We start from the raw sequence: 115,343 nt of genomic DNA on the forward strand, positions 1-115,343 counted from the left end.
CGAGTAGGTTTGAAGAACTATATTTCTACGGGTTCGTAAACCTCCCCCTTATTAAACATCTTGTGGGAAAAGAGCGTCACTTTATGGGTGATGCTCTTTTTTACTTTCCAATAGTTGTGAAATTGCTTCGCTTTTTTGATTGCATAACTACACATGTCTTATGCAGTAAATAATTATTGTTATAAAGACAAAAACTGGCTAGGAAAAGCCGCCAATCTCTGGTAAGATAAATAAAAACGTAAAAGAGGACCAGTTATGGAATATTTAGCGATTTTACTTGTTTTCTTTCTATTGAATGTAGTGATACTTGTACTTGGATTGAAGAAGAAACGAATCATGCTGCTTTTTCTGTCACTCTCTGGTTTATTGTTGGTTTGCTTGATTGCCATATCTTACGTTTTCTTCTATTCAAATACACTTTAAGTCGGCAAAAACACGGGAAGCTGGCTACGAACCTACCGAAACAAACGAGGCTGTTTTAGTCATTACACCCGACGTATAGGACACATTTGTTAAAATTTATTTGAGAAAAAAATGACTGTGACATAAGTCGCGAAAAAAGCGTAATGAATAACGGATATCCGTTCATTCATTACGCTTTTCTCTTGTTCTTTTTTCATGATGAATAATTAAACAAGCTATACTCTCCACATGTTTCACAGATATAGTAATAGTTGCGTTTCTTCTTATTGTAAAGTTTCAACTTCTTCCCATTTTTACAACTCTTGCATTCTTCTAATTCAGTCAAGGTTTTATAATAAAATAACTCACTGATCATTTCTGGATAAAAATGCGCAAGTAGCTCAATCAGTTTTTTTCTGTCAATTAACAGTAAATTATCACCGGCTATTTCTAAAGCTTGATCTGTAAAAAAATGTGTAGTGATGAAAAGCCCATTGGGAAACCCTTTATCTGGAAAAATCCCTTTAAATGCAGCAACAAGTGACTTACTGATTCGCTCCGTTGTCTTTTGCGGATTCCAAGCTTTACATTGGACTGCTATTGCCTTTTTATTATTAGAAAAAGCATACACATCAATACCACCATCTTTGTAACCATCGATGTTTTGGACGGTATATCCCATCTTTTGTAAAATACATTCAGCAATATAATTCAAATCCTCCGATTTACAGGTTTCTAATTGAGCCACAATCTTTTTCAATTTTTTCGGGTATGTACGTTCATTAAAGTTGCTTAGTTCTGGTAAATTAATAACTTCCTTATTTTTCTTAAATGAAAACATGTCTCTTCCTTTCTTGATTGTTTTGGATGTGATTAGTTAAAGCTTAGCTAGTAAGTGGTCTTTGATTATGTAGAATAAAACTGGTTCTTAAGAGAGGAAAAATCTACTTTTCTCAAAAAATCGTTTGAATTCGATGAAATAAGTCAAAATAAGAAACTTATAACGGGATATTATTAATTTAATGATAATTTTATTTAAGCTAAAAGTCAATTGAAGCTTGAAGATTCAATAACAATCGAAGGTTAAATCAAATCACTCTTGATCACTGCTTCATTTAAAAAAATTTCTAGATAGGATTCGTTATAGTACTAATTTCCACATTCTTGTCTTACTGATCTATTGAGTCCTCTTACTTTACTTGTAACAGATTCTGAATGGTTTCTTTCGCTTTAGCAGTTGCGTGTCTATTAACTATAAAAACAAAAAAAGGTTTCCCTCGTAAAAGGGAAACCTCAGAAATGTTGCCGAAACAACATTTGCAGTTATTTGTCTTATTCTGCAGCGTTTGTGTCTTTGAGACCGTATTTTTTGTTGAAACGGTCCACACGTCCGTCTGCTTGTGTGAATTTTTGACGTCCAGTGTAGAATGGATGTGAATCAGAAGTTACTTCGACACGGATCAATGGATACGTGTTGCCGTCTTCCCACTCAACAGTTTCTTGAGAATTCTTTGTAGAACCTGATAAGAATTTGAAACCAGTAGTTGAGTCCATGAATACAACTGGATGATAATCTGGATGGATATCTTGTTTCATTTCTTCTTCTCTCCTTTGCCCTGGCTCATTTGCTTCACCAGAGTTGATTTGTCGATTTTACAACATGACTATCTTACCATGTTTGGTTTTTAGATGCAATTATCTTTTTATATTTCTTTTTTGCCGTTTGTCTCCGAAATGGACATCATGAAAAGCCGCTAAAAACTCTTCATTGTTCTTTGTTTTACGCAAGAATTGAATGAATTGTTCTGTGAACTCCAAGGAATCCCCCAACATGTTGTTGCGTAAGCGCCAGGTTTCTTCCAATTGCTCGCTGCTCATCAGCAATTCCTCTTTACGGGTACCAGATTTCTTGATGTCGATCGCTGGGAAGATCCGACGTTCTGCTAAGCTGCGAGAAAGCTGCAGCTCCATATTGCCGGTTCCTTTAAACTCTTCATAGATGACATCATCCATGCGGCTGCCGGTATCCACCAGTGCGGTGGCAAGAATCGTCAAGCTGCCGCCTTCTTCAATATTACGGGCAGCACCAAAAAATTTCTTTGGTTTGTACAAAGCAGCTGGATCGATCCCGCCGCTTAGTGTACGTCCGCTTGGCGGTACCACTAAGTTGTAGGCTCTTGCCAAACGAGTGATACTATCCATCAGAATCACGACATCACGCTTGTCTTCTACCAAACGCATCGCCCGTTCTAGTACCAATTCAGAAACACGGGTATGGTTGCTAGGCTGCAGGTCAAAGGTTGAAGAAACAACATCGCCTTTGACACTGCGTTCCAGATCAGTCACTTCTTCTGGGCGCTCGTCGATCAAAAGAACGATCAATTCCACCTCAGGATAGTTGTCAGTGATTCCATTGGCAATTTCTTTCAAGATACTGGTTTTCCCAGCTTTAGGCGGAGCAACGATCAGTCCCCGTTGTCCAAAACCCACTGGCGACAGCATGTCGATCATCCGAGTAGAAAGGCGTCCTGACGTTGTTTCCAATTTTAAATGACGATTCGGATAAAGCGGCGTCAGCGCTGGAAAATGCGGACGCTCTTTGGCATCTTCTGGATCTTTGCCATTAACAGACTCAACGTGCATCAATCCATAATAGCGCTCAGATTCCTTGGGCGGGCGCGCCTTACCGGCGACTTTATCACCATTACGCAAACTAAACCGACGAATCTGTGACGAAGAAATATAGATATCTTCTGCACTCGGTCCGTAGTTGATTGGGCGTAAAAAACCGTAGCCTTCTTGGCCTACGATATCCAAGATTCCTTCCATATAAAAGAAGCCTTGTTTTTCCGCCTGCGCCCGTATCACAGCCAATGACAATTCTTTTTTATTCATTTGGCTGTAATAAGGAATTCGAAACTCTTTGGCAAAGGTGTAGATTTCTTTTAAGGTTTTGTTTTCCAACTCTGCCATCGTAAGATAATCGCTCATAATTACTCCTCTATCATTTGAATATCAGCTCCAAGAGCCGTTAGTTTTTCGATGATATGATCATAGCCGCGCAAAATATACTCGACATTAAAGACGCTGGTCGTGCCAGTCGCCATCAATCCGGCAATGACAAGGCAAGCTCCTGCTCGTAAATCAGAAGCGACAACTTCTGCTCCGTGCAATTGGCTCGGTCCGCTGACAAAAATCATGTTGCCTTCTGTCGTTGCTTGTGCGCCCATTCGTGCTAATTCAGGAATATGGTTGACCCGTTTGGCGTAAATCGTGTCCATGATCTCCGACGTTCCTTTTGCTTTTAGCAATAATGGTGTGATCGGCTGTTGCAGGTCTGTGGCAAATCCTGGATAAGGATAGGTTTTCACAGTCGCTGGTTTCAAGTCTTTTGAGGGATGCACATAGATTTCATCTTCGCTGATATCCATTCGTACGCCAATTTCTTCCAATTTCGCAATGTAGCTTTCTAAATGCTCATAAATCACATTTTTGACAGTAATGCCTTCCCCCGCTGCTGCGGCTAAAGAAAGGTAGGTTCCTGCTTCGATCCGGTCTGGAATGATGGAATGACGACAACCGTGCAATTCTTCCACGCCTTCGATACGAATTTCATTGGTACCTGCACCTCTGATTTTCGCTCCCATATTATTTAAAAGGGTCGCAACATCAATGATCTCAGGTTCTCGTGCGGCATTTTCAATGATCGTTTTGCCTTTGGCTTTTACTGCTGCCAGCATCACATTGATGGTTGCTCCGATGGAGACCATATCTAGGAAGATTCGTTCACCAGTCAAGCCTTCTTCTTCGGTACGCAAGTACATGGCACCATGTTCGTTGGTGACTTTTGCGCCAAGTGCTTCGAAGCCTTTAATATGCAAATCGATTGGTCGCGGGCCTAAGAAGCAGCCGCCAGGCAATCCAACGACGCCTTCACCAAACTTCGCCAACAATGCCCCCATGAAATAGTAAGAAGCTCGTAGACTGTTGATTTTTCCGTTAGGCATCGGGATCGAAACGATGTTTGTCGGATCGATCTCTAGCGTATTGTTTTCAAAATGGGTCTTCACACCCATGATTTCGATAATCTCAATTAATGAGTGCACATCTTGGATGTCAGGCACTCCTTCTAAAATGACCGGTGAATCAGCTAAGATCGCTGCCGGGATCAATGCGACTGCACTGTTTTTTGCGCCGCTAATGGTGACTTCACCTTTTAAGGGACGATTGCCGTTGATGACAATTTTTTTCATGGAATTCCACCTATACTCTTTTTTAATTTATGTGTATCATTCCAATTTTAGCACAGATCACTCAAAGAAAAAAGATGCAGGATATTTTTGATCCCCGCATCAAGAATATTTTCTTGGAAAACAAAAAAACTCTTAGAATCAGTGATTCTAAGAGTTTTGATCTTTGATTAAGATTAAGCTTTACCAGCTGAACCGAACCAGTCGATGTGTTCTTCTGCATCTTTAACGATTGCAGCAACACCTGGTGCTAATAATTTACGAGGGTCGAATCCTTTACCTTCTTTATCTTTGCCAGCTTCGATGTATTCACGAGTTGCTTTAGCAAATGATAATTGGAATTCAGTATTTACGTTTACTTTAGAAACACCCATTGAGATTGCTTTTTCGATTTGGTCTTGAGGAATACCAGAACCACCGTGTAATACTAATGGTACATCAGAACCTACTGCATCAGCGATTGCTTGTAAGTGGTCAAAAGCAAGGCCTTTCCAGTTTTCAGGGTATTGACCGTGAATGTTACCAATTCCGCAAGCTAGGTAATCAATACCAGTTGCAACCATTTGTTTACATTCTTCGATGTCAGCTAATTCGCCAGAACCGATGATTCCATCTTCTTCTCCGCCGATTGAACCAACTTCACACTCAACAGAAACGCCTTTTGCGTGTGCTTTTTCGACAACTTCTTTAGCCAATTTCAAGTTTTCTTCAAATGGTAAGTGAGAGCCATCAAACATAACAGAAGTGTAACCAACTTCGATACATTCCATTGCTGCATCATAATCACCGTGGTCTAAGTGGATTGCAACGGGAACAGTGATGTTCATTGAATCAACCAAGTTTGTAACGATGTCTTTAGCAACTTTGTATCCGCCCATATATTTGGCAGCACCCATTGAAGTTTGGATTAGAACTGGCGCTTTTTTCGCTTCAGCAGCTTTTAAAATCGCTTGTGTCCATTCTAAGTTGTTTGTGTTGAATCCGCCGACTGCATATCCGCCTTGACGAGCAGCTTTTAAGAATTCAGCTCCTGATACTACTGGCATAAAAAATTCCTCCTAAGTTTTGAAAAACTTTATTTGTTAAGCAATGCTTAACCGACAATGCTATTTTAGCAAAGATTTGCGGTATTTGCTACTAAAAAGAGGAATTTCTCTTTTCAAAAAAAGATTGCACAAATATAAAAATCCAGCATTTTCATCATCTTTTCTGAAAGTCTAGGATTCTGTAAGGTTTTGCTCTTCTGTCTGCGGTCGTTAGATAACAAATCGGCATGTGAAAATTCGAGAAAAATTTCACATATTTTTTCGTTATTTTATCATAATCTTCCAGCAAATCCTTCCCTCTTCTCTTTTGAGCATAAGAATAGCCTTGTGAAAGCGGCTATATTATTATGTAAAAAAGGAGGGATAAAATGAAAAAAGCGCTTATTGGATTTTTGACAGTCATCGGAGTTCTTTTCTTGGCAAGCTGTAGCTCGGGGGCCAAGGAAGAAACCAAAACATTCACAATGGATCAAAATGGGGTTTCGATGGAACTGGTCTTCACTTATGAAGGCGATAAAGTAAAAACTCAGACTGCGAACAATGTCATGCCTTATTCAGCGATCGGGGTAACGACTAAAGAAGAAGCACAAACCGTGCTTGATCCGATCGCTAAGAAGTATCAGCAAGTCAAAGGGTTGGACTATTCCCTCGACTATACAGATAGTGAAGCGACTGAATCCTTGACCATCAATTATGATGAGTTGGATTATGATTCAGCGAAACAATTGCCTGGGGTTAGTTTCGAAGGAAACACTGAAAATGGGATCAGCATGGAACGTACAGAGGAAATGCTCTTAGACCAAGGGTATAAGCTAAAAGAATAATCCTCTCTAGGCACCAGCAAATCAACATGGGTTTCCCGCTGGCGGATTTCATTCAAACTGTTAGCGAAAAAAATAATGCATCAGCCAGAAACTTCCGGTCGTTTTGACGGAAGTTTTTTGTGTGCAGAAACAGATACCTTCTACCAACGCTCTCGCAAGTTTCAACCTTTTACGGATTATTGGGATGGCGCAACTCAAAAAAACTCCCCATCTTGAGATGAGGAGTTTCGCACATTCATTCCTTGGTTTGCCGCTAGCGATTATTATGCTTGGCGGTTGTCTAATGAAGCTCCAACAAATGCTTTGATCAAGCGTTGTGGGCGAGTTGGACGAGAAATCAATTCTGGGTGGAATTGGCAACCCACAAAGAATTTGTTTTCTGGGATCTCAACGATCTCAACCAAACGATTGTCTGGTGACACACCTGAGAAGACCATCCCGTTTGCTTCAAAGATTTCACGGTATTTGTTGTTGAATTCATAACGATGACGGTGACGTTCTTGAACAACTTCTTCTCCGTCATAAGCTGCAGCTGTTTTGGTGCCTTTCTTCACTTTACATGGGTACAAGCCTAAGCGCAATGTCCCACCTAAGTTTTCGATGTTTTCTTGGTCAGCCATCAAATCAATGATGTTGTTGGCTGTTTCAGGATCTGTTTCTGCGGAATTGGCATTTTCCAAGCCAACGACATTGCGGGCATATTCCACACAAGCCATTTGCATCCCTAGACAAATCCCTAAGAATGGCACATCGTTTTCCCGAGCATATCGGATCGCTTCGATTTTTCCTTCAATCCCGCGATCACCGAATCCACCAGGAACAAGAATACCGTCTACTTCACCTAAGTAAGAATCCACGTTTTCTCGTGTGATTTCTTGGGCTTTGATCCAATCGATCTCGATGTCTGCATCAAAGGCAAAACCAGAATGTTTCAAGGCTTCGACAACTGATAGATAAGCATCTGGCAATTCCACGTATTTTCCGACTAATGCGATACGTACTTTTTTCTTCAAATTCAGTACCTTTTCTTCCAATGCTTGCCATTCAGTCATGTCAGCAGCTGGTGCAGTCAGTTTCAAATGATCACACACGATTTGATCCATGCCTTGCGCTTGCAGTGCCAATGGAATCGAATAAAGGGTCTCAACGTCACGAGATTCGATCACGGCTTCTGGTGCCACGTCACAGAATTGGGCCAATTTGTTTTTCGTTGATTGTCCTACGGGTTGTTCTGTACGAACGACCAAGATATTTGGTTGAATCCCTAAGCCGCGCAGTTCCTTCACACTGTGTTGGGTCGGTTTGGTTTTCATTTCGCTCGCTGCTTTCAAATAAGGAATCAGCGTGGTGTGGATGTACATCACATTGTCTGAACCTACGTCTGCTTTCATTTGACGCAAAGCTTCTAGAAATGGCAATGACTCAATATCCCCTACTGTACCGCCGACTTCTGTAATGATCACATCTGAATCAGTCATTTTGGCTGCCCGCATGATTTTTTCTTTGATCTCGTTGGTGATATGCGGGATCACTTGAACAGTTGCGCCTAAGTATTCTCCTTTACGCTCTTTCCGCAAAACTTCTGAATAGATTTTTCCAGTTGTTACATTTGAGTATTTGTTCAAATTGATATCGATAAAGCGTTCATAGTGACCTAAGTCTAAGTCGGTCTCTGCTCCATCATCGGTTACGAATACTTCACCATGTTGGTATGGGCTCATCGTTCCTGGATCGACGTTGATGTACGGATCGAATTTTTGAATCGTTACTTTCAAGCCGCGATTTTTCAACAGACGTCCTAATGATGCTGCTACGATCCCTTTACCAATAGAAGAAACCACACCGCCGGTTACAAAAATATATTTTGTCATAAACTGAAAAACTCCTTTAATCTATTTTACAGGAAAAGCATTTAGAAAATAATAAAAGCTCCCTATCCATAAATGAATAGGGAGCGAAAATTCTAAATCACTTTCTGACTCTTGTAAAGAGTGCCCAAACAGAATGATACATTCTCACCTAGCAAATGTCAAGAAAACTTTATTTGATTTTTTCAGAAAAAAACGAAGTTTCCAGACAAAGCGCTTTACTTATCGATACAGCTGGTTCCTTCTTTTTCACGATTAAGTTCTATGGTTATTCTTTCTTAAACAACCTTCATGTTTTCTGCACAACTTTTTGCAAATTTTTCATTGCTTCTTACGAAATCGTTGAACTCTCTTTGGCATAATACAAAGTGTAGATGAAGTCTGGCGCTTTACTCGTTTTGGTAAAAATGATCGGAACGTATTTCTGGTTATTTTTGGCAAAGACGAGGTGCAGGTTCGATTCCTGCCTTCTACGCTAGTATAATTTTTCTTTTGCAGGATAGAGGCAGCTATCCTGCTATTTTTTTGTTATAAATCGTCACTGTCTTCTGAAAAGCATGTAATTCCCTTCAAAAGCTGATTGTTTTTTTCCGATTCCTTTGAGAAAATAAGCACAACTCAATCGATTAATTTAACGTTTTCTCGATTTTTTTCGATTTTTTTAGTTGAAAGATGTTCACTTTTTTTACTTTCAGTTGTTGTATTGTTAAGGAGGGGGAAAAATGCGTTTGGATGCTTACGAACATTATTTACTGCAGTTAACGAATGACTTGGTTCATTACCTGCAGTCCCTCGGCGCTTCACAACAGGATGCCGAAGATATTGCTCAAGAAGCAGTTGTTAAAATCCTTGAAATCGATTCGGTCTTATCCGCAGAAGCGATTCGTCCGTGGCTGTTTCGTGTGGGTATCAATGGTTACTTTACGTTGTATAAACAAACGAAGCGACGGCGAGAAATCGTCAGGCAGTATTCGCCAGTGACTGCTTCTAGTATCAACTGGCAAGAAACTGATGATGATCTTTATGAGGCACTTCAAGAATTACCCGTTTCTACCTCCACCCTTTTGATCATGAAGTACGCAGAAAATTTGAGCTTAAAAGAAATAAGCTTCTTACTGAATCGCTCGGAAGATAGTATCAAAACAGCATTATATCGAGGAAGAAAACAACTGAAAAAACGAATGGAGGAAAAGAATCATGGCTATTAAAGAGCAAGATTTTAAAAAAATCGTGAAAAAAGCTCGGCTAAAAAACACACGTAGGACAATTGTTATTGCTGTACTGTCTTTGTTCGTATTGATTGGTCTACCAGGGGGGCTTTATTTAAACTATTACAATTACGGTCCTTTTCGAGGAGAAAAAATAGCGGGTGTTCCAGATAATCATCTAGTTCAAGTCGAAAATCAAATGGATCTTTCCAGACTGTTATTTGATTTTGGCTCGCAGCTAAAATTTAATACCCAAGCTCAAGCGATGACGGTTTACTTTGATCACTATCACAAAGGTGAGAAAACAACCCACAAGTTGATTGCTTCCTTAATGACAGATACCAAAAGCAATTATAACGGTTATTTAACGATTGGCATTTCTAAAGGGGAAAAAAAGCTGCTCGTAAACTTATCTTCCAATGGCGGAGCATCAGAAACAACGACAGATCTTACGGCATTTCAATATATTTCTCTTGGAGAAGACAAAGATCTTCCCGGGGGAGCAATCTACCACATTGAAGAAGATCCCCTAGAAATCAAAAAAAATGTTGAGATTCCTTTGATTTATATTGCACAAGGTGGCGACCTAAAATTATATGATGTGATGGAAAATAACTTGTCCGAAGAAAATTTAAAAAGCGTTGAAAACGTCTATTACATTTACTTAATAGTAGAATAACGAAAAAAGACCAGTTCAGGATGCCTGAGCTGGTCTTTTTTCTGTCATACTGTCGATTAATTCCGACGGTTGTTATTACCGAATAAAATAATCAACCGTAAGAGCTGCAATAAGGTTGCTACGGCAGCTGCGACATACGTCAACGCTGCGGCAAAGAGCACTCTTCTTGCTTGTGGTACTTCATCTTCTGTTAACAAGCCGCCATCTGCCAAAATGCGGATCGCCCGTTTTGAGGCATCGAACTCGACTGGCAAGGTCACTAATTGGAAAATAAACGCCAATGAGAAAGCCAACAAGCCTAAGTTGATCAGAAACGATCCTCGTAACAGGACCCCAATCAAAATCAATGGGATCGAGATGCTGGTTCCGATATTAGCGATCGGTACGATCGCATGACGCAAACGCAAAGGAAAATAACCTTTGGCATCTTGGACTGCGTGTCCACACTCATGAGCCGCAACACCGATTGCTGCTACCGAAGTTGATTGTGCAGTGGATTGCGATAAACTCAGCATTTTGTTGCCAGAATTGTAATTATCCGTCAAATCACCAGCGATCGCTTGCACACCCACATTATTAATTCCTTGGCTTTGCAAGATGTACTGCGCCGCTTTTGTGCCGGTAATATTATTTTTACTTCTGACTTTGTCATATTTGTTAAAGGTACTTTTGACGTACGCTGACGCTGCTAGTGAAATCACCATACCGATAATTACAAGAATGAAAGTCGGGTCATAAAAAAAGCCGAACCCGTATCCGCCCATACCATACACGATAAAATTCCCCCTTTTAATCTTTGACCTTATTTTACCATTAAAGTGGTGAAAAAATTATGAAGATGACTGGAAGATTTTGTTTTTAACCTTTTTTTACAAATTCTGATTTTAGTTTCATTGCGCCGAAGCCATCGATCTTGCAATCAATGTTGTGGTCGCCTTCGACTAATTTGATGTTTTTCACTTTCGTTCCTTGTTTGATGGCGCCAGATGCGCCTTTGACTTTCAAGTCTTTGATGACCGTTACTGTATCACCATCGACTAAAATATTGCCGTTGGCATCTTTATATACGGGTGCTTCTTCCGCCGCTTGTTGCTCTTGCCATTCGTTTCCGCATTCAGGACAAACAAACAGCCCGCGGTCTTCATAAGCGTATTCAGATTGGCAATTTGGACAGTTAGGAATTTGAGTCATAGTGTTGCTCCTTTAAAATATAATTTTCGCTGTAAAAAAACAACTCACCATCAGCATACCGAAAAACCATTATCGGTGCAACCAAAAATCCGTGACCTGTAAGTAAAAAAAAATCGCTTCTGTAGAGTAATAACAGAAGCGATAGCTCAAGTGTATCCGAAAAGGAGCTACAAAGTGTTGGTTTTTATTTTGAGAAATGATTCGCACAAGCATCGCCGACCCACTGGATGATTTGTACCAGAAGAATCAGCAGGAGAATCACCACAATCAAAATCGCCGTTTCATAGCGATAATAACCATACTGAATTGCTAAATCGCCAATGCCGCCTGCGCCAATTGTTCCCACCATCGCTGAGTAGCCTAAAAGACTGATCAAAGTTAGCACAAATCCGCGAATCAAAGCTGGCAGACTTTCTGGTAAAATCACTTCGCGAACGATCTGTCCCGTCGATGCTCCAGAAGCGACGCTGGCTTCAAGGACGCCATAGTCGATTTCGGCAAATGCGGATTCAGCGATTCGGGCGTAAAAAGGAATCGCGGCAATCGATAAAGCAATCGCACCACCCGCTGGGGTATAAGGATCACCGATCAGCATCGCTGATAACGGAATCAGCGTAATCAATAAGATCAAAAATGGCAGCGAACGGATTGCATTGACGACAAAATCGGCCAGATGATGCAAGAAAATATTTTTATGAAAAAGGTTACTCCCGACTAAAAACAGGACTAATCCAATCAATAAGCCGAAAACTACTCCTATAATTGCTGAGGTCCCCACCATAAAGAATGTTTCCCATAGTGCTTGAGGCAGGTTTATTTTTAAAATCTCAATCGTTTCAACCATTTTTCTCACCTATCTTTCTTAGAGAAAAGACGTTCGCAGCTAAGTGTTCTCGGGCTTTTGCTGCTTCTTCGGCGGGTCCCGTCAAATAGATATACAAAATACCGATCACATCTTTTTTGATATACTCAATTTTCCCATGGATGATATTGATCGACACATCGTAGGCTTTCGCTACAGTCGAAATCAGCGGTTCTAACGTATACTCACCTTGGTAGCGCAATTCCAGCAAGTCGCCTTGCGTGAAAGATGCTAGAATCTCTTCAGGAAGCGTCAGATCCAAGTAGCGGCCTACCAGTTTTTTCGTAATAGGCTGTTTAGGCTGACTGAACAAGCCATAGGTCGTTTGTTCTTCAACGATGCGCCCCTTTTCCATCACTGCCACCCGATCAAAAAACTTACGGGCAACATCCAATTCATGAGTGATAAAGACGATGGTGATGCCTGTCTGTTCCTTGATTCGGATCAACAATTTCAAAATTTCTTCGGTCGTTTCAACATCTAACGCACTGGTAGCTTCGTCACACAACAAAATCTCAGGTTCGTTGGCAATCGCTCGTGCAATGCCGATCCGTTGCTTTTCTCCCCCAGACAAATTATTCGGATACTCGTGAATTTTGTGAGGCAGATCCACCATTTCCAACAGTTCCTTGATCCTCGCTTCTTGCTGATCTTTCGGATAATCACCAGCGCGCAAAGCAAAGGCTAAATTTTCCTTGATGGTTCGATTATGGATCAGATTGAAATGCTGAAAGATCATCCCGATTTTTTGTCGTACTTCACGCAAGTGTTTGCCTTTGGCTTGCGTGATGTCTTGACCATCAATCAGAATTTGACCGCTAGAGGGCACCTGCAGTAGATTCAACGTACGAACCAAGGTACTTTTCCCAGCCCCGCTCAATCCGACGATCCCGTATACTTCTCCAGCTTGAACGGAAAAATCAACGGAATCCACTGCTTTTTTGATTTGTTTTTTATGAGTGAATGTCACTGATACTTGTTTTACTTCTATTTTTGCCATAAGGTATGCCCTTCTTACTCAGTCCAAAATTTCGGTTGATCAAAGTTGCTGAACGGTGATTCGGCAATCGCTTCTTTAAATGCGTCACTTTCTAATACTTCCGTAACTGCCTTAGCAAAATCACTGTCTTCTTCTTCGGTGGTCACCACAAAGACATTTTTATATTCTTCTTTCAACGACTCCAACGCCAAAGCATCTGCAGGATCAAGAGAAGCCGCCCAAGCGAAGTTTCCTGGTACTAAAGCTAAATCGACTGTATCTAACGAACGAGCCAATTGGGCTGCGTCTAATTCTTTAAATGTCAGATTCTTCGGATTTTCTTCGATATCATTCACCGTTGCCTTCGTTTCGTCGATATTGTCTGCGATGGTGATCAACTCATTGGCAGCTAACAGTTGCAAGGTCCGAGCTAAATTTGAGGCATCATTGGCAATCGAAACAGTCGCCCCGTCTGCTAACTCATCCAAGCTGGACAGTTGCTTCGAATAGATGCCCATTCCCAATGTTGGCACTTTTTGTAATGCCGTAAGAGATAACTGGTTATCTGCCGAAAATTTTTCTAGATAGGCCGTATGCTGAAACAAATTGGCATCGATTTGTCCATTCGCCAAGGCATTGTTCGGCTGAATATAATCATTAAACACTTTGGTCGTTAGTTGATACCCTTTTTCTTCCAGTAATGGAGAGATCACCTCTGTCACCATATCCCCATATGGTCCAGGTGCCACTCCAACGACTTTTTCTTCCACTGCATCTACACTATTTTCACCAGACTGTGTATCCTCCGTGCTGCTAGTATTGCCACAAGCTGCCAATGTAATTAAGACAGCAGCAGCAACTAACCCAACGATTCCCTTTTTCAACTGTTTCATTTTTTAGTTCCCCCTTTTTATAATAAAAAAACGTCCTTTCTCCATCATAGAGAAAGGACGAAACAACCATGTTCGTGGTACCACCTTTAATTCATTGGCACAAGCTGCCAACCTTATCAGTTTATCAACTGCTTTGCTGTAACGGGCAATCCCGCTGCACGCTTGCTTTTGCTCACGTCCAAACGCTCCAAGGCCATCTTCAGTCAAACGGCTGTGCTCTTTCTCACCAATCCGAGCTCTCTGATTCAATCGAAACTGACTTACTCTTCTTATCATCGCGTGTTTTTAAGTTGTGTTTAACTATACGATAGCCTCAAATGAATGTCAATTCTTTTTTTCACGAAAACACCATCTTTTTACAATGGTTTTCACAGCGTTTACACAGTCAAATTCTCATCTAAAATCAAGCCTTCAGATACCATAACCGCATCGCCGATCAATTCTAATGCGCCCTGATCAACATCAACTTCTACCGTTAACTCGCCACCTAACACGTGCAGCAAGACATTCGCTGCCGCTTGCTGGTGACGTTTGGTCACGACATACGCAGTGGCACCAGAACCTGTGCCGCACGCATAGGTAAAACCTTCCACCCCTCGTTCATACGTGCGAACGATCAGATCACCCTTGTCATCTTCTTCATAGAAATTGACATTCGCCCCTTTTGGGAAAACTTCCCAATAGCGTATCTCTTTGGCAAGTTCAGCCAGCTGTTCCAACTCAGTTTCTGCCAGACCAGGATAGTGAACCACCGCATGAGGGATTCCTGGATCACCCAATTCCACATAGTCCACGAAAGAAACCATTGGATTCGGGTACGCTTGATCAAATGTAGTCACGGTCGGTGGATTCAAGGTTACTTTGTAGTGTTTTGCCGACAAGCGCCATGCGGGGACATCGCCAGCAACTGTTTCGATGGTCATCTGCTCGCCAGCAATTCCCTTCTCAAAGGCATAACGGGCAATACAGCGAGCGCCGTTGCCGCACATTTCTGCTTCGGTCCCATCAGCATTGTAAAACCGCATCCGAAAATCAGCGGTTCCTGTGGGAAAATCCACAGCCATGACTGCATCCGCGCCAACAGAAAATTTCCGATGGCAAACCTGAGCAGCAAATTGCGACAGTTGTTCATGGGAGAATTTCAATGTGCGGTTATCGATTACGATAAAATCATTTCCTGCACCTTGCATTTTTGTATAAGGAATCGTCATGTTGTCACCTGCTTTTCAAAATTTTACTTGCTGGAAGCTCCCTCTTTTAGAAACGAAGGAACCACTTCATTTTGCAGCATTTGCTCGTAGGACTGGCGTTTAACGGCTAATTCCGCTTGGCCGTTTTCCACAAAGACGACTGCAGGAATCTGTAAATTATTGTAGCTGCTGGCCATCGAATAGCCATAAGCTCCTGTTGCGAACGTAGCAAACAGATCCCCAGTTTCAACGGGCGGTAATGCAAGGTCTTTTACTAAGATGTCCGTGCTCTCACAAGCTTTACCAGAAATGGTGATCTTTTGTGTCGCAGCTTCGGAAGCGCGGTTGGCTAAGATCCCAGTGTAAGTTGCCTGATAAAGACCAGGACGAATATTGTCTGTCATGCCACCGTCAATGCTGGCGTATGTTCTGATTCCCGGCAATGTCTTGATACTGCCGATGGTGTGCAAACTGATACCTGCTTCTGCGACGATACTGCGCCCAGGTTCAATAACGATGGTCGGACGTTCGCTCTGGTGCTGCGCATAAAAGGCGTCGATTTTTTCCATCACAGGATCTAAAAAGTAGCTGTAGGGTTGGCGAATATCTGCATCTGTGTATCGAACGCCAAAGCCGCCGCCAACATTTAGTTCTTTGATCCAATAATCAAAGCGTTCATGAATGGTTTGGACAAGGGCCAAAGCCGCATCAACTGCCGCTAGATGTGAGCGATTGTCCGACAATTGACTGCCGACATGAAAATGCAGGCCATAGAAATCCAATTCAGGTGCTTGAATCACTTCTTCCACTAACGGAAATAAGATTTCTTCATCTAAAGGAATCCCGAATTTCGAATCTTTTTGTCCGGTCGAGATAAATTGATGGGTGCTGACCGAAACCTCAGGTGTGATGCGCAACAAAATTTTAGCAACGACTTGCTTTTCTTGACATAACGCGCGGATCAAGCCGACTTCTTGAATGCCATCAACGATGATCCGTCCTACGCCATAATCAAGGGCAGCTGCTAATTCTTCAATCGATTTATTATTCCCGTTAAACTCGATGTGTTCTGCTGGAAAATCAGCTTGGATCGCTGTATACAGCTCTCCACCGCTAACCACGTCTAATGAGAGTCCTTCTGACTTGATCACTTGCAGCATTGCTGTGGTGCAGAAAGCTTTAGCGGCATAGGCTGCCCGTGTCTTGCTGTAGCGCGTCAAAAACTGCGCCTGAATCTTTTGGCATTCTTCGCGAATCTCCGAAACGGAATACACGTAAAGGGGGGTTCCGAAGGTTTTTGCCAGCTCAACGGTATCACAACCGTCAATGTATAAGTGATTGTTCTTGATTTCTTTTGCCATCGCTTTACTCCTTGTCTGTCGGCTCGTTCAATGCCTCGATCAAACGAACGTAGCATTCGATGCCTTGCAATAGATTTTTTTCGTCAAAATTCATTTTGCTGCTGTGTAAAGGGTGGACATAGCCTTTTTCTTCATTTCGGGTACCCACAAAGAAAAAGACACCTGGGATCTCCTTTTGGTACATCGAAAAATCCTCTGCCAACATATATGGTGGTGTTTCTCGGTAGCTCTCCCCGACCACTTTTTCCAACACTTCCACCATCTCAGGATCATTGTCCACGACACGATAAAGATGTTCGAATTCGACATCCGCCGTGCAATCATATCCTTTGGCGATTTCTTGTGCGACGGTGGTGATTCTGCGCGTCATCGTTTCATAGACTTCATCTTCAAACGCCCGCATCGTTCCTTTTAAAACGACCTTGCCGGGAATGATATTTTCCGCATCTCCCCCATGGATCTTCCCAAAAGTGATAACCCCAGCAGAAAGCGGGCTGATATTGCGTGAAATGATCGAATGCAATCCTTGAATAATCGCAGCCGCGGCTAAAATGGCATCATGTCCTTGATGAGGCTGGGCACCATGGGCACTCGTGCCGTTGATCGTTAGATTGATCTCGCCGTTACGGGCCATCATCGGACCTTTCCGGCTCGCAATGACTCCTTCGGGAAAGTCTGGGAAGACATGCAGCCCCACGATTTTTTCCACGCCAAAATCTCGTAAGATGCCTTCATCGATCATCAATTGAGCGCCACCGGGGCTTTCCTCGGCTGGTTGGAAAATCAAAACGATCGTTCCACGAATCACTTCAGGATGTGTTGCCAAATATTTAGCAAACCCTAGCATCGTTGCCATATGGCCGTCATGACCGCAGGCATGCATTTTCCCTTCATGTTTGGAAACAAAGGAAACACCTGTCTCTTCTTTGATCGGTAGTGCATCGATATCCGTTCGAAAGGCCAGCGTCTTTCCTGGGCGATCGCTGCGAAAGACCGCAATCAAGCCGGTTTCAATCACTGGATAGATTTCTTTGATCCCAAAGGATTGCAACTGACGCAGCAAGTATTCCTTTGTTTTGAACTCAGTTAACCCTAATTCAGGGATTGTATGTAATTCACGACGAAAACGAACCACGTCTTCGGTTAATTCTTTGACTGCTTGCGATACTTGCATGTTAAAACACCTTTCTATTCATTCCTTTTAAAAATATCCATAAAAACCAACGAATATTCAGTTTTTCATTGATATTGTTTAATATTATAGTATATAATTCGAATAATCTATAGTATAAATTGTCGAAATGTTTCGATTTTTATTGAAAAATTTACCCCTCGTTTTGGTACACTTATACGTAGAGTTACGAAAAATAAATTGGTTGAAAGGATGTGTCGTAGTTTGACAATATTCAAAGGTTCTGGCGTTGCGTTGATCACCCCTATGCTTCAAGATGGTTCGGTGGATTTCGATAAGCTGAAGGAGTTAGCGGAGTGGCATGTGCAGCAAGGAACGAATGCAATCATTGCATGCGGTACGACCGGTGAAGCATCCACGTTAGACGATGAAGAACATATCGCGGTGATCGAAGCGGTGGTAAAACAAGTTGCTGGTCGAATCCCCGTCATCGGCGGAACAGGCTCCAACAACACCCAACATGGGATCCATCTTTCAAAAGAAGCACAGCGCGTTGGTGCTGACGCATTATTGGTTGTAACACCCTACTACAACAAAGCGACCAAGAAAAGTTTAGTCGCTCACTATGAAGCAATCTGTCAAAGCGTTGAACTGCCAGTGATCTTATACTCCGTCAGCTCAAGAACCGGCTTAAATTTAACACCTGAAGCTGTGGCAGAACTGAAAAAAATCCCTAATATCAAAGGCATCAAAGAAGCCAGCGGCGACATTTCGCAAATCGCAGAAATCGCTCGTCTTGCGGATGATGACTTTGCGATCTACTCAGGAAATGACGATCAAGTAACCCCAATTCTAGCTTTAGGTGGCTCTGGCGTGATTTCAACGATCGGCAATATCGCTCCGAAACAAACGGCACAACTCGTTGCTGATTTCTTAAATGGTGATGTAAAAGCCGCCATCAAAGAGCAATTGCGACAAAAACCGTTGATCGATGCGATTTTCAGTGAAGTAAATCCTGTGCCGATCAAAGCAGCGGTCTCCTTGCTAGGCAAATGTGAATTGCATTATCGTTTGCCTTTGGGTGTCCCAGAAGATGCAACCCTGGTTCATCTAGAAGAAGAAATGACCAATTACGGATTGCTGTAAGGAGGAGTTTTTGGTGAAACAGATTTTATTAAGCGGTGCAAACGGTCGTATGGGCAAAGTGTTGCAAAGCCTGATCGCAAAGCACCCTCAGTTAGAAGTGGCCGCCGGCTTGGATCGTACCGAGCAATTAGATGGTCCCTTTCCAATCTATGATCGTCCAGAAAAAATCACGCAGCCGATCGATTTGGTGATTGATTTTTCTCATTATAGCAATGTCCCTGCCTTATTGAACTATTGTGTCGAACAGCAGCTGCCTATCGTGGTTGCTACAACTGGTTTGACGGAAGACACGCAGATGATGCTGCCGTTGGCTGCTAAAGTGATCCCAGTTTTCTATTCTGCCAATATGTCGTTGGGGATCAATGTACTGATCAAAGCACTACAAAGTATCACCCCCGCATTAGAAGCTGACTTTGACATTGAGATCATCGAAAAGCATCATAATCAAAAACTCGATGCACCAAGTGGTACAGCTTTGCTGTTGGCAGATAGTATCAATGACAGCTGCGAAACGAAAAAAGAGTATCTCTACGGGCGTGAAGGCAGTGATCTAGTAAATGACCGCAAGCAGATGGGCATCCATGCCGTTCGCGGCGGAACGATTCCTGGAGAACACATTGTCATCTACGCTGGGCAGGATGAAATCATTGAATTGAAACACACAGCGCTCTCCCGCGAAATCTTCGCCAATGGTGCGCTAAAAGCAGCGGAATTTTTAGCCAACCAACCAGCTGGTTTTTATTCCATGCAAAATCTAATCGACAAGTAAAGGTGGTCTCTCATGACAGAATTACAATTTTCCGATCCTTATCAATTAGCAAAATACATCAAAGAAGCAAATAAACAAACACCTGTAAAAGTCTATATCAATGGAGATCTTAGTAACGTCCAAGCAGATGGCATCCAATTGTTTGGTAACGGCACCTTCTATTTCGTGGTTGGTGACAGTCAAAAAGTGGCTGAGTTTTTAACCGCGCACCAAGACAAAATCACCGATCACTATCTGGAAAATGATCGCCGCAACTCAGCGATCCCTTTATTGGACTTGACGAAAGTCGATGCCCGTATCGAACCAGGTGCCTTTATCCGTGACCAAGCCATCATTGAAAAAAATGCCGTTATCATGATGGGGGCCGTGATCAACATTGGTGCCGTCGTTGGTGAAGAAACCATGATCGACATGGGTGCGATTTTAGGCGCCCGAGCAACCGTTGGGAAAAAAGCCCATATTGGCGCTGGTGCTGTCTTGGCTGGCGTTCTTGAGCCACCTTCAGCAAGCCCAGTCATCATTGAAGACAATGTTTTGATCGGTGCAAATGCCGTCGTCCTTGAAGGCGTCCGTGTCGGCGAAGGTGCAGTCGTCGCTGCCGGTTCTGTGGTAACTGAAGATGTCCCTGCTGGCGCAGTCGTTGCTGGCTCACCAGCCAAAGTCATCAAAATGAAAGACGAGAAAACGAAAAGCAAAACCGAATTTTTAGACGATCTACGGGGCTAAACCGCGCTTTTCTCAAAAATAAACAAAAAAACGCAGTGCGGGTTCAGTGATGAGCCTGCGCTGCGTTTTGTCTAAAAAAGGGCGTGCCGAAAGCTTTTGGCACGCCCTTTTTCTATTGGCAAATGTTCTTGTAAAAGTGTTTATTCTGCTTGAAATTCTTTGATCGCTGCTTGGATCTCTTGATAGATTAGGGCAACTTCTTCAAGGTCTTTTGCGTTTGCTCCACTGGCAAGGGGATGTCCGCCGCCATGATGGCGTTTGGCGATCTCATTGATCACTGGACCTTTCGAACGCATCCGAACCCGATAATAGCCTTCTGGTTGTTCGACAAAGATCGCCCAAGCCATCACTTCGTCGATTTTCCCTGGTAAGGAAACGACTGCTGAGGTTTCCGAATCCACTACGCCAAAACGCTGCTGCAATTCTTGTGATAGGATCACTTTGCCAGCACCAATCTCATCGATCTCGATGTTTTCGTAGACATACCCTGAAAGGCGAGCAACACTGCGAGAGACTTGATCCAATTGCCGATTGATCTTCGGTGCATCAAAACCGTAATCCAATAGTTCAGCCGCTAAGCGCAGCGTTGTCGCTGTCGTTGCCGGATATAAAAACCGTCCAGTATCACCAACGATGCCCGCATACAGCAGACGAGCCGCTTCTTGTGTCATCGTCAGCTCGTTTTGAAACATTTGCCAAAATGAAACGATCATCTCACTACAGCTGCTGGCTTTCGTATTGACCCAGACCAGCTCTCCGTAAGGCTCATCATTAGGGTGATGATCGATTTTGATCAATTTCGCCCCTTGATCATAGCGTTGGTCACTGACCCGTGGTGCATTGGCCGTATCTGTAACGATCACTAGTGCCCCTTTATACAAATCATCAGGGATCGTCTGCATCAGCGCCAAGTAATCCAATCCTTCAACGGGTCCGCCGACTTGATAGATTTCTTTTTTAGGAAAACTAGCTCGTAAAATTTCTGCCAATCCCACTTGTGATCCTAATGCATCTGGATCAGGGCGCTGGTGCCGATGGATAATGATTCGGTCGAATGCTTTGATTGTTGCAAGTATTTCTTCTTGTACCTTCATGAATGGTCTCAACTTTCTCTCTAAAATTTTTCCATAAGTGCCGTTTTCGATGATTTATGGGCGTTCCATTACTTGGCATACCACGATCGCTTTTGCCACTAAGGAATTTTCGATCGATACTTCGATATCGATTTTCGCCGAACGTCGCCCCAGTTCTAGAATCTTCGGTTGAATGATGATCTCGCTTTCTAATTGGATCAAACGGAAGTAATGCAGATTGACTTGCTCGATCCAACTATTGCGCCGTTGATTCAACTGCATGGTACGTTTTGCCGTATTCGCGATCACTTCACTCAAGACACCAAAAGAGATCGTTCCGACTTCATTGACCATTTGAGGCGTCACCGCAAAGCTGAAATGTGGCTGCGGCAATTTGTTCCCTTCAAAATCTTGTTCGATGACTTGCATCTGTCCCGAGATTTGGTCTGAAATCGTATCTGAAATTTGTGTTTGTCGTTGGACCATCTGCATCGCTTTCATGATGTCTTGGCGTGTAACGATCCCAATCAAAGAAAGGTCATCTGCTACGACGGGCATCACTTCTAAGCCATCCCAAATCATCTGATGGCTGGCAGAGGCCACACTCATCTCTTTTTTTACGACCCGTGGTTCCCGGGTCATGATTCGTTCGATGATCTGCGTGTCAGGCTTTTCTAGGACATCTTTGGCTGTGATGATCCCAACGACCCGCATATTCTTGTTGACGACTGGATAGCGGGAGTGGTTGGTAGACTCCGAAAGCAGTTTGTAATCCTTGACCGTATCAAAGGTGTGTAGATACTTGGTTTTTTCCAATGGCATATAAATGTCACTCACCAGCATGATGTCCTTTTTGATCAGCTGGTCGCTCAAGGCACGGTTGATCATCGTTGCCACGGTAAAGGTGTCATAGGTCGTTTGTAAAATCGGCAGCTCCAATTCGTCTGCTAAGCGACAGATTTCCTCTGAGGTTTCAAAGCCCCCCGTGATCAAGACGGCTGCGCCATCTTCCAGTGCCAACTTGTGGACTTCGTTACGGTTTCCGACGATCACTAAGGAACCAGGCGTGATGTAGCGTTCCATTGCCGATTCCTTCATGGCGCCGATAACAAATTTGTTCAAGTCTTTGTCTAAACCGGCTGCGCCGCCCAAAACATCGCCTTCAATGATTTGGACGACTTCGCCGAAAGTTAGTTTTTCAATGTGTTTCTTTAGTTTCCGTTCAATCCGAATGGTTCCCACACGTTGGATCGTTGAAACCAAGCCGATATTTTCCGCATCTTTGATCGCCCGATAGGCTGTTCCTTCACTGACATTCAAGTCTTTTGCGATTCCCCGCACCGAGATGCGATCGCCTACAGGCAGATTCTCGATATGCGCTAAAATCAAGTCGTGTTTTGTCGCCATAATTATCCCCTATTCCTACTACGAATCTTCCTGTTGCTTAAACTTCTAATGTCTCACCGACTGCAAGGATCTGGCCCACACCTGCCGGCAATAAATTCACGAAGGTTTGCGGATCTTGCTTGATCATTGGAAACGTATTGTAATGGATCGGTACTACTTTGCTCGCGTTTAAAAGCGCCGCTGCTGTTGCAGCATCTTGAACGCCCATCGTAAAATTATCCCCGATCGGTAAAAACGCCACATCGATGTCGAAACGTTCACCGATCATCGCCATATCGCTAAAGAGGGCAGTATCGCCAGCGTGGTAGATGGTTTTGCCTTCTGCTTCTAAAATGATCCCCACTGGATTGCCCATATAGATCATCGTTCCGTCTTCTTCAAGACCAGAGCTGTGTTTCGCTTCCACCATTGAGATTTTGCCAAACGGGAACTCAAAAGAGCCTCCCATATTCATGCCATGCGTCTCAGCAACGCCTTTGCGGGCTGCATAGCGGCAAATTTCAACGACACTGATCACTGGTGCTTCATTTCTTTTGGCGATCGGCACCATGTCCCCAATATGATCGCTATGACCATGCGTGATCAAAAGCCAATCGGTTTCCACTGTGTCTGCATCCAAATCAGTCAGAGCATTTCCAGTAATAAAAGGGTCAAACAACAATTTTTGGCCATCCGCTAATTGGATAGCAAGCACCGAGTGTCCGTGATACGTAAGTTTCATACAACATTCCCCTTTCCATCTAAGTAATACAGTCTAATATTTTTCATTATAACAGATAACGCCAGAAATCCAAAAGCACAAATTCTGGCAGCTTTATTACATCCGTCCTTTTTCTGGTTCTTGTCAAGAAAAATAAAAAAACTGTTCTACCCTTTCTGAATAAGGAATAGAACAGTTCGACCTGATGACTTCAAGCGATCATAGCGTTTTCTTACGTCCACCTTGTTTATAGATGCGCCAGACTGTTAAGAATAACGCCGTGATACAAAGAAGGAACGCCCCAAAGAAGGTGATTTTCATGCCATAGGCAAAAATATCTGCCCGACCTGCGATATAGGTCGTCACATGCTTCCCATAGGCTTGACTCATTGCGGCATAAAGAATCGTCGTTGCTAAGGATATCCCTAAGACCATGCCCAAGTTACGGGCAAAGGAATTTAGACTACCTGCCACCCCAAGATTTTCTTTGGTGACGCTGCTCATCACCATCGTATTGTTGGGGGATTGGAACAACGAATTGCCTAACCCCATGATGGCAGTAGCGACGACATAGTACCAAATCGGCGTATGCTGATTCATAAACATATACATCAGCTGAGTGATGGACAGCAACGCTAAGCCAGCTAAGACCAAAATCTCCGGTCCTACACGGTCCGTCAAATAGCCGCTAAGTGGTGAACCAATGACCATCATCAAAGGAAAGACCATCATCAGCATTCCTGCCACGCTCGGCGTTAAGTCTCGGGCACTTTGCAAGTAAAAGGGAATCACGACATTGACAAAAAAGTTTGCAGAAAAGATCAGCAACGCCGTGATCAGGCTCATGGTGAAAATTTTATTACGAAAGATCCCAAAGGTAATCAGCGGTTTGCTCACACGCGCTTCTACTCGCAAAAAGACGATGAATGCCACTAAGGCGATCCCCACCAACAGCAGCGGCAGCCACGTTAGAAAGCCACGCTCTTGTCCAAGAAAAATGCCGCCGAAGAAGCTGATAATTGCAATTGAAAACAGCACAAACCCGGTTTTATCGATGGAATCATGACTCATGGTGATATCTTTTGGCAACACCTTTTCTCCAGCAATCATTGTCAGAATACCGACTGGAACATTGATCCAAAAAATAAACGGCCAAGAAAAATGCGCCAAAATCACTCCGCCCAATCCAGGACCGGCGATGGAGCCTAACGAAACAAAGGCACCAATCATCCCTAAGGCGCGTCCTCGTTCACTCATAGGAAAGACTTCAGTAATGATTCCGGTATTCGTCGCCATCGTCATGCTGGCTCCGATCGCTTGCACGACTCGGGCAAATAGCAGAAATGCTAAGGAATGATTAAACCCGCATAACAGCGAACCGATAATAAAGATCAGCATCCCCAAGCGGAATACTTTGATCTTACCCCAACTATCGCCTACCTTACCGAATAACAAAAGGCAGGCACAAACGATCATCAAGTAGACGGATACGACCCATTCCGCTTGATTCATAGGGACACCCATATCTGCCGAGATCGTCGGCAAAGCGATATTTACGATACTCCCATCCAGTGTTGACATAAAGGTAAACATCGAAACAGCAATGAGAATCCACCACTTTCTCTGTTGTACTACGGGATTTTCTTGATAACTATTCACAAATCGACCATCCTCTCTTTGCTTGTTTTGTTCCTCTAGTCTTAGGGGGACAACTTTGTATTATTGATCGAAATCCATTCGCCGTCAATCCTTATCTGCTCATCACGACCAAAATAAGGGGCATTTTGTAAAAAAACCGCCGCCTGTTTCTTTCATAAAAAAAGACAAAAGCTGCGGTGAAAAGAAATCGGCCGTCAAACGGCTATTCTTTCACCTGCTTTTGTCAGTAGGTCAAAACGAATTATTTACGGTTGCGATTTCTTTGGCTTGATTCCATAATGACCGGCAAGATGACGGGACGGCGTTTGGTTTGTTCAAACAAGAAACGACTCAAACGATCACGGATATCTTGTTTCAATTTGCTCCATTCAAACTCTTCATCATGAAGGTGTTTTTCTACGATTTCTTCCACGATCTCGCCACTTTCACGAATCAGATCGCGGCTGGCTTTCACATAGACAAACCCGCGAGAAGTGATTTGTGGTGCAGAAATAATTTTCTTTTCGCGACGATTGATTGTCACTACCGCAACGAAGATTCCGTCTTCAGATAAGACTTTGCGGTCTCGCAGGACGATATTCCCAATGTCACCGACACCGATCCCATCGATCATGACGTTTTCAGCTGGGACCGCACCTGCGGCGATCATTTCGCCTTTTTTGTACTCTAACACATCTCCACGTGCAGTAATGAAGATATTTTTCATCGGAATCCCGACTTCTTGCGCCAAGTCCACATGGGCGGCTAATTGGCGGTACTCGCCTTGAATAGGGATAAAATATTTCGGTTTCATCATATTCAACATCAGCTGCAGATCATTCGGGTTGGCATGACCAGAAACACGGAAATTATCCGAGATCTGTTTCACGGTACCGCCAGCGCGATAGATGATATCTTCCGTTTTCGCAACCACAGTTTCCATTGCCGTTGTCGGCGTCGTTGTGATGTAAACAAGATCTCCTTCTTTGATGCGCAGCGTCCGGTGAGAGCCGTTGGCCATTTTTTGCAACGCTTTGATTGGTTCACCCATACGACCTGTTTCTAAAATCAGCAACTGTTCGTCTGAGTATTTTTTCATTTCTTTTTGGGTGATCAGCAAGTCTTCGGCAGGTAATTTTAATTTCCCTAACTTCATGGCCGTTTTGATGATCCGACCAAAATCTTGCCCGGTCAAAACGACTTTGCGATCAGAACGAAACGCAGCATCTAATACTTGTTGCACCCGTTGCAAATTGCTGGCAACACTAGCGACGATGATCCGACCTTCCCAATAACGGATATTGTCGTAAACTTCATCTTGGATCGTCAATTCAGAAGCGATCGGCGTTGGATTTTCGGCATTTGAAGACGTGCTTAGCAATGCTAAGACGCCTTCTTTTCCAATTTCTGCTAAGCGGCCAAAATCGGTTTGATACATAGGGATCGCTGTTTGGTCAAACTTGAAATCTCCTGTATAAACGATATTGCCAGCTTCTGTTTTGACGCTGATCCCAACAGAATCAGGGATGGAGTGGGTCGTACGGAAAAAGCTGATGGTCGCATGACCAAAGTCGATCTCCGAATGTTCATCGATCACATGAAAATCTTTGAAGCGCTTGGTAGCTTCATTTTTATTCACGGTCAATTTTGCTAGTTCGATCGTTAACTCGGTCCCAAAGACCGGTACTTGGATATTCTCCAAGAAATAAGGCAATGCACCAATCGCATCTGCATGCCCATGGGTCAAGAAGACACCCGCCACACGGTCGGCATTTTCTTCTAAATATGTGAAGTCTGGAATCACTGTATCGATCCCTAATAATTCATTTTCTGGATAACGGACACCGCAATCCAGCACAAATATATCCTCGCCAACTTCAGCAATGTACATGTTCTTTCCGTTTTCGCGTACACCGCCAAGAGGAATGATTTTTATCGTTTCCACTTTTATTCACCTCTTAATTTTTTTCTACTGTATTATTTCCCAAGCATAAGCCGTCCCTATTATTATACAACAAAAAAAAGAAAAGCGTGGCATTCACCACACTTTTCTGAAAAACTTATGGTTTACACATGAACTAATCCTTGCTGATGCAGGCTTTCGGCGATTTGAACGGAGTTCCATGCCGCACCTTTCAGCAAATTATCAGAAACGACCCATAAATGCAAGCCGTTTTCGACATCCAAATCTTTGCGAATCCGACCAACAAAGGTTTCTGTTTTGTCCACACTGGTCAAAGCTTGCGGGTACACTTGTTGACTCGGATCATCTTGCAAGACAGCTCCTGGCGCTTCGCTGATCCACTGTCTGACTTCCTCAACACTAGCATGGTCTTTGGTCTCGATATAAATCGACTCCGAATGACCGCTAAACACAGGGATCCGCACACACGTAGCTGCTACTTTGATCTGCGTATCTTCCATGATCTTCTTCGTTTCATTGATCATTTTCCACTCTTCGTAAGTATAATCCTCTTCGGCGAAAACATCGATTTGCGGCAAGGCATTAAACGCGATTGGGTAGTGCTTCTTGTCGCTGCCTGCTGGTAAAATCTCAGGGTTTAGTTCATCAGCGGCTTTGCCAGCTAATAATTCTTGAGATTCGCGAGTCAATTCAGCCAAGGCTTGGGCGCCAGCACCTGAAACTGCTTGATACGTTGAAACCAAGACCCTCGATAAACCGACTTTTTGACGAATCGGTTCTAACGCCACCATCATTTGAATCGTTGAACAATTCGGATTGGCAATGATTCCTTTATGTTGCGCTAATGCATGAGGATTCACCTCAGGAACGACTAGAGGAACATTCGGGTCCATCCGAAAATGACTGGTATTGTCGATCACGACTGCACCGTGTTTGACTGCTTCTGGAGCAAATTGTTTTGAAATGCCGCCACCGGCACTGAACAATGCAATATCGACGCCTGCAAAGGAATCTGCGGTCAGTTCTTGAATAACGAGCGGTTCATTTTTGAACACAAGGGTCTTCCCAGCAGAACGTTTGGATGCCAACAACGTTATTTTTTTGATCGGCAACGTGGTCTTCTCCAACATCTCAATCATTTTTGTTCCTACTGCGCCGGTAGCCCCGACAACTGCTACGTGATACCCTGTACTCATCAAATCACTCCTCGAATAAAAATACATTTTTACTAGTTTATCATATCTTGTAAAAAAGAAAAGACCTTTCGTGGAAAGAAGCGCAAAAAGAAGGCAATACTGTCTAAATTTTCAATCTTTTCCCCCTTTGCAGAAAAAATCTACCTATATTTAAGGGTTATCATTTGTCACATTCAGGTGTTATAGGATATAATACCGACAGAAGGAATTTTGGGGAAGATTCTTTCCAACGTGCATGGGGAAATTAAAAATACCCAAAACATTGAATGAGGCAAGAATTGCATATGCAATTCTTGCCTCATTTTTATGCTTCATTCGATTCTTCGTTGTTTACTTTGACGATAGCAAAGCCTTTGTTATCAATAATCATCGTTTCATCTTCCAGTTGGACAAACTGTTCCATCAGGATCGAATCAGGACGAGAAAGGGTGATTTGATCATCGCCCGTATTGAAAATACCGATGATCCGCTGTGCCCCTAACTCTCGTTCGAAAATAATCAGTCCATCCTCTTCCGAAACCCAGTTCCAACTCAAGGAACCTTCTGATAAGACTTTCTGGTTGTCTTTGCGAATGCTGATCAATGAGCGAGTGAAATGCAGGAGATCACGATCTTGCTTTTCTTCTTCCCAAATCATACATTTACGACAATCAGGGTCCATATCGCCGGTCAAACCGATCTCATCACCGTAATACAGGCAAGGAACGCCTTGTTGCAGATACGTAAAGGCCATCACTTGGCGCATCAAGTCTTTGTCTCCTCGAGCCAAAGTTAACAAGCGCGGGGTATCATGGGAATCCAAGATATTGAACTGTACTTGGTTGGTTTGCTCCCGATACAACATCAGCTGGTTATTTAATTCCGAGACCATTTTCGTCATGGAGATCTCGTCTTTGACAAAATATTCAATGATTGCATCCGTAAAGGCGTAATTCATTACTGCATGAAACTCGTCGCCTTGTAACCACCGTTGAGAAGAGTGCCAAATTTCCCCAAGGATATAAAAATCATCTTTGGCATCATCACACACTTGGCGGAATTTTTTCCAGAAGTGGTGACTGACTTCATTGGCAACGTCCAAGCGCCAAGCATCGATATCAAACTCTTCGATCCAATAACGAGCGATCTTCAACAAATAATCTTGCACGTCGGGATTTTCTGTATTGAGTTTTGGCATATGCGGCGTAAAGGCAAAAACATCATAGGTGATGTCATAAGCATCTTCAAAGTTTTCCCCTTCTTTGTAGTTGACAGGAAACTCATTGATGTGGAACCAATCAGCAAAGGGCGAATCTTTGCCGTTTTTGATGACATCTAGCCATTGATGCGAAGTATCCCCCATATGATTGAACACAGCATCTAGCATGACTTTGATACCGCGTTTGTGGCATTCCTCCACTAAGCGTTTAAAGGTGTCGTTATCCCCAAACGCTGGATCGATGGCTAAATAATCGATGGTATCATACTTGTGATTCGAATAGGCCTCAAAAATCGGACAGAAGTAGATCCCATTGATGCCTAGATCGACGAGGTAATCCAAATGATCGATGACCCCCTGCAGATCCCCGCCGAAAAAGTCTTGGCGATCGGGATTTTTTGAACCCCAAGGCAATACACCTTCTGGATCATTTGATGGGTCCCCATTTGCAAAGCGTTCAGGGAAGATTTGATACCAAACGGTTTCTTTTGCCCACTCGGGAATTTTGAAACGATCGGCTTCTTGGAAGTAAGGCATCCGAAAATAATTGTTGTTCATTTCTAAATATTGCTGCTCAAAAGGATAGACCCCGTGGTCTCCATAAAAGACATGCAACCCATCGTAACTTTCGATGGAAAAGCCGTAAGACAAACGGCGGAATTCTGCTCCGACCGATACTTGCCAATAATCATGCAAGTCCGTGGAAAGAATTTTTTTCATTTCAATTCTTTGCTGGTACCAAGCTTCTTTATACAGTGTGTAAGGATCACCGCAAAGCAGCTGGACATGGCGGACGTCTTGACGGGCGGTACGCAAACGGATATGCATTTTATCCTTCTCGTACAAATACGCAAATTCACTTTCGGGACGATGATAAATGGCAGTAGTATTCATAGCAGACTCCTTTGACTTGTTTGATATACTCATTGTCGCACAAATCAGAAGTCAAAACAAGAGAAAAACGCAATCGGTTGCTTTATCTAAAAAATCGATAATATAAGTTAATATGAAATTAATTCAGTAATTAAAAAGCAAACGATTGCTTCGCCTTTTTTTAATCAAACGGCGTATTTTTCTCACATTGATTGCCAGTCCGTAAAATGTCATATTTCCGCAAGATCCCCACTGCTTCCGTCAACGACTGACTCAAATGCTGGATATCTTCTGCAGCCATTTGAGCGGTTTTGGCATTCAAGCGGTCTTCCACTTGTTTTTTCTTTTGGACAAACAACTGCTTCCCAGCTTCTTCCAAATAAACATTGACGTTGCGGCGATTGACGCCGTTGGTTTTGCGGACCACAAAGCCAGCCTTTTCTAACCCCGAGATCGAACGACTGATTTGGACTTTTGACGTACCGATTTGCTGGGCCAACTCGGACATCGTGATTCCTTCATTACTAGAGATCACCACGAGTTCCAAGATTTCCATTTTGGTCAATTTTAAATCTTCCAGACCGATTTCTTCAAACAATATGTTTCCCATCAGCGAAAAGATTTCCGCAAATACCGCCATATTGAATGTTCCTAACGCTTTTTCCATACTCTCCCTCTTTTCTGTCTTTAGTTTAGTATAAATTATTTGTTTAAACAATGATAATCGTTGATTTTTGTTAACCATTATGATAGCGTGGTTACATAATGAAAATAATCGTGAAAACGGCAAGAAAAGAGTGACAGCATGTTAGAATTAAAAGATATCAAGAAGTATTATACGGTTGGCGCCAGTACTACAAAAGCCCTCGATGGTGTCTCCGTCGCCTTTCGTAAACAAGAGTTTGTTGCCATTTTAGGACCAAGCGGCTCTGGGAAAACAACCATGTTGAACGTGATCGGCGGCTTAGATAATTACGATTCTGGTGATATGATCATCAACGGCAAATCAACGAAATCCTTTAAAGATCGTGACTGGGATGCGTATCGGAACAATTCGATCGGCTTTGTCTTCCAAAGCTACAATTTGATCAGTCATTTAGGCATCATCGACAACGTCGAGCTTGGAATGACCTTGAGCGGTGTGTCAAAAGAAGAAAAACGCGCAAAAGCAACCGATGCTTTGACGCGTGTGGGCTTAGCTGAGCATATGCACAAAAAACCAAATCAGCTTTCTGGTGGTCAAATGCAGCGGGTAGCGATCGCTCGTGCCTTAGCAAATGATCCTGATATCCTTCTTTGTGATGAACCAACAGGTGCCTTGGATTCAGAGACCAGTGTCCAAATCATGGAACTGATCCAAGAACTATCAAAAGAAAAATTGGTCATCATGGTTACTCATAATCCTGAATTGGCGCACAAATACGCTGGACGGATCATTGAGTTCAAAGACGGACGAATCATTAAAGATTCGAACCCTCATGTCGAAGGACAAAAGAAAGACCAATTCGAATTAAAGCACACAAAAATGAGTTTCATGACTGCCTTACGTTTGTCGTTTAACAATATCCGCACCAAAAAAGGGCGCACCTTCTTGACAGCCTTTGCTTCTAGTATCGGGATCATCGGAATCGCCATTGTTTTGTCACTGTCAACGGGATTCCAAAAACAAATCGACAATACCCAGTCAGAAACATTAGCTCGTTTTCCGATCACGATCTCGCAAGTAGCCACTGAACAAGATCCATCAGCGATGGGGACGCGGGATAAATCGGAAGATTTCCCTTCAGATAAAGAGGTCACTGCTAAATTAAGTGATGCGGATCGTGCAACCCATATCAACAAAATCGATCAAGAGTTTCTCGATTACATCAACGACATTGATCCTGAATTAAGCAACAATATCGGCTACACTCGTTCCACTTCCTTGAACCTTTTCCGTAAGATCGATGATACTGTGGAACAAGTCAGCTTCTCCAATGCATCACCTGACAATGAACAGACCAATGCCATGATGTCTGCCATGAGTGCCTCCACCGGGATTGGGGTTTCGACTTTCCCCGAGCAGTTATCAGAGGATAACGGCAATTTCTTAAAAGACAACTACGACCTTTTAGAAGGCAGCTACCCAAGTGCTAGCACAGATGTCGTTTTGATCGTCGATGAAAACAACGTAACGAATGTCAATGCATTGATCAATCTCGGTTTTGACATTGAAGATGGCGACAAGGTGTCCTTCGACGATATCGTGGGAACAAAAATCACATTGGCGTCTAATGATGCCTTTTACACCGAATTACCAACTGGAAACTTCATTCCAAATCAAGATTTAAATGACGTTTTCGATAACAGTAACAACAAAGAATTAACGATCAGCGGAATCTTACGTATCAAGCAAAACTCTACGATGAACTTGCTGTCAACTGGCATTGCCTACAGTGATGCCCTCGCGCAAGAAGTCATCAAAGAAAACCAAGACTCAGCGATCGTCCAAGCACAAAAAGACAGCGACACCAACGTGATGACGAATGAACCCGTTGACGAAAGTGCTAAAGATTCATTGATCGCTTATCTTGGCGGCAGTGATTTACCAAACAGCATTATGATCTATCCGAATGATTTCAGTGCCAAAGAAAAAATCCTTGATTACTTGGATGACTTCAACAAAGGCAAAGACAAAGAAGACCAAATCGTTTATTCCGATTTAGCGGGTACGATGACTCAATTGACTGGTGGCTTGATGGATGCCATCACTTACGTCTTGATCGCTTTTGCAGGGATCTCCTTGGTAACTAGCATGATCATGATCGGTATCATCACTTATACCTCTGTACTTGAACGTACGAAAGAAATTGGGGTCTTAAAAGCTTTAGGTGCTCGTAAAAAAGACATCACCCGCGTCTTTGATGCCGAAACCTGTATTTTAGGGATCGCTTCAGGAGCTTTAGGTGTCCTGATTGCTTGGTTAGCCACATTCCCGATCAACGCAATCTTATATAGTATGACTGATCTCGAAAATGTTGCTCAATTAAATCCGGTCCACGGCCTGATCTTGATTGCTGTCAGCACCGTCCTAACGATGATCGGCGGCCACATTCCAGCTCGAATGGCAGCGAAAAAAGATGCAGCGATCGCTTTACGCGCCGACTAATTTTATAAGAAAACCCAACAGACAGCAGCCATTCCTTTGGCTGCTGTTTTTTTGCTCTTTCCTTCTGACGTTCAAAAGGTTTCTCTTGAAAAATTCATAAATGAGGAATACAATAGATTTGTTTTTAGGTATACCTAAAAAGATAGGACGTGAAACGATGAATGAAGAAAAAAAATTGATCCAAGCGGCCAACGGTCCTAGCTTGGAAGAAATAAATAATACAGTTGCCATTCCAAAAAACGGCAGCTTTTGGCGCAATCTCTTAGCGTTCTCTGGTCCTGGGGCATTGGTAGCCGTGGGCTATATGGACCCAGGAAACTGGATCACCTCGATCGGAGGCGGTGCTGAATATGGCTATCTCTTACTTTCTGTGATCTTGATTTCCAGTTTGATCGCTATGCTGCTGCAATACATGGCAGCCAAGCTAGGGATCGTGACCCAGATGGACCTTGCGCAAGCAACTCGTAAACACACCAGCAAAGGCTTAGGCTTTGTCTTGTGGATCGTCACCGAATTGGCTATCATGGCAACGGATATCGCGGAAGTGATCGGAGGAGCGATCGCTCTCAATCTACTATTCGGCTTACCTTTATTAGTTGGGGTCATCTTAACGATTTTCGATGTACTGCTTCTGCTCTTTTTAATGAAATTGGGTTTCCGAAAAATCGAAGCGATCGTCATGACACTGATTTTGGTCATTATGCTGGTCTTTTGTTACGAAGTCATTATTGCTCAACCAAATTTGCCTGCTGTCTTGCAAGGCTTTATTCCCCAAAAGCAAGTCTTGAACCATGGGCAGCTGACAATGGCGTTGGGGATCGTTGGTGCGACTGTGATGCCGCATAATCTCTATCTGCATTCTTCGATCTCCCAGTCACGAAAAATCGATCGCAGCGATACCCAAGAAGTGGCAACGGCCGTGCGGTTCGCTACTTGGGATTCCAATATCCAATTATCCGCTGCGTTTTTGGTCAATTGCCTGCTTTTGATCTTAGGAAGTGCCTTGTTCTTTGGTCATAGTGAAGAAGTCGGCACCTTCTCCGCGCTGTTCGATGCTTTGCAAGATTCCTCCATTGCTGGCGCTGTCGCCAGTCCAGTCTTGAGCGTTCTGTTTGCCGTGGCGCTCTTGGCATCTGGTCAAAATTCAACGATCACTGGGACACTGACAGGGCAAGTCGTGATGGAAGGATTTATCCATATGAAGATCCCTACTTGGGCGCGACGTCTGATCACCCGTGGCTTATCGGTGATCCCCGTCTTGCTTTGTACGATTTACTTTGGCGGCAACGAACAAGCCTTGGACGATCTGCTGATTTATTCGCAAGTCTTTTTAAGCATCGCCTTACCCGTTTCGATGATTCCGTTGGTTCTTTTTACCAGCTCAAAAAAAATCATGGGGGAACGCTTCAAGAATCCGCTATGGGTCTCTACCTTAGGCTGGATCTGTGCCATTGCACTGACGGTCTTGAATGTCCGCTTGATCATCGAAACACTCGGCAGCTTCTAATAGAAAAAAAGCTTACGAGGTAGCCTCGTAAGCTTTTTTTGGTTAATTCGTTTCTAAATCATGTAAAAACAGACCGCTCAACAGTTTTGGTTCAAACCAAGTTGATTTTGGCGGCATAATTTCTCCCGCATCGGCGACTGCCAAAAGATCGGCCATTTGCGTTGGATACATGGAAAAGGCCAATGTCCATTCTCCGCTATCCACCAAACGTTCCAATTCTTCTGGACCACGAATTCCGCCGACAAAATCAATGCGTTTGTCTGTCCGCACATCTTGGATCGCGAAAATATCAGCCAGCACGTATTGTTGTAAAAGCGACACATCCAGCTGTCCTACCGCATCTTGCGGCACAGCTTCCGGTTTGATGGTCAACTCCCACCACGCATGGTTTAGGTACAGATGAATCGAACCACGTTGCGCTGGTTTCTTCCTTGTAGTTTCTCGAATCGTAAAATGCTGGGCTGCCTGCTCAAAAAAGGTATCTGGCACTGGTACCCGCAAAACCCGATTGTATTCCCAAATCGCTAATTCATTTTCTGGGAATAAAATCGCTAAAAAGCGGTCGCTTTCTTGACTGCTTTGGCCATCGGCTCGCTTTTGCAAGCCGACTTTGACTGCTGACTCTGTGCGGTGATGCCCATCCGCAATATAAAGGGCATCTACAGCTTGAAACTGCTGGGCAAAAGAGGCGACTAGCGCTGGATCATCGATCAGCCAAACACGATGTTGCACTTCATGATAGCTGACAAAATCATAGATTGGTGCATGCTCTGCTTGCCACGCATTGATCGCTTCTTTGACTGCTGCTGGTTGGCGATAGCTCAAGAAAATCGGACTTGTATTGGCATCACATGCCAGAATATGATTGATCCGATCGATTTCTTTTTCTGGACGGGTAAACTCGTGTTTCTTGATTTTCCCAGCGACGTAATCATCGATCGAGGTACAGGCGACAAGCCCAGTTTGGCTTCTACCAGCCATCGTCAATTCATACAAATAATATGCGGGCGCCGTTTCTTGAATCAACCAGCCTTCTTCTTGAAAAGATGCAAGATTTTCCGCCGCTTTTTGATACACCTGTGGATCATAAGGATCGATTCCTGGCAAGTCGATCTCCGAACGGTCGACGTGGAAATAGCTGTAAGGATTGCCTTGCGCAAACGCTGCGGCTTCTTGTGAATTGACCACGTCATACGGTAGCTCGGCCACTTTTTCTGCCAATGAGGCTTCTGGACGAATGGCTTTAAACGGAAATACTTGAACCATTAATACCCAACCTCCTGATTCTTGATGACCCGTACACGAACGATATTTTCGTTCTCCCGCAGTTTATCGGCTAATTGATTCAATAAGGCTTCATCTTCAGAAGCGACATCGGCTAGGGTGTAAGCAAAGTCTTCCCGTCCACGATTCAGCATATTGTCGATATTGATTCCAGATTCCGCAATGATCGATGAAATCTGACCTAACATATTCGGTACATTGCGATTGATGATCGTCAGACGATAAGGCGAATGAAAAGCCATCTCAACAGTTGGAAAATTCACTGAGCGCTTGATGGTCCCAAATTCCAAGAATTTTTTCAATGTTCGGGCTGCCATCTTGGCACAGTTGACTTCAGCTTCTTCTGTTGATGCACCTAAATGCGGCAAGACGAGGACTTTTTCATTGTGCAGCAATTGTTCATCCGCAAAATCAGTCGTATAGCCCGCTAAACGGTCGGCTTTTAACGCACGTAAAACGGCATCTGTATCGACGATTTCTTTACGAGAAAAGTTGAATAGCTTCGTTGTAGGTTTCATTTTCGCAAGTTCGGCTTCCCCGACGAGATGATGCGTGTTTTCCATTAGCGGCACATGAACCGTAATAAAATCACAGGTTGAAAAGACTTCCGCAATATCATTGGCACGCTTGACCCGACGAGAGATCGTCCAAGCAGTATCCACTGACACGTAAGGATCATAACCGACTACTTCCATCCCTAGACGATAAGCATCGTTAGCGACCATCGCTCCAATAGAACCAAGGCCGATGATTCCTAACTTTTTGCCTTCTAACTCTGTTCCAGCAAATTGACTTTTTTGCGCTTCTGCTTGTTCTTCCACATTATCACCGCTCAAGGTTTGGACCCATTGGGCACCTCGTAAAATCGGACGGACACTTAAGAGCAGACTAGCGATCACTAATTCTTTGACCGCATTGGCATTGGCGCCTGGCGTATTAAAGACGACGATCCCTTTTTCAGTACATGCTTTGACGGGAATGTTGTTGGTCCCAGCCCCTGCACGGGCAATACCTAAGACACTTTCAGGAAAAGCGTAATCGTGCAATTTCTGGCTGCGCAGCAAAATCCCTTGCGGTTGGTCGCTTTCGTTGATGGCATACTTTTCTTTTTCTAAACGCTGTAATCCTTCTGGTGCGATCGCATTGAATGTTTTAATTTGGAACATTTATTTGACCTCCGCTTCAAATGATTTCATAAAGTCGACTAACGCTTGAACGCCAGCTAATGGAAAGGCATTGTACAAGCTTGCTCGCATTCCTCCAACGGAACGATGCCCTTTCAAGTTCTCAAAGCCAGCTTTGACAGCTTCTTCATTGAAGCGCTGATCTAATGCTTTATCCCCTGTCACAAAAGGAATATTCGTTAGTGAGCGGCTGTCAACAGCCACAGGACTACTGTAAAGAGCAGAGGCTTCGATCGTTTCGTATAAAAGCGCCGCTTTTTGACGGTCTTGTTCTAAAATTGCAGGAATGCCGCCTAATTCTTCCAACCATTCAAACACCAATTTAGCAATATAGATAGCATACGTTGGTGGTGTATTGTACAATGAGTCATTTTTAGCCTGTAGACGATAATCCAGCATTGGAGCGAAGACAGCATCATCATTGAGTAAATCTTCTCGGATGATCACTACAGTCAACCCTGCAGGACCAATATTCTTTTGGGCCCCAGCATAAATCACACCGAAGTCTTCTACGCGATAGTCATTGGCTAAAATATTTGAGGACATATCCGCTACGATCGGCACGTTGCCAGCCTGCGGAATCGTTTGAAAGGCCGTCCCTTCAATGGTATTGTTCGTGGTGATATGCAAATAAGCCGCTTCTTGATCGATCGCATCTTCTGAAATTTCTGGAATATAGGTAAAGTTTTGATCCTCACTAGAGGCAACGACTTCCACCGTCACGTTTCCAAGCGCTTTTGCTGCTTCAATAGCTTTCTTCGACCAAGAACCGGTATTTACGTATAAGGCTTTTTTGTTTTGTGCAAGATTTAAAGGGATCATACTGAATTGGAGACTCGCGCCGCCTTGTAAAAACAGTACCTGATAGTTTTCAGGAATTCCCATTAATTTTCGTAAAAGTGCTTCTGCATCTTTAATGATCGCTTCAAACAAGGAGGACCGATGACTCAGCTCCATAACGGACATCCCACTTCCGCGGTAATTCAAAAGTTCGGATTGTGCTTTCTCCAATACGGGACGGGGCAATACGGCAGGACCAGCTGAAAAGTTATAAACTGTCATACAAAAAATCTCTCCTTTATGTTAGATGTGAAAATCATTATAACAGATAGCCGAAAATGAAAAAAGCCTTAAAAGAGAAAATAATTTTGAATTTTCAGAAAAGACTACCAATTTCTTAACGTTCGTCATTTCGGCATTTTTTCAAACAGCCAGCGAGAAATTTCATTGTAAACGATCTCGCGGTTGCGCTCATTCAAAATCTCATGACGTCCCTGCTCAAGCAAATACATCGTCACGTCAGCATTTTGCTTCAGCTGCTGAGCCAATTGGCGGACGCTTTTGCCATAGTGCCCCACAGGATCATCTGCACCTGAAATCAAGAGCAGCGGCAATTCTGGATCAATCCTGCGCAGTTGATCCGGATCACTGGCAGCTTGCGTCAATGTAAAGAGATCCTTGTAAGCCGCTAAGGAAAAATGAAATTGCGTGTAAGGGTCCTTCAAGTAGCGATCCACTTGTTGCGGATCACTGGTCAACCAATCCTTGGCGGTCCGATTGGGACGAAAACGCCGGTTGTGCTGGCCAAAAACCAGCTGTTCCATTACGTGATAAGGCCATTGCTGAGCGGCAAACGGGCGCAACAAGTTCGTGACAAGTTTGCCTCCTTGCATCAGCACGGCTTTTTCCATCGTGGTGCCCATGATGATCGCTCCTGACAATGGATGTGGCTGACTAAACAAATAATTCCGCAACACCAGCGACCCCATACTGTGCCCTAAGATAAAGTATGGTCGGTCTGGGTAGCAAGCAGCTGCGTACTGATGGACCACTCCCACATCTGCCACTAAATAGTTGGCGCCCTCTTTTTCACCAAAATGCCCATAGGCCTGTGTTTCTTTCACGGATTGCCCATGCCCTAAGTGATCATGACCGACCACCGCATAGCCTTGCGTAGTCAAACATTCCGCAAACTCGTGGTAACGTTCAATGTGTTCGATCATTCCGTGAACGATTTGCACGACTGCTTTCGGCTGTTCTTCTGGCAGCCACGTTTTGACAAAAAGCTGATCCTTCCCATTTGATGAAGTCAGCTTTTCTTGATTCATCCTCATAGTTCGCACCTCTTTTGCTTTTTCTTTTCCCTTCGCCAAATAAAACGGTCGTTTTCTTTATTATACATGGAATTTTAGGCTATGGCGGTAGGAGTTGGGAATTTTCAAGGATAAAAAAATCCTGCCACATTGTCTAAAGACAAAGTAGCAGGAGTCAAACGATCATCACCCGTCGCTTGGATTAAAAAAACTTCCTCATTATTCTTTATTGGAATTTGACGATTTCTAAACGATCAATACTTAGCGTGTCAACCCCAATCTCAGACGAAAGGGTGATTTCCTGCGGTCCTTTCGGTAACTTCATGCGGACTTGTAGCGGTTGATAATATTCGGAAGGATAGACATCCACCACGTGACTTGCTTGTTTCGTTTCAATCTTGACCTGAATTGGGTCATTTAAGGAGAGATAATCAGTGGTTTTGACATAGGCAATCACCAGAAATTCATCTGATTCTTCAATCTGAGGGGTAAAGATAATTTTGTCAGTCGTTGATTCAAAGCCTTGGACGACTTTCTTAGAGAGTGCTGCCTCATCTTCGACAAGCGCTAAATCGCCTTCCAACAAAGCACGGCTAGCAGTTAATCGCAGTCGATTCGGCTCAGCTTTTGGCAACGCTTGAACATGCCACTCATCCAAAGGAGCTTCCAGTAGGACTTTATCCTCTTGATCCCAACCAAACTTTTGCAAGCGGATTGAACGGTCCCAGCCCGAATGATCCCACCGAGCAGCGTGATAAATCAACCAGTCTTCAGAACCATCTTTTGATTTGGCAAATCCATTATGACCAGGTCCATAGACAGTGTTTGTCTGTTGGAAAATCGGCTCTGGTTCCTTTTGCCAATTCGCTCTTTCTAGGGGATCATCAGCTACATCTAGGGTCATAAGACCAAGAGCGTAATCATTGTCCCAGCTTCCACTGGCAGAGTATACCAAATTGACTGTTTCGTCTTTGATAATCACTTGAGGGGCTTCATTGATCAATGGTGTTTGCCGCATTTCCCATTCATATTCTGGTTCTGAGATAAGCCGTTTCTCCCCAATCACTTCCGTAGGGGAGACCATTTCCGCTACATAAAGATTTTGCGCAACATTTTCATACCCTTCCCAGCCCGACCAAAGGAAATAGCGTTTGTCATTGATCTCTAAAACTGTTCCATCAATCGCAAATTTATCATCCATCCCTTTGATCTCTTCCAATTGCCACTCACCCATGTAAGGATCTTTTTGATGATTGACTAATGCGTACATACGATGCGTTTCTGAAGGACGATTAGCCGCGAAATACATCACCCAGCGATCATCTAAGTAATGAAGCTCGGGTGCCCAGATACTTTCAAATTCTGCTGGCATTTCCCAGATGACCTTTTTTTCACCAGCAGCAACGTGAGAGAGGTTTTCAGCACGCCAAAGCGTTAAATTATTCCCAGTCGTTTTGGTATAATAAAAGAACGCTTCCGTTTGCAAGATCCAAGGATCTGCCCCATCATTATCGATAATTGAAGTAAAATCGGACACTTCTTCCCCTGGATTAGTTCCAGTGCTACAACCGGTTATCATAAGCGCAGCAATCAAGATACTTACTCCACTGAGCCAAGCTGCTGATTTCCCCATCGGACATCGCCCCTTTCCTTACCAATCATTTTATTCTATCTGTGGTGGATGAAACTGCTCATTGATCTCTTTAATCGCTGCCAAATCAACTTTTGGTTGGCGGTCATAGGTCAGCAATCCATTGATTTCTTGTTCAACATCTGTCAACTGAGTGTAGCAATAGCCCCAGAGTCCGACAGAATCATAAACAGCTGTCATGATTCGCTGATAATCCTTCAAGAAATCTTGTTGATTTTCCACTGAGGTATAGCCCCAACCGGGTTGCCCCGAAACATCGAAGCCAATACCGCCAAACTCGGTCAATAAAATAGGCTGATCCTGATAAGAAAATCCTCCAGCGAAAATCGGCCATGGGGTCGATACTCGATTCACCAATTTTTCTCTCGTGCTGAGACTGTCTTTGAAGTATAGATATTTTTGCCGTTCAGATTCTTGCCCATGCGCATAATTATGAATCGCACAAATATCTGTCTCCGTCATCGCCCAACCATCATTTGAAATAACCAACCGTTGCTGGTCTAGCGAATGGATAAAGTGATACATTGCTTGAGAAAAATGCTGTTGCTGACGATCAAATGATATTTTTGGCACACCCCAGCTCTCATTGATTGGTACCCAAGTAACGATCGAAGGGTGACTATAGTCCCGAGTGATGATCTCTGCCCACTCTTGCATCAAACGCATCACAGAACGATCGGTATAGATTGCCGGCGCCGCACACTCTCCCCAAACAAGAAATCCTAATTTATCTGCCCAGTATAAAAAGCGTGGGTCTTCTGTTTTTTGGTGTTTTCGGCAACCATTAAATCCCATTTCTTTGGCCAATAAGATGTCTTGTTTAAAGTCCTCATCTGTTGGTGCAGTTAACAAGCCGCTCGGCCAATAGCCTTGATCGAGAACCAACTTCTGGTAGTAAGGCTTGTTATTTAAGTAAATCATACCGTTTTCTGTATGTATTTTACGCATACCAAAATAACTTTTTAGCTGATCGATGGCATTCCCTGCTTCTCTAAGCGTCAATTCAACATCAAATAATTGCGGCTTTTCAGGTGTCCAAGACCAGCCTTCGTGGTGAAAATTCGTCCGAAAAATTTCTTGCTGGAAAATATCAACTGCAAAACTCAACTTAGAAGTGATAAAGTCTGCCTTTCCGCTGGTAACTAAAACATCTTTAAAATAGATTTGATATTCTAAGACTACTTGCGGCTGCAACTGGTTCAGTTCTACATCGATCTTCACGGCGCCAGCATCAAAATCACTCGTAAATTTCACCTGTTGCAGATGGGTTTCAGCAACTACTTCAAGCCAGACTGGCTGCCAGATCCCTGTTGAGTTTGTGTACCAGATTCCTGCTGATTCTTCTTCCCAAAATTGTTTCCCCCGTGGAATGCTTTCATCAAAATGCGGGTCAAATGCTCGCACACTTAGTATTTGCTCTTGTCCAGATACTAGAGCATCCGTGATGTCTATATCAAACGAGGTATGCCCTCCGCAATGATTTTTCACATGATTTCCATTGACAAACACATCTGCTTCATAGTCCACCGCCCCAAAATGCAAAAGGACACGACTTTTTTCAGGGACTTGCACATCGAAGGTCCGATAATACCATACAACGTCGTGCACTTCTCGATGATCAATGCCGCTCAATGCACTTTGATAGACAAAGGGAACATTGATCTTGTACGGATAGTTTGCTTCGTTTGTGTACCACTTTTCTTTTAAACCAAGATTTTGGTCATCAAAGGCAAATTGCCATTCACCATTTAAGCTTAACCAATTTTCTCTCTCAAATTGCGGTCTCGGGTATTCTTCTCTACTCATATTTCCTCCAAAAACAAATTATTTTATGCCACTTTGCAACGACATTGACGCCATAAAGCTTTTTTGCGCCACCAAATACAATAAAAAGGTAGGGATCAAGGCTAAGATTGCTCCAGCAGTTCCAATTCCCGGATAGGTCATGTATTGCCCTTGTAGCAATTGCAGCCCCGGTGTAATCGGCAATTTATCAATATCGTTTATCACGATCGATGGCCACAAGAAGTCATTCCATGAGCCAGTAAAACTAAATAACGCAACCACCGTCAATACAGGTTTGATCAACGGTAAAATGATATGATAAAAGATTTGAAACTCGTTGGCCCCATCGATCACAGCCGATTCATCCAATTCTTTAGGAATCCCTAAAATGAACTGCCGAACGAGAAAAATGTTATAAACACCTGCTGCTCCAGGAACGATGACTGCCAGAAATGTATTGGTCCAACCTAACGTATCAACGATTTTAAAATTCGGGATCAAATTGACCACCCCGGGAAACATCATCGTTCCTAACAATAAGGCAAAAATCAAATCTCTCCCCTTAAAGGTGAGTCGTGTATAGCCATAAGCCGCAAACGAGACGATCACCATAACTAACAGCGTATGTGAAGTTGAAATAATCATTGAATTCACAAACCAGCGGAACACAGGAGAAGAATCATTGCCTTGTAACAAGCCCAAAAAGTTAGCCAGCGTCCAATCTTGCGGAATCAAACTGAACCCAACCTTTTGAATCTCTGCCTCCGATTTAAACGAGGTAAAAATTGCCCATATCAAAGGAAAGATCCAAATCACACAGACGATCGCTAGTAAAATAAAGGCAATTCTTTTCCCTAGTTTGTTTTCTCGCATCTTCATCCCTCCTATCTTTCCATTTTTTTGATGACCATAAATTGCACAATCGAAACTGCCATGATTACAAAACCTAGTAGAATGGCCATCGCTGAAGAAATTCCTGCAACCGAGGTACTACTACCAAAGGCATTTTCTTGGATGTACATCATCAACACGCGAGTAGAATTGTTGGGTCCGCCTCCCGTCAGCATTAGTGGCTGACCATAAATATTAAACTGAGCGATGGTCGTCATGACCGTGGTAAAAACAAGCTGGTTGCGAATACTCGGCAAAGAAATACGGAAAAATTTCGTGATACTATTCGCACCATCTAATTCTGCTGCTTCTAACTGCTCTTTGGAGACGCCATTTAATGCAGCAACATAAATAATTAGATTCCCACCTAATGTCCACCAAATCGTCACGATCAAAATAGCGATCCATGCCCATGGTTGCGTGCCTACAAAATTGATGTCGATACCGAATACTTCTTTGATCGGTCCAAAAGATTTGCTCAAAAGGAACCCCCAAATAATCATGACGGCAGAGATTGCAAATAATGTTGGCAGGTAGAGAATCGATTGAAAAAAACGCATCATTTTTGGTTTAGCAGATAATGCAACCGCTAGCAACAAGGGAATTACAATACATAACGGAACGGAGATTGCCGCAAAAAACAGCGTATTTTTCATTCCATTAAAAAATTGCGTATGATACAACGAGTCTTGATCAAACAAAATCGTTTTAAAATTATCAAACCCGACAAAAATCGGTGTACTGAACAGATCCCATTCAGTAAAAGAAACATAGATCCCAATCACTGCAGGAACTAAAAAGAATAAAAGAAAAAGGAGCATATGCGGACCAATAAAAACGATTGGCCAGCCATTTAACCTTTTTTTCATCAATACCCATCCTTCCTTGTATTTCTAGTGCAGCTCTCAACAAGAAACGACTGTGACAGCCCTTTAAGCCTCCCTATCAGAATTCCTACCCTATCAAAAAATGGACTGAATTCTTTTTATGGTCGCTCTTCCTTCTGCCACAGCCTCCACATGAGAAGATTATTTCATCTTTTCTTCTACAACTTTTTGGATCTCACCAAAAGTCGTTTGAATATCTGCTTTTCCTGTGATCATGTCCCATGAACGATTATCATATTCACCAAAGATATACGATAAGCCATCAACTGCGTTAACAGAAATTGCCGCCTGTCCTTTTTCTGTCTTCAATAAGAAGGATTGTGGCATCTCAACATATTCTTCATTGTCTAGCATTGCTAAGGAAGTAGGATTTGCACCTGATTTGACCCACTCTAATTGGTTTGCTTGTAACCAAGTCAGAAAGTCGACCATGCCACTTTTCTTTTCATCGGAACGTTCCTCGTTCGTTTTGAACATCGCAAACTGATCGACGCCTGAACCCTGAATGATATGTTCCGCATCCCATTGAGGAGTAAATGTTTGACCCCAAGTGAAGTCACTGATTTCTTCCATATTACTTAGCATCCATGTTCCTTCTGGAAGAAAAATCAGCTGCTGGTTTGCAAAAAGTTTATTTGCATCTTCACCATCTGGGACCATGTAGCCGGCATCGTATAGATCCTTAAACTCTTGAACGGCATTGTAAGAAAACTCATTATCGATATTGATGTTTCCTTGTGCATCTTGCCATTCCCCACCCATTTGTTGGTAGAGATTCGAATAATTCTGCATGCCCCATGTATAGCCAAAACTATAGATACCATCTGCTTTTGCTTTTTCCCCAGCTTGTCTGATTTCTTCATACGTCACTACGCCATCATCCAACGCTCCTGGAACATATTTATCCACCAAATCTTGGTTGTAATACATCACCCACGAACCCATGGTTGCCGGAATCCCATATTGACTATCATCCACTACACCAGTGTCCCAAGCAGCTTCTACGTAGTTTTCCCGTGCCAATTCTGTCCCATCGATCATGTCATCCCAAGTTTCAAGCATGTCTTGGTGTTTATACGTAGGCAAAGCTTCTGAGGCGATCAAAGCCAAATCAGGGACACCTTTCCCCGATTTCCCCGCAGTCGTCAACTTTGAAGTAAAGGTGTCACCTTGCATGCTTACTAACTTCACTTTAAAGTCTGGGTCTGTTTCATTGTATTGATCAATCGTTTTTTTGATTTTTTCACCGTCCGGTCCTGTTGTCGAAGACCAAAGCAAAATTTCTGAATTATTACTTGAGCTACCACTTCCGCCACAAGCAGCTAACAACACTGTACATAATAAGCTTGTCCCTACTAAAACAATTGATTTACTTACTTTCATTTTTTACACTCCTTTTAATTTAACTAAAAAGTAAAATGACATCCAGTTATCAATAAACATAATCGTTAGACTATCGTCGAACAATGTTTACACCGTAAAGTTACTATAAATATAAAGCGCTGTCAACACTATTTTAACAAGGGATAGCTAAAAAATCATCATTTTACCATTTGGTAAATTCACAAGGTTGTGTTATAATTAAACCATCTTTTCATTAAACATTTTAGTATAACGAGGTGATCGCTATGGAATTGGATCTAACAAACGCATCTTTACCGATCTACGAAGCACTGGCAAATGAAACTCGCTTAGCGATTTTAAGAGAATTAGGCGATAAGAAGAAAAGCATCAGTGAAATTGGACAAAAATTAGCAATCAGCAATGCTTTGATGACCAAACATATCCGTAAACTCGAAGAAGCTCAGTTGATCAAAACAGAAAAAGGATCGGGGCAAGACTGGAAGAAAAAATATTTATCTCTAAAAACTGATTTCATCAATATCAATTTCCCAGCAAAAGTGTTTCCAGAAATGAATCTAACCTCCCAATCCGTGAAAATTGGCCACTTCACCGATTTTAAAGCTGAGCCTTCTTGTGGAATGGCGACCAAAGACCGCTTGATTGGCGCCTTAGATGATCCAAAATCTTTTCTGGATCAAGAACGTGTTGATGCAAGTATCATCTGGCTAAATAACGGTTTTTTAGAATACAAAATCCCAAATCCTTTGAAAAATGGTGAAAAAATCGAATTACTAGAAATTAGTATGGAGATCGCTTCAGAGTTCCCCATTTCGAATAACTATTGGCCCAGCGATCTTTCCTTTTACTTAAACAATCACTGCATCGGTAGCTATACCGTACCAGGAAACTTTTCGGATGTCAGAGGTTCTCTGACTCCGCAATGGTGGATCGATGAGTTCAGTCAATATGGATTACTTAAGCATTTACGCATCAATCGCTATGATACTTCCCTCGATGGAGAAAAATTAACCGATCACAACCTGAATGAAATCGACTTAGACCACAGTGATTTTTTCACCTTTAAAATTGCTGCACCTGCAACTGCCGAAAATGCTGGTGGTTTGACCATCTTCGGCGATCGATGGGGAAATTATCCTCAAGATTTATTGTTCAATTTTTACGTATCGGAATAACTGTTATCGTTTCATTACACAAAAAAAGCACGTAGCGAAAAGAGATCACTCCCTCAGCTAGTGCTTTTTTCTATTCTCTTACGCTGTGGCAAAAATGCGTTCGATCAACTGCATCACTGCTCGAACTTCTTCGTTTTTAACGATAGGTTCGGCACCGTTGCGTACAACGTTGTAAAAATTCTTGTAGAAAGGTTCAAAATCTGCTTCGGCTTTCGGGAAAGGAATTTCTTTGGCTGCCAATTCCGATGGGGGTGCCATCGTTTTCGTCAAGCCGACGCCTGCTTGGACTGGTTTTGGTGCTGCCACATCTTCGCGACCTGTTGCTTGCACCATTTCCCCATTTAAATCCCAATCGGTGATGGTGGCTGTTCCTTCTGTTCCTTTGATGTACCAGCGAGGCAATTGCGTGTAATTGGAGGTTCCAACTTCCACGATTGCTTTGACCCCATTTTCAAAGGTAATCAAAGCGAAGAACCCATCATCGACTTCTTCCCCCAACACAAAGCTAAGATCCGCTTTAACATCTTTCACTGGACTGTCGATCAGCCATAGCATTTGATCCAGCAAGTGAACGCCCCAGTCTAAAAGCATTCCCCCACCTTGTTTTTTCACATGGCGCCAGTCTCCTGGGATGCCGTTTGCCCCTTGGACCCGTGACTCTAATTGGAACAAATCACCGATCTGTCCATTACGGTACAGTTCGCGTACAAGTAGAAAATCAGGGTCCCAACGGCGGTTTTGGTGAACCATAAAGGTATTGCCAGTTTCTTGGGCAACCGCCACGATCTCATCTAGTTCCGCAGTATTCAACGCAACAGGCTTCTCGCAAACAACATGTTTGCCGGCTTTCAACGCAGCGATCGATAACTCTTTGTGCAAGTCATTAGGTGTGGCGATCAATACTGCTTCGATCGTCTCATCGGCTAAGACTTCATCATAGCTTTTAAAGATCTTATGGCCTTTTTCTTGGGAGATCGCTTGACGTTCTTCATTGATATCGTAAGTTCCTACGATGTGGATTCGTTCGTTTTCATTTGGTAAGATATTGTGGACATGGTACGCACCCATGCCGCCATATCCGATTACTGCAAAATTGATTGCACTCATGTCTGACACTCCTCGGTTTTCTTCTTATGCCCACCACATGGATGAAGCTTCTTCACGGATCATAATCGTCTTCAAGTTACTGATGGCACGAGTCAGTCCTTCATCAATGGACATGATTGGATCTTCATGTTCAATACTCAAGACATAATCATACCCATAAATTCTAAGCGCAGAAATAATATCTGACCAGACTTGTAAGCTGTGGCCGCAACCGACTGAACGGAAGGTCCAAGCTCGGGTTTTGACATTGCTATATGGTTGCATGTCCGTCAAGCCATGCATGTTGATATTGTCTTGGTCCAAATACATATCTTTGGCATGGAAGTGATGGATCGCATCGGCTTCCCCTAAGATTTTGACCGCTGCCACTGGGTCGATCCCTTGCCACCATAAATGACTTGGATCCAAGTTACAGCCGATGGCTTTACCCGCAGCATCCCGCAGTTTCAACATCGTATAAGGGGTATGTGCCAAAAAGCCACCATGAAGTTCGATTCCGATTTTCACACCAGCCGCTTCCGCTTCCGTGTTGATGCCTTTCCAATAAGGAATCAGTTTTTGTTCCCATTGATAATTATAATTGTCATCGTATTCCGTTGGCCATGGCAATACTGGCCAGTTGACTTGCGTATCTGTTGCATTTCCGCCTGAAACGCCTGAAAATCCATTCACAACAGGTACATTCATTAAGCTGGCTAATTTGATGGTTTTGCGCAAAAGTTCATCGGCTTCTTGCGCTTCTGCTTTTAATGGAGAGATTGGGTTGTTGTGACAGCTCAAAGCTGAGATTTCCAATCCTTTATCAGCTAATTTCGCTAAGTATTCTTTTCGCTCTGCTTCACTTGCTAGTAAACGGTCAATGTCTAAGTGGGCATTGCCTGGAGAACCACCGGTACCGATCTCGACGGTTTGCAGCCCTTTTTTCGCTACTTCATCGATCATTTCTTCAAAGCTAAGTTGATTGAATAACGGGGTAAAAACACCTAATTTCATTTTCTTTCCTCCTCAATTGCTTGAAAATGCCCATATGTTGGGTAACGATTTTCTGTTGGTGCACACCAGCGAGCCGCATTTTGGATCACTTTTTGCACTTTGGGATTGTAATAGCTTGGGAATGTCTCATGACCAGGCTGGAAATAGAAGATCTTGCCATTCCCACGGCGGAATGTACAGCCGCTACGGAAAACTTCACCACCAGGGAACCAGCTGACAAAGATCAATTCATCCGGCGCTGGAATATCAAAGTGCTCGCCATACATTTCCTCTTGCTCTAGTTCGATCCATTCGCCGACTCCTTCAACAATTGGGTGGCTTGGATTGACATTCCAGATCCGCGCATGCTGATCGTCTACTCGCCATTTTAAATCGCACGACGTTCCCATCAAGGTTTTAAAGATTTTCGAAAAATGACCAGAATGCAAGACGATCAGTCCCATTCCTTCCCATACACGCTGCTGCACACGAGCAACGATAGCATCATCGACTTCTTCATGCGCCATATGGCCCCACCAAACCAACACATCCGTGTCAGCCAATACTTGCTCCGTCAACCCGTGTTCTGGTTCATCAAGGGTCGCCGTTCGCACTTGGAAATCATCCTCTTCTAAAAACTTGGCAATTTGATCATGGATTCCTTCTGGATACATTTTTTGGACGGTCTCATTCGTTTTTTCATGACGAAACTCGTTCCATACCGTAACGTGGATCATTGGTAGACCTCCTCTACGATGTTTTTTAATTGCAGATAATCAATCCCGCTGGCTTCTAAAGGAGCGAATTTTTGAAACGCTTCCTGCTCGACGATCAGCCATGGTAGTTCTAATGCTTTAGCTGCTTCTACATACGACTTGATTGGTAAAATCCCATTGCCGATCTCGGTGCTTTCCTGCGGCTGCTCTTGCATATCTTTGATATGAACCAAACCGACCTTCGTTTCGCGTTCCTTTAGCCAAGGTAAAACAGCCACGTTTGCAAAGGCTAACCAGTAAAGGTCGGCTTCCAAACGCAGTTGCGGATTGTCTTTGATCAGTTCATCGATCATAGATTCTCCAGCAACTTCAGTAAATTCATGGGCATGGTTGTGGTAGTAGCAAGTCAGCCCTTCTGCTTGCAACTTTTGGGTGATCTGGGTCAGCTCCGCAGCAAAGGCTTGCCATTTTTCCAAAGAATCAAAGCTGGCATACGGAATGACGATCCGTTGATTGCCAATCGTTTTTTCAAAAGTGACGGTTTCTTCAAAACGATCTCGCAATGCTTCAAACGGGATATGGGAAGCCGCGACCGCCAAATCCAACTGCTCCAGCATTTCTTTGATCTGGGCAGCACTGTGTCCATGATAACCGGCAAATTCAACACCGTTATAGCCGTTTTGTTTAACTGTTTTCAACGCTTCAAAAAGATCTGTCTTGCAGTCCTCTTGAATACTCCAAAGCTGTAAAGCGATTTTCGGTTTTGTCATTTATGCTCGCTCCTTTTCTTCCAGCAGTTCTTATAGGTAGACTGGCTCACCGGTTTGCGATGATTTGTAGATCGCTTCTAAAATCTCCGTCACGACCATTGCTTCTTCAGGTTTGACCACTGGTTCGGTATCGTTGATGATCGCATGGATCCACGATTGTGCTTCTAAAATTTCTGGCGTCTCGCCGTTTCCTTCATAAAAATCAACGCCGCCTGTTTCAAGTTCGATATTTTTTTCATACAGCAAACTGTGGTCTTCTCCGTTGATGGTCAAACCGTTGTTCATATCCGCACCCGCTTTGCTGCCCATCAGTGTCGTTTTGGCTTCTTTCACATCCAAGCTGTTGAGCGCCCAGCTAGCTTCTAAGAAAATCGTTGCGCCATCTTCCATGACCACAAAACCAAAGGCCGAATCTTCTACTGAGAATTTCTCTGGATCCCAAGGGCCCCAAGCATTTGCGGCATTTTTGGTTTGCGACAACTCATGATACGCTTTTCCGACAACAAATTTTGGTTTGTAATTGTTCATCATCCATAAGGTCAGATCCAATGCGTGGGTACCAATATCGATCAACGGACCGCCGCCTTGCGCTTCTTCATCAAGGAAAACACCCCAAGTTGGCACAGCCCGACGACGGATCGCATGAGCTTTCCCAAAATAAATGTTTCCTAATTGTCCTTCGGCGCACACTTCATGAAGATACCGAGAATCTTTTCTAAAACGGTTTTGGTAGCCGATCGTGAGTTTTTTCCCTGTTCGGTTAGCTGCTTCGATCATTGCTTTGGCTTCTGCCGCTGTTTTTGCCATTGGTTTTTCACACATGACATGACAATCCGCTTCTAGTGCGGCAATCGTCAACTCAGCATGTGAGGCGTTCGGTGTACACACATGGATCACATCTAGATCAGCTTGTGCCAACATTTCTTGATAATCGCTGAATACTTGGGCATCTTCGGTCCCAAATGCTGATTTCGCTTCAACTGCACGTTCAACCAGCAGATCACAAAAGGCAACCATTTCTACTTCTTCTACTTGAGACAAGGCAGGCATGTGCTTGCCGTTTGCGATCCCACCGCACCCAATGATTCCAACTTTAACTGTCATATCTTTCCTCCTGAAAACGCTTATTATTTTCTACCTCCTCATTATAGCGAAACATCGAAAGCAGTTCTTCCCAGTTTCCATTGAAAAAATTCCCGAAAATTATCTTATGAAACTTTAACAAAAAGAACCACTCCACAATTTATGCAAAGCGCTTAAAAAAACACTATCGAGAAAAAAATAGTGCCAAATTGACAAAAAAACAGTCGACAAGCAAAGGCTCATCGGCTGTTTCTATCGATTTTGATTCAGTTGTTTCTGGTACTGCAACGGTGATTGACCAACGGCTTCCTTAAAGACATGGTGAAATGTTTTGACACTGGCAAAACCTGCTTTTTCAGCGACTTCTGCCATGGGGATCTTTTCATTGGCCAAGATAAATTTGGCTTGATTGATGCGATATTCCGTCAAAAACTGCATGAAGGTCTTGCCAGTATTGGTTTTAAAGAAACGCGTGAAATAATGTGGACTAAACCCTACATGTCTTGCGGTGTCCTCCATCGTCAAGACTTCTTGGTAATGAGATTCGATGTACTCAAAGACATCATTCAGACGCTGCAAGGTTTCTTTGTATTGCGCGGCCGTTCGCTTTAGTGGATTGACGGCTTGTTTGCGCTTTGGCAAACCTTGATAGCACTCCCCAATCAACTGGTAAAGCAGCCCGAGAGTCAAATAACGCTTCCCAACAACATTCTCCTCTTCCAACTGATACAACTCGATCAAGAGACCTGTTATTTTTTCCGTAAAACTCGTTGGCCAATTTTTGCTGTGGGGCTCCCCTTCTTCAAAGAGTGTCATCAAGGATACTTCATTTTCTCGCAACAGCGGCTCTTCAAAAAGCTTCATATCAAATTGATAGACATAGCGTTCACTCTCAGGCGATGCTAGAAAATAGTGGGGTTGCCCGCTGGAAAAAAGATACAGATCCCCTTCCTCCAACTCAATGATCGTATCGTCAACACCAATATTGACCGTGCCGCGCTTAGCGTAAATGATCTCGATTTCTTTATGGACATGGGGGTAAACGATGGTCAAACCATCATTTAGAAACGTTCGAAAACGAAATTCACTTTCAAATTCAGGAATTTCAAGGTACATACTCATGGCTGACCGACTCCTTCGCTCTATTCTTATTTATTATAAGCGAAAAATTGTCCAAGAGAAAACCTTTTCTCAGCCAATCATAGTTTCTTCTGCTTTTTTGTGGTATCGTATTCAAGAAAAGGAGTCTTGTTTATGAATTATTATGATCAACATCTGCATACATTTTTGTCTTTTGATTCAGATGAACAGTTTGAGAATTATCTTGCTTACCAGCCTGCCTACTTCGTTGCGACAGATCATTTCGATTTGAAGAACCCCTATTCGGGATTCCGTGATGATATTCCTGACTATGAATTACTAGTAAATACCCACCAGAAGCTGCAAGAGACCACAGCGACGAAACTCTTAAAAGGCATCGAGATTGGTGTCGTGCCTGGTCAAGAACAAGAAATCTTGCGCTATCTTGAAAGCCATCCTTATGACTTGAAATTGATCAGTATCCATCAAAACGGTACCTTTGATTATATGGACGATGCCGTGTTGAACAAGGACAAATTTGCAGTCGCCAAACAATACTTTGACCAAATGGCCCACGTGTTGGACTCGTTTTCTGACGGGCACATCGTGACCCACTTTGATTATGGCTTGCGTCGTTTCCAATTTACAGCTGAGGAATTGGCCGCCCATTTTGAAACAGAGTTAACGACGATCTTCAAAAAAATCGTTGCCCGTGACTTAGCGATGGAAATCAACGCGAAGAGCTTTGGCCCCTATCAAAATGCCCACCTTTATCAATATGCTATCCCGCTGTATCAAAGTGTCGGTGGTAAATTGTTCACCCTCGGCTCTGATGCCCATAAAGCCAGTGACTATCGGTTAGATTTTGCAGCGATGAGCGATCTATTGCGTTCCTTTGGTGTCAATCAATTAGCGGTCTTTCAAGGTAGCGAACGGTTTATGGCGGATCTGCCTGCTCAATAGCGTCAACTTTGAATGCACTCTACAACACATTTTCGATAAATGGACAAAAAACGGCGAACCCTAAAAGGATACGCCGTTTTTGCATTTTTAGAATAGATTTACTTAGGTTATTCCGCTGCTAAAATATCTTCCTTAGCATGGATCATTTGAGTCAAAAAGTCGCAATAAGGCGTTGGCACTTGGTACTTTCGGCCTTTTCGTGAGATTGCGCCATTGATATAATCGATTTCGGTTTTACGATGATTATTGATCAAATCTTGATACATGGATGGATAGTGCATTCCGATGCCTTCTGGATCATAGGTTTCCTCAATATGGTGGACTACTTCGGATACATCCAGTTCAACAGATTCATGGGCAGCAACTGCCGCAAATTCTTCCACGATCGTTTGGACCATCGCACGCGCCGTTGAGGTTTGACCGAATTGGGCAATATTCACATTTAAAATCGAACACAAGCCATTTAGGGTGCCGTTGACACAGGCTTTGCGATAGATGGAGTAACGGATGTTCTCAGAATAAGACGCATTCAACCCAGCATCAGCCAAGACTGCCGCCAATTGACGGGCATCTTCTTCTTTCCCCGGTTCGATATTTTGCAGTTCTACAGAACCATCCCCAAACAAGCGAACGTTACCAGGACCAATCAAGTCCGCCGTCCAAATGGTATTTCCTAAAAAGATTTTATCCGTGCTGACGTATTTTTCAATCGTGTCCTCATGACCGATCCCGTTTAATAAGCATAAGACTTTCGTTTGCTCTCCGATCATCGGTTTGATCGTTTGCATCATTTGATCCAGTTGCATCGCTTTAGTAAAGACCAGGATCAAGTCTGCTTGTACAGTCGTTGGGATCTCATTTTGCGAATAGATCGAAAAAGGGACTGCGATCTCTTCACCGTTTAAGTTCGCTCGTAATCCGTGTTCACGGATCGCTTCGATATGCGCAGGCCAGCCGTCGATCAACGTGACGTCATTTCCGCCTCTTTTTAGCATAATAGCAAAACGGCTGCCCATAGCACCTGCACCAGCAATAACAATTTTCATCTGAATTCCTCTTTCCTCTTCCACAATTAGGTATAGTTTACTCTAAAATCGTGAAATATGCGAGAGCCTTGCGTTTTTTCTCGATAGGAAAGAAAAAAGAACAATTGGAATAGTTAGATTTTTCAGATAATTAAAAAACAATCGTTTCCAATTCTGTCCATTCAAAAAAGCCGCACGGAAGGTGGAAAAACTGACTGAGCTAAGCCAGTTTTCGGACTCACGTGCGACTCTTTTAATCATTCATTTCCTGTGAAACAGTTGTCGGTTTAGGCAGTGACTGTTTCATTTTTTGTTGCAAAGTTTTTTAACCGTTCAGCTTTTTCTGCTTCTGTGATTCCATGTTGCTCCACGTAACGGTTGTGTTCGTGGATGGCACAATCATAGCTGCAGGCACCTAAATGGGCAGCCTGATTTTCCTCAGAAGTTAAGAATTGGCGATTGCATTCTGGGTTGGCACAGTTTACATAGCGCTCGCAAGGTGTTCCATCAAACCAGTCGCGACCGATGACTTTTTTATCTACATGATTGATTTCCACACTGATGCGTTCATCAAAGACGTACATTTTCCCATCCCAAAGCTCGCCTTGAACTTCTGGGTCATTCCCATAAGCAAAGATACCGCCATGGAGTTGGGCCACATCTTCAAAGCCTTCTCGCAGCAGCCAGCCTGAGAATTTTTCACAACGGATACCACCAGTACAATAAGTAACGACTTTTTTATCCATGAATTTTTCTTTATTATCGATGATCCATTGCGGCAACTCACGGAAGCTGCGGATATCGGGACGAACGGCTCCTCGGAAATGGCCTAAATCATATTCATAATCGTTACGGGCATCGATCACCACGGTATCTTCATCTAACAACGCTTCTTTGAACGCTTTAGGATCTAAATATTTTCCAGTCATTTCTAATGGATCGATGTCGTCTTCAAGGTTCAATGAAACCAATTCTTTACGCGGACGAACGAATAGCTTTTTAAACGCATGTTCTTCTACTTCGTCAATCTTATAAAAAATCCCTTTAAAACGGGGATCAGCTTCCATTTTTTCCATATAGCGATCCGTTGCTTCAACCGTTCCAGAAAGTGTGCCATTGATCCCTTCATTGGCTACTAAAATACGGCCCTTGATGCCAATTTCTTTTCCAAATGCTAAATGCTCCTTGGCGAAGCTTTCCGGATCTTCAATTGTTGTGTATTTATAAAATAATAAAACGCGGTATGTCAAACCAATTCCTCCTTTTTTTGCACCCTACAGTATAGGTTATCACGTGACAAAAAACGAGTTTTATGCTTGTACCTTTTCACACAATCTTTTTCCTTGCGCAAACCGTGTCATGGATTGGTTTGATTGAGCTCTGCCACGAAAAAAGCTGTGACTTGATCCATCGTTTCTCCACGTACCAGATGGCGTTCTTCTCGCGAGATAAACTGCAAATTTGCTTCTGGATTTTCTGCCACAAAGGCTTCCACATCACCATAAGGAATTTTCTCGTCTTGGGTACCATGCCAAAACAAAAGAGGACGCTGTCCCAATTTCTCTGGTTGAGAAGACAGGTCGTAAGCATCCATCCAGCTTAAAAGCTGACCATAATCCTCGGGTACAAAGAACCCAGCAGCGCCAGCGTGCATTTGGATGCGGTCACGGTATTTCAACATGGAAGGAGAACCCATGATACAAGCTGCCGCTGTGATTTCTGGATGCTGGCACAATAAACCGCACGTGGTCATCCCTCCCATAGAGACTCCGCCAACTGCGATCTGACCGTTGACCAAACCAAGGTTTTCAAAAAAATCGACTAAGTAAGAAAACTCAAATAGATTGGTTTGGATACTTTGCCAAAAAGTTAGAGAAGGAATCTCCGATAGCTGGGTCTTGCGCTCCCCATGATTGGCTGCATCTGGCAAGACCACCCGGAAACCTTCTCTAGCCAACTTTCTGCCTTGTGTCAACACTAATTCTTTACTCGTCTGCCAGCCATGATAGTAAATAATCAATGGCAGTGGCTCATAAATCATTTCTTCTGGTACGACTTCTAAGACCGGAATATTTCCGATTTTTCTTTTTCGAACAGCTAATTTCATTCTTTTCCACCTCAGCTTAAGTATACAAAAAGTCGCCAAAAGCGCCACTGATACGCTGTAAAAAAAGATCATACCCGAAGAGTATGATCCATTTTTTTATTTATGAATGTAAGACCGCTTCTCGAGCCAATGCCAAACAACCGAGGGTTCCAGCGTTGTCTTCTAATGCTGGGGTCACGATATATTTGCTTAACTCAGGTGTTTCGACATACCCATTGACCAATTTTGCAAATGCGTCGTGGACGTTTTGCAGCATATGGCGTTGTTTCATCACACCACCGCCAAAAATGATCACATCTGGAGAAAACATCAAGGTTGTATTGTAGGCACATTGAGCAATATAGGAGGCTTCGATTTCCCAATAAGGATCATCTTCTGCAACCTCTTGCCCTTTTTTCCCTAAGCGTTTTTCGATGGCGGGTCCAGCAGCCATCCCTTCTAAACAGTTGCCATGAAATGGACAGCTGCCAGCAAAGTCATCTTTTGGATGAGGGACGACCAGCATATGCCCCATTTCTGGATGACTAAACCCTTCGATAAAGCGCCCTTCTTGTAAGGCACCGCCGCCAACACCTGTACCGATCGTATAGTAAACGACACTGCTCAATCCTTTGCCACTACCGAAGACATACTCACCGTAGGCAGCCGCATTGACATCTGTTGTCCAAGAAATCGGGATCGGAAATTCTTTTTTCATGGTACCGATGAAATCAAAATTTTGCCATGCCAATTTCGGGGTCGAGGTAATGTACCCATAAGTGGCAGAATCGCGATGGATATCGATAGGCCCAAATGAGCCAATCCCAATCCCTGCTAAATCTGCTTGGTATTGTTTGAAGAAACCAATGACTAAAGGCATTGTTTCCTCAGGTGTCGTTGTCGGAAAGCTCACTCTTTCCTTGATTGTCATTTCTTCATCGCCAATGGCGCACACAAATTTTGTGCCGCCTGCTTCAATCGAACCGTATAACATGCACATCGCTCCTTTTTTTCTAACTACTTGCTGAACTTGACGCTGCGGCATCATCTGCTTTGACGCGATCGATGGCTACCACTAATGCAATGATCAGGTCATCTAGATCTTCTTCATAGATCACAACTTCATAGGTATCGCCCCAAGAGATCCATTTTTTGTGGATCTCTGCAATCCGTTTGCCGTTGCGGTTGACCACAAAATCCATATCCCACCAATTGCCGTCCACATCGATGCCTTCTGCACTGATGGAATAGCGGGCTTTAAAAAATGTGAAATGTTTTTCTAAAACGATCGCTTCTTGGCCGTGGACTTCCACAAAAAATTTCGGTAATAAACTGAACACTTTTTTGGTGATCTCCGCGATCGGTCGCTGCTGCTCATTGAAGATCGTAAAACTTTTCGGGATCTTAAAAAAACTGCCTTCGACATAATAGCGAGGGTTTTGTAAATCATCAGTGACGGTAAATTTTTCACCGATGCTGAAAACCTTCTGTTTGATGTAAAGTTTCTTCAAATGCTACACTCCTTTCTCTTTGACATCGCCCGTATTGATCACCGGCTGCGTGCCTTTATCGGTAATGATCGACACCAATAAATTATTGATCAATTGGACTTTGCGGTCATCTGTGAAATTGATGTCCTGTCCGTCTTCGATTTGTTCTAACGCCATTTGTGTCATGGAGACGGCTCCTTCAACAATGATTTGCCGTGCAGATAAAATCGCTTTGGCTTGTTGGCGCTGCAGCATCGCACTAGCGATCTCAGTCGCATACGCGAGGTGATTTAAGCGGGTCTCTATGACTTCGACCCCAGCAACAGCCAATCGTTCTTGCAATTCTTTTGCCAGTTCTTCAGAAACTTCATTGGTATTGCCTCGCAACGTCAGATCATCGTCATTGAACGTGTCATACGGGTATTGCGTCGCAATATGACGAATCGCTGTTTCACTTTGGATCTCAATGAAATCTTGGTAATAATCGACATCAAACAATGCTTTCGCCGTATCTACGACTTTAAAAACCACCACCGCCGAGATCTCGATCGGGTTTCCGTCTGAATCATTGACCTTCAACAGCGAACTGTTAAAGTTACGGACTTTCAATGAAACATTGATTTTTTGGGTTAATGGGGTTGTCACAAACAAGCCGTTGTCTTTAATGGTTCCTAAATATTGCCCAAAAAAGAGGATCGCTTTGGCTTGGTTGGGCTGTACGATCGTTAACGAACTAAGGAAAAGAAACGAAACGATCCATAAAAGAATACTGAGAACGATTTCGAGAACGCTCTCATTTACGAACCCATGATAAAACAAATAACCGCCGCCAACTAATAACCCGATCAGCACAACCAGTGCTAAATACCCATTCACATGAAATGTCTGTTTTTCTGTCATTTTTATTCCTTCCCTTCTTGCTCTTATCTTACCTTGGTTAAAGCCGCTGTGCAAATGTTCTTGCGCATATCAGGGACGATTCCCAATCAAGCTATTTTGTTTTCTGCAACTTTCCCGTTACAATTAAGGTAGGACAAAATTTTTCTCAAAAAAGGAGTAATTCTTATGGCACAAAAAATTGACTTAGAAACGAGTAAATGGTCGTTGGAATCGATCATTAAAACGGTCGGCACCGATCTTTCCTCTGTTGTAGAGGTACAAAACAAAGATGGCATTGACGTTGTAGTGATCTCGAAAGACGAGTGGCAACATCTTTTGGAATTACTCGATGCACGTCATGCAGAAGGCTATCGGTTGGAGCAAGAGCTTCCTGAAGAAATTTTAGTTGACGTTGCCGATACCGACAACCAATACACCGAAGAAGGCGAGTTAGAAATGGAGCTGCCTGAGCGTGTGCATCCAGCACCAGATTTTGAACTCGATTCAGAAGAAATCGTTGAAAGTGATGACGTACTAGATTAAACAAAAAAGCAAAACGGCCACGGGCACGTTTTGCTTTTTTTATAGCTCTTTTTCCTGCTTTTTGGTAATGACTGCTTGCAATCGTTCGATAGCAGGCTGCAATTCTTGCTGTGCTTCTTCTTCTTCGGGTTCTAACTCTGCGCATCGTTGCAGTCGCTCTAACCACATCTCTGGTTCTTTGACGCCCAACTGACCAATTGCCCAATAAGCCGTCCCTCGAATCACTGGGCGCACGTCTTCTGTCGCACAGCGCCAAATCGCTGGCAAGGCACTGCGGTCTCCCACATTGGCTAAGGCGATGATGGCATTACGCTGCAGCGGTTTTTTCCCCCGCCAAGAGCCAGATAGATGGCCAAATTGTTCTTTGAAGGCTTTGTTTGATAAAGACAGCATCGGTTGCAGTTTTGGATAAACGGTATCGACTTCAGGCTCCATCTCTTGATGAAAATGGAAGTCCTTCCCCCGATTATAAGGGCAGACCAGCTGACAAATATCGCAACCGTAAATCACGTTATGCATCTTTTTGCGGTACTCTTCTGGCATCATGCCCTTCGTCTGGGTTTGATAGGACAAACAGCGCTGGGCATTCATCCGACCATCGCCCAATAACGCTTTAGTGGGGCAAGCCGTCACACAACGCATGCAATCCCCACAACCAAACGGGACCTCTTCATCTGGTTCAAGAGAGATATTAGTGACGATCTCACCGAGATAAACAAACGAACCAAATTCTTCTGTGATCAGCAAGCCATTACGACCGATAAAGCCAAGACCCGCCCGCTGCGCTGCCGCCACATCCACCAATTCCCCTGTATCGACTTGCGGTGCGAAACGCCATTCGACTTGTTCTTCCATCGTTTGCGCTTGTTCTTTGATAAAGGCGATCAAGCGATCCAACCGTTCTCGCAAAATATCATGGTAATCGATGCCCCACGAGGCACGGGCAAACATGCCACGTTTTTCATCCCGGGGGACTTTCTCTTTGATTTTTGTCGGATAAGCTAAAGCGATCGCAATGATCGTTTGCGGATTTTCAAATGTCCGTTCAGGATAGATACGCTCTTCGATCACGGGATGCTCAAAACCAGAGGTATGGCCTTTGGCTTTTTGTTCCCGCAAGGAAGGCTCCAATGCCAAAAACGGCTCCGCTGAAGCAAACCCGATCTTGTCGATGCCAAGCCGCTTGCTTTCTGCAATAATTTTTTCTTTTAAAGACATGCTCGCTACCCTCTTTTATCCGCTAAGCATCTGCTTCTCGGCTTTTTCTCTTCCCCTATTATACGTAAGCACCAGAAAAAAGTCGATGGTGCGGTTTGTTCCCCCAGTTTTTTTCTTTCTTTAAAAGAACACGTGTTGATTGTTTAAGATTTTAATTAATTTTATCGCTATTTTCCTCGCAACGATTGCATTGCCTTTTTCGAATGCTAGACTAGATAAAGGAATCAGAAAGAAATGAACAAATGAAATGGAGATGCTTATGACACAATTACCCACCGGCTTGACTGCAGCAGAAGTCGCCAAGAAAACCCAAGAGGGGCTGCACAATGATTATGAAACCAAAACCAGTAAATCAACTGCTGCGATCATCAAGGACAATTTACTGACGTTATTCAATTTTCTCAACCTATTGATTGGCGTTTTTTTATTTGCCGTAGGCGCCTATTCCAACATGTTCTACTTAGCGATTATTTTTGTGAATATCACCATTGGGATCAGCCAAGAATTGCACGCACGTAATTTAGTAAAAAAACTCTCACTTGTTTCACCGCAAACGGTACGAGTGATTCGAGATGGTCAAATCCATGAGATTTCAGCCAAAGAATTGGTCTTAGACGACTCAGTCATTCTTGGTGCTGGGGACCAAATCCCCGCTGATATGACGGTGCTTTCTGGACTAGTCGAAGTCAACGAAGCGATGCTGACTGGTGAAGCCGATCTGGTTGTTAAAGAAGCAGGTGCTTCCTTACTCTCAGGAAGTTTCATCGTCAGCGGTGAAGTGACAGGAAAAGTCATTCATGTCGGTGCAGAAAACTACGCAGCGAAACTAAGCAATGAGGCGAAGGTCCACAAACCGATCCGCTCTGAGCTGCTTGCTTCGATCCGTAGTGTATCCAAATTCACCAGCTATGTGATCGTTCCTTTAGGGGTGATTTTGTTCTTCCAAGCCTTTATGATGCGAGATGCTGGGATCAAGGAATCCGTCGTCGTTTCTGCCGCTGCCTTATTAGGAATGTTACCAAAAGGACTTGTCCTGCTGATCAGTATCGCCTTGACGACAGGTGTCATTAAATTGGCCAAAAAACGGATTTTGGTCCAAGACATGTATGCCGTTGAAACCTTAGCGCATGTCGATACCCTTTGTCTGGATAAGACGGGGACGTTGACGGAAGGCCATATGGTTCTCGAATCGATCGTTCCTCTCCAAGTCGACAGCGACCCTAACATGCTCTTAGGGAATTATTTGGCAGCCAGCACAGATAACAATTTGACGATGCAAGCATTGCGTCAAGGCTGCCCTGAGCTAACGGATCATCAGCCGATCGAAGTCGCTGCCTTTTCTTCACAGCGCAAATGGGGTGCTGTAGCTTTTGAACATCTAGGAAATGTCTATCTTGGCGCACCTGAAAAAGTCGCTGGCTCTGCTGCCTTGCCGCAAGTCAAAGAAGCGCAAGAAGCAGGTCTGCGGGTGTTGATTTTAGCTGTAGAGACCGATCCAAAAGCGCCAGCATCCTTTGACCCAACCAATGCACAAGCGGTGGCTATCTTGATTTTATCTGATATCATCCGCCAAAACGCTGAAGAAACATTGGCTTACTTAGCCGATCAAGGCATCGATCTAAAGGTGATCTCTGGCGATAATCCAATAGCTGTCGCAGCGATCGCCCATCGTGCAGGTCTTGCGAATGCCGATCAAGCCATCGATCTTTCTACCTTAACGACCGAAGCAGAAGTCCGAGAAGCTGCGACACGCTATACGGTCTTTGGTCGTGTGACCCCTGAACAAAAGAAACTGCTTGTCCAAGAATTAAAAGCCAATCAACGGACCGTTGCTATGACGGGCGATGGCGTCAATGACGTGTTGGCGCTGCGGGAAGCCGACGTTAGTATTGCGATGGCTGCTGGCGACAGTGCGGCTCGTCAAATCGCTAACTTTGTCTTATTGGATTCTGACTTTACTACGTTGCCAGATGTTTTATTTGAAGGACGCCGCGTCGTCAATAACGTCACCAAAGCGTCGGGGATCTTCTTTATCAAGACGATTTACAGCTTCTTGCTCTCTTTGGTTTGTATCCTGACATCCAGCGCCTTTCCGTTCTTGCCGATCCAAATCACATTGATCGACTTAGCAATTGAAGGCTATCCTTCTTTCTTCCTTTCCTTTGAAGAAAACAAAGCACCGATCAAGGGGCGCTACTTGCCGACGGTCTTGCTCAATGCGTTGCCAAACGCCCTGTTGGTGTTAGTCAATTACTTTGCGATCCGCTTTTTACAAACCGACTACGGTTGGTCGCAATTTGATACGACGACCTTGTTGTACTATTTGTTGATCGGGATCAGTTGTATCGCTGTGATTCGCGCTTGCTTGCCATTAAATCCATTGCGATTGTTCTTAGCGATTACCACTACCGTGGGGATCTATGTCGCAGCAATGCTTTTCCACGGATTGCTGGAAGTCGGTTTCTTGACCGCCGTAACCTTGCCTTACTTCCTTGGCATGATGGCATTGAACATCTGCCTGTACGTGGGGCTTTCTTTCCTAACGAAGCGCTTTTCAGCCAAAGTGCTCGTTAAACAATCCTAATTGATTTTGCAGCATCGCTCTTTCTTGCTTTGTCCAGAAAGACGATGCTGTTTTTTTGTCCTCTCCATAGGTGCAACCATACAAGAAGAAAGAAATTTGGTATACTGAACCTGTAGGCGGTTTCAACAAGGACGGTGTTTCTTTGGAAAAGGCACCCCCCTTGTCAAACAGCCAAATTTAATCAGAAAGTGTTGGTGAAATTGGATGAAAAAAAGTATTTTACTCGTTTCTCACAGTCAGCAACTCACCGAAGGATTAAAACAGATGATCGAAGAAATGGCTGACGGCGAGTCAGTCACGATCTATTCTTTAGGCGGGACAGCAGAAGGAGAGCTGGGTTCTGACGCCACGAAAATCGTGGATGCCGTCAACGAATCCGCAGATGCTGAACTGATCTTAGTCTTTGCCGATCTAGGCAGTGCCGTTTTGAATGCCGAACTTGCTTACGACATGCTGGAAGCTCAGCAACAAGAACGCTATCACCTGATCGACGCGCCGCTGGTGGAAGGTGCCTTTGCTGCAGCGATCACCGCTGGTTTCAGTGATGATTTGGCACAAATCGTTGCAGAAGCAAAAAAAGCAGCCGAGAAAGGATGGCATGAAGCATGAAAAAAATCATTAATGATCCCTCAATGATCGTAGAAGAAATGTTGGCTGGTATCGTAGGCAGTTATCCTGAACTGGTCCATCAAGTCGCAGACTCACGGGTGATTGCTAAAAATAATCAAAAAGAACAAGTCGGTCTTGTTTCTGGTGGTGGGAGCGGACATGAGCCGGCCCATGCTGGCTTTGTCGGTGATGGGATGCTTAGCGCCGCCGTTTTAGGCGATGTCTTCACCTCCCCGACCCCCGACCAGATTTTGACGGCTATCCAAGATTCTGATCAAGGACAAGGCGTCTTGCTGATCGTCAAAAACTATACTGGCGATATCTTGAACTTTGAGATGGCCAAAGATATGGCAGAAATGGAAGAGATCACGACGGAGATCGTGGTCGTGGATGATGATATCGCTGTTGAAAATAGCACCTATACTGCTGGCAAACGAGGAGTTGCCGGTACGGTCTTAGTCCACAAGATTTTAGGCGCAGCTGCTCGTAATGGTGCCAGCTTAAGCGAATTAAAAACATTGGGCGATGCCTTGGTTGCATCGATCAAAACCATTGGGGTCGCATTAAAAGCGGCAACAGTTCCTGAAGTTGGGAAACCAGGTTTTGACTTAGCCGATGATGAGATCGAGTATGGCGTGGGCATCCACGGCGAACCTGGTTACCGTCGTGAAAAACTGAAACCCTCACGTGAACTAGCACAAGAGTTGGTGGAAAAAATCTTGGCGGATTATGAAAAGACCCCAGAAAAAGTCGGTGTCTTGATCAACGGTATGGGTGGTACGCCGCAAATGGAGCTGTTCGTTTTTGCCAATGATGTCGCGAAATTACTCGCAGAAAAAGACATCCCTGTCTCCTTCCATAAAGTCGGCAATTTCATGACTTCCATCGATATGCAGGGACTTTCACTGACCTTGATCGACTTCAGCGAAACGGATCACACCGATGCGTTAAATGAAGCCGTCACAACAATAGCCTGGTAAAGGAGCGAATAGAGATGCAATTGACAACAGAAACGGTGCAAGCATGGTTAGACACCTTCACGAAAGAAATCGAAGCAAACAAAGCCTATTTGAGCGATTTAGATACACCGATCGGCGACGGGGACCATGGCAACAATATGGCACGCGGCGTAGCTGCTTATCAAGAAGCTTATGCCAAACAACAGCCAACGACGATCAGTGATACCTTTAAAGTCTTCTCGATGGCAATGATCTCAAAAGTCGGCGGTGCTTCGGGTCCCCTTTATGGTTCGGCGTTTATGAATATGACCAAAGCAACGAAGGAACTAGAAACGATCGACTCCTTTGAACAATTAGGTACGATCGTTGAAGAAGGCTTGACGGGCATCAAAATGCGGGGAAAAGCTGAGTTTGAGGATAAGACCATGATCGATGTCTGGCAACCTGTCGCAGAAGCCATGAAAAAAGGTGAATTGACCAAAGACACGATCGAAGCAGCGAAAGAACATACCAAAGAACTCGTTGCTAAAAAAGGCCGCGCCTCTTATGTTGGTGAACGTGCCATCGGTCATATCGATCCCGGATCGGCTTCTAGTGCGATTTTGTTTGACTCACTATTAACGGTGATAGAAAAGAATTAAAAAACGCTGCTCTTACAAAGCACCGTTTAAGACAAAAGACAAACCTTATGATTACGTAAGGTTTGTCTTTTTCTTGCTTATTCCTCTTGTAAAATCGTTTGGGCAACTAGCTTCACGTATTGATCCATGCCATCTGGATTTGGATGGACCCGATCTTCATAGAACCATGACTCTTGGTCATTACTCAAATCATACCAATCGATCAAGGTCATATTGTCGTATTTTTCCGCCATGCGCTCCAACATCCGATTGACTTCATTTTGCCAACGCTGTGTCGGTACCCGCACATTGATCCAGTAGACTTTGCGATCACCGATCTCATTCATAAAGCTGTCAAATTGGGCTTCTGTAAAGGAACCATTCGTCCCTAACCCCACAAGGACGGTATCCCGCAAAAGATTTTTTTCTTTCAAGTCTTTGATCAATTCAGGACTCGCATACAGCTGGCGCCCAACATCCCCATCAACTACCGCTTGGGTAAAGACTTCTTTCAAGTCAGCCGTTGCATCCAGCATCACGGAATCACCAAAAGCCGTGATTTCAAGAGATTCTGCTTTTTTCACTTGGGCTGCTGTTAGATCATATTTTTCCATGATATTTTTTTCATCTTCACTCGTGTTCGCCTCATCGTCCGCTTCATTGCCCTCAGCGTTCGCATTCTTTTGCGATTGCTCTGCCGCTTTTTTATTGGCCGCAATGTTGTCTTTCAACTGCTGCTGCTGGGCATCGACATAATTCGTCGGTGCGGTCACGACGCCAAACAAAGCAACGAGGGTAATCAGTAAGCTGGGCACTAACCACGGTTTTTTCCAACTAAAAATCGGTTTGCTGAACCAGCCGCGGACCGTTCTGAATGTATCTTTGTACTGGAATTTACGCATTGGGTTTTCGATAAACCGATAGGACAATTCACTGATAAACAAGATCAAGAATAGTTCCACTAACGTGTGCATCAGCACGTTCTCCCCGATATTCCCCACTTTTGCTTCGTAAAAAATCATCACTGGAAATTGATACAAATAGATCCCATAACTACGCTTGCCGATATAACTGAAAATAGGATTACTCAATACCCGGTTCAAGCTGGCTCCGGGATGAGCGGTGACTGCCACAAGAATCGTACATAGGATACTGATCAAGAACATGCCGCCATAATAGACAAAGGTCAAATGATCATCTAAGAAAAAGAACGCTGCGATTAGACCAGCCAAGGAAGCAAAGCCAGAGATATTCAAGACCCGTTTGGCTTTTTGCGGTATCTCTTTCTTCAAATGGGTACTTGGCCAAATGAATGCTAAGGCACTCCCCATCCAGATCGAAAAGAGCCGCGTATCCGTTCCATAATAGACCCGTGTCGGATCAGCACCAGGTGTGTAAAGGACTGCTAACAGAATTGCCGACAAAATCGTGACTGCGGCAGTAAATTTAAAGGCGCGATGCCTCTGCTTGCCGATTTTCATCAACAAAATAAACACTAAAGGCCAAATCAGATAGTTCTGTCCCTCTACAGCCAGCGACCACAGATGGGTAAAGGGGGATTCATTACCGAACCGATCAAAATAGGATAACCCATGATTGATCTGCCACCAGTTGTTGTAATACAGCAACGAGCTAACAAAAACCCCGCGCAAATTATTCAACAGGTTTCGCTGGAACAACGTGATATACGCTGCTGAGATAAGCAGCATCACCACCATTCCTGGATAGAGCCGTTTCATCCGCCGAACATAAAAATCTTTGACTTTGATTTTGCCGTTTTGATCCCACTCTTGCCTCAGCAAGTCAGTGATTAAATAACCTGATACGACAAAGAATACTGGAACTCCTAAATACCCGCCTCGCATATGAGTAGGTAGTAAATGATATAAAATAACGCCGATGACTGCCAAGGTTCGAATGCCGTCAAACCCGGTAATATAGCGGCTTGTGCTTAAACGTTTATTCATTTTTCAACCACTTTTCTCTAATTGATCCAATTGTTTCATAAAAAAACAATTTCAGCATGAACGCTATTGATTCCATACTCTCATAATTTACCAGAAATCCCCCATATAAAGCTAGCAACATCTGCTATATTTCAAAAAAATTAATTTTTGGCGAAAAAAAAGTACTTCTATAAAGAAATACTTTTTTCAACTCCTTTTTCACAGTTCTTCTTCATAAAAGCGACCCAAAATCTGGACATTTTCTGCAATACTGACAAAGGCTTTTGGATCGGCTTCTTTCATGGCACTGCGCAGCATCGGCAGTTCAAAGCGTGTCACTACCGTCAGCAAAACCGTTTGTTTGTCATGCTTGTACGCCCCTTCGGCTTCATTGATGATGGTAATCCCTCGCCGCATATGTTTTTGGATCGTTTGAATGACTTCTTCTGGGTTGCGGGTGATGATCGTCACCTGCATTTTCTTTTGCTTCGTAAAGACCGCGTCCGTCACTTTTCCACTGACAAAAATCGCGATCGCACTATACAACGCATATTGCCAGCCAAACAAGATCCCTGCGGCGAACAAAATAACAATGTTAAAGAAAATCGATATCGAGCCGATCGTCTTCCCTGTCCGTTTGCGGATGGCAATGCTGACAAAATCCAGCCCTCCTGAAGAAAGACCATTCTTCAAGGCATAGCCGATCCCCACCCCGTTGATGGCACCACCGAAAATCGCACAGATCATCGGGTCCGTCGTAACGGTTTCTTCGGGCAAAATTTGCACGAATAAGGAGGTGAGTAAAACAGTGATTCCAGTAAAAATCGTAAACTTGTGGCCGATCTTAAACCAACCTAGAAAAAATAATGGCACATTCAACAATAATAGCGCAAGGGACAAGGGGATATAAAACCCGATCCCTTCTCTTGAGATCGTGGTGATGATCTGAGCGACACCCGTAATGCCGCTGGAATAAATATTACCTGGTTGATAGAAGAAATTGACCGCAATCGATGCCAGCAGCGCATAGACGATCGAAAACGAAAGTTTGTTGGCGTATTCTGGATGAGGGAGCCATTTAAACAGAGGAGTCATTGCATTTCATAGCCTCACTTTTTTGATTTGCCTTTATTATACTTCAGCTCATAAAAAAAGAAACGAGCAATGAAAGAAATGGGTGAATTCTCATGAACTTTTTTCATTCATTCACCAATTTCTATTTCATCACTCATTTCATCATGATTTAACGCTTATTTGTTTTCTTCAACCGTTGTTACATCGATGTTCAAGTCAAACAACTGCATTGGCGAAACGGTACTTGGCGCTTGTGACATTGGATCAGCTGCTTTCCCATTTTTAGGGAAGGCAATGACTTCGCGAATGTTTTCTTCACCAGCCAAGAGCATGACTAACCGGTCTAACCCAAGGGCGATACCGCCATGTGGTGGGAACCCATAATCCAAAGCATCCAATAAGAAGCCAAATTGATTTTGCATCTCGCGACGTGAGAAGCCTAGCGCTTCAAACATTTGCTCTTGCACTTCCCGTGTATGGATACGCAATGATCCGCCACCTAACTCATAACCGTTTAGCACGATATCGTAGGCTTGCGCATAGACTTTTGAAGGGTCTGTCGTTAATAACGGCAGATCGCTTTCTTTTGGCAATGTGAATGGATGGTGAGCAGAAACGTAGCGGCCTGCTTCTTCATCGTATTCAAATTGCGGCCAATCAGTGACCCATAGGAAGTTGAATTTGCTCTCGTCGATCAAGCCTAATTCTTTTCCTAATTTATTACGGATCGCCCCCAATGTTGCTGAAACGATCGCAAAGGAATCGGCACCAAACATCAGAATATCGCCAACTTCCGCATTGGCTGCTGCAATGATCGCGTCGGTCGCTTCTGTCAAGAATTTAGCGATCGGTCCTTTCAATCCATCTTCTTCAACTTTGACCCATGCCAATCCTTTGGCACCAAATTGACCAGCGTAATGGCCTAGATTGTCCATGTCTTTTCTGGAGTATTTGTCTGCAGCCCCTTTGGCGTTCAAGACTTTCACAACGCCGCCTTTTTCAAGAGCCATTTGGAAGACTTTAAAATCAACGTCTTTCACAACTTCTGATAAGTCGATAAGCTCCATGTCAAACCGTGTATCTGGTTTGTCACTGCCGTAGCGTCCCATTGCCTCATCATAGGTCATCCGTGGGAATGGCAAGGTAACTTCGATGCCTTTGACTTCTCGCATCACTTTTGCCAACAGCTCTTCCGTATAGGTTTGGATTTCTTCTGCCGTCAAGAAAGAGGTTTCGATATCGACTTGGGTAAATTCTGGTTGACGGTCGCCCCGCAAATCTTCGTCACGGAAGCAACGTACGATTTGATAGTAGCGATCGAAGCCAGCACCCATCAATAACTGTTTAAAAATTTGTGGTGATTGCGGCAACGCATAGAAATGACCTGGATAGATCCGTGAAGGAACCAAATAATCCCGCGCACCCTCTGGTGTTGATTTTCCTAGATAAGGTGTTTCGATATCCAAGAAGTCGTTCGTATCTAAGAAATTGCGGATCGCTTGCGTCGTTTTCGCCCGCATCACGATGTTGTTCGTCATTTTTGGACGACGCAAGTCTAAATAACGGTATTTCATGCGAATCTCATCGCCAACGGTTTGATCATCTTCAATCAAAAAGGCTGGTGTTTTTGCAGTGTTTAAAATCGTGATTTCGCTGATCATCACTTCATAGGCACCTGTCACCATTTTCGGATTGATAGCTTCTGGTGCACGATTGATGACTTGACCTGTTACTTCTAACACATATTCACTGCGGCATTTGTCCGCGATTTCCCAGGCTTCTTTCGAAACCTCAGGATTGAAGACGATTTGCACGATCCCTTCTCGGTCGCGCAAGTCAATAAAGATCACGCCACCTAAGTCACGGCGCTTTTGCACCCAGCCTTTTAGAGTCACTGTCTGGTTTAAATGGGTCTCATTTACTAACCCGCAATATACTGTACGTTTTGTCATTCTTTTTCTCCTCACTCAAACATTTTGGTTGTCATTTCATCGTAGATCTCATCGAAGCGGGCATAAAGATCCGCTAACGGAAATTGTTTTTCTTCACGGCTTGCCATGGATTTGATATTGATCACTTGTTCTGCTAATTCTGTTTCGCCTAGAGTCAGAACCAACCGTGCCCCTTGCTTATCAGCAGATTTAAACTGGGCTTTGGCTTTACGATCCATGAAATCACGATCGGCAGAAAAACCGAAATTACGAATCGCTTGCACGACTTTCAGCGCTTCTAAATTGGTTTCTTGTCCCAAACCAACCACATACGCATCTAACTCATTCAAAGCAGGAATCACAACTTCTTCGGCTTCCATAGTGATCAATAAACGTTCGATCCCTAAAGCAAAACCAAAACCAGGTGTTTCTGGTCCGCCTAGCTCTTCCACTAAATGATTGTAACGACCACCGGCACAGATGGTGGCTTGCGCCCCCATTTTTGGTGCCTCACTCATGATCTCAAAAATCGTGTGGGTATAATAATCTAAACCGCGCACCATATTTGAATCGATCTCATAAGGGATCTCCAACGCATCCAGCATATTCGTTACAGTTTCAAAATGTGCCTTGGCATCTGGTGTTAAGTAGTCTAGGATCGATGGTGCATCCGCCACGAATTTTTGGTCACGCTTATCTTTACTGTCAAGGACCCGCAAAGGATTTTCATGCAAGCGGCGTTTTGAATCCTCACTAAGCTCCGCTTCATGGGGCGCTAGATAGTCGATCAACGCTTGCCGATAGTTTTGGCGTGTTTCTTTATCGCCTAATGAATTGATGACCAAGCGCAATTGACTCAGTCCTAATTGACGATAAAAATCCATTGCCATCGCCATTGTCTCAACATCGGTCGCTGGATTTGCTGAACCGAAAACTTCGACACCGATTTGGTGGAATTGACGCAAACGGCCTTTTTGCGGACGTTCATAACGGAACATTGGTCCCATGTAAAACACTTTATAAGGCTTCGTATGTTCTGGTCCGAATAGTTTGTTTTCGACATAAGAACGAGCGATCGGTGCGGTGCCTTCTGGACGCAACGTCACATGACGCTCTCCTTTATCGTAGAAATCATACATTTCTTTTGAAACGATATCCGTTGTGTCCCCGACACTGCGGGCGATCACTTCAAAGTGCTCAAAAATCGGTGTCCGAATTTCGTTGAATTGATAATCGCGAAACACTAAGCGTGCTGTTTCTTCCACAAATTGCCATTTTTCGGATTCTCCTGGCAAAATATCGTTGGTTCCTTTTGGACGTTGGTAACTCATCGTATGCATCCTCCTATTTGTTTCATGGTTGCCCATGTTCTTTGCTTTCATTGCTTGTTTGCTTATTCACCTATTGCTTGTTGCTCATTGATGTGGGTGGGTTGTTCTCGTGTTTGACTTTTGGGTTATTGCGCTCTTTGCCGTTGGTTGCTGGTCATCATTTCGTTGGCTTCGACTGCAATTGAACGAAGCAAAAAATGCCAAGTACAGCTTTCATATCTCACTTCTTACGCCAGTCATAGTGATTCCTAGTTCGGTTACTACGCTCCCTACGTCGCCTAGTACTGTTCATCATCTATTCTGGCTTGCTCCGCAAGCCAATCAACGTGATTCCTAGTTCGGTTACTACGCTCCCTGTGGTCGCCTAGTACTGTTCATCATCTGCTCTGTTCCGCTTTGCGGACCAGTCATTGTGATTCCTAGTACGGTTACTACGCTCCCTACGGTCGCCTAGTACTGTTCATCATCTGCTCTGTTCCGCTTTGCGGACCAGTCGCAGTGATTCACAGCAAAAAACTCGCCCTTGTTTTTTATACAAGGGCGAGTTTTGATTACACGCGGTACCACCTAAATTCGAGAAATGTTCTTCTCCTTCGCTCGATTAACGCTCGGTCACGGAACAGCTTTTCTTCTGTTCATCTCCAGATTGTCTTTCCTTTACACGTCCTAAACTGCTTTCAGCCGGGGCAGTTTTCTCTTTTAAGGAATAGAATAAAGTACTCGATCCTTCACTGATTTTTGATATTATCTATAAACTACAAGAAAGCTATGAAAAAGTCAAGGTGTTTCACTGTCTTTTTCACTCCGCTGCTCTCTAGTATCATTTTCTCAAGTGTTCAACACAAAGTAGCTCTCCTTCTGTTTGCTTTTCTTCCTTTTTGCGTTATGCTGAATAACGAAGGTTTTGTTTCTATGAAAGGAGCTGTTTTTATGTCTTTATATTCAGGCTATATCCGTCAACCACACTACTATGAGACCGATCAAATGGCGATCATCCATCACGCCAATTATATCCGCTGGTTTGAAGAGGCCCGCGTGGAGTTACTCACGTTTTTGGATTTACCGTATCATACCATCGAAGAAGCGGGCCTGATCGTTCCCGTGCTGGAAGTCAGTGCGCAATACAAAACGATGATTCGTTACGAAGATGAGGTGCGAATCGATGTTTTGGTCGACAAATATACTGGCACGCGTTTGGATTTTCGCTATGAGATCTACAAAACGAGCGATGGTCAGTTGGCAACGACGGGGACTTCAAAGCATTGTTTTTTAGCAAAAGAGACCAATCGCATCGTGCAGCTGAAGCGTAGTTTTCCTGAAATCCATCAACGATTTGCTGATTATGCTGCCCTGTCAGGGGAATAATCACTTCTGATCACTCATTTAAGTCAAAATCCTTGCTTTTTGAAACGGCTTTCGTATAATCAAAAGTAATTTCAGGGAAGGATGATGGCGATGTACGTGATTAAAGTTTTGCATGGTTACATTGGCAAAGATGGTCGTCGCACTCGTGAAAAAATTCCAGACAAGTTATGGGTCTTTGAAGATCGGAAGCAGTCCGAAGCATTTGCAGATAAAATTGGTGGTCGCGTCAAACCGTTAACTGAAGTCAAACAGCATACGTAAAAAAATAAGCCGTTATCGTCTTTTGCGCATAGACGATAGCGGCTTATCTTTTTTACTGCGAAACAGGATTAGTCATCCAATTCGGTTTCTAGTACTTCACCTGTTTGGGCATTGATTTTCACATCTGTTTGTTTATTGCCATCTTCTACTTTGACTTCCCAATAAGTTACATTCATTTCTTTGTCTAATGACCAATCTGTTGCTTGACCACCGCCAGCTTCTTTCACGGCGATATCAGAAATTTCTTCCAATGAAAGCAAGTTGGTTAGGTCCAATTGATCGGCATCTTTTTTGACACCGTTTTGTTCATCGGCATCCAATTTTTCCGTTCTTTCTTCAGAAGTTTCTTTGGTTTCTGCATCGATCTTTAATTCAAACTCATTCGTGTCATCCACGCCTTCTACTTGGTAGAAGTAATTGCCAAAAGAAGTATCCAAATCAATCGAAGTGATCGCTGCATCTGGGTATTTGTCTTGGAATATTTGGATCGCTTCTTCTACGGTCACCGTAGGTAAGCCGCCATTGGCGATCGCTGCACTGCTTGAAGAGCTGTCTGTTGCTTGTGACGACGTTGTTTCACTTGATGAGGCAACTGCTGTGCTTGAGCTGCTGTTTTGCGCAGGTTCTGAATTTCCAGTGTTGTTTTGTGTACATCCTGCCAATAATCCTAATGCGGCAATTCCGAATAAAATAGTTGTCTTTTTCATGTTTCATTCCTCCAATTGTTTGTGTATTCCTTTTTTCTATATATTTAGAATAACAAGTTCCTCATGAAAAAGAATCAAAAATGCTTGAAGAAAATCTAAAAAAATCTTCATCTTTCTCTTTCATTTGGAAAGGCAAGTTTAAAGATACTGCCTTGCGGTTGATTGTCTGTCACGGTAATTTTGGCATGATACTTGTCTGCCAGCTGTTTTACCAATGAAAGCCCGATGCCTGAACCAGCAATCTGGCTGGAACGAGAATCTTCTACTCGATAGAACCGTTCGAAAATCAAGGCTTTCTTATCATCGGGAATCCCAATGCCAAAATCGGCGACGGTCAAAGACATCTGTGTTTGCTCTTGCGTCAAGGTCACATGAATCGGCTGATCGGCAGGTGAATACTTCGCGGCATTTTCTAACAGGTTTTGGATGATTTGCTGGAAGTCACGTTTATGCCCACGTTTCATACATTGGTTCTCCACAAAATATTCAATCGATTGCGGAACGATCGTCGCTTGTTTTTCACACTCTTCTCGGACGATCTGGGAAACATCAACAAAGGTCATTTCATCTTGGGATTGATTTTTTTCTAGGTCCAGCAATTGATTGCTCAATGTTTCCAAACGCTTCGACTCTTTGTCAATAAACGCCATTGAGGAAGGAATGACTTCGGGATGCTTGGTTCCACGCCGCTGGATCAATTGCACATGTCCGCGAATCGCAGCTAAAGGTGTTCGCAGCTCATGGGAAGCATCGGCAACGAACCGTTTTTCCCGCTCGATCGTCTCACGCTGTTCTTTCAATAATTTATTGAAAGCCAATGCCACTGAACGAATCTCGATGGGCTCTTCAGAAACCGTCAGTTCTCCTGTTCGAATTTGTTCAATGGCAGCAATTTCTTGCGCCATGCCAGTAAGCTTCTGGCTCCATTTCCCGACACTCCAATAAATCAGCAGACTGCCCACGACAACAGCGATCAGATTCAAGAAACTGCTGATCATAAAGAGGCCATAGGCTAATTCCACACTATCCTCCCCATTGATAGCGATCGTCACCTGATCCCCATCGACTTCTTGGGTTTTCGTGTAATAGATGCCCTCCTCTGTAAAAACGATGTCTTCGAGAAAAGGAATCACTCGCCCTTGATTGATATCGGCAAAAATCTCTTCCGCATCTTCTGATGAAACGACACTGCCATCGGCTAAGATCACTTGCAGGGCGTCTTCTTCATCTGCTGAGACATAGGCATTGACGAGAAAGTCCCAGGCATCCCCTGATGCCTCACCTTTTTCGATGGCTTCAAGGATGTTGCTGGCACGATTTTCGATATGTTCAAACAAATAACCTACGGATAATAAAATAAACAGCAGATTGAAGAGAATCAGCAGACCAAAGAGAATCAAGGAAAAGCGGCTCGTCAATTGAAATTGGGCTGTTTTTCTACGTTGGTTGGCTGACTTATTCTTCATGATCGGTCCTCAAGACATAGCCTAATCCACGAACTGTTGCGATCATTTTGCCTTTGCCGCAAACATCCAGCTTGTTCCGCAGTGTGCGGATATAGACATCTACAACATTCGTTTGGCCGTCGTATTCATAGCCCCAAATCTCATTCAATAGGTCATCTCTCGTTTTGACGACCTCGGGTTCTTTCATCAATTCATATAAAATCCCAAACTCTTTGGGTGTCAACTCAATGGTTTCACCGGCAACCTGAACCAAGTGCTTGGCGATGTCCATCATCAGCTCCCCCGCCACTAATTGGTTTTGCTGGTTCTTTTGTTGTTTGGCTTCTCGTTGCAACCGTCGCTCGATCACCCGAATTCTGGCAAACAGTTCTTCGATTTCAAAAGGTTTCGTTAAATAATCATCTAATCCGACATCAAGCCCCGTCACCACATCGGCGGTTTGATTTCTGGCGGTCATCATCAAAATCGGGATGTCGCTTTCTTTACGTATCCGCCGCGCCACTGTGATGCCGTCATAGATTGGCAGCATCCAATCCAATAAAATCAGATCAAAGGCATTTGCTTGCTGATTGAACAAGGTCAATGCCTCTTGCCCATCTTTGGCCCAGACCGTGTCATATCCCTCAAAAGTCAATTCGGTCTGAATAAAACTGGCTAAACTTTCTTCGTCTTCTACTAGCAAGATCTTCAAGGCCATATGCACTCCTCCTCCTGTTTTGCTTCTATCATAACGGATTTTTTCGAAACTTCCTAACTGATTGAAAGAAAAAAATCATGAAGATTTTTTCATGTTCAACAAAAAAAGACGGCATGAACCAAGGTCCACTCCGTCTTTCATTTATTCCATATTTTTTGCTAGCTGATACGTGCCAACGAGTTCCCCTTGTTGGAGTTGAAGCACGTAAGGACATGTTTCAGCTAAAAACTCACGATCATGACTGATCACCGCTAACAGATCAACTTCCTTAGCGACTGTTCGCAACAGTTTTGCGACTTCTTCCATTTGCTGCAAATCTAACCCACTCGTTGGTTCATCGAAAAACAACAAGCGTTTACCAGAAAGCAGGGCACTGCCGATGGCAACTCGTTGTTTTTCCCCACCCGACAAGCTTTGCGGATGTCGGGCAAGGAGTGGTGTTAAGTGCAACAATGAGACAATTTCTTCAAAACGCGCTGGGTTTTGGGCTTTGATCAGCAGCTCTTTTTCCACCGTTTCAAAAAACAGCTGCAAGTTGACATCCTGCATCACAAGAAAGCTTTCCTGCAGCAGCTGCTTTTGGGTCCGCTTTTGTCCATTGATGGCAAATACTGCTTCTGGGCATTTTTTCAATCCTGACAGGACTTGCACCAACGTACTTTTGCCAGCACCATTTGGTCCAACGATCCCCACAGCTTGCTTCGTCGGCAATTGTAGTTCAGGCAAGTTAAGCGCCCAATTTCTGCTGTTTGCTGAGCGTTTCGATTGCTTGATCTGCAGATGCGTTGCCCTTAATCCAGACTTTTCTGGCAAAGATTCTCGGCAGTGCTGAGTTTCCAATGCCGCCTCGCCTACTTTTCGCAATCCCAACTCGTGAATTGCCTCCTCGGGCAGTGACAAAAGCTGAGCTGCTGGATAAGACGCCCGCAATCGTCCTGCTTCTAATAGACAGAAGCGATCTGCCATTGGCGCCAAATACGCCAAGCGGTGTTCGGCGATCACAATGGTTTTCCCTTGTTGTTTTAAAGAAGCCAATCCTTGAGTCAACTTTTGGATCGCTTCTTGATCCAAATTACTGGAAGGCTCATCCAATAAGAACACATCATGGGGCAACATCGTGGCTGCAGCGAGAGCAATCAGCTGCTTCTCCCCACCAGATAGGTCAAAGACACTAGCATCAAGCAACGGGGTCAGGGAAAACTGCTGTGCTACTTCGGTGATTCGCTGCCGAATGTTTTCTGGTGCGACGCCCGCATTTTCCATCGAAAAAGCCAACTCCGAATAGACATCCGTGGTGAAAAATTGCGTCTTGGGGTTTTGAAAGACGACGCCAATCGTCTGGGCATAATGGGAGAAATCGGCAACTGACAAGTCTGTTTCTCCGACACGGATCTTTCCTTGCACTTCGGCGGGATACAGCTCAGGGATCAAGCCATTCAAAACATTGAGCAAGGTCGATTTTCCGCTGCCGCTAGCGCCGCACAAAACGATGACTTCCCCAGCTGCGACCGTCAAAGAGAGCTCAGATAATACGGTCCGATTTTCTCGTTTCACTGACACTTGTTCTAATGTGATCATCCAAGCCACATCCTTTTCACGATAAAGCCGCATAATGCTAAAAAGACCAAGCCATCCCACCAGCGCAGCTTCAGTTCGTGGACGGTGGTATGGGGAGTTTCTGATGCTAACCCGCGAACCAGCGCCGTAGCCGACAGTTCGGTTGCGGTCTTTTCAGCCGACATCAGTAATGGGATCAAAAAATACTCCGCACTTTGCAGTGGATGAAGCAAGATCGATCCTGCCGACAGCGAGATGCCGCGAAAGCGCATCGCTTGGCGAATACTTTTGAAATCTTGTACCAATGTGGGAAAAAAACGAAATAAGACTGCCAGCGGGACTAATAATACGTTGGGCACGTGCATTTTTTGCAGCGCAGCCATCCACTCACTGTTTTTCGTCCCGCTAATGGCAAAAGCCGCCGCCATGATCGTTGGCAATAAGCGGCGATAACCGACGGAAAAGAAATCCAGCAACACGATTAGTACGTGGTTGCCTTGGCGAAACAAAAAACTATCTGCCAGTGTCAGCAAGACAAACACGCCATAGAGCAGCAAGCCTTTTTTCCAAAAGCCGCTGACTATAAATAGCAGCAGCAAGAAAGTGACAAAGGCAAACTCATCGATCCAGCTGATGGTCACCATCATAGTAAAACTAGCAAAGAGAATCACCGCTAATTTGCTGCGGGGATCAAACCTTGTTTTCGACACATTCCTCACCCTTTATGCGATTGGATCGTTGGTTGAAAATGTTTTTCCATCAAGCGACTGCCGATACCTAAACCAGCCACCGCACCAATCAAAACCGCCAATGCACAAAGCCCTAACATCAAATTGGAGGTATGAGCAAACACGCCGGCAATGTAGGTTTCATCTTTTCCGCGAGCCACTAATGAATCGATGTAGGCATTTTTCATAAACCACAGGGGCAAGATTGGACCCATCAAGCCAAAACTAAAGACGATATAACTCGCCAGTACGCGAACGTTTCCTTTGAGCTTTGTTTTGTATTGGATCAAATCAGCTGCTAAGGCACAAATCATATTGGGCAAAAAGGCCAATGGAAAATGTCCTGAAATCAAAAAAAAGAGCCCTACCACGGTACCCATAATGGTGATTGCGCCAAATTTCGGTACTTTATTCAATAAAATCAGATAGATAATGCCAGAAAACAAAGCGGTGACTGCTGGAATAAATAAATTATGAAAACCTGGGATCACAAAACGCAAAATCAATAGACAGACGCTCATTAAAAGAAAATAGATCGCTGTATAGATCCCCACTGCAATTAAATCTTGAACCTTTAGTTTTTTCACTGCATATTCGCTCCTTCTTGCAAGCAATCAATGAAAAAACCGTTGCTGCTTGCTTGTACAAACTTATTTTTACAAAGCCTCAGTATAGCACAAAGCAGACGTTTTTATGGGGAGATATGCTTACCAACAGTCGATTTTCTTCTAAAACAGAACCAACAAATAGAGGTGTCTTCTGAAGGGCTCCATTTCAACACACAGGTACCTTTAAAGAATCACTAATGGAAAAATGAATCTTTCACACGCTTAGTTGTTTTCTCCTCTTCCCATCTTTGCGAAATTAATGAATAATAGACAAGGACAAACACTTAAAATCAGCAAAGACTCGCCATCTTTTTTCTTTTTTTTAGAAACCAGCAGGTATGTCTAAAAAAAAACAATAACCAAGTTGACCGTCGCTTGTTAACGGAAGAAAATCAACGCTGTACCGCTATGTAAACACCCCAAACCCAACTGTAAAAACATTTTGACACTTGATTTCAAGGTATTGTCAAAGACATTTGATCGTTAGAATGCAGACATTGGCCTAAACTAATGGTAGAAGGAGCGGATAAAATGAACTTAAGCAAACAAATAAAAAAACATCGGGAACGATTAAGTCTCTCTCAGGAAGGGCTGGCAGAAAAACTCTATGTCTCCCGACAAACGATCTCCAATTGGGAGAATGAAAAAAGCTATCCTGATGTTCACAATTTATTATTGCTCAGTGTTCTATTTGATGTTTCTTTAGATGAATTAGTCAAAGGGGATGTTGAACAAATGAAAGAAACGATTGAGAAAACAGAAATGGATCGTTACACAAAAATGATGCTGCTTTTTATACTATTGACCGCACTCTCTGTTGGGCCTGCTCTTTATTTACCCGGATACTGGTGGATTGTCCCGCCTCTATGTTTTTGGCTCGTCTCCATGTATGCCGCATTAAAGATCGAAAAAATCAAGAAAACCCAAAATATCAAAACGTATAAAGAGATCGTTGCCTTCATGGAAAATCAAGACCTCGATGCCATTAGGATAAAGCGCGACGTCAAAAAAGATTTCCTTTCAACAGCAGTCATCGTCGTGGTCTTTACCTTGATCGTCGGTATCATCGCATGCCTTAGTACACTGCCGCATTTACTGATGCGCTGACAAAAAATACAGGGTGCAGCTGCTTTTCATAAATGAGCAGCTACACCCTTTTTTTCAATTCAATGGTCCTCACAAACTCCTGACACGAACATTTCTATTCCTAAGATAGATGCGGTTAGAACAAAAAGCCCATTAAATGTTTCCTTACTTCACAAAAAATTGAGCAAGACAAGTCAAACCGCTGATCTTGCTCAATGAAATAGAAAACTGTTTCTTCTATTTCCCCTAATCATCACTTAATAAACGATAGTATTTTTCGTCCCTTACTTTATCGATATAATTGATCACGCGAATCCAATCAGAAAGGTATTGCTTTTCTCCCCATTGGTAAAGATGGGGTTGATTTTTCGTATAGTACTTCGAGATATCGATTGCGTAATCCGAAATGATGACATCTGGAAAATCTTTGATCCTTACAATGTTGATTGGCCGAGGACTCATCCGCACCAGCTTTTGCTTTTGAACTTCTTCTTCAATCCCCCGACTCTTTGATTCGATCGCTACTCTGACTGGGGTATCGTAATCAGATAAAATATAGTAAAGAATCTGCGAAGCATAATACTTAAAGGAATTGGAATTGAGAATATCGAGCCATGCTTTATTTTCCACTTCATGCTTACGAGAGATTTTTTCTAATACGGTAAACCAATAATGGTATTGCCTTTCAACTTCTGAAAGGGTGATGTAATCCCCAAAGGAATCAATTTTATTCCCTAATCCAAACGTCAAAAGAAAAGAAAAAATATAGGTAGCATTAATAAAAAGCAGCTTTCGCTCATTTGAACCAAAAGAAAAATGGATTTGTTTTTCAATCAAGGTGATCCAGTCATCTATAAACACACGATAATCATTCATATACATTGGTGATTGAAGACGAAGCTGACTCAAAGACTCTTGGGAATAGCTTTGCCCTACCGTGAACATATAGAAATGATAGATCAGCTCTTCCTTTGGCAAATCTTTTTCATAAATGCGATTTGCTTCGAAAAAAGGCAGCAAAAGCTCTTTATCAAAGGTGATCTGATCCATAAAAGGGTTATAAAACTTCTTGACACTTTCTGGTATCTCTTTGATGAGATTTCCTTGTTTTATTCTCGTGACAGAAACAGCTAACAGATTAATAAAGCGTTCCTTTGCTGCATGCCGTAGAAAAGGAAAATAGATGGATAAAGCTTGGTAAAGGTCTGTCGCACTTTGCTCAACGATTGGCGGTCGGTTGCTTTCGATCTCATCATACACATGCCAATAAAAGCTGTGGAAGAAATAGCGAATACGGTACTCTTCCCCACCCAAATACTCTGTCCTTTTTAAATTCAAATCCAATTTGTAGTGTTCCAAAATTGGCGCAAAGGTACCGATCTGCCGTTGCACGGTCCTTCCACTCACATATTGACTTTGACTAAAGGCTTCCAGTGTCTTGAACTTTTGATAAAAAATAGCATCCCAGATGATGAAAAGCAGCGTAGATTTGGTTAAATTGACCCGAATTTTATTGTATAAAAATTTTTCAGAAAAAGTGACTTTGATTACTTTGTTATCTCTAGACATAGTAAATTCAGGATACCCCTTTTGAATGGTATCCACTTGCTCTAGCACGTTATTTAACACAGGATATGAGATATTTAATTCATCAACAACATCTTTATAGGTATAGGTGTCTTGGTATGAGCGATAATAGAATAAAAAAAACTTTTGCACTAAGCGATCCTGTCCTCTTAAAAAAGAATCTAGCACATAGAAGCCCCCTTAATTTAGTAGGAATTAGTATATAGCAGCATACCTATAGCAATTCAACCTATTTGCTTTAAGGAAAATGAAAAAAAACAGGTTAAACTTTTGAATGATCTGAGGACAAAAGTTCAAACTGCTTTTTTTACAAATAGATGAAGGCTAAGAAATTACTATTTCAAAAAAATAAATAACTCATTTTACTTTCGATACATTTTTTCTTATAAATCAGACTTAATAATTACTTAATAATTGTCTGAAAACCAAAGCCAATCATCTTTGAGCCTATTATCCATAAAAAATAACGTGCTTTTTTAACACCCGATCCGTATGATCAAGCACACTTTCTTCTGACTTGTTGCTTTCCCAAAGAATATTTATGTTATTTTCCCCTTCACCTTTCTTTCGATGTCCAACAATCATATCTCAGTAGTACGCCCTCTAGCTTATGGAAAAATGGAGAGAATGAGGCGTGCTGTCAATCAACGTCATCCCACATTTCTCTTTGAAATAGGTTTGACAGTCTTTCTTCGCTGTTTTTACCACTTCTTCTTCAGTAAAGACACGCTTCTCTTTTTTAGTTGTGATCTCACTCAATTCAAGTAGAATCAAAATTTGCGCCTCTAAACTATTGATATTTGCCCATTGCTGAAAAAAATTTTGACTATTGATTTGAGCGATCTGTTCTTCCAACTCCTCACAAATCTGAAGAATCCGTTCTTTCACATGAGGCAAATTTTCTGAGAAACGAGGGTCGTTCACTTTCTCCCTATAGTAATTTAAATAATCATTCATATTATTTATTTGAAATAGCTGGCTCATTTGATATCCTCCCATACCGTTAAAAACAACGACTCGTCTTTACCTTTTCCCATTTTTCTGTCCTCTTCTTGATTAAGCGTTATCCTCGCTTCCCCCAGTCCAGTGGTATTCCTTTGATTTCATCCCCGAAGTCTGCTGTGCCTGATGAAGTAGTTTTCTAAAATGATCATTTATCACTTCACTTTTTCTACACTAGCTTTCCATCTGCTCTGCTTGCGGATCACTTTTATCAAAGTCCACTTGCAAGTTGCCTGAGGCCAATTGCCGAACTTTCTCTTGAAGATCGCTATACATGGATGACACGGTCTCTTTGGATTCATCAATTTCAATCAAAATTTTACGCGCTTTGTTTTCCATACCTTCTAATTCTAGTTTGGCCGCTTTGATCAAATGATCGGCTTCTGTTTGCGCTTCTTCTAAGGTCCGACTCGCTTGTTTTTTGGCGGTCAACAAAACCTCGCCGATTTCTTTTTGCGAATACTCGATCTCCTTTGTCAGCTGCTCGTTTTGTTGAACGAGTTGATTGATTTTTTCCTGTGCCTCTACATACAAGTCGTACTCACTTCCTTGTAAAAATTCTCCCGACTCGATACGACTTTGCAGCGCTGCTAATTCAGCATTGCTTTGTTCTAATTGGGAAAACTGCTCATTAAATACCCGTTCTTTTTCTTCGTATTGCGATTGATAAGCAGCGGCTTCTTCAGTAGCTTTGACTAATTGAATCGTTAGCGCATTTTTTTCAGCACTTAATTGTGCGATTTGTTCCAAGGGTTCTTCCAGTTGACTGATTTCATTTTGCAGCTTTTGATTTTCTTTTGTGGCTGCTTGCAGCAGCTGACTGGTTTCGATCAATTGTTCCGCTTGTTGTTCACTTTCCTTTAATTGCGTCCGTAAGTGTTGGTTTTCTCCAAGAGCATGAAGCAACTCATTGGATAAGGCTGTTTTTTCTTCAAGTACTCGTTGTAGCTCTTCTTTTGTTGTTTCAAGTTTCATGCGCATCTCCTCCATTTGTTTTACTCCTTCAAATATTTCTGCCTGCTGAATGTTCATGGTTTGTTCTAACTGTGTATTTGTCTCGTGAAACGTCGTTGCTTGTTGTTCCATCAAGTCAACATGCCCTTGTAGCTCATCCATCTTTACGACTTGTAGCATCATTTCTTTTTGTAATTCTTGATTTTGCCCTTCGAGCAAGTGTTGTTCTTCTATCGCCATTTGTTTTTCTTCTTCCGATTTTTCAAGCGCTGCTTGTAAGTCGGCAAGTTGTTGTTCGAATGCTTGAATCTCTGATTTCAGGGCTTCCTGTGGTACGGATTCGGTTTCGTCATTGGCTTCTTCCATGACAACGGAATCTTCTTTTGCCTCTAATGCTTGGCTGGTCTTATCCACGGCTACCCCCTCTTCAAGATCTGTCATTTCGTCAGTCGTTGTTTGTTGATCATCCAAGTGTTTTTCTGCGAGTAAGCGTTCATGAACAAGCTCCTGCGCGATTCGGTTGTCCCCTAATATTGGGAAATCCGCCGTTTCTTCTTGATCCAGTGAAAGCAGTTCATCTGGCACATTGTTGATTTCATCAATGATATTTTTTGTGAAAAACCAGCTGTCTTTATTTTTTGCCATAATTATCCTTTTCCTTTCTGTTCGTTCACTTCATTTTTTTCTACTTTAGAAAATGCATCGGTATCCTTCTCACGAAGAAAAATCTCTTCATAGATTGTTTCGGTTTCTTTCTCAGTGGTCATTTGAATTTCGATCGTAATCTGCATGAGCTTCGGAATTTCTTTGGATTCTGCTACAAAAGCGGTGATATTGCCCTCGATTTTTTTGCGGTTTTCTTCATTCTCAGTCGCTCCTGTCATGGCGATCGACAGTGTTTGGGAAGGAACATCTAATGAAATAATTGCTTGTGTTAAGCCAAAATAAGGGACGAGCTTTTGTGTCAGCTCCGTTTCAATTTTCGGTTGCAGGGCTTCTTGCTCTTGACTTTTCGTTAGTGCTTCCCAAGAGATGTCAGCAAGTCCAATGCCTTCTTCTGGATACGAGCGAACAGTAACCTTGGACAGCACTTCATTTTGTTGGGTTTTTATTTTCTGAACCTCTTTTTCCAATTGTGTTACTTGCTCGTTTCGTTGAAAGAACTGATTTTCAACTTGGAACAAAGAAACCATCAGTAAAAAAACGACGATGCCCATTAAGAGGGTGGTTATCATTAAAAACAGGGTCGTTTTCTGCGTTTCCAGTTGCTTTAATATTTGTAGTTTCTTGTAAAAAACAGCTGGATGACCTGTCAGTTTTTTTGCTTGTTCCATCCGATAATGAATCAGGAAGCGACTAGCTAAAATTCCAAATACCAAAAGGATTACTCCTATCGCGATTCCTTTTATAATCAACACTTGACGACCTCCTTTTACGCTTGGCAGAATAGCAGTTAAGATGCCTTCCACTTGCGTTTTTTTGATTAAGCCAAAGCTGCGACTGTCTTTTGAGACAGCCATATGATCCCCCAGAACAAAATAATAGCCTGCAGGAATTTCATGCAATTCTTTTAATTGCTCAGCAACGTTGGCTTGTAGTTTTACTTGAATCGTAGAAGCAAAGGCTGACTCTGTTTCAAAGTCAAGAATCAGCACATCGTTTTGAACAATAAGTTTATCTCCTGGCACCCCAATGATTCGCTTGATAAACATTCCATCCTCACTGGAAGCGGAAAACGCAACGGTTGCATAACGTTGTAAAGTTTGTGTTTTTTTGATAGCTACCTGTTGACCATCTTTAATGGTCGGTTCCATCGAGCTGCCAGCCACTGGATGAATACTATACTGCGTAAAAAAGAAAGCAATAAGGCTCACACTGACGACGCCGATGAGTAAGAGTAAAACATAAGCGAAGGTCATTTTGTGATTGGCGGCAACCTTTTCTTTTTCTGTTTTACCTAGGTTCCACATAGGTCACTAACTCCGAATAGGCTAAATCATTGCCAATGACCCGATAAGAGATTTTTGTGCCGCCGACGACATTTCCTTCGGAGATCAAGATTCCTTCATCGGTCACCGCTTCAACAAAAGCAACGTGTCCGTAATTCGGATCAGATCCGGCTGTACCAGGGGTAAATGAAATAAGCCATCCTGCTTTAGGTACTTGGCTTGTTTCGTAGCCTAGACGCTTCGCAGTTGCCCCCCACTCGCCACCATTTCCCATATAGTCATCAACTGATTTCCCTAATTGCGCCACACGATTGTAGGCATACCAGGTACATTGCCCCACGGGATAGGATCCCGATACATTGTAATTTTTCCCATCATAGTCGGGATACGTCATTTCCTTTCGATAGGTTTCTGGAATTTTCTCTTTTCCTACCATGATGCTACTGGTTGATGTCGTACTTGCACTCAAGGTTTGATCATATTGGGTTAAGTGGTACGCAGCGATCAAAGAACTGATTTTTTGATTATAGGTCGTGTCCGTCGCATACTTTCCGGTGAGGGCATCTGCCGCTCGCAAATAGTTTTTGGCAGTGGAACGCCACGTGTCTTGATAAAACAGTTCATTGCCCTGAATGCCTCCTCGAAGCAAGCTGACATAGTCACCAAGGGATTGTGCATAACTAGGGTATTTGCGAAAAGCAGCTTGAATTGTATACAACTCCCCATTTCCACGGTCTTCTTGGGTAGCAAAACTCACTGATGATCCTTGATAGCTTCCCTTTACTCCGAATAAATTATAGTTTGGTGCACTTGATAATGCGCTGGTTCCCGAGCCGCTTTCTAAAATCGCTTGCGCAATCATTACCGAAGCAAAGACATCGTAATCAAGACCTAACTTTTGTGCCGATTTTGCAATGGCTTGAATGAATGTTTGTGTTTGAGCGTTTTCGGAGAAATCCATTGAAGCAGGGTACGCTTTTTCCACTTCTTTGCCATAGGTTGTCAGCTTGTTCTCAGCAAGCCGCTGAACAGTTACTGATTCATCCGCCAATTTCTCTTTTGAAAGAAGACCAATCTTAGCAACCTTCTGGTTAGCCAACTCTGAGTGTTCTTCGATTTCTTTGGTTGTCGGTTCTCCAACCGTTACGTAATGGTCACCGCCTAAATACAAACCCAGCAGTTTTCCCTGATGGTACAACAAGTCTCCCGCTTGTTTTTCTTCACGAGGAACTTCTTCTTTATGGCTCGTTTTCAGTGATTGATCAAAGAGATTCTCCAACAGGGTATTGATGAGAACTTCCGTGCTTTCTAGGGGGATCTTTTTTCCATCCTTATTTTTTTCGTTACTGAGTTCGAAAAGTCCCACTTGCTTGATACCTTCATAAATCAAAATGGCTTTACTCTTATCTGTGAATGTCTTTAAAAGCGGCAGTTCAAAGCCTTTTAGATCCGTTTCAGCAACCTCACTTACTCGGAGGGAAGCATCTAGCGTGGTCCTATTGATCTCAGACAAGAGTTGTGAAACGGCTGACTCAGGCAAACGCTCTTTATTGAATGTCTCTGATTGGGTATTAGCAGGAAGGGCAACGCTTTGCTCTTGTTTTGCTGGTGAACTAGACGCCGCTGGTTTCTTGTCTTTTTCTAGTTCTTCATCGGCAACAGCTTCGGTAGACGTTTCCGTAGAACTTGGCGTAGTTGCCGTTGGTTCTTTTGAAGAAGACGAAACATTACTCGTACTGGAAGAAGTTGGTTCTGAGCTCGGTGTCGTTGATTCACTTGTTTCCGTCGGTGTTGACGTTTCGCTAGGAGCAGTACTTGCTTCAGTCGATTGACTGGTGGAACTTTCAGAGCTAGTAGGAGTTGTTTCTGATTCAACTGGCGCTGAGCTGACGGTCTCCTGACTATCTTCTGAAGAAGTAGCGGGAACTTCTTCACTTGGCACGGTACTTGGCACGGTCACTTCTTCTGAGCTCATCGGAACTTCCATACTTTCCGTACTAGATGGCACCGTTTCTTCGGGAAGCTCCAGAACACTGGCATCAGTTGCTTCCGTAACGGATTGGTCTTCCGCATGTAACGGCTGACCGACCCCATTTTGGATCACTAGTAATCCGAATAAAGCTGTACAAACAGCAATGGTCTTTTTTTTCATGGTTGCACCTTCTTTTTTCCTTTCTTTGATTAACACTTTTCTGACAGAGGGAACTTTTCACATTTTTCTTGCCGCTGAACGATCAACGGATAATACTAAAGAATAAGATCGGGAGCATAAAGAACAAAAACATCGGTAACATCGTCTGAAGCGGATCTTTGACGAACCGTGCAGCAACGATCATGGCAAAGCTTTGAAAAAATGAAATTGGATTTTCTTCAACGATTTTCCCAGTGGACTTTTCGGTCGATTGCTTCAGACCCATGGTAGCCATTTCTGCTTTCGTCATTCCCTGAATCGATTCCACCGCCTGCAATTCTCCTTGAACGACTCGTCGATAAGGCGTTCCTATATTCCCCTCACATCGCAAAAGCGTGAGGATCGGCGAGGCTCCTGGTTTGTTTTTTTCAATATAAGAAACCTCTGTTTCTTCGACCACTTTATTGAGAGAGACCGTATAGATATAGACATCTTTAAAATCGGTCGTATAGATCTTGTCCCCTTCTTCTAAAAACTTGATGCGATGCATCAGTACATCTTGTTCATAAATGTTATGGGCGAGCAAAACGTAGTTGTCTTTTCCTAATTGCTGTTCTTGGCGAAATGTTGCTGCCCCCGTTAATAAATTTTGGTTGGCTAATCCAGCGAGTATCGGCAAATCAATCGATTGCTCTGGGATCACGAGCTTCCCGATTCCCCAGTTGTTTGTTGAAAGCTGCAATGCGCTCTTGGCACTTGCATAATCCGCCACATTCACACTGGCAATTTGTTTTTCTTCATAATCAGCACGTTGTATCTTACTCAAATTGTAGTCACTCAACGTCTCTTCAACCCCTACATCAACGGCAGCTGTTGCGGTTTCTTGCTGCATTTGTAAGTACCCATAAAAGGCAACCGCTAAAATCGCCAACATGCTAAGAAAGACGAGTGCAAAATACGTTTTCGTCACAAAGAAGAGTCGTTTCAGATTTTTGCGTCCTCGCTCGGATCGTTTCGGATCTGGCGAACGAAAATAGCGTAACCAATAGCGGTATACCATGATCAGGATCAAGAAAAGAACCAGGTTGATCGCAAGTGTCCCTAAAACGATATTTTGGTAACTCCACACGTTACGCTTGGTTACCTTCTTTTGTATCGCATAGCTATATGGCACTCTTTTTCCTGTAACCAGCAAGCGGTAAGTATTGATTCCAGGTGGGGTACACGTGAGTAAAGTCACTTCATCTTTCCCCAAGTTGATTTTTACTTTCTCCACTTCACTTGGTAAGATTTCTTCAAATGAAGTGATCTGATAGGCCAACCGTTCTCCTAAAATATTGATAAAAAACAAATCGCCTTCTACTAGATTTCGTACATCCGTAAATAGGACCTGATTTTTCACCCCGCTGTGTCCTGTTATCACAGAGCGGGTATTTTCACCGCCGATCGGGATCGACGTTGGTTCGAAATGCCCTAAGCCCTTATCAAGTGTTTTATAAGAGGTACCATGATAAAAGGGCATCTCTTTAATATCAATTGCTGGAATATCAATGGTTCCCATGACACCAGATTGATTTTTCAAGGCACTTTCATAAACGACCGGTTCAGGATTTTCTCCTTGCTGCTTCGCAAAAATATACTCGTTATACTTTTGTGCTAGCTCGTATTGTGCTTTTTTTTCCTGCTCACTCATTTTTTCCATGGTTTGGTCATAAGCGACCTCTGCTTGACTTCGTTCTCGATTGGATAAATAATTGCCGATGATTGGATAAAGAAGTACGAGGAACCCAACCGTTATCATAGTAATGGCAAAAATCATTAAGAATGAGTGCTTTTTTCTTGGTTGACGTTGCCTCATTTTTTCTCCTTTCCCATCTTTGACCCGACTGTTTATATTTCGGTCAATTTGTATGTATCTGTTTTTTATAACTAAGTACTTTTATTGAAAAAAGCAGGACAGTTTTTTTAGGACTGCCCTGCCTAACGAGCCATTAAAACTTGTTGTGTTTCGTCTTCAGAGCCCTTATCCCAATCGCGCCCATACTAATGATAAACACTAGAATAAGGTACAATGGTTGCGCATTTCCGATATTTCCACTCGTTTGCGGCAGCCGTTGCGTGCCCCCATCAGGAGTGGTTCCTGGAGGGGTCGTTCCTGTTGCATCCACCACACTTGATTTAGGATAGAGAAAGACTTCTTTTAACGCCTCTCCTTCCCGTTGTGGCAAAGGAACCTCCACAATGACTGGGTCCATCACTGATTTCAACAATTGATTGTCTTTTTCAATGACTTGATAGGTCCCACTAGCTAAATCAGCAACCCGTGCCAATCCATTTTGATCGGTGGTGACGGTTATTGAAAAAGCATCTTCTCCGACGACTGGTTCAAAGGTCGATTGTCCTTGGACAGGTGATACCCTCGTGATCTCATAAGAGATTCCTGGTAAAGGAGCAAGAACATTGCCGTTTTCATCTACGACTTGATCGACTTTCGTTCCATCCATAGGCAACTCAGAAGAAAGAACCGTAGAATCACTTAACTTATATTTCAAAATTGAAATCGCATAGGATTCATTGCTTGCTTCAGCAGCATGTGCTGGAATCGAAGATACCCCTAGCCCTAATAGAAAGAGGAACGCGAGAAAGAAAACCGATATTTTTTTCATTTACTTACGCTCCTTTCTTTCTAAGCTGATCATAGTAGTAATACAACGCCCAGATACCTGCCAAACCAAATGCACAGGCAATTCCTACGAGCCAAACCATCGGTCCGTTAACCCCTGCTTGAGGCAATTCAGTCGTTTTATCGTTTTCTTGATAAACCATGATGGTTTGATTTCCCTCACCAATCGTGACTTTGATTGGTTTTTTGATCAATTCGTATCCGGCAGGTGCTTTTGTCTCTACAAGATTGTATTCGCCTGGTTGGATACCCGTGAAGTTCAAATAGCCGCTTGCATCGGTGGTTGCACTACCGACTTTTTCCGTTTGATCATTGCCTTTGTATAGATCAAAGGTGGCATCAGCTAACGCTTTTCCTGAAGCTTTTTCGACATCACTTAACTTTCCATCTCCATTTGCATCAACGGCAGTTCCTGTTTCGTATTTAAATAACCGAATAGTAGACAGGCGGATCAAGCCAATGTTGACATCTGTCACATGGTGTACCTGATCTTTCAGATTTTCATCTGCCGCTAAATCTGTTAATTCTGGTAAATCATACGCTACTGTTTTAAATGTATCTTGATCCGCTTTGGAGTTTAGTTTAGGATCGTCTCCAACCAAAGGAGTCGTTACTGCAAATTTCTTTTGAACCACTTGATCACCAACCACAAATTCAGCAATGTACTCGCCTTCTGGCAAGTTTTGGAAAATATATTTCCCAGTTGCATCGGTCTTGATCAATGAATTCCCCGAGTCATCAACGAACTTTTCCCCCGATAAGCTTTCCTTGACTAACTCGTTTTGGTACGTTTCCTCTACAAAGCTTGTGCGATAAAGCTTGACTGGAATGTCTTGGGCAGCCAATTCCTTGGTGCCATTTGCCAAATTGCCGATCAAGCCATCTAAGTTATCGTCATACCAAGCCACACCGGTAAAATCACGACCGTAGACGGTGGTTTCAAAATTCTGCGAGCGAACATCCATGTCCAAATAAGAATTGAACCGAATATTATTGACCAAAACATCTCCTGGTTTTTGCCCACTTGGATCAATGGTGACTGTCAGTGTGATCGTGTCACCAACTGGTAGTGACTCTGTCGTCACTAAAAATCCTTTGGCTTTTGAGATGTCAGAATTACTTGAATACAGTGTCCAATCGTTAATATCATTAGGATCAGTTGTTTCACTCACTGTCTCATTTGTGAAATAGATTTTTGCATTTGGATCATCAACCGCTACTTCTGTCACCTTGTAACTTCCGTGGAAGATCGTGCCTCTTGAGTCACCATCATATGGAAGAACATCGCTGATTCGAACATCTTTAATCGGTTGTGCAGATTCGTTTTTCGTCGTCATCGTATACTTGATAGCATCGGTTACTCCAACTGGTGTATCATCACCAACTTCAATAAGTTTTTTGTCACCAGTTTTGCTGACGATTACTTGTTGGATCAATTTTTCTTTGAAGGTATCCGAAGAGGAACGAATTGTTTCGTCGGTTTCATCTTTCACCGACGAATCACCTGATCGCCACATTTCTCCAACAGTAGATACTGTTAAGTTACCGGTAAAACCACTGGAATCAAAACTAAGCTTTGGAAATTCAGAAGCTGCTTTGAAATTAACTTCTACCCCAGTTGTCAATGGCATGTCTGAGAAGGACCAGCGAAGTTTTGTCGTTCCGTCCGCATTATTTGTAATAGTCGGTTCTGGAAGACTATTTCCTTTTGCATCCTTACTAGAATTTGCTTCGTAATGGATGCCTTTGGGTAATGTAGTTGTCAATGCACCGTCATAGTCAACTGTGCTTGTTCCTGTCAATGTTCCAGTTACTTTAATAGAAATCGTTTCAGATGTATCATAAAGTTCTTTTTCAACTTCTGTCTTAGTTAAAATACTGAAAGGATTCACATAAGCTGATTCACCAAAAATACAATAATAGGTCATCGGAATAGAGGTTGCTACTCCATTAGAATTATATTGGGTTGGGAGGTATGTCCCAGTCGTGCCAGCTAAAGGATCATAGAGAACATTCCCATTGTAATCTTTAAATTGATGCGTACTCAACAGGACTAACGGGTTACCTGCAGGCGTAATATTACCAGGTTGCTTTTGAATAACTGTCAATGGAATTCTCGGCATACCTTTCCACCCTGTCGGGACCGATGTTTTTACATAAGCAGCAACGGCAGATATTTCTCCTCCACTAGCTACAGCCTCTTCTGGTGTGGCATACCAGTTGTACAGTTGCTGTGTCACGCTAAAAGATTGGACTTTCATCGTTACAGGAGCAGTATTTGAAAAATTCTTCGCAACGCCATACATAAATCTAGGTTTATCAGTAATAGGATCAACAGTAGAGGGTCTTGAAGTATCATATTCTAAAGCACTTGGATCCCACATTAGTATAGTATCTTCTTCAAAGACGGCATCATTGGTTGTACCGATGAAATCAAAAGCAACGATTGAATCGCCAGAAGACAAGCGGGCATTTCCTGTGTTAGTTGAAATACTAGTTTGATTTAGTGATAAATTAGTCAACCAACTATGCATATCAGAGGTGCCAGCTTTTGCAAATACTGGACCACAAACATACGCCCCGGATGCTGCGACAATGTTAGGATATGAAATACTTGAATTGTTGGAAGTTGTCACCCCATCATAGGAAACAGAATCCACATAAAAGCTCATATCGTATCTATTCCAATTGTTTGCTCGGGCAAGCGCTTCTGTTTGGGTACGGTCCCAAGACATAATGAGCTCTAAACTCGAAAACGCTTTGGATGAGCTACTAGTGGTTCTATTTCCAGTCATGAGGTACGTATATGGATTGACCACCCCAGCATAGTCGGAGTTAGTGACATTTCCATTCGTGGTAACATTAAAGTTACCTGATTCATAGACACCAATCTCTTCCAGCACTCCTTTTGGTTGTGTGGAATAAATCTCACCAGTGCTGGCGTTGGGAGTCGCTAACGGTGCAGTAAATACATTGGTATTTACCGTCCCAACGTTTTTGGTAAATGCTTGTGTCCGCTGATAAGTTGCTGGTGCATAAGCTCCGATTGAGTAATTAGTGTACTGAGCAGTGGTTAAATTATTCGTCGTGGAACTTCCATTAACTTGATACGTTCCCTTTTGCTTAATTGTGTAAGTAATGGGTCCACTTGGAAAAGATGCTCCTCGATAATCGCCGGTAGCTCTTCCTTCCAACGGACGCAAGATTGTCACTGCCCCTACATCGTATGCATCTAGATTAGCGTTGCTTCCACCAAATACTTCTGTTCCTTTTTTTCTATCCCCAGAAACCAATTGAATTTCTACTGATGGTTTAGCAGAAACTGTTGTCTGTGGAACAGCAAATTCAGAATCATACACATTGTTGATAGATTCAGTTATACCACTTTCCAAATTTTCAGCATCTATTATGGTTAACTCAAAAGTCGGTTGCATCACCGTCCCATGCTTTGCATCGAACACATTTACTACGACTGGCACAAAGATCTGCCCCGTATCACTAATGGCAGATTCCATGACACCTTCCGAATACTGGGTACCATCACCTGCTCCCGTATCAACATAAGTCCCGTTTGCAATTTCTCCATTGACTTGCGGTACGCCATTACTATCTTTGGTAATTGCATTAGGAAGAGTCGCTTTCAATCGATAACGAATATTGGTGTAATCTTGATCTTTCGTACTATTTTGAATCGTAAATGAAACAAGATAAATCACTTGATCGTGAGAACGAACAATGGTATTCGTCTCATTCGAGTCATACCCAGGATTGTCATTTGTATCAAATGTTGCTGTTCCTGTTTTCAAACTAATTTTGCCTTCTCCCATTTGAATAGGAGAACTAGCAGTAGTTCCGATTTCCTCTGACGTCGCTTCACTAAAGTAGACAGGTTTATTTAAGGAATCTTTAGAAGTGTATTCCTTATTTGTCAACTCTTGCAAACTCTTATCCGTCACAGTTGTTGGAACAACGATCACCTCCGCATTTGAATCCTCATTAGCTGAAGAAGAACCACTATCATCTGCCTTTAACGTAGAGGCAGACGGAATAGCCCAGATAATCAACAAAGCGAGTACAACCGGAAACAGAACGGCGACAAGTGTATTCAATTTAAATTTATTCATTCCTTAAGTCACCTCATTCTTTCCTTCTGAACTCCTCTTAGTTGGTTTGACGTTTTTTATCAATCACTACTGCAGCTGTACCAATCGTGATGGCGCCAATTGCAATGGCGATCAACAAGGTCGTTCCAGCGCCCCCGGTGAATGGTAAATCAGTCTTCGTTTCATTGACGATGGTTGCTTCAATGACGTCATTGGTTTCACTTGCTAGATTCACTGTGATTTTTTGTGGTGCTTTCAACAATTCATAGCCTTCTGGGGCTTTTGTTTCAACGACCCAGTAATCGCGTTTGATGTCTTCTTTAGCAAATGTTGGCTCAGTACCAATGTCTTGTTGTCCGTCACCGTCTGTGTCGGTATACCAGTTCAATTCAAGACCGTTAAATTCTGCAAGCCCTTGATCGTTTGACGTTGCTTTTAATAATGTGACGCCAGTTGGTAATTCAGGAGTTGTTGTTCCGTCATTATTCAAAGTGTACGTTTTGCCATCAGAAGCCAAGAATTTGTTGGCTTTGGCATCTTCTTCACTGGTTGCAAGATGGAATTCCGCACCTGCCAATAATTTTGCTTCATCTTCTGCTGTTTTCTTAAGATCGAAACCACCAGTGTAGTATTCTGGGTCTTCTTCTGGTGGAGAAGGAACTTCAACTGGTTTAAGACCTGGACTCAAATAGTCAACATCCATGTGGTTGATGATGGTTCCATTAAAGTCTTTATCGGTATGGGTTTCAAAAACAACTTGGATCTTAGTATCACTGTTAGTTGCAACTTTCTTCATACCAGCTTCTGTCAAGCTAACAGCAACAGCTTTTGCATTTTCAGATTGGTCAGTGATTGGACCTGCAGTCACATCAGTACCGTTCAATGTAACGGTATAATCCGTTCCTGGTTGAAGCGCTACCCAGTCACCAGTATCGGTCTTCGTATTAACTGTTAAGCCATCCAATAAAATCTTTTCGTTCAGCGTATCGCGAATCGTATAGTAATCAGCGTAAATTTCATCGCCTGCTTTTACTGGAATATCCGCAATTTGAGTACCATCTTTGTCATAGACTGGTGTAATGACCATGTCTTGTGACGCAACTTGATACAATCCGCTTGGAAGAGATGCGTTGGCTTCCCATGTAAAGTGGTTGCCCGCTTTGTTTGAGAATCCTTTTCCTTCTTCAACCGTCTTATCTGGTTCAAGTAGCGATTCCATCAAGTTTTTCGGTTGTACTTCTACGTTATAAATCAATGAGCCTAGATCATCACGATCCGTTTGTGGTACTTGCACAAAGAATGGATCTGCTGGTTTTGCGACAGCAGGAGAAACACCACGGTCATCTTCTAATTCGGTAACTAGATAGATACCGTCTGCTGCATTACCAGTTCCCAAGTCAGCTACAACAGACCCATCTGCGCCGGTCGTCACTGTTTGAGCAGTAAATGTAGTATCAATCGTGTAATCTGTTCCTTCTTTTTGAACAAGTGGATTCGTTAACGCCGCATTGCCAACTGGTTTTACACGTTGAATAAGGAATTTGATCCCTGCTAGCGGTGTCTTCGTAACATCTTCTTTTTCCCCGTCGCCACGGTCGCCAAGCTCAGATAAATCTTTCACTTCATATTTCCAAAGGGTAATGGAACGATCAGTTGTGTTATCTGCAACAGGTCCGGTCGTTGCAGCATAAGCAGAAACAGATCCCACAACGGGCACAACGATGCTTCCTGCAGTGAAAAGTGACGTGGCAATAACAAATTTGGTTATCATTTTTTTCTTTGGTTTCATTATTGAACCTTCTTTCTTATTCTTATCTAGCAACAAAACAATCCAACATTTTTTCAATCTACATAATAATCACTCCTAAAGTGCCTCTTGATTTACTATGATTATGAAATAAATCAGCTCTGAGTAACTGACAAAATCAGCCTGGAAAATTTTTATTTCGGTCTTATTTGGCATTGAAAAATTCTGATTATTTGTGTGAATTCGGCGATGAGAGCGGCTTCAATCGTCAGTGATAGCAGTTTTTCTCCAAAATGTTGGCATTTTGGCTCTCAAATTCCAAAAAAACTGGCACAGCTTTTTAAAAGAAACTGGGTTCTCCATTGGGTCTTTAAAAGAAAAGGACAAAATTTTGATAAAAATGCTTATCTCCTGTCGCTTTCTTCTGAACAAACAAAAAAAACCGCTAGAATTAGCGGTTTTAAACAGAAATTTCTTTTGATTTGAATAAAAAAAGATTGAAGGATTTTAGGGAAAGGAAGGGTCTTTAGTTTTTAACTGACTCCATTTAAGGGCTCGTCACAAGTTGTTTATTTTTTCAATTCAATGATATCTTCTCGCACGCCGAGAAACAGATAGCTGATAGGTTTACCTGCTTCATCGACAATCTTAAGAAGTTTGGTATTACGTTGCTCTGTCCAGCCATTCTCTGGTTTATGGCTAAAAAGATACCCTGCTTTCTTGAGCTCCATTTCCAACTCTTCTTGTGAGAAGGCTTGAATCTCCAGTTTATGGTACTGAATAGCAACGGTCTGCTTTATATTTGGATAGTATTCTTTTCGATCAAGAAAATGGGCATTTTGTTTCTGAATCCACTGATCATAAAATTTCTGCCATTCTTCAGCATTTTTTATTGTCATCGTTTCAATGTCTTCATAGAATAAGCTGCGCACACATTGTACCTCATCACTAGGAGCTAAATTCTGTGTATCATCTGAAATGTACTCTTTAAAAAAGTCATAGTCAGAGCTAGTTTTTGTCTTGGGAATGATTTCCATCTCAAAATGATAGAAGGGATAAATCAAAGTATCCTTATGGGTTTCTGAAAATGAATCTTTGCAGAAAGATACTGTTGTAAAAGACATTTCTCGTTCTTTTTCCTGCTCTTTTGTAGATTCATTACTCCCTCGATATTCAAAATAGCACTTATGCTTTGTTGCATATTCTGTTAATTCTCCTAGTGTGTTAAATGGATAAAAATAAAGCCTTTTCCTAAAAACAAACTCATATTCTTGATTTTGCTTCGTTCGATTTGCAGTGAAAAAATTTTTCTTATCTAGTAAGTAGCAACTTTCTTTTCCCCCTAATTTTTTATACCATTCATTCAACTCCAGAACATTTTGGATGCTCATTTCTTTTATATCTTCCATATATAATCTTTGCACTGAAATCGTTCCTTTCAATTACTGTTTTTAATCCCCTACTTTAAATACAGGATAACTAGTCAATACTCTGAAGCCTTTGTCGCTAGTAGAAGGCATTAGATATAGTTGATTGTTGTATAATGGAGATACAGGAATATTACTTTGTGTAAAACCTCTCCCTAGCTTAACGGGGGTTTCAATAAATTGCCCTTTCTGTTTACCTACATTCTGAAAAACTTCTGGATGTTTAAGCTTGGTCATATTGATGGCAATCAATGCTTCCACTACCCCATAGTAAGTTGAACTAAATAGGAGGTTATCTGTATTCAGACGATTTTTTAAGTAAGTATCCGACTTCATTACATGTTTTTCAATTGTATGTCCTCGTTTGTTGCCATATCCTTCTAACTCGTCTTGGACTAAGTCTTTAAAAGTATACCATTCATACTCGTCATCAATATTTTCTATTTTTAATGCATTTAATTCTGCCAAAATCTTATTGATAGCCAATTTACTGGCACCTGCAGCAGATTTTCGGATATCATCTGGGATAACACTTTTAGGCAGTTCTTCTCCAGTTTCGGTGTTTTTGATTTCACCCGTCTCATCGTTTACTCCATAGGTTTTCCCCTCATAGGAAACGATCCCGTGGTAGGTGAATTTTTCAAGCTCTTCCCAACTACCAGTTTCAAATTCTCGAAAAATAGACGGGGTTGTTAATTGTAACTGATTGGTATGGATCAGATGTGCTGCATAGTAAACGACCAGCGTTCCTGCCATCGCTAGAAGTAAGGTTGACCCGGTAATCACAAATCGCTGTTGTGGACCAAAATTGACTATTTGAGCATCTGTATAGAACTGACCGTTTCCTACATATTGCAACGGCGCCGAAAGGGACGTACTTCCTAATGGCAGACTGCCAACATTAGGAAATGTTTGCTCTCTTAAATTAGTGCCCAATAAGTAGTTTTTACCAAACATTGCATCTAAAACTGGATGGCTTCCTCGTGAGGTTCGCCAAACTGAATTTAACGTATTTGAAACACTTACTGCTGTTGGTAATTGAAGCGGTCGATGGTGAGGAGCATATATGTCGGTCAATTCTTGATGAAACACACCATTTAAGTAGATATGTGTTCGCTCTGGATTGGTATCAATTGAAAGCTGGAACTCATTGAACTGGTGACGCCTGATTTGTAGCGTTGTTTCAGCTGTAATATCCGTCATCGCAATATAGTAGCTGCCAGCAGGTAAATCAAGGGTTAATGTATTTCTTCCACTTTGTAAATAACTTCTTTCAAAAACTTTAGTTCTATTCGAATCAAAAATGGCTAGTCTTTTGCTTTTAGACCCATTTATTTCAAAGTCTAATCGAGTGACATCATTTAGATTCATTAGAAAGTATTGATTTCTATTTGACTTGCGCCCTTCTTTAAAAAAATGCCATGTTCGAACTTCATTATTCTGTTTCGCAACATATAGATCAATTTCCGAATCGTTTACAATCTTGATCTCATTATCTGTCCAATATGTTAACCAATTCAAAAAATAGTTCAAACTTTGCCCCCGACAGGGGTCTTCACTTTTATTCCTATCGTAAAATCGGTAGAATTCTTCTTTGAATTCAAATTGTATCGCTGGTTTTTTTATTCCCACTGTGCCTAATTGTCTGGCTGTTCCTCGTTGTCCGCCTAGAAGTTCATAGTACATGTGCTCGGTATTCGTAAATGCTCTTAATACTCCCGAGTTATTCGTAAAAAGCCTTTTCGCATAGGAATATTTTCCATTCGATGATTTTATCAAAAAATACAAGTCATCATTTTTCAACGTATGCATGGTATCTGTTGACAGAATATCTATATCGATTGAGTCTTCCGATGCTATTTTTAATCCCTTGGTGTAATCTATTGTGTCTGGCTCATACTTCATGTTCAAGTTATTTTCTCGAACAAAATACTCTAAGTCCCATAAGCGAGGATATTTGACAATCGATATTTCAGTATCTGACCAATACATTATCCAGTTCAAAAAATAGTTTAAACTTTGCCCCCGACAGGGGTCTTCACTTTTATTCCTATCGTAAAATCGGTAGAATTCTTCTTTGAATTCAAATTGTATCGCTGGTTTTTTTATTCCCACTGTGCCTAATTGTCTGGCTGTTCCTCGTTGTCCGCCTAGAAGTTCATAGTACATGTGCTCGGTATTCGTAAATGCTCTTAATACTCCCGAGTTATTCGTAAAAAGCCTTTTCGCATAGGAATATTTTCCATTCGATGATTTTATCAAAAAATACAAGTCATCATTTTTCAACGTATGCATGGTATCTGTTGACAGAATATCTATATCGATTGAGTCTTCCGATGCTATTTTTAATCCCTTGGTGTAATCTATTGTGTCTGGCTCATACTTCATGTTCAAGTTATTTTCTCGAACAAAATACTCTAAGTCCCATAAGCGAGGATATTTGACAATCGATATTTCAGTATCTGACCAATACATTATCCAGTTCAAAAAATAGTTTAAACTTTGCCCCCGACAGGGGTCTTCACTTTTATTCCTATCGTAAAATCGGTAGAATTCTTCTTTGAATTCAAATTGTATCGCTGGTTTTTTTATTCCCACTGTGCCTAATTGTCTGGCTGTTCCTCGTTGTCCGCCTAGAAGTTCATAGTACATGTGCTCGGTATTCGTAAATGCTCTTAATACTCCCGAGTTATTCGTAAAAAGCCTTTTCGCATAGGAATATTTTCCATTCGATGATTTTATCAAAAAATACAAGTCATCATTTTTCAACGTATGCATGGTATCTGTTGACAGAATATCTATATCAGTTGAGTCTTCCGATGCTATTTTTAATCCCTTGGTGTAATCTATTGTGTCTGGCTCATACTTCATGTTCAAGTTATTTTCTCGAACAAAATACTCTAAGTCCCATAAGCGAGGATATTTGACAATCGATATTTCAGTATCTGACCAATATGTTAACCAGTTCAAAAAGTAGTTTAAACTTTGCCCCCGACAGGGGTCTTCACTTTTATTCCTATCGTAAAATCGGTAGAATTCTTCTTTGAATTCAAATTGTATCGCTGGTTTTTTTATTCCCACTGTGCCTAATTGTCTGGCTGTTCCTCGTTGTCCGCCTAGAAGTTCATAGTACATGTGCTCGGTATTCGTAAATGCTCTTAATACTCCCGAGTTATTCGTAAAAAGCCTTTTCGCATAGGAATATTTTCCATTCGATGATTTTATCAAAAAATACAAGTCATCATTTTTCAACGTATGCATGGTATCTGTTGACAGAATATCTATATCAGTTGAGTCTTCCGATGCTATTTTTAATCCCTTGGTGTAATCTATTGTGTCTGGCTCATACTTCATGTTCAAGTTATTTTCTCGAACAAAATACTCTAAGTCCCATAAGCGAGGATATTTGACAATCGATATTTCAGTATCTGACCAATATGTTAACCAGTTCAAAAAGTAGTTTAAACTTTGCCCCCGACAGGGGTCTTCACTTTTATTCCTATCGTAAAATCGGTAGAATTCTTCTTTGAATTCAAATTGTATCGCTGGTTTTTTTATTCCCACTGTGCCTAATTGTCTGGCTGTTCCTCGTTGTCCGCCTAGAAGTTCATAGTACATGTGCTCGGTATTCGTAAATGCTCTTAATACTCCCGAGTTATTCGTAAAAAGCCTTTTCGCATAGGAATATTTTCCATTCGATGATTTTATCAAAAAATACAAGTCATCATTTTTCAACGTATGCATGGTATCTGTTGACAGAATATCTATATCAGTTGAGTCTTCCGATGCTATTTTTAATCCCTTGGTGTAATCTATTGTGTCTGGTTCATACTTCATGTTCAAGTTATTTTCTCGAACAAAATACTCTAAGTCCCATAAACGAGGATATTTGACAATCGATATTTCGGTATCTGACCAATACATTATCCAGTTCAAAAAGTAGTTTAAACTTTGCCCCCGACAGGGGTCTTCACTTTTATTCCTATCGTAAAATCGGTAGAATTCTTCTTTGAATTCAAATTGTATCGCTGGTTTTTTTATTCCCACTGTGCCTAATTGTCTGGCTGTTCCTCGTTGTCCGCCTAGAAGTTCATAGTACATGTGCTCGGTATTCGTAAATGCTCTTAATGCTCCCGAAGAATTCGTAAATAACCTTTTGGCATAGGAATATTTTCCATTCGATGATTTTATCAAAAAGTACAAGTCATCATTTTTTAAAGTATGCATCGTACTCGTCGACACAATGTCTCCGTGAGGATGAACATCGCTTGTTACAATAAAATTTTGCGTATAATCAATATTTCCCCACTCACTCTGAAAACTGTTTTTTTTATTTTTAATAGAATCCGTTTGACTTGATACAGAATATGAAGTTTCATTAGTGTCTGAATGAACTTCTCGACTGTATTCTGAATTGTCTGTATTGATTTCAAAACTGCTAGTCATTTCAGAATCAAAACTATGTTCGCTTGAATTAGATCCTACTTGTTTTTCTTCACTAACCCCTTCAACATTTTCTTTTGACTCTTCCGATTGTTTGTTTTCCTGCGATTCTGTACTAGTCGAAAAATCGTGATTGGTTTCTTCTCTAGAGGATGTACTTTGTTGTGAAGATTCAAGTGCTTTTTGATTTGACTGTTCTTGCTTTACTTGGTCCTGATAATCAGTAAATAGATCTCGAATAATTATCGTTTCCTCTAAATCGGAAAGCAATTCAGATAAATCAGCTGGTTCGTTCAAATACAGGTCGTACCAGGTTTCATCAAAAAAACCATACCAAGCATAGTTGACGATAATAAAGGTCATAGGTGAGGTTGGTTTTGTCGTTCTACTATGATTTTGGATAAAGTCAGCTACTTCTGATGGTGCTAGTTGCCAACTGCTTTCATCAATCAATTGATGAAAATCCCCATCTCTAAAAACGGGGAAATATTTTTGGTAATCCAACTGTCCTTCTACATAAAATCGAATATTGATTGGATTTAAAAATACCCAGTCTTCCTCTTGAAAAATCTCAGACAGTTGCTCTTTCTCAGTCGAGAAATCTACTTGTTCTGTTGGCTCAGATAAAAAGTAAATTCCTCTGCTTGTTTCAATTTCCTCTGCTACAACGATGGATGCTGGTAAAAAATAAGGAATCAATAACCCCAATACACTCCATAAAACCAACAAACGCTTTTTCATTTTTCATCTACTCCCACTTTGAATCAGTTTATTCATCCTGTCCTATTCCTATGGCGAGTAATTTTTTTGAATATTCTGAAAAATGTACCTATTAAAAATTCTAATTTTCTATGTATTCCATATATTTTGCAAAACCCGATTCACATTGGTTATCCAATGTTCTTTCCATAACCTCCTTGTATCATCCTCTTTTCGAACTAAGAAAACCATTGACACAGCCATAAAACATTGTACATCGACTGCTGACAATGACTTAAAGTTAATCCTATATTCACAATAATTATAGTATTTCGGTATTTATTTGTCAAAAAATACTTTTATTTTTATTTTTTACAGTAAATAACGACCTATTTATTAACAATAAACTACTTCCGACACCTTAAATTATGTGTCAAAATCGATCAGTTTCTTTATATATTTATCCGCTTGATTTCTATGTTTAATAAAAAATTTCTAATCAAGAATCACGCTTTATTCCTTCGATTTGCGTACTAAAGAAAGTACATCAGTAAAGGATCGCACTGTTTTGTAAAAAAGTTTATAAAAAAACCCCGCTCAAAGAGCGGGGCTAACGTTGTTGCAAACGATTGATTATTTGTTTAAAGCGTCTTTTGCTTGGTCAGCTAATGCAGTAAATGCTGTTGCATCGTTTACAGCCAAGTCAGCTAACATTTTGCGGTTGATGTCGATTTCAGCTAATTTCAAGCCGTGCATCAATTTTGAGTAGCTTAAGCCATTCATACGAGCCGCTGCGTTGATACGAGCGATCCACAATTTGCGGAAGTCGCGTTTCTTTTGACGACGATCGCGGTATGCGTAGTTGTATGAATTCATTACTTGTTCTTTTGCTGTTTTAAATAGAGTGTGTTTAGAACCGTAGTAACCTTTTGCTAATTTAAGCACTTTTTTACGACGTTTACGAGTTACTGTTCCACCTTTAACACGTGCCATGTATAATTCCTCCTAATATGAAAATCGATAATTGTTTGTATACGTGAAGCTTGGGTTACGCAATTATTTCATGCGTGCTAGTTGTTGACGGATACGTTTGTAATCGCCAGCTGAAACCATTGAAGCTTTACGCAATTGACGACGTTGTTTTTTTGTTTTGCCGTGGAAACGGTGACTGGTAAAGGCACGGAAGCGTTTCAATCCGCCGCCGCCAGTGCGTTTTACGCGTTTTGCTAATCCGCGGTGTGTTTTTTGTTTTGGCATAACTAATTTCCTCCTCAAAATCTTTCGTTATCTGACTTTAAACTGAAACTCAGTGAGTCATTATTTATCGTTTTTTGGTGCTAATACTAAGAACATACTGCGGCCATCCATTTTTGGCTTTTGCTCAACAGTTGCCAAATCAGCAGTTTCTTCCGCCAAACGATCTAACACTTTCTGACCAATTTCTTTATGGGTAATGGCACGGCCTTTGAAACGGATCGAAGCTTTCACTTTGTCCCCTTTTTCAAGGAATTTACGTGCATTACGCAATTTTGTGTTGAAATCATTGACGTCGATCGTTGGACTTAAACGAACCTCTTTAATGTTGATTACTTTTTGTTTCTTACGAGCTTCACGGTCTTTTTTCTGTTGCTCAAAGCGGAATTTCCCGTAATCCATAATTCTTGCTACTGGCGGCTTAGCATTTGGTGCCACCAATACCACATCAAGGTTTGCTCGTTCTGCAATTTGCAATGCTTCAGCTTTACTCTTTACACCAAGTTGTTCGCCGTTTTGATCAATCAAACGCAATTCACGTGCACGAATGCCGTCGTTTACCATCATATCCTTTGCTATGGTCATTCACCTCCGAGTTTTTTGAGAGAAAGAAAAGCTTGTCGATTCGAAATCAGACAATAAAAAAACGAGTTCTTCACGAACCCGCACGTACTCCACACAAATAAATGGTAGGAATCCTATTCTGCCCAGCGATATCTTCACTCAGGCGAGAAGCGGGTGCTTCTGCTTTTATTTCTCAACTTTTATAGTATACTGTTTTTTTCTCTTATTGTCAACAGTTTTCATGATTGTTTCAAAAAAAAGCCGGAGCATACGCTCCGACTTTCGTGTTTCTTATTCTGCTTTCAATGCAGCCATCGTGATGTAGTTGTATGGTTGGTTGAAGTGAGGCAAGAAGAAGATATCTAATAGCTTCATCTTGTCGATCGTTACGCCTTCTTCGATCGCTAGTGAGAACATGTGGATGCCCATTGCGATTTCAGATGTACGTGACGCCATTTGTGCACCAACGATGCGGCGTGTTTCTTCTTCATAGACGATGCGGATCTTAACTGTCGCATTTTCTTTCATGAAGCCTGGTTTTTGGGTATCTTCGTAATCAGAGTATTTCACTTTCATGCCATTACGTTCGGCAGCTTCGACTGACAAGCCAGTTGAAACCATGTTGTAGCCGAAGATCGAAATCCCGTTTGATCCTTGAACACCTGTTGATTCTAGAGACGTTCCGCCGATATTATGGGCAGCGACGATCCCTGAACGTACGGCATTCGTTGCTAATGCGATATACGTTGTTTGTTGCAAAGCATTTGAGTACACCGTTGCACAGTCACCGACTGCGTAAACATCTGCATCGCTTGTCCGTTGATGGCGGTCCACTAAGTACGCACCGTTAGCAAACAATTCCAAATGATCTTTGCCTAGCTCGTTGTTTGGTAAGAAACCGATCGCGTTGATCACGAGATCAACTGGGTATTCGCCGTTGTCTGTTACAACTGCTTCTACTTTCTCTGTTCCTTTGTATTCACGTGCTAATTCACCGAAATGCAATTCAATGCCATTGTCAGCTAAGTTTTTGTCCATATCTTCTGTAAACCATTTGTCATAGTAGTTTGGCAATGCCCGTGTCGCTGCATCAAAAAGCAACACATTTTTGCCACGGCGTTTTGCTGCTTCAGCAATTTCAACACCGATGTAACCAGCACCGATAACGGCAACGTTTTTCACGTCTTCTGATGCTAACTCTTTATCAACCGTTTGTCCGTCTTGGAATTTTTTCAAGAAATGGATGTTTTTCAAGTCACGTCCAGGTACTTTTGGTGAAATCGGTACAGAACCAGTTGCGATGACAACTTTATCATAAGATTCAACGATCGTTTCACCATCATTGGTTACAGCGTGCACTTCTTTTTTCTCAAAATCGATATGATCAACCACTGTTTCCATATGGATTTTTGCACCTTTTGCTTCAAAATCTTCACGTTTTGTATAGAACAAGCCTTCGTATGAATCGATTTGACGTCCAACCCATAAAGCAGTCCCACAACCTAGGTAGCTTAAGTTTGTATTACGGTCGATCATTACGACCTCTTGGTCTTTGTAGTTATCTAATAGTGTATTGGCAGCAGCAATCCCCGCGTGGTTTGCACCGATAATAACTGTTTTTGTCATGGAAAATTTCCTCCTTTTGTTTACATTGTCATTATAGCTTGCTTGTGAATTTGAAAACTATCAACTTTTTCGCGATTTTAAAAATTTATGACAGTTTTTCGTTGATATACGTCACTTTCAGCGAATCAAGTTTCTATATCAAAATTATTTTCGTCTTGCAAGCAAAAAGATTGTGAAAAATTATGTATTTAAACCTAAGGATTTTCCTTGTTATAAAAGCATTCTGCAAACCGATTGAATAAATTTCACAATATTCTACTGCTTTTTCGTACCTATTGCGGCAGCGATTCGCCGTGTTATACTGAAGAGAAAAACAGATAGGATGGGATCTTGATGAAGAAAAAAATCGTATTGCCACTACCGCCCTTATTGTCGGCATTAGAGCCACAGGATTTTTATTTAGAAGAAGAACTGCTTTTCGAAAGTGCTTTCTTCGAAGGCGGTGACTATAGCTATGATGCTTGCAAAAATCTCATCTTGAAGCAATGTCATTTCAAGAAAGTGACGATGCAAAAAACACGCTTGAGTCAATGGGAATGCCAAAACGTTCTTTTTGAGAATTGCGATTTTTCTAATCTGGAATGTTTTGGCGCCAGCTTTCATCGGGTTCACTTTAAACAATGCAAATTGACCGGCACCAATTTTGCGGAAAGCTATTTCCGTGACTGCACCTTTGAAGATTGCGTGGCGAACTTTGCTTCTTTTAGCAACACCAATTTACGGACGATGCTGTTTCGTCAGTGCCAACTAAACGACAGTGAGTTTTATGAAATGGATTGGAAACACTTGACGCTACAAGAAAACCAGTTGAACAATAGCAACTGGTTTCACACAAAATTAGCAACTTTAGATTTTCGGACCAATCAATTTCAAAAGATCGCGTTGTCCTTTGAACAATTGCGGGGGCTAACGGTCGATCAAGAACAAGCCTTGGTCATCGCCGCCGGTCTAGGTTTGGTGATCGATTAACGAATTCTGCGCCATAAAGCAATCAACATCCAGATGGATAACACTAAACTGATCAATAAGGCAATCCCCCAACCGAAAATACTATTGGTAAAAGGCAGTGGAACATTCATGCCAAAGAAACTGGTGACGATGGAAGGCACAGTCAATAAGAGGGACCAAACGGTCAAAAACTTCATGGTATCATTCAAGTTATTGTTTAACAGATTATTGTAGGTTCCAGATAGTTGCTCTAAAATTTGAAAAGCCAGCAACGTCATTTCCACTGCCTGTTTGGCTTCGATCAGGGCATCATCCAGCTGTTCCCGCTCGTCATCATCCATCAAGCGATAAATGGATAACGCTTTGATCTGCTCCAAGAGGACCGCATTTTGTTTCGTGGCAGACACTAAAAAGACTAAACCGACTTCCAAATCGGACATTTGCAGTAAGTTTTTATTGGTTGTTTTTTCCCGTAGTCGCTGATTCAAGCGAATCCGCTCACTATTGACTTCTTCGACTAACGGAAAAAACGTGCCAGAAATCAAGAACAAGCTTTGAAACAAAAAGTGCAGCGGTGTTTGCTGCGGGTTTTGCAGGATCAAGCGCTCCATCATCGGAATCACATAACGGGTATCATGGGAGGCAAAAGTAAAGATCTGCTTCTTTTTTAAAATAAACGTCATTGGGCTGGTCTCAAAATGATTGTCTCGCTTTTCTTGCTGAGGTACGTTGAAAACCAGCAGCAATGCTTCTTCTTCGGCATCGTATTCGACTCGTGCGCGTTCGTTTTTATCTAGAGAATACGTAAGCATCTCATCCGACAGATGATATTGTCTTTGTAGTGCCATCACGCTTTTTGCGTCTTGCTGGTCGACTTGAATCCATTCATAGTTTCCATCATAAAAGACATGTTTGTTTTCCACAGTCCATCCTCCACTCTTGCTTTCTTCTATTATAAAAGAAAACAGCCAGAAGCCCAATCAAAGGACTTTTCTGGCTGTATCGGCTATTGCTATTTACGGGCGTCTTTCAAAGCATCTTCCACCATTGTTAAAACGGCCTGTGCCGCTTGCGGGTCTTCGACAAAATTGAATTGATCGCCATCGATCTGGATCTTTGGACTCTCATTGTATTCTTCGTACCATTGATCGTAGCGTTTGTTCAACTCTTTGTAGTAGTCGTATAACGAAGGATCAAAGGTCAACTGCTCATATTCCCGCCCACGTTTTTCAATACGCTCCAGCATCGTTTCAAAAGAAACGCGAATATGCACCAAAAGATCTGGATGCTTTTTGTGGGCTGCATACGGCAGCTCTTCCAACATATTGGCTAACAATTCATCATAGACTTTGACTTCGGTATCGGTTGCTCGCCCAAGGTCCGCATTTAAATGGAACAACAGTGAATCCTCATAAATGGAACGGTCCAAGACGTTATTGTCGTCTTTCATAGCTTGCTTGATACTTTCAAATCGTTTATTTAAGAAATAGATTTGCAGTAAAAACGCATATTTATTTGGATCTGCATAAAATAATGGTAACACTTCATTGTCATCGATCGATTCATAAAAGGCTTGACTGCCAAAATGATTGGCGATCAATGCGGTCAAACTTGATTTACCGGCACCAATCGTTCCTGCTAATACGATCACGCTCATATCCCCCAACTCACTCATCACTAAATATTGTATGTTGCACTTGCGATATCAACTATACAATACTATATCTTGTGCCGTCAACTGAAACTTTTAAAGCACAGATCAAGAAGTTTTTCAATAAAAGTTTAAAGATTTTTGCTTTTTTTTGAAATCTCATACGGAATGCTTAACGAAAGAGCCTTCTTCTAGTAAAATAGGAAAGGATCTTTAATTAAATTGTGTTTTTGTCAGGAGATAGTTACAATTGACTGACAAACGATAAATGAATCATGTGGGGTAAGCTCCCTAGAGAAATGAGGAAAATAATGTCAATTGGTACTGGCATAGCTACAGGAAAAATCATCTTAATGGGTGAACATTCAGTTGTTTACGGTGAACCAGCAATTGCTTTCCCTTTTGCGGGAGCAAAAGTACAAGTCGAGATCACAGCAAATGAAACAAACACCTTGATTTCAAGTTACTATCACGGTCTGCTTGAAGAAGTCCCCAGCCACTTAAAAAATGTCAAAGACTTGCTGCATCGTCTGCAACAAGATTTCCACACGGGTCCTTTTGCAACCTCCATCGTCAGCACCATCCCTTCTGAACGGGGAATGGGTTCTAGCGCGGCGGTCGCTGTTGCATTGACTCGCGCTTTTTTTGATTGGATCAAAAAAGATTTTACAAAAGAAGAATTGATGACCTATGTCAACTTTTCTGAAAAAATCGCTCACGGCAATCCTAGCGGGATCGATGCTGCGGCAGCCAGTGGGACGGATGCCATTTACTTTATCAAAGGGCATCCCATCACTTCGTTTCCCCTCACGATCGACGGTTATCTGCTCGTCGCTGATACTGGCATCAAAGGGCAAACGAGAGAAGCTGTCAAAAGTGTCGCCCATCTTTTTGAAACCAGCAAGCAGCTGGCCAGTCAAGCGATCCAGCGTTTAGGGATCGAAACCAAAAGAGCCAAAGAGGCAATTATAGCCAATCAATTAGAAATATTAGGCGAAAGCATGAACAATGCCCATCAGGCACTGCAGCAGTTAGGGGTCAGCAATCAGCAACTGGATCAGTTGGTTTCCTCAGCATTGGCACACGGGGCTTATGGGGCGAAGCTGACCGGCGGGGGCCGAGGCGGCTGTATGATTGCACTAACCAAAACGAAGGAACAGGCTGAGAATATCAGCCGTATTTTATTGTCCGATGGCGCTCGTGCGGCATGGATACAAGGATTAGGAGTTTATGAACATGTATAAGGGAAAGGCTCGTGCCTACACGAATATCGCATTGATCAAGTATTGGGGAAAACAAGACGAAACCTTCATTTTACCGATGAACAATAGTTTGTCCCTGACCCTCGATGCTTTTTACACAGAAACAACGGTGGCTTTTTCACCCGATTTTACGCAAGATCGCTTTACATTGGATGGTGTGGTGCAAACAGACGCTGCCACCAAAAAAGTTGCGGACTTTTTGGATCTGGTACGAAAAAAAGCGGACTGCCCGTGGTATGCCACGGTGGAAAGTCAAAACTTCGTCCCAACCGCTGCTGGACTTGCCTCTTCTGCCAGCGGATTAGCGGCATTGGCGGGTGCCTGTAGTGAAGCACTGGACTTAAACTTGTCGGAGCAAGAGCTATCCCGTTTGGCCCGTCGCGGTTCTGGTTCGGCTTGTCGGAGTATCTACGGTGGCTTTGCTGAATGGCATCAAGGTACCGATGAGACTTCTTTTGCCACCCAAGTGCCGTCGAATGGCTGGGAAGAAGAATTGAGTATGATCTTTATCTTGATCAACGCACAAGCCAAAGAAGTCTCCAGTCGTGAGGGGATGCGCCGAACCGTTGAAACCTCGAGCTTTTATCCAGGCTGGCTTTCTGCCACTGCGAGCGATCTCGTGAAAATGAAACAAGCGATTGCCGAAAAAGACTTTACTGCTTTAGGTGAAACGACCGAGGCCAACGCCTTGAAAATGCATGGAACGACCTTAGCCGCCGAACCACCTTTTACTTATTGGTCTTCTGAATCTTTACGAGCTATGGAATGTGTCCGAATGCTGCGAAAAAAAGGATTGGCTTGCTATTTCACGATGGATGCTGGTCCCAATGTCAAAGTTTTATGCCAAAAACAAGAAGAACAAACGATTTTACGTGAATTAAGTGCTCACTTTGCCTCAGAACAATTAGTAACTGCTCATGCGGGCAAAGGATTAGCCTTTTTACCGGTGGAAGAATCTTCCCCTATCAACTAAGAAGCCATTAAGAAGCCATCGATTAGGAGTGTCGAAATGATTGAACTATCCGTTCCTGGAAAACTATTTATTGCTGGTGAATACGCCGTTGTCGAACCTGGTCATCCTGCAATCATCGTTGCCGTTGACCAATTTATCACGGTCACTGTTGAAGAGGCCCGTAAAAACGGCAGCATCCAGTCTGCCCAATACAGCGACCTGCCGATTCGCTGGACGCGTCGTAAAGGCGAATTAGTCTTAGACCACCGAGATAACCCGTTCCACTATATTTTGGCAGCCATTCGTCTGACGGAAAAATATGCCCAAGAAAAAGGCATCCCCCTTTCCTTTTACGATTTAAAAGTGACCAGTGAACTGGATAACTCGAATGGTCGCAAATATGGCCTCGGTTCCAGCGGTGCCGTGACTGTTGCCACGGTCAAAGCATTGAATCTGTACTATCAAATGGACATGGATCGGTTGACCCAATTCAAAATTGCGGCTCTTGCCCATCTCGCTGTTCAAGGCAATGGGTCGTGCGGTGATATTGCGGCCTCTTGTTATGGCGGCTGGATCGCTTTTTCAACCTTCGATCACGACTGGGTCTTAGCCAAACAAAAAGACCATACCTTAACAGAATTGATCGCTTTCGATTGGCCAGGATTATCGATCCGTCCCTTGACGGTTCCGAAATCTCTTCGACTATTGATTGGCTGGACAGGCTCTCCTGCCTCCACCTCTGATTTAGTGGATCAAGTCTATCAATCCAAAGAAGAAAAAGAAAACGCCTATGCGGCCTTTTTAGCAGCCAGCAAAGACTGCGTCAATCGATTGATCGACGGCTTCTTAAATGAAGACAGTCGCACGATCAAAAAAATGATCACGGAAAATCGAAAGCTCCTGCGGGAGTTGTCCGCACTGACTGGTGTGCCGATTGAAACTCCAGCACTTAAAAAGCTTTGTGATCTAGCAGAAAATTATTGTGGTGCAGCCAAATCTTCCGGTGCCGGCGGCGGCGATTGCGGTATCGTGATCGTTGACCAAAAAACCGGTATTTTACCATTGATGAGTGCGTGGGAAAAAGCCGAGATCACCCCATTGCCGCTGCATGTTTACCATTACCGGGAGGACCTATCATGAATCGAAAAGATGAACATGTTTCCTTAGCAAAAGCGTTCCATAAAGAACACAGCAACGATTTTGATGCAGTTCGCTTGGTTCACCAGTCGTTTCCACAAATTGACGTGGCTGATGTGTCAATTGCGACGACTGTCTTTGACCGCTCATTTTCCAGCCCTTTTTTCATCAATGCCATGACCGGCGGCAGTGAAAAAACCTTAAAAATCAATCAAGAGTTAGCAGAGATCGCACAAGCCTGTGAGTTGATGATGGCAACCGGCTCCGTTTCGGCTGCCTTAAAAGACCCAAGTGTCGCCGATTCTTTTCGTATCGTCCGTAAAGCCAATCCTGACGGCTTCTTATTAGCCAATATTGGCGCGGGCAGTCCCGTTGAAAATGCACAGCGGGCAGTGGAGCTCTTTGGTGCCGATGCCTTGCAGATCCATCTGAATGCACCGCAAGAATTAGTGATGCCAGAAGGCGATCGTCAATTTAGCCAATGGCTGTCCTTATTGGAAAAAACGATGGCTTCTGTTGCCGTTCCTGTTGTCGTCAAAGAGGTCGGCTTTGGGATGTCCCGTGAAACGATCCAGCAGTTACTGGCGATCGGCGTACAAACGATTGATGTTGCTGGCAGCGGCGGCACAAGTTTTACTCAAATCGAAAATGCTCGTCGAAAAAAACGTGAATTGGCGTATTTAGACACCTTTGGTCAATCCACAGTGATTTCCTTGCTGGAAGCAAATGAGATCCAACAGCCCTTTACCCGCATCGCTTCAGGCGGAGTTCGGGATGCTTACGATATCTTCAAAGCACTTTGCCTTGGTGCCGATAGCGTAGGACTATCCGCCACGATCCTCGTGCTGCTTTTGTCAAAAGGCAAAGAAGAAACCATCGCCACCTTACAATCATGGAAGGAACAGCTGCAGCTGCTCTACACAATGGCAGGACAGACAAGCACCAAAGACCTTACCAAGGTTCAGCTGATTTTTTCTGGTGCTGTCAAAGAGTGGTGTGAAGCACGTCAGATTTCCTTAGCAAAGTATAGTTTGCGTTAAGCAATCCAATCGCTGACTACCACATCAAATAAGTAAAAGCAGTACAATTCGTTTTTTATTGTACTGCTTTTTTTGTGTTCTTTTTTCTATAATAGTAAGTTTCCATTTATCATTTGGATAGTAATGTTATTTAATCGCTACTTGATAATCACTTTCATTATCAGGTACGTTGTTTTTTTACCATCTTGTTTTCGAATGTGCTATGCTCAAGTTGAGGGAGGAACAATCGATTGTTTCTTGAGAAAAGGATCGGTTTTTCATTCCTAGACTACATTCAAAAGGAGGCGTTTCTTATGAGTAAATCAGAATCGTCGGCTGTTTTTTCAACGATCGCTTGTTTGCTATTGATGGCAACTGGCTTTCTTATGGCATCTTTTTCCATTCCTTACAGCTTTGTCCCTTATCTGTTAGCGATTCTTGCTGGTGGTTGGAAACAAACCTGGGAAGGCACGCAAGAATTGGTGCACGACAAACGGTTGAACGTCGATCTATTGATGGCATTAGCCGCCATTGGTGCCTGTATCATTGGTCATTGGTTTGAAGGGGCGATGTTGACCTTTATCTTTTGTTTGAGCGGTGCCCTTGAGGAATATACGACCAACAAAAGTACGCGAGAAATCAGTTCATTAATGGCACTGCAACCAACGACTGCCTTAAAAATGATTGAAAGTGGCGAGCTCGTCGAAGTACCAGTGGAAGCCCTTCAGTTAAAAGATACGATTATGGTGGCAAAAGGCAGTGCGATCCCAATCGATGGTATCGTGATCCAAGGAAGCAGCAGCGTTGATGAGGCGGCCATCAGTGGCGAATCCATTCCTGTCGAGAAACGTTTAGGCAGTGAAGTCTTTGGGGGAACCATCAACCTCGGACAGCCATTGTACATTGAAGTTACTCAAACGAGTGAAAACACTCGCTTTGCAAAAATCATTCAATTGGTGGAAGAAGCACAGCAAATGCCAAGTCAAACGGCGACCCTGATAGAGAAAATCGAACGGATCTATGTGCCGATCGTCTTGATCGCCGTCCCGCTAATGATCGTTTTGTGTACGTTTTTCACGAATTGGGGGTTCCAAGAAAGCTTTTATCGCGGCATGGTCTTACTGGTGGTGGCATCTCCTTGTGCTTTAGTCGCCTCTGCTACTCCTGCGACCTTAGCAGCCATTTCTCACGCTGCTCGTTTAGGCGTTTTATGCAAAGGCGGACAAGCCTTAGATGCCTTTG

General features: G+C 42.7%; 97 protein-coding genes and 3 other annotated features (2 of these 100 running past the window's edge). Of the genes, 25 read left to right on the plus strand and 72 right to left on the minus strand.

Features of this window, described 5'->3' with window-relative positions; all coding sequences use genetic code 11:
* Nucleotides 1–39 carry the final stretch of an ABC transporter permease gene (locus tag ACTW1R_RS13700; RefSeq protein WP_270289772.1) on the plus strand. The gene continues 735 nt to the left of window position 1, outside the view, so the window shows 39 of its 774 coding nt (coding positions 736–774); its start codon lies off the left edge, out of view; its stop codon occupies nt 37–39.
* Nucleotides 40–179: 140 nt separating this feature from the next.
* Here ACTW1R_RS13700 and ACTW1R_RS13705 read toward each other — a convergent pair whose 3' ends face one another.
* The 6 genes from ACTW1R_RS13705 to ACTW1R_RS13730 all read right to left on the minus strand — a co-directional run bounded on the left by ACTW1R_RS13705 (nt 180) and on the right by ACTW1R_RS13730 (nt 5,698).
* A complete protein-coding gene (locus ACTW1R_RS13705; protein ID WP_162098384.1) occupies nt 180–389 on the minus strand; it encodes a hypothetical protein in 210 nt (69 codons plus the stop codon).
* Nucleotides 390–616: 227 nt separating this feature from the next.
* Entirely contained in the window at nt 617–1,243 is a 627-nt protein-coding gene (locus tag ACTW1R_RS13710) for a restriction endonuclease (protein WP_489927302.1), read from the minus strand.
* A gap of 491 nt (nt 1,244–1,734) precedes the next feature.
* The gene (locus ACTW1R_RS13715) at nt 1,735–1,998 is read right to left on the minus strand and encodes a type B 50S ribosomal protein L31 (protein ID WP_005233979.1); all 264 of its coding nucleotides are present in this window, start codon (nt 1,996–1,998) and stop codon (nt 1,735–1,737) included.
* Between the two features lie 99 nt (nt 1,999–2,097).
* Nucleotides 2,098–3,393, minus strand: coding sequence for a transcription termination factor Rho (gene rho / locus ACTW1R_RS13720; RefSeq protein ID WP_005228301.1), 1,296 nt, complete (start codon nt 3,391–3,393; stop codon nt 2,098–2,100).
* Between the two features lie 2 nt (nt 3,394–3,395).
* Nucleotides 3,396–4,655 carry a UDP-N-acetylglucosamine 1-carboxyvinyltransferase gene (murA, locus tag ACTW1R_RS13725; RefSeq protein WP_060791464.1) on the minus strand — a complete coding sequence of 420 codons (1,260 nt, stop codon included), beginning with the start codon at nt 4,653–4,655 and terminating at the stop codon, nt 3,396–3,398.
* A 173-nt stretch (nt 4,656–4,828) separates the two neighbouring features.
* Nucleotides 4,829–5,698: a class II fructose-bisphosphate aldolase gene (locus ACTW1R_RS13730; RefSeq protein WP_005228297.1), complete on the minus strand. Its 870-nt coding sequence runs from the start codon at nt 5,696–5,698 to the stop codon at nt 4,829–4,831.
* 368 nt (nt 5,699–6,066) lie between these two features.
* Here ACTW1R_RS13730 and ACTW1R_RS13735 point away from each other — a divergent pair, with 368 nt between their 5' ends.
* The gene (locus ACTW1R_RS13735) at nt 6,067–6,522 is read left to right on the plus strand and encodes a YehR family lipoprotein (protein ID WP_087627996.1); all 456 of its coding nucleotides are present in this window, start codon (nt 6,067–6,069) and stop codon (nt 6,520–6,522) included.
* Nucleotides 6,523–6,785: 263 nt separating this feature from the next.
* Here the strand turns inward: ACTW1R_RS13735 and pyrG are convergent, their stop codons facing one another.
* Entirely contained in the window at nt 6,786–8,393 is a 1,608-nt protein-coding gene (gene pyrG, locus ACTW1R_RS13740; RefSeq protein ID WP_375826480.1) for a CTP synthase, read from the minus strand.
* 719 nt (nt 8,394–9,112) lie between these two features.
* Between pyrG and ACTW1R_RS13745 the strand changes: the two genes are divergently transcribed.
* On the plus strand, nt 9,113–9,598 hold the full coding sequence (locus ACTW1R_RS13745) for an RNA polymerase sigma factor (RefSeq protein ID WP_087627997.1): 486 nt from the start codon (nt 9,113–9,115) through the stop codon (nt 9,596–9,598).
* Nucleotides 9,588–10,277: a hypothetical protein gene (locus ACTW1R_RS13750; protein WP_087627998.1), complete on the plus strand. Its 690-nt coding sequence runs from the start codon at nt 9,588–9,590 to the stop codon at nt 10,275–10,277. Before ACTW1R_RS13745 ends, ACTW1R_RS13750 begins: the two co-directional genes overlap by 11 nt.
* Nucleotides 10,278–10,333: 56 nt before the next feature.
* Here ACTW1R_RS13750 and ACTW1R_RS13755 read toward each other — a convergent pair whose 3' ends face one another.
* The 8 genes from ACTW1R_RS13755 to ACTW1R_RS13790 form a co-directional block, all read right to left on the minus strand.
* Nucleotides 10,334–11,041, minus strand: a complete 708-nt coding sequence (locus ACTW1R_RS13755) for a zinc metallopeptidase (protein ID WP_005228270.1) — start codon at nt 11,039–11,041, stop codon at nt 10,334–10,336.
* A 94-nt stretch (nt 11,042–11,135) separates the two neighbouring features.
* Nucleotides 11,136–11,468: a zinc ribbon domain-containing protein YjdM gene (locus ACTW1R_RS13760; RefSeq protein WP_005228268.1), complete on the minus strand. Its 333-nt coding sequence runs from the start codon at nt 11,466–11,468 to the stop codon at nt 11,136–11,138.
* Between the two features lie 184 nt (nt 11,469–11,652).
* Nucleotides 11,653–12,312: a methionine ABC transporter permease gene (locus ACTW1R_RS13765; RefSeq protein WP_087627999.1), complete on the minus strand. Its 660-nt coding sequence runs from the start codon at nt 12,310–12,312 to the stop codon at nt 11,653–11,655.
* Nucleotides 12,305–13,330 (minus strand): methionine ABC transporter ATP-binding protein, encoded by a 1,026-nt coding sequence (locus ACTW1R_RS13770; protein WP_015510321.1) that lies wholly within the window; start codon nt 13,328–13,330, stop codon nt 12,305–12,307. The genes ACTW1R_RS13765 and ACTW1R_RS13770 overlap by 8 nt, the downstream gene beginning before the upstream one ends.
* Nucleotides 13,331–13,344: 14 nt before the next feature.
* A complete protein-coding gene (locus ACTW1R_RS13775) occupies nt 13,345–14,202 on the minus strand; it encodes a MetQ/NlpA family ABC transporter substrate-binding protein (protein ID WP_087628000.1) in 858 nt (285 codons plus the stop codon).
* Nucleotides 14,203–14,252: 50 nt separating this feature from the next.
* Nucleotides 14,253–14,487, minus strand: a binding site (T-box leader).
* A gap of 92 nt (nt 14,488–14,579) precedes the next feature.
* Nucleotides 14,580–15,413, minus strand: coding sequence for a diaminopimelate epimerase (dapF, locus tag ACTW1R_RS13780; RefSeq protein WP_005228261.1), 834 nt, complete (start codon nt 15,411–15,413; stop codon nt 14,580–14,582).
* Between the two features lie 23 nt (nt 15,414–15,436).
* Nucleotides 15,437–16,753, minus strand: a complete 1,317-nt coding sequence (gene lysA, locus ACTW1R_RS13785; RefSeq protein WP_010749977.1) for a diaminopimelate decarboxylase — start codon at nt 16,751–16,753, stop codon at nt 15,437–15,439.
* Nucleotides 16,754–16,757: 4 nt separating this feature from the next.
* A complete protein-coding gene (locus tag ACTW1R_RS13790; RefSeq protein ID WP_005228259.1) occupies nt 16,758–17,927 on the minus strand; it encodes a M20 metallopeptidase family protein in 1,170 nt (389 codons plus the stop codon).
* A 222-nt stretch (nt 17,928–18,149) separates the two neighbouring features.
* On the opposite strand from ACTW1R_RS13790, the gene dapA reads away from it, so the two are divergent.
* From dapA to dapD, 3 genes are read left to right on the plus strand one after another with little or no spacing between them, the layout of a single operon-like run.
* Nucleotides 18,150–19,031, plus strand: coding sequence for a 4-hydroxy-tetrahydrodipicolinate synthase (dapA, locus tag ACTW1R_RS13795; RefSeq protein WP_008380503.1), 882 nt, complete (start codon nt 18,150–18,152; stop codon nt 19,029–19,031).
* A gap of 13 nt (nt 19,032–19,044) precedes the next feature.
* The gene (gene dapB, locus ACTW1R_RS13800; protein WP_015510324.1) at nt 19,045–19,800 is read left to right on the plus strand and encodes a 4-hydroxy-tetrahydrodipicolinate reductase; all 756 of its coding nucleotides are present in this window, start codon (nt 19,045–19,047) and stop codon (nt 19,798–19,800) included.
* A 12-nt stretch (nt 19,801–19,812) separates the two neighbouring features.
* Entirely contained in the window at nt 19,813–20,526 is a 714-nt protein-coding gene (gene dapD / locus ACTW1R_RS13805; protein ID WP_005228253.1) for a 2,3,4,5-tetrahydropyridine-2,6-dicarboxylate N-acetyltransferase, read from the plus strand.
* 140 nt (nt 20,527–20,666) lie between these two features.
* Here the strand turns inward: dapD and ACTW1R_RS13810 are convergent, their stop codons facing one another.
* From ACTW1R_RS13810 to ACTW1R_RS13845, 8 genes are all read right to left on the minus strand, one after another.
* The gene (locus ACTW1R_RS13810) at nt 20,667–21,620 is read right to left on the minus strand and encodes a DHH family phosphoesterase (protein ID WP_074536814.1); all 954 of its coding nucleotides are present in this window, start codon (nt 21,618–21,620) and stop codon (nt 20,667–20,669) included.
* A 54-nt stretch (nt 21,621–21,674) separates the two neighbouring features.
* Nucleotides 21,675–23,006 (minus strand): DRTGG domain-containing protein, encoded by a 1,332-nt coding sequence (locus tag ACTW1R_RS13815; RefSeq protein WP_005228249.1) that lies wholly within the window; start codon nt 23,004–23,006, stop codon nt 21,675–21,677.
* Nucleotides 23,007–23,043: 37 nt separating this feature from the next.
* Nucleotides 23,044–23,727 (minus strand): metal-dependent hydrolase, encoded by a 684-nt coding sequence (locus ACTW1R_RS13820; RefSeq protein ID WP_005228247.1) that lies wholly within the window; start codon nt 23,725–23,727, stop codon nt 23,044–23,046.
* A 198-nt stretch (nt 23,728–23,925) separates the two neighbouring features.
* Nucleotides 23,926–25,365: an MFS transporter gene (locus tag ACTW1R_RS13825; RefSeq protein ID WP_167821446.1), complete on the minus strand. Its 1,440-nt coding sequence runs from the start codon at nt 25,363–25,365 to the stop codon at nt 23,926–23,928.
* Nucleotides 25,366–25,606: 241 nt separating this feature from the next.
* Nucleotides 25,607–27,289, minus strand: coding sequence for a ribonuclease J (locus ACTW1R_RS13830; RefSeq protein WP_005228243.1), 1,683 nt, complete (start codon nt 27,287–27,289; stop codon nt 25,607–25,609).
* A 122-nt stretch (nt 27,290–27,411) separates the two neighbouring features.
* Nucleotides 27,412–28,464 (minus strand): aspartate-semialdehyde dehydrogenase, encoded by a 1,053-nt coding sequence (locus ACTW1R_RS13835; protein WP_015510328.1) that lies wholly within the window; start codon nt 28,462–28,464, stop codon nt 27,412–27,414.
* Nucleotides 28,465–28,768: 304 nt separating this feature from the next.
* Nucleotides 28,769–30,556: a glycoside hydrolase family 13 protein gene (locus ACTW1R_RS13840; RefSeq protein WP_005228237.1), complete on the minus strand. Its 1,788-nt coding sequence runs from the start codon at nt 30,554–30,556 to the stop codon at nt 28,769–28,771.
* Nucleotides 30,557–30,716: 160 nt separating this feature from the next.
* Nucleotides 30,717–31,202 (minus strand): MarR family winged helix-turn-helix transcriptional regulator, encoded by a 486-nt coding sequence (locus tag ACTW1R_RS13845; protein WP_087628005.1) that lies wholly within the window; start codon nt 31,200–31,202, stop codon nt 30,717–30,719.
* A 138-nt stretch (nt 31,203–31,340) separates the two neighbouring features.
* Here ACTW1R_RS13845 and ACTW1R_RS13850 point away from each other — a divergent pair, with 138 nt between their 5' ends.
* Both ACTW1R_RS13850 and ACTW1R_RS13855 read left to right on the plus strand, forming a co-directional pair.
* Nucleotides 31,341–33,683, plus strand: coding sequence for an ABC transporter ATP-binding protein/permease (locus tag ACTW1R_RS13850; RefSeq protein WP_081117862.1), 2,343 nt, complete (start codon nt 31,341–31,343; stop codon nt 33,681–33,683).
* A 157-nt stretch (nt 33,684–33,840) separates the two neighbouring features.
* Entirely contained in the window at nt 33,841–35,190 is a 1,350-nt protein-coding gene (locus tag ACTW1R_RS13855; protein ID WP_087628006.1) for an Nramp family divalent metal transporter, read from the plus strand.
* Nucleotides 35,191–35,232: 42 nt separating this feature from the next.
* Here ACTW1R_RS13855 and ACTW1R_RS13860 read toward each other — a convergent pair whose 3' ends face one another.
* The 9 genes from ACTW1R_RS13860 to ACTW1R_RS13900 all read right to left on the minus strand — a co-directional run bounded on the left by ACTW1R_RS13860 (nt 35,233) and on the right by ACTW1R_RS13900 (nt 46,348).
* Nucleotides 35,233–36,456: a DUF1015 domain-containing protein gene (locus tag ACTW1R_RS13860; protein WP_087628007.1), complete on the minus strand. Its 1,224-nt coding sequence runs from the start codon at nt 36,454–36,456 to the stop codon at nt 35,233–35,235.
* Nucleotides 36,456–37,640, minus strand: a complete 1,185-nt coding sequence (locus tag ACTW1R_RS13865; protein WP_016609459.1) for a phosphoglycerate dehydrogenase — start codon at nt 37,638–37,640, stop codon at nt 36,456–36,458. Before ACTW1R_RS13865 ends, ACTW1R_RS13860 begins: the two co-directional genes overlap by 1 nt.
* A complete protein-coding gene (serC, locus tag ACTW1R_RS13870; RefSeq protein ID WP_005228215.1) occupies nt 37,641–38,720 on the minus strand; it encodes a 3-phosphoserine/phosphohydroxythreonine transaminase in 1,080 nt (359 codons plus the stop codon).
* Between the two features lie 125 nt (nt 38,721–38,845).
* The gene (locus tag ACTW1R_RS13875) at nt 38,846–39,772 is read right to left on the minus strand and encodes an alpha/beta fold hydrolase (protein ID WP_087628008.1); all 927 of its coding nucleotides are present in this window, start codon (nt 39,770–39,772) and stop codon (nt 38,846–38,848) included.
* A gap of 205 nt (nt 39,773–39,977) precedes the next feature.
* A complete protein-coding gene (locus ACTW1R_RS13880; RefSeq protein ID WP_087628009.1) occupies nt 39,978–41,384 on the minus strand; it encodes a glycoside hydrolase family 43 protein in 1,407 nt (468 codons plus the stop codon).
* A 30-nt stretch (nt 41,385–41,414) separates the two neighbouring features.
* Entirely contained in the window at nt 41,415–43,208 is a 1,794-nt protein-coding gene (locus ACTW1R_RS13885) for a glycoside hydrolase family 2 protein (protein ID WP_087628010.1), read from the minus strand.
* Between the two features lie 18 nt (nt 43,209–43,226).
* On the minus strand, nt 43,227–44,060 hold the full coding sequence (locus ACTW1R_RS13890; protein WP_081117855.1) for a carbohydrate ABC transporter permease: 834 nt from the start codon (nt 44,058–44,060) through the stop codon (nt 43,227–43,229).
* Nucleotides 44,061–44,071: 11 nt separating this feature from the next.
* Nucleotides 44,072–44,947 (minus strand): carbohydrate ABC transporter permease, encoded by an 876-nt coding sequence (locus tag ACTW1R_RS13895; protein WP_016609464.1) that lies wholly within the window; start codon nt 44,945–44,947, stop codon nt 44,072–44,074.
* 159 nt (nt 44,948–45,106) lie between these two features.
* Complete coding sequence (locus tag ACTW1R_RS13900) at nt 45,107–46,348, minus strand: extracellular solute-binding protein (RefSeq protein WP_016609466.1); 1,242 nt, start codon at nt 46,346–46,348, stop codon at nt 45,107–45,109.
* 245 nt (nt 46,349–46,593) lie between these two features.
* Between ACTW1R_RS13900 and ACTW1R_RS13905 the strand changes: the two genes are divergently transcribed.
* Nucleotides 46,594–47,502: an ArsR/SmtB family transcription factor gene (locus tag ACTW1R_RS13905; RefSeq protein WP_008380365.1), complete on the plus strand. Its 909-nt coding sequence runs from the start codon at nt 46,594–46,596 to the stop codon at nt 47,500–47,502.
* A gap of 78 nt (nt 47,503–47,580) precedes the next feature.
* Here the strand turns inward: ACTW1R_RS13905 and ACTW1R_RS13910 are convergent, their stop codons facing one another.
* The 6 genes from ACTW1R_RS13910 to ACTW1R_RS13935 all read right to left on the minus strand — a co-directional run bounded on the left by ACTW1R_RS13910 (nt 47,581) and on the right by ACTW1R_RS13935 (nt 53,272).
* The gene (locus tag ACTW1R_RS13910; protein WP_010749991.1) at nt 47,581–48,609 is read right to left on the minus strand and encodes a Gfo/Idh/MocA family protein; all 1,029 of its coding nucleotides are present in this window, start codon (nt 48,607–48,609) and stop codon (nt 47,581–47,583) included.
* Nucleotides 48,610–48,633: 24 nt separating this feature from the next.
* The gene (locus ACTW1R_RS13915; protein ID WP_489927303.1) at nt 48,634–49,602 is read right to left on the minus strand and encodes a sugar phosphate isomerase/epimerase family protein; all 969 of its coding nucleotides are present in this window, start codon (nt 49,600–49,602) and stop codon (nt 48,634–48,636) included.
* Entirely contained in the window at nt 49,599–50,318 is a 720-nt protein-coding gene (locus tag ACTW1R_RS13920) for a ThuA domain-containing protein (protein WP_167821444.1), read from the minus strand. Before ACTW1R_RS13920 ends, ACTW1R_RS13915 begins: the two co-directional genes overlap by 4 nt.
* Nucleotides 50,315–51,067, minus strand: coding sequence for a sugar phosphate isomerase/epimerase family protein (locus ACTW1R_RS13925; RefSeq protein ID WP_167821443.1), 753 nt, complete (start codon nt 51,065–51,067; stop codon nt 50,315–50,317). The genes ACTW1R_RS13920 and ACTW1R_RS13925 overlap by 4 nt, the downstream gene beginning before the upstream one ends.
* A gap of 30 nt (nt 51,068–51,097) precedes the next feature.
* Entirely contained in the window at nt 51,098–52,171 is a 1,074-nt protein-coding gene (locus ACTW1R_RS13930; RefSeq protein ID WP_005228203.1) for a Gfo/Idh/MocA family protein, read from the minus strand.
* A gap of 231 nt (nt 52,172–52,402) precedes the next feature.
* Complete coding sequence (locus ACTW1R_RS13935) at nt 52,403–53,272, minus strand: AraC family transcriptional regulator (RefSeq protein ID WP_167821442.1); 870 nt, start codon at nt 53,270–53,272, stop codon at nt 52,403–52,405.
* 132 nt (nt 53,273–53,404) lie between these two features.
* Between ACTW1R_RS13935 and ACTW1R_RS13940 the strand changes: the two genes are divergently transcribed.
* Nucleotides 53,405–54,193, plus strand: coding sequence for a PHP domain-containing protein (locus ACTW1R_RS13940; RefSeq protein WP_060791485.1), 789 nt, complete (start codon nt 53,405–53,407; stop codon nt 54,191–54,193).
* Between the two features lie 107 nt (nt 54,194–54,300).
* On the opposite strand, the gene ACTW1R_RS13945 is transcribed toward ACTW1R_RS13940, so the two are convergent.
* The 6 genes from ACTW1R_RS13945 to ACTW1R_RS13970 form a co-directional block, all read right to left on the minus strand.
* Nucleotides 54,301–55,239, minus strand: coding sequence for a 2-dehydropantoate 2-reductase (locus tag ACTW1R_RS13945; RefSeq protein WP_005228196.1), 939 nt, complete (start codon nt 55,237–55,239; stop codon nt 54,301–54,303).
* A 266-nt stretch (nt 55,240–55,505) separates the two neighbouring features.
* Nucleotides 55,506–56,468 carry an oxygen-dependent tRNA uridine(34) hydroxylase TrhO gene (gene trhO, locus ACTW1R_RS13950; protein WP_010749997.1) on the minus strand — a complete coding sequence of 321 codons (963 nt, stop codon included), beginning with the start codon at nt 56,466–56,468 and terminating at the stop codon, nt 55,506–55,508.
* A 107-nt stretch (nt 56,469–56,575) separates the two neighbouring features.
* On the minus strand, nt 56,576–57,325 hold the full coding sequence (locus tag ACTW1R_RS13955) for an alpha/beta fold hydrolase (RefSeq protein ID WP_010749998.1): 750 nt from the start codon (nt 57,323–57,325) through the stop codon (nt 56,576–56,578).
* 100 nt (nt 57,326–57,425) lie between these two features.
* Complete coding sequence (scrK, locus tag ACTW1R_RS13960; protein ID WP_010749999.1) at nt 57,426–58,298, minus strand: fructokinase ScrK; 873 nt, start codon at nt 58,296–58,298, stop codon at nt 57,426–57,428.
* A gap of 19 nt (nt 58,299–58,317) precedes the next feature.
* Nucleotides 58,318–58,815 (minus strand): LURP-one-related/scramblase family protein, encoded by a 498-nt coding sequence (locus tag ACTW1R_RS13965; protein ID WP_005233908.1) that lies wholly within the window; start codon nt 58,813–58,815, stop codon nt 58,318–58,320.
* A 3-nt stretch (nt 58,816–58,818) separates the two neighbouring features.
* Complete coding sequence (locus ACTW1R_RS13970) at nt 58,819–59,694, minus strand: SPFH domain-containing protein (protein WP_010750000.1); 876 nt, start codon at nt 59,692–59,694, stop codon at nt 58,819–58,821.
* Nucleotides 59,695–59,859: 165 nt separating this feature from the next.
* Here ACTW1R_RS13970 and ACTW1R_RS13975 point away from each other — a divergent pair, with 165 nt between their 5' ends.
* A complete protein-coding gene (locus ACTW1R_RS13975) occupies nt 59,860–60,216 on the plus strand; it encodes a hypothetical protein (RefSeq protein ID WP_005228172.1) in 357 nt (118 codons plus the stop codon).
* 39 nt (nt 60,217–60,255) lie between these two features.
* Here ACTW1R_RS13975 and queG read toward each other — a convergent pair whose 3' ends face one another.
* Nucleotides 60,256–61,434 (minus strand): tRNA epoxyqueuosine(34) reductase QueG, encoded by a 1,179-nt coding sequence (queG, locus tag ACTW1R_RS13980; RefSeq protein ID WP_375826477.1) that lies wholly within the window; start codon nt 61,432–61,434, stop codon nt 60,256–60,258.
* Between the two features lie 259 nt (nt 61,435–61,693).
* On the opposite strand from queG, the gene ACTW1R_RS13985 reads away from it, so the two are divergent.
* The 4 genes from ACTW1R_RS13985 (at nt 61,694) to dhaL (ending at nt 66,227) form a co-directional block, all read left to right on the plus strand.
* Nucleotides 61,694–64,018 carry an HAD-IC family P-type ATPase gene (locus ACTW1R_RS13985; protein WP_375826476.1) on the plus strand — a complete coding sequence of 775 codons (2,325 nt, stop codon included), beginning with the start codon at nt 61,694–61,696 and terminating at the stop codon, nt 64,016–64,018.
* 204 nt (nt 64,019–64,222) lie between these two features.
* Nucleotides 64,223–64,627 (plus strand): dihydroxyacetone kinase phosphoryl donor subunit DhaM, encoded by a 405-nt coding sequence (gene dhaM / locus ACTW1R_RS13990; protein ID WP_375826475.1) that lies wholly within the window; start codon nt 64,223–64,225, stop codon nt 64,625–64,627.
* Nucleotides 64,624–65,607 (plus strand): dihydroxyacetone kinase subunit DhaK, encoded by a 984-nt coding sequence (gene dhaK, locus ACTW1R_RS13995; RefSeq protein ID WP_010750002.1) that lies wholly within the window; start codon nt 64,624–64,626, stop codon nt 65,605–65,607. The genes dhaM and dhaK overlap by 4 nt, the downstream gene beginning before the upstream one ends.
* 14 nt (nt 65,608–65,621) lie before the next feature.
* Entirely contained in the window at nt 65,622–66,227 is a 606-nt protein-coding gene (dhaL, locus tag ACTW1R_RS14000) for a dihydroxyacetone kinase subunit DhaL (RefSeq protein WP_128431664.1), read from the plus strand.
* Nucleotides 66,228–66,304: 77 nt separating this feature from the next.
* Here the strand turns inward: dhaL and ACTW1R_RS14005 are convergent, their stop codons facing one another.
* The 4 genes from ACTW1R_RS14005 to hisS all read right to left on the minus strand — a co-directional run bounded on the left by ACTW1R_RS14005 (nt 66,305) and on the right by hisS (nt 72,488).
* Nucleotides 66,305–68,173 carry an acyltransferase family protein gene (locus ACTW1R_RS14005; protein WP_008379546.1) on the minus strand — a complete coding sequence of 623 codons (1,869 nt, stop codon included), beginning with the start codon at nt 68,171–68,173 and terminating at the stop codon, nt 66,305–66,307.
* A gap of 198 nt (nt 68,174–68,371) precedes the next feature.
* On the minus strand, nt 68,372–69,247 hold the full coding sequence (locus ACTW1R_RS14010) for a YitT family protein (RefSeq protein ID WP_115232796.1): 876 nt from the start codon (nt 69,245–69,247) through the stop codon (nt 68,372–68,374).
* Nucleotides 69,248–69,402: 155 nt separating this feature from the next.
* Nucleotides 69,403–71,178: an aspartate--tRNA ligase gene (aspS, locus tag ACTW1R_RS14015; RefSeq protein WP_375826474.1), complete on the minus strand. Its 1,776-nt coding sequence runs from the start codon at nt 71,176–71,178 to the stop codon at nt 69,403–69,405.
* Between the two features lie 11 nt (nt 71,179–71,189).
* Entirely contained in the window at nt 71,190–72,488 is a 1,299-nt protein-coding gene (gene hisS / locus ACTW1R_RS14020) for a histidine--tRNA ligase (protein ID WP_034857522.1), read from the minus strand.
* 533 nt (nt 72,489–73,021) lie between these two features.
* Nucleotides 73,022–73,229 (minus strand) — a binding site (T-box leader).
* A gap of 189 nt (nt 73,230–73,418) precedes the next feature.
* Between hisS and ACTW1R_RS14025 the strand changes: the two genes are divergently transcribed.
* Together ACTW1R_RS14025 and ACTW1R_RS14030 are read left to right on the plus strand one after the other, a co-directional pair.
* Nucleotides 73,419–73,853, plus strand: a complete 435-nt coding sequence (locus ACTW1R_RS14025; RefSeq protein WP_167821437.1) for an acyl-CoA thioesterase — start codon at nt 73,419–73,421, stop codon at nt 73,851–73,853.
* Nucleotides 73,854–73,943: 90 nt separating this feature from the next.
* Entirely contained in the window at nt 73,944–74,114 is a 171-nt protein-coding gene (locus tag ACTW1R_RS14030) for a hypothetical protein (RefSeq protein ID WP_008379536.1), read from the plus strand.
* Between the two features lie 68 nt (nt 74,115–74,182).
* Here ACTW1R_RS14030 and ACTW1R_RS14035 read toward each other — a convergent pair whose 3' ends face one another.
* From ACTW1R_RS14035 to ACTW1R_RS14060, 6 genes are all read right to left on the minus strand, one after another.
* Nucleotides 74,183–74,821 carry a PepSY domain-containing protein gene (locus tag ACTW1R_RS14035; RefSeq protein ID WP_010750007.1) on the minus strand — a complete coding sequence of 213 codons (639 nt, stop codon included), beginning with the start codon at nt 74,819–74,821 and terminating at the stop codon, nt 74,183–74,185.
* Between the two features lie 107 nt (nt 74,822–74,928).
* Nucleotides 74,929–76,287 (minus strand): sensor histidine kinase, encoded by a 1,359-nt coding sequence (locus tag ACTW1R_RS14040; RefSeq protein ID WP_156236549.1) that lies wholly within the window; start codon nt 76,285–76,287, stop codon nt 74,929–74,931.
* Complete coding sequence (locus ACTW1R_RS14045; RefSeq protein WP_008379528.1) at nt 76,277–76,984, minus strand: response regulator transcription factor; 708 nt, start codon at nt 76,982–76,984, stop codon at nt 76,277–76,279. Before ACTW1R_RS14045 ends, ACTW1R_RS14040 begins: the two co-directional genes overlap by 11 nt.
* A 141-nt stretch (nt 76,985–77,125) precedes the next feature.
* Nucleotides 77,126–78,562: an ABC transporter ATP-binding protein gene (locus tag ACTW1R_RS14050; protein WP_375826473.1), complete on the minus strand. Its 1,437-nt coding sequence runs from the start codon at nt 78,560–78,562 to the stop codon at nt 77,126–77,128.
* Nucleotides 78,559–79,260 carry an energy-coupling factor transporter transmembrane component T gene (locus tag ACTW1R_RS14055; RefSeq protein ID WP_005228133.1) on the minus strand — a complete coding sequence of 234 codons (702 nt, stop codon included), beginning with the start codon at nt 79,258–79,260 and terminating at the stop codon, nt 78,559–78,561. The genes ACTW1R_RS14050 and ACTW1R_RS14055 overlap by 4 nt, the downstream gene beginning before the upstream one ends.
* Entirely contained in the window at nt 79,257–79,856 is a 600-nt protein-coding gene (locus tag ACTW1R_RS14060; RefSeq protein ID WP_010750012.1) for an MptD family putative ECF transporter S component, read from the minus strand. Before ACTW1R_RS14060 ends, ACTW1R_RS14055 begins: the two co-directional genes overlap by 4 nt.
* Nucleotides 79,857–80,408: 552 nt before the next feature.
* Between ACTW1R_RS14060 and ACTW1R_RS14065 the strand changes: the two genes are divergently transcribed.
* Complete coding sequence (locus ACTW1R_RS14065) at nt 80,409–80,984, plus strand: helix-turn-helix transcriptional regulator (RefSeq protein ID WP_086337863.1); 576 nt, start codon at nt 80,409–80,411, stop codon at nt 80,982–80,984.
* 225 nt (nt 80,985–81,209) lie between these two features.
* Here ACTW1R_RS14065 and ACTW1R_RS14070 read toward each other — a convergent pair whose 3' ends face one another.
* From ACTW1R_RS14070 to nox, 15 genes are all read right to left on the minus strand, one after another.
* Nucleotides 81,210–82,718 (minus strand): helix-turn-helix domain-containing protein, encoded by a 1,509-nt coding sequence (locus ACTW1R_RS14070; RefSeq protein ID WP_208769664.1) that lies wholly within the window; start codon nt 82,716–82,718, stop codon nt 81,210–81,212.
* A 435-nt stretch (nt 82,719–83,153) separates the two neighbouring features.
* Nucleotides 83,154–83,534, minus strand: coding sequence for a DUF7006 family protein (locus ACTW1R_RS14075; protein ID WP_128431676.1), 381 nt, complete (start codon nt 83,532–83,534; stop codon nt 83,154–83,156).
* A gap of 192 nt (nt 83,535–83,726) precedes the next feature.
* The gene (locus ACTW1R_RS14080; RefSeq protein WP_375826471.1) at nt 83,727–85,151 is read right to left on the minus strand and encodes a coiled-coil domain-containing protein; all 1,425 of its coding nucleotides are present in this window, start codon (nt 85,149–85,151) and stop codon (nt 83,727–83,729) included.
* 2 nt (nt 85,152–85,153) lie between these two features.
* Nucleotides 85,154–86,476, minus strand: a complete 1,323-nt coding sequence (gene lepB, locus ACTW1R_RS14085) for a signal peptidase I (RefSeq protein ID WP_489927304.1) — start codon at nt 86,474–86,476, stop codon at nt 85,154–85,156.
* On the minus strand, nt 86,460–88,607 hold the full coding sequence (locus ACTW1R_RS14090; RefSeq protein WP_375826470.1) for a glucosaminidase domain-containing protein: 2,148 nt from the start codon (nt 88,605–88,607) through the stop codon (nt 86,460–86,462). The genes lepB and ACTW1R_RS14090 overlap by 17 nt, the downstream gene beginning before the upstream one ends.
* 82 nt (nt 88,608–88,689) lie before the next feature.
* On the minus strand, nt 88,690–90,444 hold the full coding sequence (locus ACTW1R_RS14095) for a sortase family protein (RefSeq protein ID WP_156236561.1): 1,755 nt from the start codon (nt 90,442–90,444) through the stop codon (nt 88,690–88,692).
* A 133-nt stretch (nt 90,445–90,577) separates the two neighbouring features.
* Complete coding sequence (locus tag ACTW1R_RS14100) at nt 90,578–91,252, minus strand: pilin N-terminal domain-containing protein (RefSeq protein ID WP_156236563.1); 675 nt, start codon at nt 91,250–91,252, stop codon at nt 90,578–90,580.
* A gap of 4 nt (nt 91,253–91,256) precedes the next feature.
* Complete coding sequence (locus ACTW1R_RS14105) at nt 91,257–95,393, minus strand: SpaA isopeptide-forming pilin-related protein (protein WP_375826469.1); 4,137 nt, start codon at nt 95,391–95,393, stop codon at nt 91,257–91,259.
* Between the two features lie 37 nt (nt 95,394–95,430).
* Complete coding sequence (locus ACTW1R_RS14110) at nt 95,431–97,161, minus strand: SpaH/EbpB family LPXTG-anchored major pilin (RefSeq protein WP_375826468.1); 1,731 nt, start codon at nt 97,159–97,161, stop codon at nt 95,431–95,433.
* 527 nt (nt 97,162–97,688) lie between these two features.
* Complete coding sequence (locus ACTW1R_RS14115) at nt 97,689–98,543, minus strand: hypothetical protein (RefSeq protein WP_375826467.1); 855 nt, start codon at nt 98,541–98,543, stop codon at nt 97,689–97,691.
* 27 nt (nt 98,544–98,570) lie between these two features.
* Entirely contained in the window at nt 98,571–103,730 is a 5,160-nt protein-coding gene (locus tag ACTW1R_RS14120; RefSeq protein ID WP_489927305.1) for an RNase A-like domain-containing protein, read from the minus strand.
* Nucleotides 103,731–104,321: 591 nt separating this feature from the next.
* The gene (gene rplT / locus ACTW1R_RS14125; RefSeq protein ID WP_003128653.1) at nt 104,322–104,681 is read right to left on the minus strand and encodes a 50S ribosomal protein L20; all 360 of its coding nucleotides are present in this window, start codon (nt 104,679–104,681) and stop codon (nt 104,322–104,324) included.
* A 63-nt stretch (nt 104,682–104,744) separates the two neighbouring features.
* Nucleotides 104,745–104,945, minus strand: coding sequence for a 50S ribosomal protein L35 (rpmI, locus tag ACTW1R_RS14130; RefSeq protein ID WP_003128650.1), 201 nt, complete (start codon nt 104,943–104,945; stop codon nt 104,745–104,747).
* 60 nt (nt 104,946–105,005) lie between these two features.
* Nucleotides 105,006–105,527 (minus strand): translation initiation factor IF-3, encoded by a 522-nt coding sequence (infC, locus tag ACTW1R_RS14135; RefSeq protein ID WP_005228103.1) that lies wholly within the window; start codon nt 105,525–105,527, stop codon nt 105,006–105,008.
* 47 nt (nt 105,528–105,574) lie between these two features.
* Nucleotides 105,575–105,698, minus strand: a sequence feature (ribosomal protein L20 leader region).
* A gap of 99 nt (nt 105,699–105,797) precedes the next feature.
* On the minus strand, nt 105,798–107,132 hold the full coding sequence (nox, locus tag ACTW1R_RS14140; protein ID WP_005228102.1) for a H2O-forming NADH oxidase: 1,335 nt from the start codon (nt 107,130–107,132) through the stop codon (nt 105,798–105,800).
* Between the two features lie 333 nt (nt 107,133–107,465).
* Here nox and ACTW1R_RS14145 point away from each other — a divergent pair, with 333 nt between their 5' ends.
* Complete coding sequence (locus ACTW1R_RS14145) at nt 107,466–108,101, plus strand: pentapeptide repeat-containing protein (RefSeq protein ID WP_270276647.1); 636 nt, start codon at nt 107,466–107,468, stop codon at nt 108,099–108,101.
* Here the strand turns inward: ACTW1R_RS14145 and ACTW1R_RS14150 are convergent.
* Both ACTW1R_RS14150 and ACTW1R_RS14155 read right to left on the minus strand, forming a co-directional pair.
* Nucleotides 108,098–109,003 (minus strand): magnesium transporter CorA family protein, encoded by a 906-nt coding sequence (locus ACTW1R_RS14150; protein ID WP_087628023.1) that lies wholly within the window; start codon nt 109,001–109,003, stop codon nt 108,098–108,100. The genes ACTW1R_RS14145 and ACTW1R_RS14150 overlap by 4 nt on opposite strands.
* Before the next feature lie 89 nt (nt 109,004–109,092).
* Nucleotides 109,093–109,737, minus strand: a complete 645-nt coding sequence (locus tag ACTW1R_RS14155) for a deoxynucleoside kinase (protein WP_010749130.1) — start codon at nt 109,735–109,737, stop codon at nt 109,093–109,095.
* A gap of 305 nt (nt 109,738–110,042) precedes the next feature.
* Between ACTW1R_RS14155 and mvk the strand changes: the two genes are divergently transcribed.
* From mvk to ACTW1R_RS14180, 5 genes are all read left to right on the plus strand, one after another.
* A complete protein-coding gene (gene mvk / locus ACTW1R_RS14160; protein ID WP_015510390.1) occupies nt 110,043–110,975 on the plus strand; it encodes a mevalonate kinase in 933 nt (310 codons plus the stop codon).
* Nucleotides 110,968–111,966, plus strand: coding sequence for a diphosphomevalonate decarboxylase (gene mvaD, locus ACTW1R_RS14165; protein ID WP_060791519.1), 999 nt, complete (start codon nt 110,968–110,970; stop codon nt 111,964–111,966). Before mvk ends, mvaD begins: the two co-directional genes overlap by 8 nt.
* Before the next feature lie 36 nt (nt 111,967–112,002).
* A complete protein-coding gene (locus tag ACTW1R_RS14170; protein ID WP_005228086.1) occupies nt 112,003–113,085 on the plus strand; it encodes a phosphomevalonate kinase in 1,083 nt (360 codons plus the stop codon).
* Nucleotides 113,082–114,122, plus strand: a complete 1,041-nt coding sequence (gene fni, locus ACTW1R_RS14175; protein WP_208769673.1) for a type 2 isopentenyl-diphosphate Delta-isomerase — start codon at nt 113,082–113,084, stop codon at nt 114,120–114,122. The genes ACTW1R_RS14170 and fni overlap by 4 nt, the downstream gene beginning before the upstream one ends.
* Before the next feature lie 293 nt (nt 114,123–114,415).
* Nucleotides 114,416–115,343 carry the 5' end (the start) of a heavy metal translocating P-type ATPase gene (locus tag ACTW1R_RS14180; RefSeq protein WP_205820685.1) on the plus strand. It continues 995 nt past the right edge of the window, so the window shows 928 of its 1,923 coding nt (coding positions 1–928); the start codon lies at nt 114,416–114,418; its stop codon lies off the right edge, out of view.

It is taken from the genome of Enterococcus sp. R12 (assembly GCF_058135755.1).

Excerpts from the sequence above, each read along its gene's own strand:
- ACTW1R_RS14010 (WP_115232796.1), bottom strand. The coding sequence starts at position 69,247 with ATGACTCCTCTGTTTAAATGGCTCCCTCATCCAGAATACGCCAACAAA.
- ACTW1R_RS14035 (WP_010750007.1), bottom strand. The coding sequence starts at position 74,821 with ATGAAAAAGACAACTATTTTATTCGGAATTGCCGCATTAGGATTATTG.
- ACTW1R_RS13910 (WP_010749991.1), bottom strand. The coding sequence starts at position 48,609 with ATGAGTGCAATCAATTTTGCAGTAATCGGATATGGCGGCATGGGTGCG.
- ACTW1R_RS13900 (WP_016609466.1), bottom strand. The coding sequence starts at position 46,348 with ATGAAAGTAAGTAAATCAATTGTTTTAGTAGGGACAAGCTTATTATGT.
- murA (WP_060791464.1), bottom strand. The coding sequence starts at position 4,655 with ATGAAAAAAATTGTCATCAACGGCAATCGTCCCTTAAAAGGTGAAGTC.
- ACTW1R_RS13760 (WP_005228268.1), bottom strand. The coding sequence starts at position 11,468 with ATGACTCAAATTCCTAACTGTCCAAATTGCCAATCTGAATACGCTTAT.
- dhaK (WP_010750002.1), top strand. The coding sequence starts at position 64,624 with ATGAAAAAAATCATTAATGATCCCTCAATGATCGTAGAAGAAATGTTG.
- ACTW1R_RS13710 (WP_489927302.1), bottom strand. The coding sequence starts at position 1,243 with ATGTTTTCATTTAAGAAAAATAAGGAAGTTATTAATTTACCAGAACTA.
- ACTW1R_RS13715 (WP_005233979.1), bottom strand. The coding sequence starts at position 1,998 with ATGAAACAAGATATCCATCCAGATTATCATCCAGTTGTATTCATGGAC.
- rpmI (WP_003128650.1), bottom strand. The coding sequence starts at position 104,945 with ATGCCAAAACAAAAAACACACCGCGGATTAGCAAAACGCGTAAAACGC.
- ACTW1R_RS13940 (WP_060791485.1), top strand. The coding sequence starts at position 53,405 with ATGAATTATTATGATCAACATCTGCATACATTTTTGTCTTTTGATTCA.
- ACTW1R_RS13915 (WP_489927303.1), bottom strand. The coding sequence starts at position 49,602 with ATGAAATTAGGTGTTTTTACCCCGTTATTCAATCAACTTAGCTTTGAA.
- ACTW1R_RS13885 (WP_087628010.1), bottom strand. The coding sequence starts at position 43,208 with ATGAGTAGAGAAGAATACCCGAGACCGCAATTTGAGAGAGAAAATTGG.
- ACTW1R_RS13860 (WP_087628007.1), bottom strand. The coding sequence starts at position 36,456 with ATGGTTCAAGTATTTCCGTTTAAAGCCATTCGTCCAGAAGCCTCATTG.
- ACTW1R_RS13835 (WP_015510328.1), bottom strand. The coding sequence starts at position 28,464 with ATGAGTACAGGGTATCACGTAGCAGTTGTCGGGGCTACCGGCGCAGTA.
- ACTW1R_RS13865 (WP_016609459.1), bottom strand. The coding sequence starts at position 37,640 with ATGTTCCAAATTAAAACATTCAATGCGATCGCACCAGAAGGATTACAG.
- ACTW1R_RS14080 (WP_375826471.1), bottom strand. The coding sequence starts at position 85,151 with ATGGCAAAAAATAAAGACAGCTGGTTTTTCACAAAAAATATCATTGAT.
- nox (WP_005228102.1), bottom strand. The coding sequence starts at position 107,132 with ATGACAAAAACAGTTATTATCGGTGCAAACCACGCGGGGATTGCTGCT.
- rho (WP_005228301.1), bottom strand. The coding sequence starts at position 3,393 with ATGAGCGATTATCTTACGATGGCAGAGTTGGAAAACAAAACCTTAAAA.
- ACTW1R_RS14120 (WP_489927305.1), bottom strand. The coding sequence starts at position 103,730 with ATGAAAAAGCGTTTGTTGGTTTTATGGAGTGTATTGGGGTTATTGATT.
- ACTW1R_RS13945 (WP_005228196.1), bottom strand. The coding sequence starts at position 55,239 with ATGAAAATTGTTATTGCTGGTGCAGGTGCTATGGGCAGCCGTTTTGCT.
- ACTW1R_RS13890 (WP_081117855.1), bottom strand. The coding sequence starts at position 44,060 with ATGCGAGAAAACAAACTAGGGAAAAGAATTGCCTTTATTTTACTAGCG.
- ACTW1R_RS13705 (WP_162098384.1), bottom strand. The coding sequence starts at position 389 with ATGGCAATCAAGCAAACCAACAATAAACCAGAGAGTGACAGAAAAAGC.
- aspS (WP_375826474.1), bottom strand. The coding sequence starts at position 71,178 with ATGACAAAACGTACAGTATATTGCGGGTTAGTAAATGAGACCCATTTA.
- ACTW1R_RS13790 (WP_005228259.1), bottom strand. The coding sequence starts at position 17,927 with ATGCAAGTATCGCAAGCAGTCAAAGAATTAACCGAAGACGTGGTTCGT.
- lepB (WP_489927304.1), bottom strand. The coding sequence starts at position 86,476 with ATGTGGAACCTAGGTAAAACAGAAAAAGAAAAGGTTGCCGCCAATCAC.
- serC (WP_005228215.1), bottom strand. The coding sequence starts at position 38,720 with ATGACAGTTTATAACTTTTCAGCTGGTCCTGCCGTATTGCCCCGTCCC.
- ACTW1R_RS13875 (WP_087628008.1), bottom strand. The coding sequence starts at position 39,772 with ATGAGGATGAATCAAGAAAAGCTGACTTCATCAAATGGGAAGGATCAG.
- ACTW1R_RS13925 (WP_167821443.1), bottom strand. The coding sequence starts at position 51,067 with ATGACAAAACCGAAAATCGCTTTACAGCTTTGGAGTATTCAAGAGGAC.
- ACTW1R_RS13730 (WP_005228297.1), bottom strand. The coding sequence starts at position 5,698 with ATGCCAGTAGTATCAGGAGCTGAATTCTTAAAAGCTGCTCGTCAAGGC.
- ACTW1R_RS13850 (WP_081117862.1), top strand. The coding sequence starts at position 31,341 with ATGTTAGAATTAAAAGATATCAAGAAGTATTATACGGTTGGCGCCAGT.
- ACTW1R_RS13905 (WP_008380365.1), top strand. The coding sequence starts at position 46,594 with ATGGAATTGGATCTAACAAACGCATCTTTACCGATCTACGAAGCACTG.
- ACTW1R_RS14050 (WP_375826473.1), bottom strand. The coding sequence starts at position 78,562 with ATGATCACATTAGAACAAGTGTCAGTGAAACGAGAAAATCGGACCGTA.
- ACTW1R_RS14110 (WP_375826468.1), bottom strand. The coding sequence starts at position 97,161 with ATGAAACCAAAGAAAAAAATGATAACCAAATTTGTTATTGCCACGTCA.
- ACTW1R_RS13815 (WP_005228249.1), bottom strand. The coding sequence starts at position 23,006 with ATGGCGACAAAACACGACTTGATTTTAGCGCATATCGAGAATCTGCCT.
- ACTW1R_RS13930 (WP_005228203.1), bottom strand. The coding sequence starts at position 52,171 with ATGACAGTTAAAGTTGGAATCATTGGGTGCGGTGGGATCGCAAACGGC.
- queG (WP_375826477.1), bottom strand. The coding sequence starts at position 61,434 with ATGTCTTTAAAAGAAAAAATTATTGCAGAAAGCAAGCGGCTTGGCATC.
- ACTW1R_RS14100 (WP_156236563.1), bottom strand. The coding sequence starts at position 91,252 with ATGAAAAAAATATCGGTTTTCTTTCTCGCGTTCCTCTTTCTATTAGGG.
- ACTW1R_RS13985 (WP_375826476.1), top strand. The coding sequence starts at position 61,694 with ATGACACAATTACCCACCGGCTTGACTGCAGCAGAAGTCGCCAAGAAA.
- ACTW1R_RS14105 (WP_375826469.1), bottom strand. The coding sequence starts at position 95,393 with ATGAATAAATTTAAATTGAATACACTTGTCGCCGTTCTGTTTCCGGTT.
- ACTW1R_RS13935 (WP_167821442.1), bottom strand. The coding sequence starts at position 53,272 with ATGAGTATGTACCTTGAAATTCCTGAATTTGAAAGTGAATTTCGTTTT.
- ACTW1R_RS14005 (WP_008379546.1), bottom strand. The coding sequence starts at position 68,173 with ATGAATAAACGTTTAAGCACAAGCCGCTATATTACCGGGTTTGACGGC.
- ACTW1R_RS13975 (WP_005228172.1), top strand. The coding sequence starts at position 59,860 with ATGGCACAAAAAATTGACTTAGAAACGAGTAAATGGTCGTTGGAATCG.
- ACTW1R_RS13765 (WP_087627999.1), bottom strand. The coding sequence starts at position 12,312 with ATGGTTGAAACGATTGAGATTTTAAAAATAAACCTGCCTCAAGCACTA.
- ACTW1R_RS14040 (WP_156236549.1), bottom strand. The coding sequence starts at position 76,287 with ATGAAGAATAAGTCAGCCAACCAACGTAGAAAAACAGCCCAATTTCAA.
- ACTW1R_RS14090 (WP_375826470.1), bottom strand. The coding sequence starts at position 88,607 with ATGAAAAAAAAGACCATTGCTGTTTGTACAGCTTTATTCGGATTACTA.
- ACTW1R_RS14095 (WP_156236561.1), bottom strand. The coding sequence starts at position 90,444 with ATGAGGCAACGTCAACCAAGAAAAAAGCACTCATTCTTAATGATTTTT.
- pyrG (WP_375826480.1), bottom strand. The coding sequence starts at position 8,393 with ATGACAAAATATATTTTTGTAACCGGCGGTGTGGTTTCTTCTATTGGT.
- ACTW1R_RS14045 (WP_008379528.1), bottom strand. The coding sequence starts at position 76,984 with ATGGCCTTGAAGATCTTGCTAGTAGAAGACGAAGAAAGTTTAGCCAGT.
- ACTW1R_RS13810 (WP_074536814.1), bottom strand. The coding sequence starts at position 21,620 with ATGAAGGTACAAGAAGAAATACTTGCAACAATCAAAGCATTCGACCGA.
- mvaD (WP_060791519.1), top strand. The coding sequence starts at position 110,968 with ATGTATAAGGGAAAGGCTCGTGCCTACACGAATATCGCATTGATCAAG.
- scrK (WP_010749999.1), bottom strand. The coding sequence starts at position 58,298 with ATGTTATACGGTTCGATTGAAGCAGGCGGCACAAAATTTGTGTGCGCC.
- ACTW1R_RS13735 (WP_087627996.1), top strand. The coding sequence starts at position 6,067 with ATGAAAAAAGCGCTTATTGGATTTTTGACAGTCATCGGAGTTCTTTTC.
- infC (WP_005228103.1), bottom strand. The coding sequence starts at position 105,527 with ATGACCATAGCAAAGGATATGATGGTAAACGACGGCATTCGTGCACGT.
- dapF (WP_005228261.1), bottom strand. The coding sequence starts at position 15,413 with ATGACGATTCCTTATACAAAAATGCAAGGTGCAGGAAATGATTTTATC.
- ACTW1R_RS14025 (WP_167821437.1), top strand. The coding sequence starts at position 73,419 with ATGTCTTTATATTCAGGCTATATCCGTCAACCACACTACTATGAGACC.
- ACTW1R_RS13775 (WP_087628000.1), bottom strand. The coding sequence starts at position 14,202 with ATGAAACAGTTGAAAAAGGGAATCGTTGGGTTAGTTGCTGCTGCTGTC.
- ACTW1R_RS13820 (WP_005228247.1), bottom strand. The coding sequence starts at position 23,727 with ATGAAACTTACGTATCACGGACACTCGGTGCTTGCTATCCAATTAGCG.
- dapD (WP_005228253.1), top strand. The coding sequence starts at position 19,813 with ATGACAGAATTACAATTTTCCGATCCTTATCAATTAGCAAAATACATC.
- dhaL (WP_128431664.1), top strand. The coding sequence starts at position 65,622 with ATGCAATTGACAACAGAAACGGTGCAAGCATGGTTAGACACCTTCACG.
- ACTW1R_RS13840 (WP_005228237.1), bottom strand. The coding sequence starts at position 30,556 with ATGAATACTACTGCCATTTATCATCGTCCCGAAAGTGAATTTGCGTAT.
- ACTW1R_RS13895 (WP_016609464.1), bottom strand. The coding sequence starts at position 44,947 with ATGAAAAAAAGGTTAAATGGCTGGCCAATCGTTTTTATTGGTCCGCAT.
- rplT (WP_003128653.1), bottom strand. The coding sequence starts at position 104,681 with ATGGCACGTGTTAAAGGTGGAACAGTAACTCGTAAACGTCGTAAAAAA.
- mvk (WP_015510390.1), top strand. The coding sequence starts at position 110,043 with ATGTCAATTGGTACTGGCATAGCTACAGGAAAAATCATCTTAATGGGT.
- ACTW1R_RS14145 (WP_270276647.1), top strand. The coding sequence starts at position 107,466 with ATGAAGAAAAAAATCGTATTGCCACTACCGCCCTTATTGTCGGCATTA.
- ACTW1R_RS14065 (WP_086337863.1), top strand. The coding sequence starts at position 80,409 with ATGAACTTAAGCAAACAAATAAAAAAACATCGGGAACGATTAAGTCTC.
- ACTW1R_RS13745 (WP_087627997.1), top strand. The coding sequence starts at position 9,113 with ATGCGTTTGGATGCTTACGAACATTATTTACTGCAGTTAACGAATGAC.
- ACTW1R_RS13970 (WP_010750000.1), bottom strand. The coding sequence starts at position 59,694 with ATGACAGAAAAACAGACATTTCATGTGAATGGGTATTTAGCACTGGTT.
- dhaM (WP_375826475.1), top strand. The coding sequence starts at position 64,223 with ATGAAAAAAAGTATTTTACTCGTTTCTCACAGTCAGCAACTCACCGAA.
- ACTW1R_RS14170 (WP_005228086.1), top strand. The coding sequence starts at position 112,003 with ATGATTGAACTATCCGTTCCTGGAAAACTATTTATTGCTGGTGAATAC.
- ACTW1R_RS13920 (WP_167821444.1), bottom strand. The coding sequence starts at position 50,318 with ATGATCCACGTTACGGTATGGAACGAGTTTCGTCATGAAAAAACGAAT.
- fni (WP_208769673.1), top strand. The coding sequence starts at position 113,082 with ATGAATCGAAAAGATGAACATGTTTCCTTAGCAAAAGCGTTCCATAAA.
- ACTW1R_RS14155 (WP_010749130.1), bottom strand. The coding sequence starts at position 109,737 with ATGAGCGTGATCGTATTAGCAGGAACGATTGGTGCCGGTAAATCAAGT.
- ACTW1R_RS13855 (WP_087628006.1), top strand. The coding sequence starts at position 33,841 with ATGAATGAAGAAAAAAAATTGATCCAAGCGGCCAACGGTCCTAGCTTG.
- ACTW1R_RS13955 (WP_010749998.1), bottom strand. The coding sequence starts at position 57,325 with ATGAAATTAGCTGTTCGAAAAAGAAAAATCGGAAATATTCCGGTCTTA.
- ACTW1R_RS13755 (WP_005228270.1), bottom strand. The coding sequence starts at position 11,041 with ATGGGCGGATACGGGTTCGGCTTTTTTTATGACCCGACTTTCATTCTT.
- ACTW1R_RS13880 (WP_087628009.1), bottom strand. The coding sequence starts at position 41,384 with ATGGGGAAATCAGCAGCTTGGCTCAGTGGAGTAAGTATCTTGATTGCT.
- hisS (WP_034857522.1), bottom strand. The coding sequence starts at position 72,488 with ATGAGTTACCAACGTCCAAAAGGAACCAACGATATTTTGCCAGGAGAA.
- ACTW1R_RS14030 (WP_008379536.1), top strand. The coding sequence starts at position 73,944 with ATGTACGTGATTAAAGTTTTGCATGGTTACATTGGCAAAGATGGTCGT.
- ACTW1R_RS14075 (WP_128431676.1), bottom strand. The coding sequence starts at position 83,534 with ATGAGCCAGCTATTTCAAATAAATAATATGAATGATTATTTAAATTAC.
- ACTW1R_RS13845 (WP_087628005.1), bottom strand. The coding sequence starts at position 31,202 with ATGGAAAAAGCGTTAGGAACATTCAATATGGCGGTATTTGCGGAAATC.
- ACTW1R_RS13770 (WP_015510321.1), bottom strand. The coding sequence starts at position 13,330 with ATGGCAAAAATAGAAGTAAAACAAGTATCAGTGACATTCACTCATAAA.
- ACTW1R_RS13750 (WP_087627998.1), top strand. The coding sequence starts at position 9,588 with ATGGCTATTAAAGAGCAAGATTTTAAAAAAATCGTGAAAAAAGCTCGG.
- lysA (WP_010749977.1), bottom strand. The coding sequence starts at position 16,753 with ATGGCAAAAGAAATCAAGAACAATCACTTATACATTGACGGTTGTGAT.